We start from the raw sequence: 115,343 nt of genomic DNA, 5'->3' as shown, positions 1-115,343 counted from the left end.
GCATGAAGCCGATGCCGGAGTTGATCCAGAACAGGTTGTCGCGTTGGCCGCGGCTGAGATGTTTGGCCTGGATGGCGGCCGAGGACAGGCCGAAATCGCGCAGCACTTCGCCTACCCCGACGATCGCCACCACCATCGCCACCAGTCCGTAATCGCGCGGCGTCAACAGACGCGCAAGCAATACGATCCCGCCGAACTGCACCGCGATCTTCAGCACTTGGCTTCCCATCGTCACCAACGCGCCGCTGGCCGCAAGACGGCCCAGGGAAGGAACGATAGGCAATGCTTCCAGGGAAGGTTTTCCCGCATTCATAGCGCTCGCCCTCCTGTCGCCGCCAAGGCGGCCATATAGGTCGCATGGTGCTGCAGGCCAAGCCGCGGCCAGTCGCGCCGCGACAGATCCGGTGCGGACTGGCGGCGCCACCTTGCCTGCGCGCGCAGCGCCTCGGCAAGTACACCCGCGTCAAGCACGCCGTCGTACAGCCGAACCCATTCTTCGCCGACTTCGGCGGCGAGGACCGCATTGGCCTCGCTGCGCGGAACCAGCACCGGACGCCCTAGCGATAGCGCCAATAGCAGTGCGCCCGAGTTCTGCATGTCCCGGTACGGCAGCACCACGCATTGCGCTTCGCCGATCTCCCGCGCCAGCACCTCGTCGCCTACGTATTCGAGCCGCGCGCTGGTTCTCGGGTCAGCCGCACATGCGTCTTCCACCGTTTGACGCATGGCGGCGCTGACCGGCTTGCCGACGATACGCAAGCTGGCGCCGGCATCGGACAGCTGGTGGAAAGCCGCAAGTAAAGTCTCGACGCCTTTATAAGGCCGTATCAGTCCGAAACAGAGCAGACGTCCGTTCACGCTCGACGGCACATGCTGCGCCGCGAACCAGTCGCGGTAATGGCCGTGCAGGATGGTATCGGTAGCCGTATCCGCGTCTTTCTCGACCGCGTTGATCCTGATCCTGCGCGTAGTCAGCCGGTCCAGCCAGCGCAATAGCAGCCGTTCGATCAATCCGCCCTGCTCGTGCGGCTTTGCGTTGTGCAGCGTGCGCACTACCGGCACGCGCATCACCCACAACCGCAGCAGCAACAGGAACGCGCATGCCTGCTTGGCCAGCGTAGTGAGTGGCGTGCGGTGCCGCAGCAGGTACTCCGGCCAGTGGACATGGAACAGGTCGTAGCGCGAGAACAACGCATCGCGCACGGAAAAATACCGGACCTCCACATTCTCCGGCAGCGCGTTCAGCAGCTGGACCAGGTACGGGTTGGTGGTGTCGTCCGGCTTGCCGGTGGACTGCAGCACGACGAAACGGCGGGTGGACGGCGCCGACACCCAAGGCGTATGCGCGGCGTTCATTGAGCTTTCCTCCCGCTTTCGGCGAGCGCCTGTCGGTACTCGTTCCGATAGCGGTCGACGACCGCATCCCAGTCGTAACGTGTGACGTAGGCCAAGGCATGCCGTCGGCGCGCCTCGAAGGTCTCCTCATCCACGTTGGCCAGTTGCCGAACCGCCTGCGCCGCAGCTTCGGGCGCTTGCGCATCGACCAGCAGGCCCAGTTTCGATTCGGCCTGCAGCTTGGCATAGGGTGGAATGGTGCTGAGTATGGGAACCAGGCCGGCGCTCATCGCCTCGATCGCGGCGATGCCGAAGCCTTCGTGCCGCGACAGGGAAACGAAATATTGCGCGCGTGACAGCAACCCGCCCAATTGTTCCTGCGACGGCGCATCGACGATCTCGACATGCGCCTGCAGCCCGCGCGAATCGATGCCGCGCTCGAGATCCGCGCGTTTCAAGTCGAACTCGCGGCCCGCCAGGATCAGACGCCAGTCGCCGTCGTCCGCGACAAGATGGCGGAGCAGATCCAGCGTTTCCGGAATGCCCTTGTTCACCGACCAGCGGCCGAAACTGACCAGGGTCTTCCCGGGAACAGACGAACCCATGCCGGCGAACTTGCCGATGTCTACCCCGTTCTCGATCACGCGCAAGCGCCCCGCCGCCGTTACTGGGGCGAACATCTCGCCATCGTTGCGACTGGTGGCGACGATGCGTCGGTAGGCGCGCGCGGAGGCGCGGGTGATGCTGTTGAACCATAGCCGCTTGAGGCGCGAGGCATAAGCGGTGTGGAAGAAGCCGCCGTGGGTGGACGCGATCATCGGTTTGCCGTGCACCGCGCCGGTCAAGGCCAGGTAGTCGTAGAAAAAATCTATGCCGTGCACATGCACGACGTCGGCGCCGCGCAACGCGCCCAGCACTTGCGGGCACAGCGGGTAGCGCGTGGATCCGGTGTAGGACAAGCGTCGCACCGGCACGCCCTGGTGCTGTTCGTGCGTGGGCAGGCGCTGCGTACCGTCATGGAAGACACGGTCCAGCGTCACTACTTCCGCCTCGCCGCCTGCGGCCAGATGGCGACGCGCGATGTTCAGCACCACCTCCTCCATACCGCCGACCGAAGGGTGGAACTGTCGGACCACATGCACGACTTTCATGGCGTCCACCCGAAAGTCGCAGCGTCCATCGCATCATGCAGAACAATCATGCTCACGCCGTAGTCTGGGCGGTGGCGCGGCGCAGTCCCAGCGCCCACGGCGCGTAGCGCATGAACAGAACCCGCAACGGTACGCACAAGGCGATCGAGATGCCCGAAACGCCCAGCGCCCATGCCAGGCCTGGCTTGCTTCCTGCCGGAAACAGGCCGAGCATCGCGGCGACGCCGGACAGCACAAAGAAAACCAGGATATGGGTGCACAGGATCAGCAGCGTGTTGCGGCCCATCCAGCGCAGCACCGCCGATCGCGCCGCCAGAGAACTGGCGAGCAGCACCACCGAAGTTCCCAGCAAGGCGGCGAGGACGAACTTCCACGCCGAAGCTCCGAAGCGCAGCTGGTTGATATCCACGCGCCCGTTGCTCCATGCCAGTAGCAGCCACGGCACCAACAGCAACACGGCCAGCGCGCAGCCTCTCAACGCCGACTGCGGCAATGAAACCGCCCGGCCGGCAAGCGCTCCGCATGCATAGAAAAACAGCGCGACCGGCAGGACGTCCAGCGCAAACGGCAAGCGCAGTCCCGTTGCCGGAAAAGTCATGATCCAGAGCATCGCCAAGGGCAGCATCAGTAGTGCGACGATCCACGGCTGCAGTCGCTTGCCGAGGAAGAAATAAGCCAACGCGGTCATGAACAGCGCAGGCAGGAACCACAGCGCTGGATGCACGTATAACTGCGGTCCGATTCCGGTCAACAGTCCGCCGATCGGTTCCCACCAGGGCATCTGCCCCCAACGCAATGCTTTCTCGCCTATGTGCCGTGTGATCAGCCAGTACCCGTAAGCCGCGAAGAAAAAGAATGCGTAGGGCACCAGTAACGTACGGCTCAGCGTCGCCAAGGCTTGCGCCGCGGTCTGCGCATTGCGGCGATGCGACAGCCAGCCGGACAATAGGAAGAACAGCGGTACGTGGAAGCTGTAGACCAGTACCGTGAATCCCGCCGGTATGCCCTTGGCGTGGCCCAAGACCACCAGCGCGATCGCCACGCCCTTGGCCGCATCGATCCGCGTGTCGCGGACCGTCGCCTCGGCTATGCCTGCGCTCCACTGTTGCGAGGCTATCCCTGTAGCTGCCATTCGCTGCTCCGGTCTTGTTCATGAGGATGCCGTGGCGTGCGGGCCGTCGAACGTCCGCGCGGCGCGCGCACCTGGATGGCTTGGCACGGCCGGCATCGTCTGCGGAATGGGGAGCCGCCAGAAGTAGCCGCAGGCGAACCACCACAGGCCCGCGGTCTTGATCGAGAAGTACGCATTGGAAACCAGCAAACTCAGGGCGAAGGCCACCACGAACAGGTTCTTGAACAACTGCCCGTTGCTGGTGGGCATCTTGAGCAAGAACGAATAAGCGATCAGGAACACGAGCACCACCACGATCGACTGCCCGGCGATGAAGTAAGCGATACCGCTGTCGGAGTAGCGGTAAGGCGCGGCCAGATCCATTCCGAACCACTCTCGCGGGCTCATCTGGTTGATCGCATCGACCGACACGAATACCCGGCCCAGCGTGGTGTCTTCATAGGCGCTTACCCCGAGTGCCCCGACCGCGAGCCAGCCGACCAGCAGTACGCCGATGAAGAGGAACCCGGCCAGCGTCTGGTCCACCCGCCGCAGCAAGGGCGCCAGCAGCAACATCAATAGACAAGTCGCACTGGCCAGACGGCCGTCCGAAGCGATCAGCAGGAACAGAATGAGCACCAGTGAGAACGCCACACCCACAACGCGCAGCGAACGCCAGAAAGTGATGGCCACCGCGCAGAAGAAGATGATGAAGTTGCCCATCGTCACCGGCTCCACGAAGATCGAGGACACCCGCGGCAACTCGAAGCCTCCTAGCCAGTTGCGTTCGCCCGGTCGGGTGGCGCTGACGTAGAGCTTGCTCGCTTCGTTCCAGAAATCGTCTTCGCTGTTGCCGCGCGTATTCACGAAATAGGCCCGTGGGTCGACCAGATCGCCGTACAGGTTGGGGAACGCCATCTCGAATATCGCCACCAACACGACGATCACCGCCAGCCATAGCACGAGCTTGTGAAAGCGGCCGCGGTAGGCCGTGCCGAGGGTCAAGAATGCGAACGGAATGATCGCATCGCGCACCAGTTTCAGATCGAAGCTCCAGGTTTCCAGGAAACGCACCAGATTGAAGGCGAGCACCAGGCCCAGACCAGTGAGTACGAGCAGTTGGCCGTCGCGACCCAGCGAGCGCAGACCGAACAGGAAACAGCCCGCATAGATGACCAACTCGACCGCATAAGCGGACGAAGCGCCGACCGGATGGATCGAGGCATTGAACATCGCCAGCAGGAAGTTGTAGCCGATCGCAAGCACCAGCAGCGTCGCCACGGCCAGGTTGTCGCGACGCTCTCTGGCGATCGTCGCGGTCATCGCAAGCGGCTTGTTGCGCACAGTGGCGGCACGGCGGAACATGGCGTCGCCACTTCAGTAAGCCTGTTTCTGGCCGAGGACTTTCACCACCGTCAGGGCCATGATCTTCAGGTCCAGCCACGGCGACCATCGGCGTATATAGTCCATGTCGTACTGCACGCGCTTCTTCATATCGCGCAGCATCGGCGTTTCTCCGCGAAAACCGTTGACCTGCGCCCAGCCCGTGATCCCGGGCTTGACGTAGTGCCGCTGCATGTAGCGGTCGATCAGCATCCCGTAGTAGCTGTTGTGCTGGATCGCGTGCGGGCGCGGCCCGACTAAAGACATGCTGCCGTTGAGCACATTGAACAACTGTGGCAATTCGTCCAGGCTGCTGCGTCTCAAGAACGCGCCCAGCGGTGTTACCCGCGGATCGCTGCGCGTCGCCTGCTTGACCTCGGTGCCCGCCTCCTGGTCGGTGCGCATCGAGCGGAACTTGAGCATGGAGAACTCCCTGCCGGCGCGCCCATGGCGTTTCTGCCGAAACAGCACCGGACCGGGCGAGCTGAGCTTGACCGCGACCGCAATGCCCAGCATAAGCGGCGACAACAGCACTAGCGCGACCAATGCGAGCGCGCGGTCCATCATCGCCTTGGTCAGGAAGAACGAATTGTTCGGCGCATCGCTGTCCTGTCGCAGATTGATCACCGGCACGCTTCCAAGCTGTTCGCTGGACTGGTTGAGCGCAGCGAGATCGGAAATGTCAGGAATCAGCTTCACCTTGACCGGCGTCTTGTCCAGCATCGCCAGTACCGACTTGATCCGCCCCAGCTTGCCCATGGGCAGCGAAATCCATACTTCTTCGATGCTATCCCCGGTCAGGTACGCTGGCAGCTGTTCCACCGTACCCAGGCAGTGCAGGTCGGTGCTGTCGGCGATGCTGATGTCGTCGCGGGTACTGAAATAGCCGACGATCTGCATGCCGACCCATGCGTTCTGATTCAGATAACGATGGATCCTGACCACCGGCGGGCGTATGCCCACCACTACCACCCGACGCACATCGATACCCAGGCTGCGCATCCAGCTGAGTACGCCGCGCACCACAAAGCGCGAAAAGCCGAGCAGCGCGAATCCGATCGCGTACCACAGGCCCAGCCACAGCAGGGAGGTGTGCAGGCCCAGATCCAGCATCCAGGTATGCGCCGAGATCAGCGCCAACACGCCGGTCCAGGCCAGGCCTAGCATCCATACCTCACGCAACACCGCACGGCCGCGCCAGCTGCGGTACAGCGGGAATGCGTTGAAGCACAGGGCCGCGAACAGGATGGAAGTGCTGATCGGGATGCGATATCCGATGGCAGGCACCCAGGTATCGAAACACAGGCGATAAGCGATCAGCGCTGAAGCCAGGACTACCGCCAAATCCGCGGCCCGCAGGCATAGATCGGCGGCGGCGGAGTACTTCGACAATAAACGGGGAGACGATGCCGACGTATCGGCGCTCATATTTGCCAGGAGCATCTTGAGTATTCCCTAACATGCCCGGTGCGGTTCGACGCGGGGGGACGTCGGACGCGAGCCGTGCTGTTAATCACCTTGCCGATGCCTTTACCGGTGCCCTCCAGCACCGACCCCAGGCGAACGACAAGCCTCACTTACTGATTTGGAAGAAGAGCGTCCTTGCTGATTGGAAGATTTCAGGCACCTCGAATAAAGAAAGCGGACGTAAGGGACGAAACACTGTTTCTACCGCGGAAAAATCATTTTCGTTGCACTGCAACATAACATCCAATTGTGAAGGCCGCGTGCATTTGCGCTTAGTTCTTGAGGGTCGGCACGCTATCGAAAATCTTCTGAATCAGTTGTGAGCTCGAATGTTTCCGTACAGGTAAGTCAGCTAAGTAAACGCGACAGATTTCGCAAAAATTTTCCAATCGCGGGCGAACCCGTGATTCTGATCACACGAGAAATAACAAATCGCTCGGGGACGCACCGACGCGGAGCCATGCATTTGCCACGCGTCGTTCCTATAACAAAAAATCCGCAACCAAGGGTTTCCGACGAACGGTCGTGGACATCCAACTACCGCGAACTCGTTTCTCGCGACGAACGCATTGCATGCAACAGCAAGGCTGCAACCACGCCGGCGAAGAGGCCGAAGATCGCTGCCAGCGCCAGATTGAACGCCAGTCGCGGCGAATTCGGCGTGTTGGGGGCGTCGGCCGGATCCACTACCGAAATATTGTTGGCGCCTACGTTGCCGGCCACGCCGATCTCCTTGAAGCGCTGCAGCAAGCCATCGTAGAGCTGCCGGTTGGTGTCCACTTCGCGCTTGAACATGTTGTAGCGGATGCTGCGGTCCTGCAGGTCCAACTCGTCGCCCTTAAGCTGTTCTATGCGCGTTTCCAGCATCTGCTCCTGCGTATTGGCCGCTTCGTATTGCGCCTTGATGGAATCGCGGATATTGGAGATTTGGGTGTTGATCTGCCGGCCGACCTCGCTCATCTGGCTGTTCAGGCGCAGCATCTCCGGGTAATCCGGCTTGAAGGTCGAAAGCTTCTGCTGGTATTCGGCGGAAAGCTGGGCGCGCGTCTGCATCAGATTCTGGATCAGCGGGTTGGATACGACCTGCGGCAAAGCCAGGCCGCTGCCGTACCTGGCCTGGCGCCAGGCGGCTTCGCTCTTGATGCGCGCGTCCTGAGCCGAGGCAAGCAGAGCATTGAGTTCCTCGAGGTTCTGAGCCGGCAGCGATGGCTTGTCTTCCCCCACCGAGACGATCTTTTCCTGACCCGCGAAGTCCACGAATTTCTTCTCCGAGTCCTGCAGGCGCTGCTTGATCTGGGTGAGGCGTTCCGAAAGATACTTGGTGGCGAAAGACGAGGCCTGCAACCGGTGCTCCAGGCCGCTGGCGATGAACTCGCTGGCGTAGGCGTTGGCTACCCGCGCCGACAACTCCGGATCGGGCGAATCGAAATGCACTTTGACCAGGCGCGATTGGCGCACCGGTTCGATCTCCAGCGAAGCCAGCACACTATCGGTAAGCGCGCTCTCGATTGCTACGCGTCGCGACGCCGCTGCAGGCTGGCCTGACGCCGCCGGTCCGAGCTTCTCCAATGCCGCCTCTACCTGCTCCCGATAGACCGGATGGTCGGCCAAACCGGCCTTGGCGATCACCCGCCTCGCCAGGGAACGGCTCATCAACAACTCGTACTGGGTCTGGTAGAAATCGCGATCCATCGGCGATTCGCTGGGGATCAAGTCCTCCATTTGCACCACTTTCATCGCTTCGCGCTCGATCTGCAGTGTGGTGGTGGCGCGGTACTGCGGCGTCATCATCAGACTTGCCGCCAGCGCCGCTCCCACTACCAATGCGGCGATGAGCAGGATCAACCACCAACTGCGCAGCAAGGCATGCGCATATTCTCCCAAGCTGCTGCCAGCGGGACTGTCGTGGGGATCGGTATACCGGAAATCGTTGCGTGTGTCGGTTCTCATCGGTAGGCCCGCCATACGCCGACAAAAGGAGTGAGTTCGATCAAGGTACGCAACAGCAACTGAGCGCCAGAGCGATCGACGATGATGATGTCGCCGCCGTAGATATCCGGATCCTTGAGTTTCCCCTGCTGGATCTGCACCAGGTCGAACCTGGCGAATATGCGTTCGCCGTTGACGGTACGGAAGACGATGACGTTGCGCCGATCGGCGACGTTGCTGACGCCCTTGGCCAGTGCGACCGCCTGTTGCAGGGTCAGGTAGGGCGCGCCCATCGGGTAGATCCCGGTCTGCTCCACCGCGCCGCCGACCGTGACCTGCTGGTTGGGCGACTGCAGCAAGGACAGGGTAACCTGCGGATTCTGCAGATAGCGGTCCCGGTAACGCGAAGCCACCTGGCTTTCTATCTCGCCGATGCTGGAGCCAGCCGCCTCCACCGCACCTATCAGCGGCAGGGTGATGCGGCCGGCATTATCGACCCGGACTTCACGGTCCAGGTCGGGGAGCTGGAACACCTGCAACTTGACCAGGTCGCCCGGGCCGAGCCGGTATTCGGGCCGCCCAAGCGCCTGCCCTACCGGATCGGCCGGCGGCAGGTCGCGCATGGGCGCGCGGCTACTGCACGCGCACAGCCCCATCAGACAAAACAACACCACTCCAACCGTTCGATCGATTCTCACATGCCACCTCTGGATTCGGGGCCAACGTACGTACTGGCCGGCCTGACTATCGCCGGCAACTTGCCCAACCCTGGCGGTATTGATCAATCATGTCCCGCAGCCATTCTGGCGCGCCAATCGATCTTCTCCATTCACGACCCAACGATATAGGATTCTCATGGCCAAGTTCTCGCCCGCCATGAATTCGGGACCTGCAGCACATCCTGCTACGGCCAACGGTTCCACCGTAAATCATTGTTGGCACGCCGTTGCGAAGGCGCCGTGAAAGGGCGGCGCGCTGCATTAACCGCAATTCATTTTCTGCGTTAGTTTGTGAACTCCATCGCTTGAAAGCGCAGCTATGCAGCGATGGTTCACATCGAACATGAGCAAAGGGCATCACGTTCGATTCGAGAAGATTTCCCGAATTGCGTCTGCCGACACTTCAAGAATCAGGAAATTCTTTTATGGATGATTGACGCGGATGGTGGGCCGTGATGGATTCGAACCATCGACCAAAAGATTAAAAGTCTTCTGCTCTACCAACTGAGCTAACGGCCCACATGAAACCCCCGGCATTGCGCCGGGGGACACATTCTAGCGCACCGGGCGCCTGCTGAGAAATCAGGCGTAATGCGTGGGGTCCGGCACGCCGGCATCGGCGAAGCCGGCGGCGCGCAGGCGGCAGGCGTCGCAGTGGCCGCAGGCGCGGCCTTGGGCGTCGGCGCGATAGCAGGAAACCGTCTGGCCGAAGTCCACGCCCAGGCGAACGCCCTCGCGCACGATGTCGGCCTTGCTCATCTCCAGCAGCGGCGCGCGGATGCGCAGGCCCGCGCCTTCCACCCCGGCCTTGGTGGCCAGGTTGGCCAGGCTCTCGAACGCCGCGATGAATTCGGGCCTGCAATCGGGATAGCCCGAGTAATCCACCGCGTTGACGCCGCAGAAGATGTCGGTTGCGCCCAGTACTTCGGCCCAGCCCAGCGCTACCGACAACATGATGGTATTGCGCGCCGGCACGTAGGTGACCGGTATGCCCGCACCGCCCGCTTCGGGGACTTCGATATCGGCGTCGGTCAAGGCGGAACCGCCGATGGACCGCAGATCGACATTGACGGTCTTGTGCGCCGCTGCGCCCAGCGCTAGCGAAACGCGGTCGGCCGCCTGTAGTTCGGAGGTATGACGCTGGCCGTAGCTCACGCTGAGCGCGTAGGCGGAAAAGCCTTCCTCGCGCGCGAGGGCGAGGACGACGGCGGAATCCATGCCGCCGGAGACGAGGACGACTGCGTTTTTCATTTGCGTTCCGGGTACGTGACGGTGGGGGCCGCGTAAGTGCGGCCATTGATCCAAGACTCGGTATTTTATCGGAGCCGTGGGTCTGGGTCGCCGCCTAGCAACGACCGCAGGATTGTCAGCGGCCTGGTTCGTCGTTCCACAGCAGCTTGTGCAGCTGCATCTGGAAGCGCACCGGCAGGCGGTCGGCGACGATCCAGTCGGCCAGATCGCGTGGCGACAGCTCCGATTTGCTCGGGGAAAACAGCACATCGCAACGTTCGCTCAGCCTGTGCGTCGAAACGATGCCGCATGCCCATTCGTAGTCCTCGCGTCCGCAGAGCACGAACTTGACCTGGTCGCGGGCGGTGAGCAGTGGCAGGTTCTCCCAGCGGTTGCGCGCGGCTTCCGCCGAAGCCGGGGTCTTGATGTCCAGTACCCGGGAAACGCGCGGATCGACGTCGGCGATATCGATCGCGCCGGAAGTCTCCAGCGAAACGTCGTATCCCGCATCGCAAAGCGCGCGCAGTAGGATCAAGCAACGTTTCTGAGAAAGCGGCTCGCCGCCGGTGACGCAGACATGGCGTACGCCATGCTTGGCCACTTCAGCCACGATATCGGCGATATCCCACCAGTCGCCGCCATGGAAGGCATAGGCGGTATCGCAATACTGGCAGCGCAACGGGCAGCCGGTGAGGCGCACGAACACGGTGGGCCAGCCCACGCTGGCGGCTTCGCCTTGCAGGGACAGGAAAATCTCGGTGATCTTCAGGCGGTCCGTGGTGGACTGGACGATATCGCTGGGGACGGCGGCATTCATGGAGAAAGCTTAGCTGGTCTTCTCTCTTGGGGAGAAGGGAAAAGCAGTTCAGCGGATGCTGCGGCCCAGTTGCATGGATTTCAGCCGATCGTCGGCGGTACGGGCGACGTCGGTGCCGGGATAACGGGTGACTACATCGTTCAAGGTTCGCTCGGCTTCGTCGACCTTGCCCAGACCGTATTCGGAAAGGCCAAGCTTGAGCAGCGAACCGGACGCCTTGTCGTGGGTCGGGTAACGCTCCAACAGGGTGCGGAACTGCTGCGCGGCCAGCTGGTAGTTCTGGGTGACGTAATAGCTTTCGCCGAGCCAGTACAGCGCGTTGGGAGTGTAGGCGCCGTTCGGATACAGCTCGAGGAAACTGAGGAACAGCTGCGCCGCATCGGCGTAGTTGCCGCCCTTCAATGCATCGAAGGCGACGTTGTAGGCCGCACGCTCGTCGCCGGACTGGGCCATGGCTCCGACATCGCCATGCACCGAGGGTGCCCGCTCCGTCGCCGGCGCGGCTGCGCCGGTGGCGGGAGGCGCGACTGGGGGCGAAGTCGCTGCCGGTACTGCGGGAGCGGCTCCCCCTTCGATGCGGTTCAAGCGGCCGTCCAGATCCAGGTACTGGTCCTTGCTGGTCTGCTTGAGTTGCTCGTTCTCGTTCTGCAATTGCTCCACCAGCGAGCGCATTTCCTGCAGTTCGGTACGCAGCTGCGTCATCTGGTTCAACAGGTCGGTGTTGCCGCGATCATTGGCGGCTTTCGTCTCCAGAGCCGCCACGCGATCGGCCAGGCTCTGGCGTTGGGCATGAGCAGGTGCGGCGGCCACCAGGGCCGCCGCGATGATCGTACTGATCAGGAGTCGCTTCACTTGCGTGCTTCCGTCTTGCGCTTACTTGGCCGTGTAGATGATTTCGACGCGACGGTTACGGGCCCAGCAATCCTCGTTGGACTCGGTGCAGACCGGACGCTCTTCACCGTAGCTAACCACCGAGATCTGGCTGCCGGAACCGCCCTGCGCCTGGATGGCCGAGGACACGGCATTGCCGCGGCGTTCGCCCAGACCCAAGTTGTACTCGCGGCTGCCGCGCTCGTCGGCGTTGCCTTCCAGATTCATGCGCGAGGACGGGCGGTCGCGCAGGTACTTGGCGTGGCAGCCGATGATGGCCTGGAATTCCGGCTTCAGGGCATCCTGGTCCAGATCGAAGTAGACAACGCGCTGACGCAGGCAGGCGTCGGTATCCAGGTCGTTCGGACCGTAGGCGCCTGCGGTGGTGGTGGTGTCGGTTACCGGAGCGGTGGTACCGGCGCCGGTGTCGGCGGGCGGGGTTTCCTTGACGGTCTTTTTGCAGCCGGCCAGGACTGCAACGGAAAGGAGGGAAATCAGTACGACGCGGGTGGTGTTCTTCATCGGGGGTTCCTCGGGCTTGGCGCGGGGTGGAAGGCTTGGTTCGTAATATTAACAGTGGAACCGGTTTCGACGGAGGGAATCGAATCAGCGCGGCGAGCGGTAAGGGGACCAAGCCGGCTCGCGCACGTCGCCATCGGCCAGAACCAGCCGCTGGCGCACGCGGGCGTCGGCCGATACGGCGTAGAGCACACCTCGACGGCCTTCGCGGGCAGCGTAAAGCACCATGCTGGCGTTGGGCGCGAAGCTCGGCGATTCGTCCAGCGAGCCCGGCGACAGCGTGGTCCAGCGTGGGGAACCCAAACTGCTGTCCATCATCGCGATGCGGTAATTGTTGCCGCTACCCTGGGCCACGGCGATCTTCTTGTCGTCGTAGGACACGGTGGCGGTGGCGTTGTAGTTGCCTTGGAAGGTCACCCGCGAGGCGCTGCCGCCACTGGAAGCCACCCGATAGATCTGCGGGCGGCCGCCGCGATCGGAGGTGAAATAGATGGTGGAACCATCTGCGCTCCAGGTCGGCTCCGTATCGATGCCGAACTGGTTGGTGAGCTGGGTCAGCTGCTTGCTGCCGAGATCCATCACATAGATCTCGGGATTACCGCTGCGGGACAGAGTCAGCGCGAGACGACGGCCGTCCGGCGAGAACGTCGGCGCGCCGTTGATACCGCGGAAGCTGGTGACCAACTCGCGCGCACCGGTAGAGATGTTCTGGATATAGATCGAGGAATTGCCGCGCTCGAAACTCACATAGGCCAGCCTGCTGCCGTCCGGGCTCCACGAAGGCGAAAGCAGCGGCTCGGCTGAGCGGACCACGGTCTGCGGATTGAAGCCGTCCGAGTCGGCGACCATCAACGCATAACGCGCCTGCTTGCCAAGCCCGGTTTGGGTGATATAGGCGATGCGGGTCCAGAACGCACCGCGAATGCCCAGGATCTTCTCGTAGATGGCGTCGGCCATCTGGTGGGCGACGTCGCGCATGGCGTTGGAACGAGCGGTCAGCGCCAAGCCCAACATTCGCTCCTGCTTGGCCACGTCGAACAGTTCGTACTCCACCCGGTAGCTGCCGGCGCCGGCATCGACCACACGGCCGACCACCAAGTAGTCCTGCTTCAACGCGCGCCAGGTCGGGTATTGCACTTCGCCGCCGCGCGTCGGACGTTCGACGATACTGGCCTCCGGCAAAGTGCGGAAGGCGCCGGAGCGCTCCAGGTCCGCACGCACCACCGAGGCCACATCGGTCCCCGGCGCCGCGGCCGAGCCCTGGTAGGGCATCGGGACTACGGTGATCGGCAACGCGGAGGCGTTGCCGCCGACGATGTCGATTTCCAGGCCCTGCTGCTGCGCCGAGGCGGCGAACGGCAAGATCAGGAGCGCGAGTACGGCTAGCCAGTACGGCAGTATTTTCATGAGCACATCGGAATTTAGGGTGTGAGAGGGATAGCAGCCTGAACGTGAATGTTTTCGCAATCGTGAACGAAACTATCGATCCTGGGCTGTGAAATTGAAGTTCAGGGTCCGGTTGAACACGCTCTCGAAGCCTCGATAGGGCAAGGGCTGCGCTTTCAGGACCGCGCGCTCCAGCGAATCCTGACCGGCCTGGTCCATGGCACACCCGGGCTGGACCTCAGCGCTCATCACCTGTCCGCCGGGAAGCTGCTTGATGACGACACGGCAGCGGGTGCCGAGCGGCACCGATTCCGGTCGCGTCCATTGATCGCTTACCGCCTGCTGGATGGCCGCCCGGTACTTGGCGAGCAAGCCCTCGTCGACGCCGCCCTCCCCGGCCGGCGCGCTGGAACCCGCGTCGGACTGGGCGGCCGCCGTCGCGGCGCTGGTGCTGCGTGCGCGCGCATCGGCCAACTGGCGCAATTTCTGTTCGGCCAGTTGCGCGTCCTTCGACGCCTGCGCGCGTAGCCGCCGGATCTCATCCAGTTTCTTCTGCTTGTCTGCCTCTTCCTGCTGTTTTGCCAGGCGTTGTTGCTTTTGCGCTTCTTCCACCCGCTTCTGTTCGGTCAGGTCGATCTGTTCCTGGCGACGCTTCTCTTCCTGCTCGCGCAAGGCTTTTTCCTGCGAAAGCGCCAAGCGGCTGGCTTCGTCCTGGTCCTGGGTATCGGGAACGGGAATGCGTTCCTGCGCCACCTGCTGCTGCGGTGTAGGAGAATCCTGCGGACGCGGCTCGAGGATCGGTTGCGGCGGCGGCACCGTCTCTTCTTCCGCCACTTCTTCGACCGGCTGCGGCAGCGGTTCTGGAACATGCTGCAAGGCGCGCTCGGCGGCGCGGATATCTGCAGCCGAAGCGTCCAGCGAGGCATCCATTACCGGCAAGCCGGCGGCGGAGGACGATTCGTGATTCCAGGTGAACCAGGACGAAAACCAGAGCAGCAGCGCCAGCAGAACGTGCAGGCCGATGGCATAGGCGACGGCCTTTCCATAACCGTCCTCAGGCAGGACCGCACCACGCGGGGCAACGTCAGCGTGCATTACCGGATTCGGTCAACAGGCTGACGTTCTTCACTTTCGCTTTTTTCAGCACGTCCATGGCAGTCAGCACCACCTGGTACGGCGCGTTTCCTTCCGCAGCGACCATTACCCGCATCTCGCCCCCTTGCTGGGCGACGATGGGCGCCAGCTTGGCTTCGAAGGCAGCGGTATCCAGCACCTCGATCTCCGCATCCGGCAGCTTCAGTCCCATGCGACCGTCGGGATAAGCCACCACGACGATGGGATCTTCCTTGCTGTCCACCGCCTTCGCGTTGGCCTTGGGCAGGGTGACATCGACGCTGAGCGTGAGCAGCGGTGCGGTGACCATGAAGATGATCAGCAGCACCAGCATCACGTCGATGTAGGGAACGACGTTGATCTCGGATTTGAGCTTGCGGCGTTTGCGACGAAAAATGGCGGTGGCCATGGCGGACTCCCGGCTCTATGGATGGCGTGTCATTCTTCGGACGGGGTTTGGCGTTGCAGGATGGAACTGAATTCCTCGGCGAAGGATTCGTATCGCACGGATAGACGTTCCACCCGGGTGGTGTAGCGGTTGTAGGCCCAAACCGCGGGGATGGCCACAAACAGGCCGATGGCGGTGGCGAACAAGGCTTCGGAAATGCCCGGCGCCACCGCGGCGATGCCGGCCTGCTCGCCGCTGTTGAGCATGTCGTGCATGGTCACCATGATGCCGAACACGGTGCCGACCAGGCCGACGTACGGCGCGGTGGAGCCGATGTTGGCCAACAACTCAAGATTGCGTTCCAGCTTGTCGATCTCGCGCGTATAAGCGACGCGCATGGCGCCCTGCGCGCCTTCCAGTTGCGCGCGATTGTCGAGCTTGCGCTTGTCGCGCAGGCGGGCGAATTCGCGGAAACCCGCTTCGAACACCGCCTCCAACCCGGTCACCACGCGGTTGCGGTCGACCGCAGCGGAGTACAGCTTATTGAGATCGGCACCGGACCAGAACCGGCCTTCGAACTCGTCCGCATCGCGATTGGCGCGGCTGAAGATGCGCGCCTTGCGGAAGATGATGACCCAACTGATCAGCGAGCCGGCCAGCAGCAGCAGCACGATCAATTTCACCGGCAGGCTGGCTTTGATCATCAGGTCGAGGTAGTTGATGCTGCTGTGGGTGGCCTCGGCGGTCGCTTGCGCAGCGGCGTTGGCGACGTCTTCCGGCAGGGCTTCAACCACGGTTTCCTGCAGGGCCAGGAGCAGTGCAATCATCCGGTATTTCCTCAAATTTCCGATTCGGGGGTGGGTCTAGCTGGGCAAATCATGTTCGGCAAGTCAGGGGCGGCTCGTCAGGTGTTTGGCACTTCCAGTGCCTTGAATTCTTCGTACAACGCATCAGGTGCGGCTTTGGGTCTGAAACCGCTCGCGGTCAGCACCGCAACCCGCACTTCGGCGGTAAGCAGCACCTCATCGCCACGCAGGATGGATTGCGTGAACACCACGCTGGCGCGCTTGCAGGCGCGGATTTCCACGGTCACGGTCAGCAGATCGTCTAGCCGCGCCGGGCGCAGGAAGTCCAATTGCATCGCGCGGACCGCGAAGACCAGGTCGTGGTCGTTGCGCAATTGTTCCTGCCCGTGACCGCGGAAACGCAGCCATTCGGTGCGTGCGCGTTCCAGGAAAGCAACATATTGCGCGTGGTAGACCACGCCACCGGCGTCGGTATCTTCCCAATACACGCGTGTCGGCCAACTGAACCGCAGGTCGTCGGCCTGCGAATCAGCCCGCATCGTCGTTCTCCACGAACAGATCCGCAGCCGGCTTGAGGGGCTTCAAACCCAGGTGCCGGTAGGCTTTGGGCGTAGCCATACGGCCACGTGCGGTGCGCACCAAGAAGCCCTGCTGGATGAGGTAGGGCTCGATCACGTCTTCCAGCGTGCCCCGCTCTTCCGACAAGGCCGCCGCCACCGATTCCACCCCGACCGGGCCGCCGTCGAAGTTCTCGATGATCAATCGCAGCAGGCGGCGATCGAGTTCGTCGAAGCCTTCCGGATCGACGTTCAACATGACCATCGCCGCCTTGGCCACCTCGTGATCGATGTGGCCCTGCGCCCTGACCTGGGCGAAATCGCGCACGCGGCGCAGTAGGCGATTGGCGATGCGCGGGGTGCCTCGCGAGCGATTGGCGATCTCCGCCGCGCCTTCGGCCACGCAATCGATGTTGAGGATCTTCGCCGAGCGCCGCACGATCTGGGTCAGTTCCTGCACGTTGTAGAACTCCAGCCTCTGCACGATGCCGAAACGGTCGCGCAAGGGCGCGGTGAGCAGCCCTGCGCGGGTTGTGGCCCCGATCAAGGTGAATGGCGGCAGGTCGAGTTTGATCGAACGCGCGGCCGGACCGTCGCCGATCATGATGTCGATCTGGAAATCTTCCATCGCCGGATACAGCACTTCTTCGACCACCGGCGAGAGGCGGTGGATCTCGTCGATGAAAAGCACGTCGTGCGGTTGCAGGTTGGTCAGCAGCGCGGCCAGATCGCCGGCCTTCTCGATCACCGGGCCGGAAGTGACGCGCAGATTGACGCCCAGTTCGTTGGCGATGACGTGGCTGAGTGTGGTCTTGCCCAGCCCCGGCGGTCCGAAGATCAGCACGTGGTCCATGGCTTCGCCACGGCCCCGGGCGGCCTCGATGTAGATGGAAAGCTGATCGCGGACCGGCTTCTGGCCCAGGTATTCGTCCAGCTTCCGGGGCCGGATGCTGGCTTCCAGTACGTCGTCTTCGCGGGTGGCCGCGGCGGTGAGGATGCGGTCGTCGGTCATGGAGCCATTATGCGGGATGCGACGCCTCCCCCTTTGAAAAAGGGGGACCGAGGGGGATTTGCTCTTGGCGCGGTAACAAGATCAAGCGCAAATCCCCCATAACCCCCTTTTCCAAAGGGGGCAAAAGCAAGAGCGTCAGATCTCCACCTGCGCGCCCAGCTCGACCAGCCTGTTGCCGGGAATACGGAAGAATCCCGTGGCCGGCGCCGCATTCCGGTGCATGACCGCGAACAGCTTGTCGCGCCAGACCGGCATCCCGCGATGGGCGCTGGCCACGATGGTTTCGCGGCTGGCGAAATAAGTGGTCTCCATCGGATCGAAATAGATGCCGCCCTTGTCGCAGGAGCCCATCAGCGATTGCGGCACGTCCGGCGTCTCGGTGAAGCCGTAACTGATAATCACGCGATAAAAATCGTCGCCGATGGCGTACATCTTCAGGCGTTTTTCCTTGGGCGCGTGCGGAACGTTGAGCGTTTCCACGGTCAGGAACACATTGCGCTCGTGCAGGACTTTGTTGTGCTTGAGGTTATGCAGCAAGGCATGCGGCACCACGCCCTGATCCGCGGTCATGAAGATCGCGGTGCCAGGCACCCGGGTCGGCGGAGCCAGCATCAGACCGGGCAGGAAGCTGTCCAGCTTGATGCCTTCCTTCTGCACTTCGGCATGCAGCAGTTCGCGGCCGCGGCGCCAGGTGCGCATCAGCAGGAACGCCACGATGCCGATGAATAGCGGCACCCAGGCGCCGATGCCGGAGAACAGCTTGGCCCCGTTAGCGATCAGGAACGCCAGGTCGATCAGCAGGAACAGCGCGCACAGCGGCAATACCCACTTGCGCGAATCCGGCCAGCGCGTATACGCCACCATGGCCAGCAACAGGGTATCGATCAACATGGTGCCGGTGACCGACAACCCGTAGGCCGTCGCCAGCGCGGTGGAACTGCGGAACACCAGCACCAGCACGATCACCGCCAGCAGCAGCATCAGGTTGATCGACGGCACATAGATCTGGCCGATGGTGTCCTGTGAGGTGTATTTGATCGACAGCCGCGGCAGGTAACCGAGCTGGATGGCCTGGCGGGTGACCGAGAACGCGCCGGTGATCACGGCCTGCGAGGCGATCGCCGCCGCGACGGTGGCCAGCACCGTCATCGGGATCCTCCCCCACTCGGGTATCGACATGAAGAATGGGTTTTCCACCGCTTCTGGATGCTCCAGCAGCACCGCTCCCTGCCCGAAGTAGTTCAGCACCAATGCCGGCAGCACGAAGGCGAACCAGGCCCAACGGATAGGTTTTTTTCCGAAATGGCCCATGTCGGCATACAGCGCCTCGCCACCGGTCACGGTCAGCACCACCGCGCCCAGGATGAAAAGCGCGTGCCAGTCGTGGGTGATGAAGAATTCCCAGGCCCAGTACGGATTGAGCGCGCGCAGCACGCTGGGGAAGCCGCTGATGTTGTGTGCGCCGATCACCGCCAACACCACGAACCAGGTGATCATCACCGGGCCGAAGATCTTGCCCACCTTGGCCGTGCCGAAACGCTGGAAGGCGAATAAACCCACCAGGATCACCAGGCTTATCGGCACCACCCACCGCGTCAGTCCGGCGGAAATCACACTCAGGCCTTCCACCGCACCGAGCACGGTGATGGGCGGAGTGATCATGCCGTCGCCGAAGAACAGCGACGCGCCGAAGATGCCCAGGATGCCGACCGTATAACTCATGCGCGAGCCTTTTTTCAGGCTGCGCTGGGCCAGCGCGGTCAAAGCCATGATGCCGCCCTCGCCTTCGTTGTCGGCGCGCATGATCACGATCACGTACTTCAGCGTCACGATCAGGATCAGCGACCAGAAACCCAGCGACAGCAGGCCTAGCACCGTGTCCGCGTCCGGCTTCAGGCCGAAGTGCGGGTGGAACATTTCCTTGATGGTGTAGAGCGGGCTGGTGCCGATGTCGCCGAACACCACGCCCACGGCACCCGCCACCAGCGCAGCCAGGCCTGCCTTGCCATGACCGTGTTCGCCGGAATGACCGGCCGGCGCCTGTGGAGAAGAAGTAACTGACATGGCTGCCTAAGCGTAGCGCGGAGAATGTGAGGAGAAGCTCTAGGAAACCGGACCGGCGCTCAGCGCAGCGCCGATTGCAGAGCCTTGCGGATGATCATGGCGGCATCGTCGCCGGGCGCCACGGCCTCGCGCGCCATGCGCACCGCCTCGGCCGGCTTGTAACCCAACTGCTGCAAGGCGATGGTGGCTTCGGACTGCGGATCGTTGGGGAGGCTGGGCGAACCCAGCGGATTGCTGCCCAGGTCGACCACGCGGTCGCGCAGTTCCACCACCATGCGCTCGGCGGTCTTTTTGCCGATGCCGGGGATGCGGGTCAACGCGACCACGTCGCCGGTCTGCACCTGTCGCGCGAACTCGTCCACCGACACCCCAGACAGCACCGCCAGCGCGATCTTGGCGCCGATGCCGCTTACTTTCTGCACATCGCGAAACAGCCTGCGCTCACTCTCGCGCAGGAAGCCATACAGCGACACGCTGTCCTCGCGCTGCGCGTGGTGGGTGAACAAGATCACTTCGCGGCCCACATCAGGCAGGTCGTAGAAGGTGCTCATAGGCGCTTCCAGCTCATAGCCCACTCCGCCCACATCGATCACCAGCCACGGTGGTTGCTTGTAGGCGAGGATGCCGCGCAGACGCCCGATCATTACTTCCTTCCCCAGGCTTCGCGAACATTGACACCAAGTCTATTCGCCGTCGCGCGTACGTGCGCGTGGGTGATCGCCACGGCCAGCGCATCGGCCGCGTCGGCCTGCAGCTTGCCTTTGAGGTTGAGCATGATGCCGACCATGTGCTGGATCTGCACCTTGTCCGCGCTGCCCTTGCCCACTACCGCCAGCTTCACTTCCTTGGCTGCGTACTCGTGCACGGGCAGGTCGCGCAAAACCACCGCGCAGATCGCTGCACCGCGCGCGTGGCCCAGCTTCAACGCCGAATCGGGATTGCGCGCCATGAACACCTGCTCGATGGCGACCTCGTCGGGACGATAGGTTTCCATCACTTCGGCCAATCCCATCAGCAGGCGCTTGAGGCGCTGGGCGAAATCGCCATCGCCCAGCAGCAGCAGCGGCGCATGGTAGACGTGGGTGGTTTTGCCCGCCGCATCGACATCGATGATGCCGACGCCGGTGCGCTGGGAACCGGGGTCTATACCCAGTATGCGGGTCACGAAGCCATCCCGAAGGGCGGGCTTTCCGAATGCCCTGAGCGCAGGACGCGGAGCGGCCGAAGCCGAAGGGTGCCTAGGATGCGGATCACTGCCGGAGTCTACGCGTAAGCGTCCTGGCCCAGGTCGGCGTTGGAATAGACACTCTGCACGTCGTCCAGGTCTTCCAGCATATCCAGCAGCTTGACCACCTGCAGGGCGATGTCGCCCTCCACGGCGATGTCGTTGTCGGCGCGCATCGTAATCTCCGCATGGTCGGCGGCGATGCCCGCGGCTTCCATCGCTTCTTTCACCGCAAGGAATGCGTCCGGCGAAGTCAGCACGTCGATAGCGCTGTCTTCCGGATACACCACCACATCGTCGGCGCCGGCTTCGATGGCCGCTTCGGTGATCGCATCCTCGTCGGCGCCGGCGGCGAAACTCAGCACGCCCAGCTTGCGGAACATGAAGGCGACCGAGCCTTCGGCGCCCATGTTGCCGCCGCATTTGCCGAAGGCATGGCGCACCTCGGCCACGGTGCGCACGCGGTTGTCGGTCAGGCAGTCGACGATCACGGCGACGCCACCGGGCGCATAGCCTTCATAGCGGATTTCCTCGAATTCCACGCCTTCCAGTTCGCCAGTGGCTTTCTTGATGGCGCGCTCGATCACGTCCTTGGACATGTTCGCCGACAAGCCCTTGTCCACCGCCGTACGCAGGCGCGGATTGTTGGCTAGGTCGCCACCGCCGGCGCGCGCGGCCACGCCGATCTCGCGGATGATCTTGGTGAAGATCTTGCCGCGCTTGGCGTCGGTGGCGTTCTTGCGGCCTTCGATCGAGGGACCACGACCCATAGGTATTCCGGACTATTGCTTGGCTAAGCCGCGAATTATACCGGCGCGGCAACCCTCACGCAGGGTGCTGGAATCGCCCTTCCCGCAGGAAGTGCATGGCCTGCGAGGCCGCAGCGGTGGAGAAGACCAGTCCGCTATGGCTGGACGCCACCACACAGTGATCGGTCAGCCCCGGAAGACGGGTTTCCGCGACAGCAACGGTACCGTCGGATTCGTCCTCGAAACTTGTGAAATAGCGCCCCAGGCCATGCGGCACATTGCCCGCGACCATGCCCACTGGTTGCTTGCCTTCCCATCGCTCGAAGCCGCGCAGCAGCAGGCCGGCACTGCGGCCCAGCGCCGGCGAAGTCCACGCCCGCCCCGCCAGTCCGCGGGCCGCATGGCTGCCGCGCAAAGGCGAACCCAGACAGACCACCCGCGTCACCGGCAGATCAGGTTCGCGATTGAGGGCTTCCAGTGCGATCAAACCGCCCAGGCTGTGGCCCAGCAGCGCCACCGGCTCGCTGTCCCGCAATCGGGCGATCAGATGCGGAATAGCCACTTCCGGCCCACCGAACACGCTGGGATACCCGAATACCTCGACACCGAACCCAGCCGCGCGCAGCCGCGCCGCCAACGGACCGAGCCAGGCCTTGGCGTTCCAGATGCCATGCAGAAGCAGGACGTGCGGAACCACCGGCAGCGCGCATCCGCCGTCCATCCGCGCCTGTTCTGGAAGCTCCTGCCCGTGCCGCATCAGTCGAGCAGCCCATGATGCACGGCGTACCGCACCAGTTCGGCGGTGTTGCGCACATCGAGCTTGTCGAGCACGCGAGATCGGTGGTTCTCGGCGGTCTTGGCGCTGATTTCCAGCTTGCGCGCGATTTCCTTGGTGGTCAGGCCTTCAATGATGAGGTGGAAGACCTCGCGCTCGCGTGATGTCAGCGCGCGGTACGGGTCGACGACCGCGCGCTGCGGGTTGTATAGCTGCTCGGCCAGGGTCTTGGCCGCCTGCGGGCTGAAATGACCGCGGCCGGCGTGCAGATTGCGCACGGCGCTTACCAATTCGGCGCCGGAACTGTCCTTGACCAGGTAGCCGGCCGCGCCGGCGCGCACCACATGCAACACGTATTCCTCTTCCTGATGCATGGTCAGCACCAGCACGCGCGTGTCGGGCAGCGCCTCGCGCAGGCGGCGCACCACCTCGATGCCGTTCAGCCGCGGCATCGAGATGTCGACGATGACCACGTCCGGCCGGGTCGCCATGGCCTTTTCGATCGTATCGATGCCATCCGCGGCCTGCGCCACCACTTGCAGACCTTCCGCCGCCTCCAGCAGGCCGACGAGGCTTTCCCGCACTACGGTATGGTCGTCGGCGACAAGGATGCGCACAGGGGTCATCGCCCTAACCTGCATGCCGTCTCAGCCCGCGTCAAGCGTGACCGCCGCCAGCACGCGGGTTCCGCCGCCAGCAGCGGATTGGATCTCGAACCTGCCGCCATACAGGCGTAGGCGCTCGCGCATACCGCCCAATCCGCTGCCGCCGCTGCCCAGGGCGAGCGCAGGGTCGCAACCGCGACCATCGTCCTCCACCAGCAGACGCAGCTCGTTGCCGCGCTTGCGCAACTGCACCCTGGCTTGGTTCGCCTGCGCATGCTTGACGATGTTGTTCAGTGCTTCCTGGACGACACGGAACAACAACGTCTGCAGATCGTCGTTCAGTGCCGGCAGAACCTCGGGATCGAAGTCGAGCTCGACCTCGGGCCCGCCGCCGGCGCGCAGGCTGCGAGCGAGCGAGCGCAAAGCTGGCTCCAGGCCCAGGTCGTCCAGGATCGGCGGACGCAACAGGCGCGAAAGTTCGCGGGTGTCTTCCAGCGTTTCCGTACACAACGCGATGGCGGCTTCGAGCTTGCCGTGCAAGCCCGCCTGCGCCGGCGGCAGCGCCGTCGCCACCAGCGCGAGCTGGTGTTTGAGCGCGGTCAGGTTCTGGCCGATGCCGTCGTGCAATTCCCGCGCCAGCCGACGGCGTTCGTCCTCCTGCACGCGCCAGACCGAGCGCCCGAGCCGCCGGAATTCACCTTCGTTGGCCTCTATCCGCTGCAGCAGGCGCTGGTATTGCGCTCGCAGGTCGTCGTCGCCCATGGCGTCGTTCATGGCCCAATCCCGGCGACCTGCGGCGGCGCGTCCGCCGCCGCGATTTCCGGCACGGCGTCGAACCCCGGACGCAGGGCCGCCGGAACGTGCGCACGCAAGTCCTCCAGGCTCGCGCGCATCGCTGCGGTCGCGGTCGCAGCGGAAGCCCGCTCGCCGGTCCGCGAGAACGCGCCCGCGCCCAGCGCATGCAAGCGGAACGCGCGCTGATAGGCGTCACCGCGCAACAGGCCTAGCGATTCGCGGTAATGCGCTAACGCACGCGCGTCGTCGCCCGCAGCGATCGCGCGCGCCAAAGACTGCTCCAGCCAGACCAGACGCAGGCCGGCATGGCCTAGCGCCGCGGTTTCCGCATCGAGCGACGGATCGCCGGGATTCCGCAGAAGAGCGATCTGGAGTTGCAGTTGCCGCACGCCGGATGCGTCGGCCAGCCCCTGCGCGCGCGCGAACGCCTGTGCCGCTTTGCCCGAATCGCCGCCGCGTCGCGCGAGTTCTGCTTCCAAGGTCGCGGCGATCGCGCGCTGCTCCAGCGGCGACGCCCGCAAGGGTTCCGCCAGCGCATCGAGCTCCTTGCGCGCGCGGTCGTCGGCGTGGGCGGCCAGCAATGCCTGTATTCCGAGTAGACCCGTGTCGGTCAGGCCGCGCTGGTCCTCGCGCTGGCGGAACATCGCCTGCGCTTTCGCCGCCTGTTCCAGCGCCAGGTCGAGCCGGCCCTGCCACAGCTCCAGTTCGGCGAGGTTGCGATGGCAGACCGCCATCTCCTCCAGCATTTGCTGCTTCTGGGCCACCGCCAGCGATTCGTCCAAACGTTGCCTCGCCTTGTCCCAGCGCCCGCGCGCCATGTCGAGCAAGGCCAGATTCTGCGCGGTGCGGACGTGTCCGGTGTCGTCGCCGAGCTTGGCGTAGGCGTCCGCCGCTTGCTGCCAGAAGGCCTGCGCATTGTCGTAGGCGCCCAACTGATAGTGAGCGAAGCCGACGTGGTTGAGCGTCTCCGCCGCACCATGCGCATCGCCCGCCGCCTGCCACGCCTGCAGCGCGCGCCTGAAAGCCTTCAACGCGACGGGATAATCGCCGCGCTCCTCGTGCAACAGGCCCAATTCGTTTTCCGCCGCTGCGAGGCCGTCGCGGTTGCCGAGCGCGGCATAGATCGTGCGCGCTTGCTCGAGTTGCGTCGCTGCCTCGTCGAACTTGCCGCGCAGGCTCAGGATGGCGGCCAGGTTGCGCAGACTGGTGGCCACGCCACGCCGGTTACCGAGCGCGCCGCGCAGTTCGACGGCCTTGCGATATTGCTCTTCGGCGTCCGCGGTTTGGCCGAGACGCCCGTAACCGACCCCGAGCGCGTTGACCGCCTCGGCCTGCCCGTACGCATCGCGGCCGCGCTTGTAGAGCACCAGCGCGCGCACCAGGTAATCGTCGACGGCACGGCGCGCATCGCCCTGCAGGATCGAGAACTTGCCCAGTTCGAACCAGATGCGCGGATCGTTGCCGTCGCGTCGCGAAAGCGCTTCCAGAGCCGCGATCGCGACCGGAAAATCGCCGCCGGCGCCGTGCGCGCGCCCCAGGTTCAACGCAGCGAAGGTATCGTCGGGCCTGCGCGCAGCGGACACGCGCCACGCGGCGACCGCGGCGGGGGCATCGCCATCGAGCAACGCGCGTGCGGCGCTCAAACGGCTACGCAACGATTCCGGCGCGCGCGCGGCGTTGCGCGTGGCGGCGTCGAGCGCCAGCGATGACTTTTCGTCCTCGCCGATCGCCAACGCTGCGTCGGCCTGCGCCAGCCATGCCGCGAGATCGGTGGGCGCCGCCGCCGTGGCTTCCTGGAAATGCCCGAGCGCCGCCAGCAGGTCGCCGTCCTGCCTGGCCTGCAGGCCTGCGCCATAGGCGGCCAAGGCGGGCAATGAGGGCAGCTTGATAGCGGCCGCGGCCTTGTCTTCCCCGAGCGCGCGCGCCAGCGCCGGCAGCCAGGCCTCGACCGCGGCGGCCGCATCCGCAGCGTACGGACCATCGATGATCCGCGAAGCGCCATCTTCCGTACGCAACTTGCCGCGGACACGCAGACCGCCCCGGATCGCCTGCCACTCGACGTGCAGCGCGCGGTCGGCCATCGCGAGGCGGCGCGCGGCATCGGCATCGGGCGCGAGACTCCCGGTCGGATCAAGCTGACGCAGTGTCTGTCCAGTACGTTCGCCATCGACGACGGCGATGCCCGCGTCCGTCAGCGCGTTACGCAGATGATCGCCGATCGCCGCCGCCGTCGCGGCCGACACCGCGCCGCCCTCGGCGGTCGGCAACACCAGCAAGCGATGCAGCGCCGGCGCGGCTGGCGCATCGGCGACCGGCCCCTGCCGCATCCACCAGAACCCGCCGAGACCGATCGCGATTGCCGCCAAAGCGGCGAAGATGCCGAACACGACGCCGCGCCGGGGATGGAATTCGCGCGGCACTTGTTTGCGGTCGATCGCCTCGATCACCTGACGCGCAGTCTGGAACCGATGCGCGGGCTGCGGCCGCAGCAGCTTGTCGGTCAGGCGCGCGATCCACGGAGGCAGTGAGGGCAGCTTCCGGGTCAGCGGCACCGGCGCGCGCACCATGCGCTGTCCCAGGATTTCGGCAATGGTGCCGCCCGCGAACGGCAATTCTCCGCTCAGCATCTCATAGAGAATCAGGCCGAGCGCGTACAGGTCGCTGCGCGGGTCCACGGCTTCGCCGCGCGCCTGTTCCGGCGATAGATAGTCCGGCGTACCGACCACGGAGCCGGACTGGGTCGCGCCGCTGCCGACCAGCGATCGCGCCACGCCGAAGTCGTTGACGTAAGCGTTTCCCTCGCCATCGATCAGCACGTTGGAGGGTTTGAGGTCGCGGTGCACCACCTCGCGCGCATGCGCCGCGCCCAGCCCTTCGGCGATCTGGCGGGCGATGCGCAGCGCATCGTCCTGCGGCAGTGTGCCATCGCGGTCGAGCCGCTTGTCCAGCGACTCTCCTTCGATGTAGTCCATGCTGATAAGCCAGCGTCCGCCATGTCCCGGCATGTCGTCCTGGGCGATGTCGTGGATGCGCACCACGTGCGGACTGGACACCTGCCGCGCCAACAACAGTTCCTGGCGGAACCGCTCGAAGGCCTCTGGCCGCATCGCCAGCTCCGGACGCAGCAGCTTCAGTGCCACCTGGATGCCGAGCGACTGGTCGGTGGCGCGGTACACCACGCCCATGCCGCCGACGCCGATCAAGCCTTCGATGCGGAAGCGATCCGCCAGCACATCGCCTGGCTGCAAGTCGGCGTGGGCGTACAGACCGGTGCGGGTGGCGGCTTCGTCGGAGGTCACGAGTTGGGCGCCTGCGCGGCGACCGGCCCGCGCCATCTCAGCGCATCGCGTGCGCTCAGCGCATCGCTCGCGCGGCGCGCGGCGATATACAGGGTCGCGCGCTCGGCGAAGGCCTGGAGCAAATCCAGGTCGAGCGTGTCGATCGCTTCGCCGGCTTCGCAGCGGTCGGCGTAGATCGCGCCCAGCGGCGCGTCCCCGTCCAGCAGCGGCAGGCAAACCAGCGAGCGCAGGCCGCCAGCGACCACCGAGTCGCGGGTCGATGCCCAGGGCTCGCTGCCGATATCGTTGACGACGACGGCGCGGCGTTCCTGCAGCGCGCGCTGCAGCGCGCCGGCGCTGCCGGAAAACTCGCGCCGCTGGAGTTCCGATGGGTCCAGCGCATGGTGCGCGCGCACCAGGTAATCGTCGCCGTCGCGCAGCAGAACGAATCCGCGGCTGCAATGCGCCAGCTCGATCACCGCATGCAGACTGCTGTCGAGCAAATCGCCGAAACCGGTGATCGGCTGCAGGCCCGCCGTCAGCGCGGTGGCCCGCAGGCGTCGAGCTTGCAAGCGCTGCTTGCTGGCCTCCGCCTCCCGGTCGCTGAGCACGCTGAATTCGCAGTAGACATCGCCGAAACGCAGCCAGGCGCCATCGCGCAGCGAGGCTTCGGCCACCCTGCGGCCATCGACCTGGGTGCCGTTCTTGCTGTCGAGATCGCGCAGGCGCCACTCTCCCGCTTCCAAGCGCAGCTCGGCATGCCTGCGCGAGACCGACGAGTGGGCGACCTGCAGGCCGCAGCCTTCGCCGCGCCCCACGCAGACGACATCGCCCGCATGTAGCGTGCGCGATGCGGCCGCATGGTCCGGAAGATGTGCGATCAATCTGGCGTGCATGCTTCGATCTTAGCGCGCCATTGGCTCAGTGGCGGCGCCGCTGGCGCCGTCCGGCCGAGCCGGGTCGGGACGAGGTTTCGCTATGGACCGAAGTCGCGCAGATAGGCGATGCTGAATTTCAAGGTGGCCGCTCCCCCCAGCATTTCGCCGGCCGGGTTATCCAGGTCGCGGGCGGCACGCCATTGCTGGGCGATGCCGATGCCCGCCCGCGCCGAAACCCTGGCGCGGAAGGCGTCGAGCGCGAGCAACGCTGCGTTGTGGTCGCCGCTGGCGACGCTGTCTTCGGCGGCATCCAAATAGCCGACCAGCGACGCGCGTTCGGCGACGGCCACGGTCGCCACCTTGGCCCGCAGCCAGGCGAACTTCTGTGCGACCACCGCATCGGTGTCGCGTAGATCGGCCAGAACCAGGAACTGGGAGAAGCCTCCGGTGGTGCCGCGCGCGCGCACGCTGCCGGGCGCGATCTCGTCGCTGATGTCGCGGAATTGGCCGCCCAGCGGCGCCTTGAACAGGCGCAGGGAACTGCCGACGGTGTAGGGCAGATGGTGGGTGTGCACTTCGACGCGCACGGTCCGCTCGAAGCTCAATCCGCCGGCGAGCGTGGGCTCGATGGTGATCAGCAACGGGAATGCGGAATCCAGTTGCGTCAGCGTCGCCGCCGGGAGACGCGCGAGCAGCGACGGGTCAGTGGGATTGACCAGTTGCGCGCTGATGCCGAGCCCGGCTGCGGTCAGGTTGCTAGCGTCGTCGAAGCTCAGGGTGAGGTCTGCGATCGGCGTCGACGCGGAACCGACCACGATCGTCGCTGTTTCGCCCGATACGTTGACCGATACCGGCAACGATTGCGCCGATGCGGGGGAAGTGGCCGTAAGGCATGCCAGAACAAGCAGCAGACAGCTGGCGGAGAGAAAGCGACGCATCGGCAGGCCCCTAAGTGTGTCGGTGTGCTGCGATCCATGCGGCATGAATTCGGTGATCTAGCGCACTATTTCATCGGATCGTAGGTTACCCCCAAACACACGTCCAGTAGGGAGTTTCCCTCAGGCGACGACCGTAACTTCAGTTACCAGGCTTGCGACGTAGACGGGGCCGTGGCGTCGATGAATTTCATGCCGAAAAGGGTTCAGGCAATCGGCGATGGCACGATAGTCACAGTAAACGCTTCCAGTTCCGGCGTGATCCGCACGGTCTCCGTCCCGGCCACGCCCGGTCTACAGAATCGTCTACATAGAGACGATCCGGCTGGGGGTTTTCACCCAGTCGGGCTAGGGGCATTCCCGGCTGCCGCGCCATGCGCACGCTGCGGATACTCCTGCCACTGCGTCCGCTGTGGACGTTTCCCGGAGCCGCTCGATGTCCCTTTCCGCATCCCGCACCACTACCTTCCGCATTTCCGCCCTTGCCGCTGGCCTGCTCATCAGCGGCGTCGCTCTGGCCGATGCCCATCTCGACCCGCAACTGCTGTCCAGGATCTCGGCCGCCGGCGCCGCCGACGAATTACAGATCGTGGTCAGCTACGAACAGTCCGGCCCGGTCACCGCTGGCCAGCTTGCCGCGCTGAAGTCGCTAGGCATCGAAAAGGGCGTGGCCATGCATACCCTGCCGATAGCCGGCGTCCTCGCGACCCCGGCCGAGATTCGCGCGCTGGCGCAGCGCGACGACGTGGTCTCGATCTACTGGAACGCGCCACTTCGTTATTTCAATAAGGAAGCGCGCGAGATCTCCGGCGCCGCGCGTACCGTGCAGAATCCAGGCGACTACGGCCGCGCGATTCCGTTCAGCGGCGCCGGCGTGACCGTGATGGTCAACGACTCCGGCGTCGACGGCACTCACGAGGACGTCAAGTTCGGCGAGAACCTGGTGCAGAACGTGCTGGGTGCGCAGAACATTCTGGCCGAGCTCGCCACCGAGGTCGCGTCCGGCATCGTGCCGGTGACCTACGCCGAAGGCATTCCCAACACGGACCTAGGCTCGGGCCACGGCAGCCACTGCGCCGGCACCATCGGTGGCACCGGCGAGCGCTCCAACGGGTTGTACCGCGGCGTGGCGCCGGGTGCCGACCTGGTCGGTTACGGCTCGGGCGCGGTCATCCTGGTGCTGGACGCGGTCGGCGGCCTGGACTACGCCGCCACACATCAGTTCAGCTACGACCACCCGATTCGCGTCACCAGCAATTCCTGGGGCAGTTCGGGCAAGTTCGATCCGTCGAACCCGGTCAACATCGCTACCTACGAACTGTACAAGCGCGGCATCGTCAGCGTGTTCGCCGCCGGCAACGACGGCCCTGGCGAAGACACCCACAACCCCTACGCGCAGGCGCCGTGGGTGATCTCGGTCGGCGCTGGCGAGAAGGACGGCGTGCTCACCGGCTTCTCCTCGCGCGGCAAGCGCGGCGAAAGCGGCACCTTCACCATGCCCGATGGGCGCGAGTGGACCTACATCAACGAGCCGACCATCGTCGCCACCGGCGTCGACATCGTCTCCATCCGCGACACGACCGGCAGCCTGCCGGCGCTGGAGGCCCAGCACGACGCTGAGACCTTGGCGCCAGCGTATCTGCCGTTCTACACGCATATGAGCGGCACCTCGATGGCGACTCCGCACGTCGCCGGCGTGATCGCGCTGATGCTGGAAGCCAATCCCAACCTCACGCCTGCGCAGGTCAAGGACATCATCGAGCGCACCGCGGCCAACATGACCGGCCGCCTGCCCTGGGAAGCCGGCGCCGGCCATATCAACGCCTATGCCGCGGTGGCCGAAGCCGCCGGCGTGCGCCATGGCTTCGGCGGCACGGTCAACGCGTTGCGTGAGTTCAACGCAAATGCATTCCTGGCGCCGGGCGGCGCGCCGATCCCGTTCTCGATCGATTTCTCGCCTTACGGCGAAGTCGAGTCGATGCCGTTCGAAGTAGGCGCGAACGTGGCCTGGGTCACCGCCACCGCAGACACGCTGAGCACGGTCGCGGTGGTGCTGATCGATCCGGACGGCAACCGGTACGGTTCTGCCATCGGCATACCGGCGCCGGTCGCCGGCAATGACGGACACATCACCACCGGCGCCCCGGGCAAGGCCGGCACCTGGCATGTCACCGTGCGCGGCATCGGTTCGGTATCGGGCACTTCGGTCGATCCGACAGGCCTCAGCAACGGTTGGGCCGCGCCGGGCGCAGTCGATGGCGAGATCAGCTTCATCAACAGCGGCGGCTACAGCGGCATGAACGATGTCGCCAGCCACCCGGCGCGGCAGGCCATCGAATTCGCCGTCGCCAACCGCCTGATCGATGGCTACTCGGACAAGCAGTTCCGTCCCGACGCCGTGCTCAAGCGCAGCGAGATGGCGCAATACCTGCTGATGGGCCAGAGCGTGCGCCAGCACCTTCCGCTGAACGGCCGCTCCAGCCTGAGCGACCTGTCCATCGGCGATACGCGCTACTCCTATGCCGAATCCGCGGTCGCCAAGGGCGGCGCCCTGCGCGACCTGACCCAGTCGCAGGACGGCGTGATGGGAGCGCTCAACGGCTCGTTCCGTCCCAACGACAACGTGACCCGGGCCAGCCTCGCCTACTCGTTGGTGCAGAGTTTGGCCCTGCAGAACGAAGCGCGCGCCTTCAGCGGCCCGCTCACCGCGTTCTACGACGGTAAGCGCATCCCCGTCGAAGACGCCGCTTCGATCGCCGGCAGCCTTCGCGGCTACGTGCAATTGGCGTTGGACTACGGTTTGATCAACGCGCGCTTCACCGTCACCCAGGGTCCGTTCGACCTGCAACCGACGCTGCACGCGTACTTCGATCCCAGCGGGACGATCAGCCGCGCCGCCTTCGCGGTCGCCGCCGGCCGCTACCAGTCCGCTTATCAAGCCGCGGAAGACTGAGCGTACCCTCGCATTCTCTAATGTTCGCCTTTTCGGCCCGGCCTCACGCCGGGCCGTTTCTTTTTCAGGCGCCGCCAACACCGCGCCGCAGGATGAACTCATCGTCCAGGGTCTTGCCGACCGGGAACTTGTATTCGCCCACGCGATGGAATCCATAGCGGCCGTAGAAACGCTGCGCACCGAGATTTTCCGACCAAACTCCAATCCACAGCGTGCGAGGGCCATTGCGCTCCAGCCATTCCAACGCAGTCTCGAACAGCTTCGATCCCCAGCCCCCGTTATGGGCTTCGCGCAGCACATAGAGCCGCTTGAGTTCGCCGTCTTCAGGCCTGGCATCGGGATGCGGCAAGCCGCAGCTGCCGGCGCAAGCATGTCCGACCGGCACACCATCGCGCTCAAGCAACCACATCGCCACCGACTCCTTCTCCAGCATCTCCCGCTGCGCTGCCGGCGAATAAGAGTTCAGCAGGAAATACGCCAGATCTTCGGGTGGATACAGCGCGCCGAAGGTTTCGACGAAGGTGTCGGTGGCGATGCGCGACATCGCTTCGGCGTCGTCCGGGGTGGCCCGACGTATGACGAACTCGTCGCTCACGGTTGTTTCGGACGCACGGAAATGTGCACTTCCGCCAGTTGCACGTCCGGGATCGGCGACGGCGCGCCGGTCATCAGGCATTGCGCGGTCGTAGTCTTGGGGAAGGCGATGACGTCGCGGATCGATTCGGTGCCGGCCATCAACGCGGCGATGCGGTCGATGCCGAAGGCGATGCCGCCGTGCGGCGGCGCGCCGTACTTCAGCGCGTCCAGCAGGAAGCCGAACTTGGCCTCGGCTTCCTCCGCGCCGATACCCAGCAATTCGAACACCGCGCTCTGCATGTCCGGGCGATGGATACGGATGGACCCGCCGCCAATCTCGTTGCCGTTGAGCACCATGTCATAGCCACGCGACACCGCAGTCTTCGCGTTGGCGCGCAAATCGACGATGTCGTCCACGGCCGGCGCAGTGAATGGATGGTGCAGGGCCACGTAACGTTGCGCTTCCTCGTCCCATTCGAACATCGGAAAATCGGTGACCCACAGCGGCGTCCAGCGGTCTTCCACCAGACCCAGATCCTTGCCGACCTTCAGGCGCAGCGCGCCCATGAAATCGCTGACCGTGTTGTATTTGCCGGCACCGAAGAACACCAGGTCGCCCTTCTGCAGACCAGTGGCCTCGATCAGCTCCGCAAAGGCGGCCTCGGCGAAGAACTTGGCGATGGGCGAAGAGACGTCGCCGTTTTCTCCCAGCTTGATGTAGGCCAGACCCTTGGCGCCGTACTTGGCCGCGTGCGCGCCCAAATCGTCGATCTGCTTGCGCGAAAGCACTGCGCCGCCCGGAATACGCAGCGCCGCGATGCGGCCTTCCGGGTTGGAGGCCCAGTCGGTGAAGACTTTGAACTCGCAGTCCTTCACCAGAGAGGCGACGTCGAGCAATTCCAGCGGATTGCGCAGGTCGGGCTTGTCCGAACCGTAGCGGCGCATCGCTTCGGCGTAAGTCATGCGCGGGAATTCGGCGGCCAGTTCGACCTGCATCACTTCGCGAAATACCGTGCGGATCATCTCCTCGGTGGTGTCCTGCACATCACGCTCGTTGACGAAGGCGAACTCCATGTCCAGCTGAGTGAACTCGAGCTGGCGGTCGGCGCGCAGCGCTTCGTCGCGGAAACAGCGCGCGATTTGATAATAGCGGTCGAAGCCGGCCACCATCAGGATCTGCTTGAACAGCTGCGGCGATTGCGGCAGCGCGTAGAACTCGCCGGGATGCATGCGTGCCGGCACCAGGAAGTCGCGCGCGCCCTCGGGGGTGGCCTTGGTCAGGATGGGGGTCTCGATGTCCTGGAAATCGCGCGCGTCCAGCCACTGCCGCAGTGCTGCGACTAGCTTGGTGCGGGTGCGCATCATGCGCTGCATCTCGGGGCGGCGCAGATCCAGGTAACGGTACTTCAGGCGGGTTTCTTCGCCAGCGTTCTCATGGGCGTGGAACGGCAGCGGCTGCGCCTTGTTGAGGATGGTGATGCGGGTGGCGACCACTTCCACTTGCCCGCTTTTGAGCTTGTCGTTGACGCTTTGGCGCGCACGCACCACGCCTTCGACCTGCAGCACGTCCTCGTAGCCCAGGCTGGCGGCGACTTTGAACACTTCGACCTGCTCCGGCTCCACCAGCACCTGCACGATGCCGTGGTGGTCGCGTAGGTCGATGAAGCAGACCCCGCCGAGGTTGCGGGCGACATCGGTCCAACCGCACAGAGTGACGGACTGGCCGGTCAGGGCCTCATCGATGAGGCCGCAGAAATGGGTACGCATGGGGGCTCCGGAAGACGGTTCCGGCAACCAAGGCCGGAAAGCCCGCTATTTTGAGGCCGCAGCCCTGCTCGGGCAAATCCGCGCCATCATCGGGTCTGAATAAACCGGGTGTATATTCCCGCGCACCATCCCTGCCGCCCTTGGAGACTGCCATGTTGCGCACGTTGTCAGCCATGCTCGTAGTGCTCGGTCTACTCATCGCAGTCCCCTCCCCGGCCCAGGCGCAGATCCAAACCAGGGCCTACGCGCCGGAAAACCTGCGCACCCTGTCGCGCCAGGACCAGGAACGCGTGATCGGCCAGGAATATTCGGAACAATCCCGCGGCCGCCGTATCCCCGACGACCAGCTGCGTTTCTACCTGGACCAAGTCAACCGCTCCAACTGGACCTTCAGCCGGATCAAACAGGACATCGCCACCTCGCTGGGCGGTGGTGGCGGCTGGAATCCCGGACCCTCGCCAGGCGGCTCGGTTTTGTGCGAAAGCAAGGACAACCGCCGCAGCACGTGCAACACCGGTTTCCGCGGCCGCGCCGCGCTTAGCCAGAATCTTTCCAGCACCCGCTGCGTCGAAGGCCAGAACTGGGGCAGCGGCAATGGCGTGGTCTGGGTCGATCGCGGCTGCCGTGCGCGTTTCGTGCAAGGCTCCCTAGGCGGCGGCGCCGGCGGCACCGTGCGTTGCGAAAGCGTCGATGGCCGCTACCGCGAATGCTCCACCGGATTCCGCGGCAACGCGGTGTTGACCCGCAAGCTGTCCGATGCCCGCTGCACCGAGGGCGATACCTGGGGCCAGCGCAATGGCTCGATCTGGGTCGACCGCGGTTGCCGCGCCGAGTTCAGCGCCGGCGGCGGCAACTGGAACCCTGGCAATGGTTCCGGTTACAACGTCACTTGCAGCAGCGACGACAACCGCCGCCGCACCTGCGCCTGGAACAGCCGCTACGGGCGCCCGGTGCTGATCGAAAAGCTTTCCAAAAACAGCTGCCAAGAAGGCTCCACTTGGGGCTATACGGGCAACCAGCTGTGGGTGGACCGCGGCTGCCGCGGACGCTTCGGCAGTCGCTGATCGCCCACTGCAAGCCGAAGAAAAAACGCCGCCTTTCGGGCGGCGTTTTTTAATGACGACTTATAGCTATGCGTGCTCTGCAAACAAGATATGCGTGATCTGCAAAACAATCGCTTCAGCTTGAAGAGGGCGAAGAAGAAGGCGCAGCCGCAGGCGGGGCAGGCTTGGCTTCGGTCTTGCTCTCGGTCTTCGGCGCGCCCGCGGTTTCGGTAGCGGCCGGTTTGGGATCGGCAGAAGACTTGCCGTCCGATTTGCCGATGCCTTCGCTGCCCTCGGTGAGGTTGCGCTTCTTGTCGCCGTCCTTCTTGAAGTCGGTCTCGTACCAACCGCTGCCGGACAGACGGAACGAAGGCGCGGTCAATTGGCGCTTGACCTGGTGTGCGCCGCAAGACGGGCAGGTTTCCGGGTCAGGATCGGACATTTTCTGCAGGCGGTCGAAACTGTGGCCGCATTCGGCGCACTGGAAAGCATAGATAGGCATGGACGACGTCGGTTGAGTGCGGTGGCTTGTTTCTTGGGGGCAGGCGGCCGGCGAAGCAAGGGCGCCGGTTAGGGATGAGTCTAGTCGTAAAGCGCCGACCACTCGGCCTCGGCGGTGGCGAGCGCGTCGCGCAGCTGGCTTTGCTGGCGGCCGATCTCGGCGACCCGGGCACCACCTTGCGCATAAATCGCAGGATCGGCCAACTCGGTTTCCAGCGCAGCCAGCTTGCCTTCCAGCTCGGCCACACGCGCCTCGGCCTGGGCCAGCTTGTGCGGATTGACCTTTTTCGCCGCCGCCGCGGGTTTGGTCGCGGCTACCGAAGGCAGCGGAGTTTCCGGGATCTTCGGCGGCTTGTTGCCCTGCGCGGTGGCGCGGCTGCGCAGCCAAGCGGCGTATTCGTCCAGGTCGCCGGCGAAAGGCTCCACTACCCCGTCGGCGACGCGCCAATAGGTTTCGCAGACCAGGCCGATCAAATGTCGATCATGGGACACCATGACGATGGCGCCTTCGAACAGGCTCAGCGCTTCGGCCAGGGCCTCGCGCATCTCCAGGTCCAGATGGTTGGTGGGTTCGTCCAGCAACAGCACGTTCGGCTGGCGCCAAGCGATCAACGCCAATGCCAGGCGCGCGCGTTCGCCGCCGGAGAAACCATCGACGCTTTCGAAAGCGCGGTCGCCGGGGAAATTCCACTTGCCCAGGAAGTCGCGGAACGATTGGGTCGGCGCATCCGGCGACAGGTCGCGCAGATGATCGATGGGCGATTGTGCGGGCTTCAGCGATTCCACCGTGTGCTGGGCGAAGTAGCCGATGCGCACGTCGGGGTGGCAGCTGCGGTCACCGTGAATTGGTTCCAGATCGCCGACCAGGGTCTTCACCAGCGTCGACTTGCCGGCGCCGTTGACGCCCAGCAGGCCGATACGGTCGCCGGCTTCGAGACCGAAGGCGACGTCTTTCAAGATCACCGTGTCGCCATAACCGGCATCGACATGGTTGAGCCGGATCAACGAGAACGGCAGGCGCGCGGGCTGGGCGAATTCGATCACTAGTTCGCGTTCGGCGCGCACGGCTTCGGTGCCGGCCATCTTGGCCAGGCGCTTGACCCGCGACTGCGCCTGCTTGGCCTTGGCGGCGCTGGCGCTGAAACGGTCGATGAAGCTCTGCAGGTGGGCGCGCTCGGCCTGCGATTTCTCATGGGTGATCTGCTGCAGACGCAGTTGTTCGGAACGCTGGCGCTCGAAGGCGGTGTAGTCGCCGGTGTAGAGCTTGGCCTTGCCGCTGTGCAGGTGCAGCGTATGGGTGGTGACGTTGTCCAGGAACTCGCGGTCGTGCGAGATCAGCAGCAGGGTGCCGGGATATTTCAGCAGCCACTGTTCCAGCCACAGCACCGCGTCCAGATCCAGGTGGTTGGTGGGCTCATCCAGCAGCAGCAGGTCGCTGGGGGTCATCAGCGCGCGGGCCAGATTCAGACGCACGCGCCAGCCGCCGGAGAACGACGACACCGCGCGTTGGTGGGTATCCCCAGGGAACCCTAAACCATGCAGCAACTTGCCGGCGCGCGCCGAGGCGTCGTAGCCGTTGACCTCTTCCAGCCGGTGGTGGGCCATCGCCACCGCTTCCCAGTCCTCGTCGGCCAGGGCCTTGGCTTCGGCACGCAGTGCGGCGGCCACTTCCACATCGCCGGACAGCACGAATTCGATGGCCGGGTCCGGCAGCGAGGGGGTTTCCTGAGCCACGCTGGCGATGCGGACCCTACCCGACAGTTCGATATCGCCCTTGTCGGCTTCGATTTCGTTGCGGATCGCGGCGAACAAGCTGGACTTGCCGGTGCCATTGCGGCCGACCACGCCCACCCGGTAGCCGGCGTGCATGGTTAGGTCGACATCGGACAGGAGCAGGCGTTCGCCCCTGCGCAGGGCGAAATTACGTAAGGAAATCACGGGATGAGCCAGGGTTATTAACGGAATCGCGTCGCATAGTTTAACTATTACCGCCGGTCACACGTTTGTTAATAAATCATTGACATGGATGTCATATGCCTGTAATCCGGACTTTGATGCGTCGCAGCAGCTCCTGCGCGGCGAATCGAGCGACAAGAACCAGCGACAAGAACGAGCCGCCCTTAGAAGTCTCTTGAACCCAGAAAATCATTTGGAGTAGCCATGACCCATCGCAAGCCCTCTCTGCTCGCCGCCGCAATCTTTCTGGCGCTGGTCGCCTCCCCCGTCCTGGCCCAGGAGACTCCTGAAGAAGCCAAGACCCTGGACACTCTGATCGTCACCGGTACCCGCGTCGCGGACCGGACCGTGGCCGAATCGCAGGCGCCCATCGACATCATTACTTCCGAAGCGCTGCAAGCCACCGGCACCACTGAGTTGGCCACAGCCCTGTCGCGTGCCGTGCCTTCGCTCAACTTCCCACGTCCGGCCATCAGCGATGGTTCCGACGCGGTGCGTCCGGCGCAGCTGCGCGGGCTGTCGCCCGACCAGGTACTGGTGCTGGTCAATGGCAAGCGCTACCACAGCACCGCCCTGATCAACCTCAACGGCACCCAAGGTCGCGGCTCCTCGCCGGCGGATTTGAACTCGATTCCGGTTTCGGCCATTGAGCGGGTGGAAGTGCTGCGCGATGGCGCCTCGGCGCAATACGGTTCCGACGCGATCGCCGGCGTGATCAACATCGTCCTCAAAGGTAGCGGTGAGGGCGGCAGTATCGACGCCACCTTCGGCAAGTACAGCGCCGGCGATGGCGAGCAGTGGAATTTGGGCGGCGATGTCGGTTTCAAGCTCGGCGAAAACGGCGCCATCCATTTCGCTGCGCAAGGCGGCCATCAGGACCAGACCGACCGCGCGCGTCCTTACACGCTTTCGCCTGGCGTCACCGTCTGGCCGGTCACCGCACCGCCCATGGGCAAGGTCGTGCAGCGTCAGGGTGATCCCGAAGTGGATTCGGGTGCGTTCTCCTACAACGGCGAATACAGCCCCACCGATTACCTGACCTTCTATTCCCACGGCATCGTCAGCAAGCGCGAAGCGCTGTCCAACGGCTTCTTCCGTACCGCGGCCGACGCGCGCAATATCCCATCGGTATACCCGGATGGCTTCCTGCCGGGCATATTCAACGTCAGCAAAGACGTGACTTGGGTGGGCGGCCTTAAGACCTCCACCGCCGGCGGCACCAATATCGACATCAGCTACAACTATGGCCAGAACCATCTGACCTTCGATGTGCGCAACAGCCTCAACCGCAGTCTTGGCACTACGATCACGCCAGTGCAGACCGAGTTCTACGCCGGTGCGCTGGAAGTCACCCAGAACGTGCTGAACCTGGATTTCAACAAGCAGCTGGAATGGGGCCTGCCCTATCCGGTCACCGCGTCCTGGGGCGCGGAATGGCGCGGCGAGAAGTTCAACGAATCGCCGGGCGAAGTGGCTTCTTACATCAACGGTGGCGTAGTGGCGCCTGGCGCCGCGGCGCCAGTACCCGGCTCGCAGGTCTTCGCCGGCTTCAAGCCAAGCAATGCGGGCCAGTTCGATCGCCACAGCTATTCGTTCTACGCTGGCCTGGAAGCGGACATCACCGACAAGTTCTCCGCCGGCATCGCTGGTCGCTACGAAGATTACAGCGACTTCGGCACTACCACTTCCGGCAAGCTGTCGGCCCGATATGCCTTTACCGACAAAGTGGCTCTGCGCGGCACAGTCTCGACCGGATTCCGCGCGCCTTCGCTGCAGCAACAGTATTTCCAGTCCACGGCCACCAATTTCATTGGCGGAAACCCCTTCGAGATCTTCACCTTCCGTGTCAACGATCCGGCCGCGATCGCACTGGGTGCCGAGCCGCTGAAAGCCGAGGAGTCCACCAACTACAGCCTTGGCCTGGTGCTGCAACCCGTGGACGGCCTGTACGTCACCGTAGATGCCTACCGCATCGAGATTGACGACCGCATTGTGCTGTCGGAAAACCTCACATCGACCGCTGTGCGCAATTACCTGAATTCCCCGGCGGTAGGACTCACGGGCGTCGGCGGCGGCCGCTATTTCACCAATGCTATCGACACCACTACTGACGGCATCGATGTAGTAGGTACTTACAACTGGAAGCTCGCCAACAGCACTCTGGATCTGACCGCCGGTTACAACTACAACAAGACCAAGGTCACCCGCATCGCGGGAAATCCAGCGAGCCTGACCGCCATCGACCCGACAGCATTGCGCTTCGGTCGCGTGGAATTGAACCGCTTCACCGATGGTTCTCCGCGCGACAAGATCCTGCTCGGCGGCACCTGGAACGTGAGCAACTGGGCCTTTAATGCCTTCGCGACCCGCTATGGTGAGTTCAGTGTGCTGTTCGGCAACGACCCGGCCGTTACCACCCGCGATGAATACTACGATGCGCAGTGGGTACTCGATCTTTCGGCCACCTACAAACTGGCCAATTGGAACTTCACGCTGGGTGGCGACAACGTGCTGGACTCGTATCCGGACGAAGTACTATTCGCCAATTCCACCAACGGCCAGATCGTCTACAGCGCCAGCTCGCCAAACGGGTTCAACGGCGCCTACATGTACGCCAAGATCGGCTACAAGTGGTAGTTCGCTGACGCGCCTGACGGCATGCAACGCCCGATGCCCCGGTCTTCGCCGGGGCATTTTTTTGCCTTTCGTTGTCGCGATGAACAGCGCGGTCAGCTCCGGTTTGCCCCGAAACACCGCATCGGCGACACTGACCCACTCAGACCGATGTTGGAATTTGGATGCCCCATGACACCGACCTGATCGACATTATTGCGGTGGGTCTGGCCGTCGCCTTCGTGCTCGGCGCCATCGCCAATAAACTGCGCCTGTCGCCCTTGGTCGGCTACCTCATCGCAGGCATCTGCATCGGGCCTTTCAGCCCCGGCTTCGTCGCGGACCAGGCGCTCGCCACCCAGCTGTCCGAGATAGGCGTGATGCTGTTGATGTTCGGCGTGGGTCTGCATTTCTCGCTGGAAGATTTGTTGGAAGTGAAGGCCATCGCCATCCCCGGCGCACTGGCTCAAATCGTGTTCGTCACCCTGCTCGGCACCGCACTGGGCTACTACCTGCAATGGCCGCTGCTGAACAGCATGGTGTTCGGCCTGGCGCTATCGGTGGCCAGCACGGTGGTGGTGCTGCGCGCGCTGGAAGAGCGGCGCCTGTTGGATACTCAACGCGGCAAGATCGCCATCGGCTGGCTGATCGTCGAAGATCTGGCAATGGTGCTCGCGCTGGTGCTGTTGCCAGCAATGGCCGCCGCACTGGCAGGCGAACGCGAAGCCGGAGAGAGCGGCATAGGCACGTTGCTGGCGGCACTGGGTTTGACGCTGTTGAAAGTCGGCGCGTTCGTGGCGGTGATGTTGGTGGTGGGGCGCAGAGTGATCCCATGGACGCTGGAGCACATCGCGCGCACCGGATCGCGCGAGCTGTTCACGCTATCTGTGCTCGCCATCGCGCTGGGCGTGGCGTTCGGCGCGGCGTCGCTGTTCGGCGTGTCGTTCGCGCTGGGCGCGTTCTTTGCCGGCATGCTTTTGAACGAATCGGAATTGAGCCACAAAGCCGCCGCCGATTCGTTGCCGTTGCGCGACGCCTTCGCGGTGCTGTTCTTCGTCTCGGTGGGCATGTTGTTCGATCCCACGATCTTGATCGATCAACCCTGGCAGGTACTGGCTACCTTCCTGATCATCATAGTGGGTAATGCGGCGGTGGCCTTCGCCATCGTGCGCCTTTACAAGCATCCGATGCGCACCGCGCTGACCATCGCGATCAGCCTGGCGCAGATCGGCGAGTTCTCCTTCATCCTGGCCGGCTTGGGATTGCAGCTCAAGATCCTGCCTCAGGACGGACACGACCTGATCCTGGCCGGCGCGTTGCTGTCGATCATCGCCAATCCTTTCATGTTCTCCTGGTTCGACAGGTGGCAAGCCAAGACGGATGCGGTCGCGGCAGTGCCGCTGGAGCCGGAGCTGCCTCCGGGCCCTGCGCTGGATCCGACCGATCACGCCATCGTGATCGGCTATGGCCGCGTCGGCAGCATCTTGGCGCAGGTGCTGCGCGAACGCGGCGTGCCGCTGGTGGTCATCGATGACAACGGCCACAACATCGAACGCGCGCACGCCAACGGCATCCCCGGCATACGCGGCAGCGCCGCTTCCGACCGCGTGTTGGCCGAAGCGCAGCCCGACAAAGCCAAGATAGCGGTGCTGGCCATCCCGCAGCCGCTGGAAGCAGGCGAAGCCATCGCCAAGCTGCGCGCGATCAATCCCTCGCTGACCGTGCTGGCGCGCGCGCACAGCGACGCGGAAGTGAAACACCTGCTGGAACACGGCGCCGATGGCGCGATCATGGCCGAGCGCGAACTGGCCTATTCGCTGGCGGAAATGATCATGGCGACTCCGCCGTACCGCGCATTGCGCAAGACCAGTTGACCCGGGCATAGCCCAGCTCCGTGAAGAAAGCCCGGCATTGCCAGGCTTTCTTTTTCAACAGATCCACAGGCTCTTGCAACCGTTAGCGCGCACTCAAGGTGAATTTGGTGAAGGCCACACCCAGGTCCCAACCTTCGCCTTTACCGGCCAGCGCCAGCGACACCTTGCCGTTGGTCATTGCCTGCGCATGGGCGGATCTTTCGGTGCCGGCATGCGCTTCGGCCGCCGCGTAACTGCCCAGCACATCGTGGATCTCCCTGACTTCGGCGAATTCGCCAAAACCGTTGGTGATCTTGGATTTGCCTACCGTCAGGCCGCCGCCCTTGGCGGAGATCCTGACCGCCAGGCTCTGGCCGTTGCTGCACTTCACTACCCCGGTGCCACTGGTGGTCTTGTAGAAAATCGACCAGCTAGAAGAACTGAAGGTGAGTTTGCAAGTCAGGTTCTGCGCAGCCGCCGGCAACGCGGTCACTGCCAGGCCCAGGGCGAGCACGCCTCCGAAAATTGTCTTGTGCATCGTGTTTCCTCCATGAGAACGCATTGAACGGAGATGGCCGCAAAAACGCGGCCATGTGTCTGTAAGGCAACTACAGATCGCGATGCGATGCTAACGCCCGTGGATTAACCGCGCGTAAAAACCAGGCCGCCGCCGCTGGCTCCTACCCGTATCGTGTCGCCGCTGGCGAACTCGCCGGCCAGGATCTTCTGCGCCAACGGATTCTCCAGCTGCTGCTGGATAGCGCGTTTGAGCGGACGCGCGCCGTACACCGGGTCGAAGCCCACGTTGCCCAGCAACTGCAAAGCGCTGTCTTCCAACTCGATGCGCAGCCCACGTTCGCCCAGCCGCTTCTCCAGCCCTTTCAACTGGATCTTGGCGATATCGCGGATCTGTGCTTTGTCGAGCGGATGGAACACCACGATGTCGTCCAGCCGGTTGATGAACTCCGGACGGAAATGGCTCTGCACCACGCCCATGATCGCGGCTTTCATCTGCGTATAGGACTCGGCCGAGTCGTCGGCCGACCCGCTGTTATCGGACATGTCCTGGATCATCTGCGAGCCGAGGTTGGAGGTCATCACGATGACCGTATTGCGAAAATCCACCGTGCGGCCCTGCCCATCGGTCAGACGGCCGTCGTCCAGCACCTGCAGCAAGATGTTGAATACATCGCTGTGCGCTTTTTCTACCTCGTCCAGCAGGATCAGCGAATACGGACGACGGCGCACCGCTTCGGTCAGGTAACCGCCTTCCTCGTAGCCGACGTAACCCGGAGGCGCGCCGATCAGACGGGCCACCGAGTGCTTCTCCATGAACTCGCTCATATCGATGCGGATCATGGCGTCGCTGCTGTCGAAGAGGAATTCGGCCAGCGCCTTGCACAGCTCGGTCTTGCCCACGCCGGTCGGACCGAGGAACAGGAAAGAACCGGTCGGCCGGTTGGGATCGGACAGGCCAGCACGGGAACGGCGCATCGCATCGGAGACGACTTTGATCGCCTCTTCCTGGCCAACCACCCGCGCATGCAGCTGGGACTCCATCTTCAGCAGCTTCTCGCGTTCGCCTTCCAGCATCTTGCTGACCGGAATGCCGGTCCAGCGCGATACGACTTCGGCGATCTCCTCGGCGGTCACCCGGTCCTGGACCAACTTGAAATCCTTCTGGTCCACTTCCTGCGCGGCCTTGAGCTGTTTCTCCAGTTCCGGCAGCAGGCCGTACTGGATCTCGCTCATGCGGGCGTAGTCCTGGTGGCGCTGGGCGGCTTCGAGTTCGAGTTTCGCCTGCTCGATCTGCTCCTTCACCTTGGTCGCGCCCTGCAACGCGGCCTTTTCCGATTTCCACACTTCGTTCAAATCGGAGAACTCGCGCTCCAGCGATTCGATGTCCGCTTCCAGATCGGCCAGGCGCTTCTTCGATTCGTCGTCCTTTTCCTTCTTCAGCATCTCGCGCTGGATCTTCAGCTGGATCAGGCGGCGTTCCTTACGATCGAGTTCCTCGGGCTTGGAGTCGATCTCCATACGGATGCGCGAGGCCGCTTCGTCCATCAGATCGATCGCTTTGTCTGGCAGCTGGCGATCGGCGATATAGCGATGCGAGAGCGTGGCGGCGGCGACGATGGCCGGGTCGGTGATCTCCACGCCGTGGTGCACGGCATAGCGTTCCTTCAGCCCGCGCAGGATGGCGATGGTGTCCTCCACCGTCGGTTCGCCCACGAAGACTTTCTGGAAGCGTCGTTCCAGCGCCGCATCCTTCTCCACGTACTTGCGGTATTCGTCCAGGGTGGTCGCGCCGATGCAGTGCAGCTCGCCGCGCGCCAACGCCGGCTTGAGCATGTTGCCGGCATCCATGGAGCCTTCGGCCTTGCCCGCGCCAACCATGGTGTGCAGTTCGTCGATGAACAGGATCACCTGCCCTTCGGTCTTGGACAGGTCGTTGAGGACCGCTTTCAGCCGTTCCTCGAACTCGCCGCGGAACTTGGCGCCGGCGATCAGCGCGCCCATGTCCAGCGACAGCACGCGGCGATTCTTCAGGCCTTCGGGCACTTCGCCGTTGACGATACGCTGGGCCAGGCCCTCCACTATCGCGGTCTTGCCCACGCCGGGTTCGCCGATCAGCACCGGGTTGTTCTTGGTGCGGCGCTGTAGGACCTGGATGGTGCGGCGGATTTCCTCGTCGCGGCCGATCACCGGGTCAAGTTTCCCGGACTCGGCGCGCTGGGTCAGGTCGATGGTGTATTTCTCCAACGCCTGGCGCTGTTCCTCGGCGTTTTCGGACTGCACGCTCTCGCCGCCGCGGATCTTTTCGATCGCCGCCTCCAGCCTGGTTTTGTCCGCGCCTGCGGCACGCAAGGCCATGCCCAAGGCGCCCTTGTCTTCGAACGCGGCCAGCACGAACCACTCGCTGGCGATGAACTGGTCGCCATGCTGCTGAGCCAGTTTGTCGGTGACGTTGAGCAGGCGGTTGAGGTCGTTGCCGATGGACAGATTGCCGGCCTGTCCGGAAACCTTGGGCAGCTTGTCCAGCGCCTCGACTAGGCGCTCGCGCAGCACTGGCACGTTGACGCCGGCCTGGGCCAGCAACGGCCGGGTACTGCCGTCGGACTGGTCCAGTAACGCGGTAAGCACATGCACCGGTTCGATCATATTGTGGTCGCGGCCTACGGCCAGCGATTGCGCGTCGGCCAGCGCCTGCTGGAAGCGCGAAGTGAGCTTGTCCATCCGCATTGGGGATTACCTCTGGAAAGGGGTGGCCGGCGTGCCGGCAATGCTATCCAGATGCGGTTGAAAGCCAGGTGATTCAAGGTCGCGCGGCCCGTTCGTATATGCATCCGCTCGACCCCCCCCTTGAAAAAGGGGGAATGAGGGGGATTTGCTCTCGGCGCAATCCAAGACCAAGAGCCATGTAGGCGGGCATTGCCCGCCTAGTTTTCGTACCGCAAAAAAGTCGGCGGGCAGTGCCCGCCCTATGCCAGTTCTTTGGGCTTCTGCAGCGACAGCAAACCCAGCAATACCGCCAATGCCACATAAGCCCCGAAGAACTGCCACATGATGACCTTGGGCAGGTCCACCAGATCCCACGGCAGATAGATCCCGCCACGCGGATCCACCGAGTGGATGAAACCGAACAAGGTCAGCGCCGCGCCGAACAGCAAGGCCAGCACGGCATGACGCAGGCGCCCGTCGATCATCGCCACCAAGGCCGTAGTCCAGATCATGGCGGTGATGATGAACCCGTTGCCCAAGGTCACGATGGTGGCGAGGTCCGGCAAGCCGTGTCCGTCCGTGCCGTTGTAGAGCTCTGCGAACTTCTCCGGTGGAATCCACGCCGGATTGCCGAACTTTATGTTGAGCAGATAGGCGACGGAAGGCAGGAAGCCCAATGCGACGGCGATCGCGTGCTTGCGCGGCGTCTCGTGGAAAGCCTGCACGGTGATGTCCAGCCCCACATAAACGATGATCGGCGCCAGCACCGCCAACGGCAGCCACTGCACTAGGCCAGAGACGTAGCCCAGAACGCCACCCAGGCCGATAAATAACCCCGTCAACAAGGTGTAGCCGCTGCGCGCGCCCATGTGCTTGTACGCGGGCTGGCCGATATAGGGCGTGGTCTGCGCCACGCCGCCGCAGAAACCGGCGACCAGCGTGGAAATCGCTTCGGCGAGCAACACATCGCGGGTGCGGTAGTCGTCGCCGGCCGCACGCGCGCTTTCGCTGACGTTGATGCCGCCAACCACCATCAGCAGGCCGAACGGCAGCAGCAAAGGCAGATACGGAACGGTGGCCGGAAGCCCATCGATGAAGCCGAGCGTAGGCAGCGGCAAGGTGAAGTTGAGCGGCACCGCCTCCGGCAACGCGAATCCGGGCGTCCCCAGCCCGGCCAGACCCAGGCCGTAATACAGCGTAGTGCCCACAATGAAGGCCAGCAGCACGCCGGGAATCTTCACCGGCAGTTTTCCCTTGGCGACTAGCACGTACAGCAACAGACCGAAGGTGACGAAACCTACGACCGGCGAGCGCAGGGTTTCGATGAGCGGCAGGAAGCCGAGCAGTGTCAGCGCGGCGCCGCCAATGGAACCGAGTAGGCCGGCACGCGGAACCATGCGCGTCACCGCATCGCCGAAGAACGAGAGCACCAGCTTCAACACGCCCATCACGATCAACGACGCCATGCCCAATTGCCAGGTAGCGATGGCCGCCGCCTGCGGATCCATTCCCTGCTGCTTGAAGCCGACGAACGCCGGCCCCAGCACCAACAACGCCATGCCGATACTAGTCGGCGCGTCCAAGCCCAAAGGCATCGCGGTGACGTCATCGCGACCGGTCTTGGCCGCCAGCCTGCGCGCCATCCAGGTATAGATCAGGTTGCCCACCAGCACCCCCAGCGCTGTGCCGGGAAACATGCGCTGGTACACCACCTCAGCGGGAAACCCGAAGATCCCGATCAAGGCCATGGCGATGAACCCAAGGATCGACAGATTGTCGACCACCAGTCCGAAGAAGCCGTTGAGGTCGCCTGCTACGAACCAGCGGCGAGAGGGTGCGGGAGTTGAGGACATTCTTGGCTCGCTAATTGGCGGGGGTCGCTGATTTTGATCTTGCTTCTTTTTTTGCTTTTGCACCAAAACCCCGTGAGTCGCGGCAAGTGGCGCAGGCAAACCCCGAAGGGGCGGCGCACAAGGATGTGCGCCGTTTCCGGAGGCGCAGGATGCGCCTTACGGAAATTCCTGCGCCGCTTGCGGACCCGACGGCTGTATCGTCGGGCGCGACGTTAGGGCGGCTTTCTTTTGGTTACTTTTCTTTGCCGTTCAAAGAAAAGTGACTCGCGCAACGCGCGAAACGATTTTGCTTTCTACTGAAGAATCATGCGAAGTGCACCCCATCCGCCTTCGGCACCAAGAGTGTCTTTTAGGAACGCCGTTTCAGAACGAAACCTCCGCCGCTTGCTTCGACCATAACACCGACTGATGCTTGGTCGCCTGTTTCCACGCCAGCCTTATCGCCTCGATATCCGCCGTCCGCTGCGGTGTGTCCTCGTGCAAGATCACCAGTACTTTGGTCCCAAGCCGGTTCGGCTCCTTGGCTCCACGGAACAGCCACTGGCCGTATGCATCGAACACGGTCAGGCCATCGGGAAAACGCGGCGTCACTTCCTTGTCCAGGAACGCGCGCCACTGCGCTTCGCTGATCGGCTCGGCTTGCGGACGGTCGGCCGGGCCGCTTTCCTCGCCCACGCCGAAATAAAGCTCGCTGCGCACCCAGCCCTGCGCTAGCGAAGGCCGCGCCGCATCCCCCTGCAGGGTGGCGGAGACGGCCGTCGGAGCAGAACCTGCCGGCGCATGGGTGACGCAAGCGCCCAACGTCGCCAGCAGTCCGATCAAGGCGCCGCGTAACAGCATGCCGCGTACAAACATCAGGGTCGCTCCAGGAAAACAGGCCGATACTCTGGTTTCATCTTACCCGCACCCGAAATAACCGTACGGCATGAGTTGATGCTCAACGCGCATGCCAGGGTCCTGCCGTGCACGCACTTATGCAATTAAGGTATCTGCATTCCAAGATACTTGCGCCTGCGACGACTGCCCGTGATGCTTTTTCTCCATTACCCCACCGGCCACGACAGCTGTTACTGCTGAGCACGTCGTCGCCCCATCGCAGCCGCCGCCCACTTTCGAACCCCCAGGAGTCTCCATGTCCCACCCCTTCGTGACGCCGCTTGGCGTCGCCATCGCACTGGCACTCGCCGGCCCTGCCTTCGCGCAGGACGCCACCGAAACCGTGGCAGAAGCCACCAACCTGGACACCGTCATCGTTACCGGCACCCGTGCCACCGACCGTACCGTGCTGGAATCCACTTCGCCCATCGACGTGCTGACAGCAGAAGACATCCGCAAGGCAGGCGTGTTGAACGGCGAATTGGGCAGTGCGCTGCAGGCGCTGTTGCCTTCGTTCAATTTCCCGCGTCAGTCCAACTCCGGCGGCGCCGATCATATCCGCGCAGCGCAACTGCGCGGGTTGAGCCCCAACCAGATCCTGGTGCTGGTCAACGGCAAGCGCCGGCATACCAGCGCGTTGGTCAACACCGATAGCAAGATCGGCAAGGGCACCACGCCGGTGGACTTCAACGCCATCCCGGTCAGCGCGATCAAACGCATCGAAGTGCTGCGCGACGGGGCTGGTGCGCAATACGGTTCCGATGCGGTCGCGGGTGTCATCAACGTCATCCTCAACGACGCGCCGGAAGGCGGATCGTACGAAGCCAGCTTCGGGGCCCACCACACGGATGTCGAGCCGATCGGCCAAACCGTTACCGACGGCCAGACCAGTTTCGCCAGCGCGCAGGTCGGCAGCGGCATCGGCGACGACGGTTTTTTCCGCGTCGGCTTGGAGTTGAAGAATCGCGAGGGCACCAATCGCGCCGGTTTCGACCAGATTCCGTTCTTTGAGGAGCAGACGCCCGACAACCTGGCCCTGGCTGGCAAGCGCAACTATTACCTCGGCGATGGCGAATCCAAGGCGCTCAACGCTTGGCTTAACAGCGCAGTGCCGGTGGGCGAGAACGCGGAGTTCTATGCCTTCGGTACCTATCACCAGAGCGATACGCGCGGCGCCAATTACTTCCGCTATCCCGATGGCGTGGCCAACTGGAAGGAAGTCTACCCGGACGGCTACCGCCCGATTTCCATCGGCGAGAACCTCGATGTGTCCGGCGTGGCCGGCCTGCGTGGTCAGTGGGGCGATTGGGACTACGACGCCAGCCTCAATTACGGCCGCAATGCCTTTACCTATCGCCTTGAGAATTCCTTGAACGCCTCGCTAGGCCCGGGCAGCCCCACCCAATTCAAGACCGGCGACTACGAGTTCGAACAGACCCTGGCCAACTTCGACGTCAGCCGCGGCTTCGATGCCGGCGAAAATCACCACACTTTCGCCACGGGGCTGGAATTCCGCCGTGAGCAATACGACACCGGCGCCGGCGATCCCGCCTCCTACGCGGCGGGTCCGTTTACCGACCGGCCGACCGGCTCGCAGGCCGGCGGCGGGCTGACCCCGCAGGACGTAGCGCACCTGTCGCGCGACGTGTCCAGCCTCTACGCCAGCCTGTCCAGCGAGTTCGGCGAGAAATTCACCACCGATGTCGCGGCGCGCTACGAGCACTACGACGATTTCGGCGGCGAACTCACCGGCAAGCTGGCGGCGCGCTACCAGTTCGCGCCCGCATTCGCCCTGCGTGGCTCGATATCCAACAACTTCCGCGCACCGTCGTTGAGCCAGATCGGCTACGAAGCCACTTCCACCGGCTACGACGCTTCCGGCCAGCTGCTGCAGGGCCGCCTGCTATCGGTCAACAATCCCATCGCGCAGGCGTTGGGAGCCCAGCCGCTGGAACCGGAAAAGTCGGTGAACTTCAGCCTGGGCTTCACCAGCAAGATTGGCGAGAACTTCGATGTGTCGCTGGACGTGTTCCGCATCGACATCGACGACCGCGTGGCCCTCACCGAGCGCATCAGCGGCGACGCGCTAACCGAGTTCGTGGAAGACGAATTCGGAGTGCCCGGCGTGCAGAGTGTCAATTTCTTCATCAACGCGGCCGACACGCGCACCGAAGGCGCGGAACTAGTGGCCAACTGGCGCCAGAAGCTGGGCGGCGGCGATCTGTTGCTCAGCGGCACCTACAGCTACGCCAAAACCGAGATCAAGCGCATCACCGCGACCCCGGCCGAACTGCAGGCGCTGGATCCGGACTACGTGCTGTTCGGCATCGAGGAGAGCAACACCTTGACCGATGCCGCGCCGCGTACCCGCGCGTTGCTGTCGGCCAACTGGAACAGCGACAAGTGGAGCCTGCTCGGCCGCGTCAGCCGTCACGGCAGCGCCACGCGCGTATTCAACTTCGGCGGCGGTTTCGAGCCGAAGCAGACCTATGGCGCGGAATGGCAGCTGGATGCGGAAGTGGAATACCGCATCACACCGAAATGGAGTGTGGCGCTGGGCGGGCAGAATCTGACCGACGAATATCCGGACCGGTCCATCGACGATATCGCTTATTTCGGCAACCTGCCCTATGACGTGCTGTCGCCGATCGGCAGCAATGGCGCGTACTACTACTCGCGGATCCGCTATACGTTTTGATTCCTCAGTTCGTAAGCGCAACGCTCTTGTAGGAGCGGCGCAAGCCGCGAAGCACGTGGACTTCAAAGATTCAGAGCTTCGCGACTCGCGTCGCTCCTACAGGCGAATCACGTCACGCGTGAGTCGGCGGCTATAGAAACCGGCTGCGCTGCTCTTCGTCGGGAATCGTGCAAGCGGTCGTACCGAACCAGCGATACCGGTTGCGCGCAATGGTCCGGTAGAGCGGGTCGCGAAGGAAATGGGGAATCATTCCGATCAGTGCGGCAATTCGCCACGCGCCGCCCAGGCCGGTCAGCAGCCAGCGGATGGCATCGGTATCGGTCCACGCGACACCATTGTCCACCAGCAAGAAGGAGGCAGGATCGTCCGCGTTCAGCCCATGCGCAGACAGCAGCGCACGGCCGCTTTCCGATTGCATCGCCACAAAACGATAGCGGCCACGGTCGCGCTTCAAGAGAAAACGCACCCAGCTGTTGCACAACACGCAGATGCCATCGAACACGACGACCGGTGCGTCGCCGGACGGCAGAGAGTCAACCGACATCCAGCCAACCCCGGTAGCGCACCAGCATTCCCACGACAGGTAGCGCGGCTGTGACATCGAAACGATAACGTCCCTCCAATTCCGACTCGCGCGCCTGCACTTTGCCGAACCAGCGTGCAGGCAAAGGCAGGCCCAGCGCCGAGACGCGGGCCATCCGCCAGACGATGCCACCCTCCTCCACCGTCAGCCGGAATCCAAAACGCGCCAGACCCAGTTGTTCGCACAGCAGTCCGTCCTGTTCCCACAAGCGGGAGGGCATCGCATGACCGCCGATATGGCGCGTCCATTTCTCTTCTTCGCCGCTTGCGTCTATCTCCACCTCGACCTCGCCTTGTCCTGCAGGCGGCAGGCGCGTGGCCCAGGCGAACAAGCGCGCCAGTGGATTCCCGCCGCGCACCACTTCCACCTGGCCTTGATAGCCGCGATGGCCGCTTGCCGTATGCAGCGCCCTGACGGCAGGGGGCAAGGTTTCGAACTCCGCGCCCAGCACGCGCTGGAACAGTGGCGCGCTCACGGCTGCATCCACGCCACGGTCGCCATGCGGCCGGTGCGTGCGTCGCGGCGATGCGAATAAAAGCGCTGCGGGTCTGAAATTGTGCAGAGGTCGCCGCCATGCACGCGAGTGAGACCGAGTTTCACCAGGCGCAGCCTTGCCAATGCATATAGATCGACGCGCCAGTGGCCGGGGCGCGTGGACACGAAAGCCGAAGCTGCCTCCGCATCCGTGCTCACGAAAGTATCGAATACTTCCTGCCCGATTTCGTAAGCCTGTGGCCCAGCGGCCGGCCCGAGCCATGCGATCAATGCGTGCGCAGGCGAACGCATCGCTGCCACGGTGTTCTCCAGCACGCCATTGGCCAGTCCGCGCCAGCCCGCGTGCGCCGTGCCGATCTCGCTGCCCTCTTCGTTAGCGAACACGACCGGCAGGCAGTCGGCGGTGAGGATGGTCAGCACCACACCCGGCACAGAGGTCACGGATGCATCGGCGACGGGCTCGGCACCTTCCCTTGCGAAGGCAGGGGACGGGGCAGGAGCGTCAAACCGCAACACGTCGGTCCCATGCACCTGCCGCAACCAATGCGGTGCCGAAGGCAGCGCGAAGCGTTCGATCAGCTCGACACGATTGCGCTCAACCGTCACCGGATCATCCCCGTCGGCGGCGGTGCGATTACCCAGGTTGAAATGATCGAACGGCGGCAGCGAGCTGCCGGCGCCGTGGCGCACCGTGGTGAAGGCGCGCACCTTTGCCGCCACCGGCCACTGCGCCTCTATTGCCGCGTTCATCTCCGCTTCTGCGCCTCGCCATCGGCGCGCAGCGCGGCGAGCAGGTTGAGCATGTCCTGCGGCACCGGCGCTGACACGCGCAGCGGTTCGCCGGTGGCCGGGTGCTTGAACTCCAGGGTTTCGGCATGCAGCGCCTGGCGCTTGAAGCCGCGCAAGGCCGCGATGAGTTCTTCCGTGGCGTGCTTGGGCAGTTTCAGCGGACCGCCGTACAAGGGATCGCCCACGATCGGATATTTCAGATGGGCCATGTGCACGCGGATCTGGTGGGTGCGGCCGGTTTCCAGCCTGCATTCCAGAGCCGTGTGTGCGCGGAAGCGTTCGCGTAGACGGTAGTGGGTGACCGCATCGCGTCCTTCCTCACGCACCGACATGCGGATGCGATCGCGCGAATGGCGGTCGATCGGCGCGTTGACCGTGCCGCCTGACACCATCGATCCGACCACGATCGCCAGATACTGGCGATGCACTTCGCGCGAGGACAGCTGCTCCACCAACGCGGTGTGCGCCGGCAGATTACGCGCGACCACCATGACTCCGCTGGTGTCCTTGTCCAGGCGGTGGACGATACCCGCGCGCGGCACCAGCGACAGCGACGGGTCGCGGAAAAGCAGCGCGTTGACCAGGGTGCCGCTCGGGTTGCCGGCCCCCGGATGCACCACCAGCCCGGCCGGCTTGTTGAGCACGAACACGTCGGCGTCTTCGTACAGGATGTCGAGCGGGATGTCCTCGGGCAGGGCATGGGTCTGGGTGTCCAGCACCACTTCCAGCTGGGCGGTCTCGCCGCCGCGCACCGGGTCGCGGCCGCGCACCACTTCGTCGTTGAGGCGGGCAGCGCCCGACTTGATCCATTCGGACAGGCGGGTGCGTGAATATTCGGGGAACAGCTCGGCCAGGACCGCGTCGAAGCGCCGCCCGCCTGCACTGGCCGGGACCACAGCGGTTCGGGTGGAAACCTCGTCGGCGACGTCGTCCGTGGGTTCGATCTGGGTGGGTTCGGTCATGCTTTGCAGGCGGCACGTTGGCCGCACGTTCATGGCTTGGGCAGCGCCTAGGCTATCATCGCCGTTCCAAATTCCCTGCCGCGGCCTTCCGCCAGCCCATGACCCAGCGCCTCACGACCCGTTCCGTCCCCGCCCGCCCCGCTTTCCTGCGCATCGTCGCCCTAATGCTGGTGGTGGCCTTTACCGGTACCGGTTGCGGCAAGTTCTTCAAGAAGGACAAGGATTCCCTCGAAGGCAAGCCCGTCGAGGAAATCTACGAGAAGGCGCACGCATCCATGGTCGGCGGCAACTGGGATCGGGCCGAAGTCACCTTCCGCCAGCTGATCGCGCAATATCCGTACGGTCCTTACACCGAGCAGGCGCTGATGGAAACGGCCTACGCTCAGTTCAAGTCCGGCAAGATGGACGATACGGTTTCCACCGTGGACCGTTTCATCCGCACCTATCCCACCCAGCGCAACGTGCCCTACATGTACTACCTGCGCGGCCTCGCCAACTCGGGGCGCGACACGGTGTTCCTGCAGAAGGTGTGGAAACTCGACGCCAGCCGTCGCGATCTGGCCACGCCCTTGCAGGGCTACAACGACTTCAACAAGCTGGCCGAAAGCTATCCGAACAGCCGCTATGCCGCGGACGCGCGCCAGCGCATGATCGCGCTGCGCAACCTGTTCGCACGCCATGAATTGGATACTGCGCTGTATTACCTGCGCCGCGACGCCTGGGTTTCGGCCGCCGCCCGCGCCAAGTACCTGCTGGAAACCTATCCGCAAAGCGAATACCAGAACGACGCCGTCGCCGTACTTGGCGAGGCCTATACGCATCTGGGCAACGAAACCCTGGCTGCCGACGCCCGCCGCGTATTGCAGCAGAACGATCCGCAGCACCCTTGGCTGAGCGGCAACTGGCCGGACTACCCTTCCCCGATCCGCAAGCTCAACCCGTTCGCCGGGGAGAAATCGGCGGTCGACATGAAGAAGAAGAACTAAGAAAAAGGGGCCGCAAGGCCCCTTTTTTTTCTCCCTTCTCCCACCGGCGCCCGGAGGGTGTGCAAAGCTGAGAAGGGGACGCGAAGCGACGGAGGATGGAGGGAGAATTCCAACCCGCGAAAAGTCCATTACAAACTGACAATCCATTCCCTCATCCGCCCTCCGGGCACCTTCTCCCGATGGGAGAAGGAAAAGCCTTTACCCCGGATACTTGTTGCTAATCGGATAACGTCGCTCGCGTCCGAACGCGCGCCGCGACACTTTCGGTCCGGGTGCCGCCTGATGGCGTTTCCATTCGTTGATTCTCACCAGCCGCAGCATTCGGTCGACCACGCTGGCCTCAAATCCCGCCGCGACGATCTCATCGCGCGACTGTTCCTGGTCCACATAGCGCAGCAGGATCGCATCCAGCACGTCATAGGGCGGCAAGGAATCCTGGTCGGTTTGGTTCTCGCGCAGTTCGGCCGAAGGCGGGCGAGAGATGACCGCCTCGGGGATCACCGGCGTACCGCCTACCGTATTGCGCCAGCGCGCCAGCGCGAACACCTCGGTCTTGTACAGATCCTTGATCGGCGCGTAACCGCCGCACATGTCGCCGTAGATGGTGGCGTAGCCGACCGCGTACTCGCTCTTGTTGCCGGTTGTGAGCAGCAGCCCACCCAGCTTGTTGGACAGCGCCATCATGATCACGCCACGGCTGCGCGACTGCAGGTTTTCCTCGGCGGTGTCGGCCTCACGGCCCGCGAAGACCGGCCCCAAAGCCTCGATGAAGCCCTTGAAGGGCGCCTCTATCGGAATCGTCTCCAGCTTCACGCCCATCGTCGCGCACTGCTCGGCGGCCAGATCGTTGGAAAGATCGGCCGTGTAGCGCGAAGGCAGCCGCACTGCAGTGACGTTGTCCGCGCCCAGCGCGTCCACCGCGATCGCCAGCACCAGCGCCGAATCGATGCCGCCGGAGAGCCCCAGCCACACCTTCGAGAAACCGTTCTTCAGGCAATAATCGCGCGTGCCGCGCACCACCGCGCGCCAGGCCAGTCCGTCGCGGCCTTCGTCCCCTTCGCACGGCCATTCCAGCGGCGTGAACTTACGCGCGTCGGCGTCGTAGTCGGCGACCAGCCAGTGATCCTCGAACGCGCGCGCCGCCGAATGCACCAAGCCATCGCCATCGGCCAACACCGAGGCGCCGTCGAACACCAGCGCGTCCTGCCCGCCCACCACGTTGAGATAAGCCAGGGCCACGCCGGTCTCGCTGACCCGCTGCGCCAGCAGCGCGTCGCGCTGCGCGTGCTTGTCGCGTTCGAACGGCGAAGCGTTCGGCACCATCACCAGCTGCGCCCCGGCGTCGCGGGTTTCACCCAGCGGCTCGGCGAACCACAGGTCCTCGCAGATCACCAGCCCGACCGGCACCCCGGCCACATCGAATACGCAGGCACCGCCATCCGGATCGACATCGAAGTAGCGTCGTTCGTCGAAGACCGCGTAGTTGGGCAGCTCGCGTTTGCGGTAGGTGGTTTCCACTCCTCCGTCGCGCAATACGCTGGCCGCGTTGTAGACCACACTGCCCGCCGATTGTGGCCAGCCGACCACGGCGACGATCCCCTGCGTGGAAGCGGCGACCTGTTGCAATGCGGCCTCGCAATCGCGCAGGAATCCGGGACGCATCAACAGGTCTTCCGGCGGATAGCCGCTGATCGCCAGCTCGGGGAACAGCACCAGGTCCGCACCATGCGTATCGCGCGCCTCGGCGATCATCGCCGAAATGCGTTCGGCGTTCTGGTAGACGGCGCCGACGGGGAAATCGAATTGGGCCAGGGCGATGCGGAGGGTCATGGCGCCGTCTCGCTGTCCGCGTGTAGTCCGGCGCTTTCCAAGGCTTCAAGTATCACGGCGAGTACCACCTGCTGTTGGCGCAAGGGGTCATTGTTCCAGAAACGGAGGACGCGGTAGCCGTTTTCCTGGATCCAGCTTGTCCGAGCGAAATCGCTGGCACTCCCTGCGTGCTGACTGCCATCAAGTTCGATCACCAGCTGCCGTTCGATGCAGGCGAAATCAACGATGTAGGGACCAATGGGATGCTGGCGGCGGAATTTGCAGCCCATCAGGGTTCGATTGCGCAGATGGTGCCAGAGCGAAGCCTCAGCATCAGTCATGTGCCGGCGCAAATGCCGAGCGAAGCGGGTCTTCTGTCGTTCACGCATCCTTGCGTTCCGGTGTGGCCGGACTGCAGGTTAAGGCCAAGGGAGAGCCAGGGATGTAAGGAAATGCCGCGCCCTCACCCCTACCCCTCTCCCGCAAGCGGGAGAGGGGTTCTTCGTTTTGGCGACGACGACCCCCGACCCAGTCCGAACGTTCGCCGCAAGCCAGACAGCAGCCCTTCTCCCGCTTGCGGGAGAAGGTGCCCAGAGGGCGGATGAGGGCGCTTTTGCACCAGACAAACAAAAGGCCGCACAAGGCGGCCTTCTGCAAGAAACAATAGCGAGAAAACTTACTTCTTCACCAGCTTGGCGATCGCCGCACCCAGGTCACCCGGCGAACGCACCGTTACCACGCCTGCCGCTTCCATTGCCGCGAACTTGCCTTCGGCCGTGCCCTTGCCGCCAGACGCGATCGCGCCGGCGTGGCCCATGCGCTTGCCGGCCGGAGCCGAGGCGCCGGCGATGAAGCCGACCACCGGCTTCTTCACGTACTTGGCGATGTACTCGGCGCCTTCTTCCTCGGCCGAACCGCCGATCTCGCCGACCATGATGATGCCCTCGGTCTGCGGATCCTCGTTGAACAACTTCAGTGCATCGACGAAGTTGACGCCGTTGATCGGGTCGCCGCCGATGCCGATGCAGGTGCTTTGGCCCAGGCCCACGTCGGTGGTCTGCTTGACCGCTTCATAGGTCAACGTGCCCGAACGCGAGACGATGCCGATCTTGCCAGGCAAGTGGATGTGGCCCGGCATGATGCCGATCTTGCACTCGCCCGGCGTGATGATGCCGGGGCAGTTTGGGCCAATCAGCGTGGTGTTCGGGTAGCCCTTCAGCGTGTTCTTGACCCGCAGCATGTCCAGCACCGGGATGCCTTCGGTGATGCAGACGATCACCCGGATGCCAGCGTCGGCCGCTTCCAGGATCGCATCGGCCGCGAACGGCGGCGGCACGTAGATGACCGACGCGTCGGCGCCGGTGGAAGCCACCGCTTCGCGCACGGTGTTGAACACCGGCAGTTCGATATGGGTAGTGCCGCCCTTACCCGGGGTCACGCCGCCCACGACCTGGGTGCCGTATTCGACCATCTGGGTGGCGTGGAAGGTGCCCTGCTGGCCGGTGAAGCCCTGCACGATGACCTTGGTGTTCTTGTTGACCAAAACGCTCATGGATTATTCCTAGTCTCGTGGCTCAGGCAGCGACGGCCGCAACGGCCTTCTTGGCGCCATCGTTGATGTCGTCGGCGGTGATGATGGCCAGGCCGGATTCGCGCAGCAGCGCCTTGCCGGCTTCGACATTCGTGCCTTCCAAACGGACGATTACCGGCACTTTGACGCCTACGTCCTTGACCGCGGCGATGATGCCTTCGGCGATCATGTCGCAGCGAACGATGCCGCCGAAGATGTTGACGAAGATCGCCTTGACCTTGTCGCTGGACAGGATCAGCTTGAACGCCGTGGTCACGCGTTCCTTGGTGGCTCCGCCGCCCACGTCCAGGAAGTTGGCCGGTTCGCCGCCGCTGAGCTTGATCACGTCCATGGTGGCCATGGCCAGGCCCGCACCATTGACCATGCAGCCGATGTTGCCGTCCATGGTCACGTAGTTCAGGTCGTTTTCGCTGGCCAGCACTTCGGTTTCGTCTTCCTGCGACTTGTCGCGCATAGCGACCAAATCGGCATGACGGAAGGAGGCGTTGTCGTCGGAATTGACCTTACCGTCCAGCACGGCCAGATTGCCGTTGGTGAGGATGGCCAGCGGGTTGAGTTCGACCAGGGCCAGGTCCTTTTCGTTGAACAGCTTGTATAGGCCCAGCATGATCTTGCTCAGCTGGTTCACCTGCTTGGCGTCCAGGCCCAGGGCGAAGCCGACTTCGCGGGTCTGGTACGGCTGCAGGCCTTGCACGAAGTTCACATCCAGGGTCTGGATCTTCTCCGGCGTTTCGCGGGCGACCGTCTCGATGTCCACGCCGCCTTCGCTGGAAGTGATGAAGGTGATGGCCTGGCTGGCGCGGTCCACCAACACGGACAGGTACAGCTCCTTGGCGATATCGGTGCCTTCGGAGATCAGCACGGTGTCGATGGGCAGGGCCACGCCGCCGGACTGGTAGGTTTCCATCTTGGTGCCGAGCATGGCAGCGGCGTACTGCTTCACTTCGTCCAGGGTCTTGGCGAGTTTGACCCCGCCGGCTTTGCCGCGGCCGCCCGCGTGGATCTGGGCCTTGACCACCCAGAGGTCGCCAGGAATGGCTTTCGCGGCCTCGACCGCTTCATCCGGCGTGCGCGCGATGCGCCCGGCCGGCACTGCAATGCCGTATTCGGCAAACAACTGCTTCGCCTGGTATTCGTGGAAGTTCATGCATCACCTTGAGGGAGGAACAGAACGCATCGCGCGCAGGGGTCCGGGCTGGCCGGAGGGTGCGGATGGGCCGCCTATTGTCTCCCACCCCGTGCTGCGGTGCAAAACCGACCTTAGGCGTACCGCTCGGCCTCCTGCGGAGAACTGCCACTCCCTATACTGTCCCCTTCGCCGTCGGGAATCCCCCGCTTGACGCAGCGCCCTTCGATCATCGCCCGCTTCGAATCCGCCCCCGGGCGCGACCTGTACTACTTCGCCCTCTATCGCGTGCTGGAGGCCGGCATTTTGGCCGGGCTGCTGTTTAGCCCGTTGTCCGGCATGCTCGGCGAGCAGCGAGACCCCCTGCTGGGCACCGTGGTCACTATCGGCTACCTGGTGTTTGCCATGCTCATGCTGTTCCTGGGCCGCCGGGAACAGTGGTTGGTGCCGCTGGTGTTGACCGGCGTGGTAGTGGACATCGTCGTGGCCTCGCTGGCTACTTATGCGGTACCCGACGCGACCGCCGGTATCGCCATGCTTCTGCTGTTCAATGTGGCTGCGGCGTGCCTGCTGTTGCCGCGCAAGCTTGGGCTGGCCGTGGCCGTGGTCGCGACCCTGGCGATGGGCGTCGAATTCGTGGTCGAGACTCTGAGTTCTACGCCGACTGACCGACCGGTGGCCGAGATCATCATGTTTTCGGTCACCTACCTAGCCGTAGGGCTGCTAGCCAGCCAGGCCGGGCAGCGCGCGCGTGCCAGTCAGGCCCTGGCCGACCAGCGCGGCGTGGAAGTGGCCAACCTGTTCGAAGTCAACGAGCTGATCATCCGTCGCATGCGTACCGGCGTGCTGGTGGTGGACGCCGACAACCGCATCAAACTGGCCAACGAAGCCGCTTCGCTATTGCTGGGCGACGGTAGCGAAGGCGAGAACGACAGTCATGGGATCCACCTGCCAGCGGTCGCCCCGGAACTGGCCCGCCGCCTGCAGCAATGGCGCAACGGCTGGCAAAACGACGAGACCCCGCTGCAGCTCTCACCCGACCAGCCCGAAGTGCAGCCGCGCTTCGCGCGCCTGCTGGCCGGCAGCGAGCTGTCGCTGGTGTTCTTGGACGATGCCAGTGTGGTTTCGCGGCGTGCCGAGTCCCTGACCCTCAGCGCCCTGGGACGGTTCTCGGCCAGCCTGGCCCACGAAATCCGCAATCCGCTGGCGGCGATCAACTACGCGGTCCAGCTGCTGGAGGAATCCAAAAGCATCATCGACGGCGACCGCCGCCTGCTGCAGATCATCCATCAGCAATGCCAACGCACCAACGGCATCGTGGAAAGCGTGCTGGGCCTGGCCCGCCGCGAACGCGCCAGTCCCGAGCATGTAGACCTCAACGGCTACGTGCGCCGTTTCGTCGACGAATACCAACAGAACATGTCGATCGAGACCGATAGTCTGGAAACGGTGATCGGTGCGCGCGCCGTCCCGGCCCTGGTCGACCAACGGCACCTGCAGCAGATCCTGACCGTGCTGGTGCACAACGCGCTGAACTACGGCCGCCTGCCGGGCGAGCCTGCCCGGGTACGGCTGCGGGTGTTCCAGGCGGACAACCGGCCGATGATCGATGTGCTGGATCGCGGCCCGGGTATCCCGGAAGCCGTGGCTGCGCAGTTGTTCCGCCCGTTCTTCACCACCTCCGAGCATGGCACTGGGCTGGGCCTATACATCGCCCGCGAGCTGTGCCGCGCCAACCAGGCCTCGCTGGAATTCGTGGCGGTGCCCGGCGGCGGCAGCTGCTTCCGCGTCACCCTGCCTGGCCCGCATTCGCTGCTACCGGCATGAACCGGTAGGAGTGCCCCATGGGCGCGAGCTCATTTGTGGTACGAACGGATCAGATGGGAGCATTTCTGGCGATGTGTTCAAGCAAAAAAGCTCGCGCCCGTGGGGCGCTCCTACCCATGGGCGTTAACAGTTACACTTCTCACACAGGGAATCGTGAGGGATACGAATGAGCGAAAACCGCAGCGCCCTGATCGTCGATGACGAGCGCGACATCCGCGAACTGTTGACTCTGACTCTGGGCCGCATGGGCCTGCGCATCGACACCGCCGCCAACCTGGGCGAGGCGCGCGAGCACCTGTCCCGCAATACCTACGACCTCTGCTTCACCGATATGAACTTGCCCGACGGCAACGGCATCGAGCTGGTCGGCGATATCAGCCGCTTATATCCACGCACGCCGGTGGCCATGATCACCGCCTTCGGCAACGTCGAGCTGGCGGTAGAGGCGCTCAAGGCCGGCGCCTTCGATTTCGTCAGCAAGCCTGTGGATATCAGCGTGCTGCGCGGCCTGGTCAAGCACGCGCTGGAACTCAACAATACCGAACGCGCGCCCGCGCCGCCTCCACCGCCGGAACAGGCCAGCCGCCTGCTCGGCAATTCAGCGCCGATGGGCGTGCTCCGCGACACCATCGCCAAGGTGGCCCGCAGCCAGGCACCGGTCTACATCCTGGGCGAATCGGGTGTGGGCAAGGAGCTAGTTGCCCGCACCATTCACGAGCAGGGCGCGCGCGCCGCAGGCCCGTTCGTGCCGGTCAATTGCGGCGCCATCCCAGCCGAGCTGATGGAAAGCGAGTTCTTCGGCCACAAGAAAGGCAGCTTCACCGGCGCCCATGCCGACAAACCCGGCCTGTTCCAGGCGGCCAACGGCGGCACCCTGTTCCTCGATGAGGTCGCAGAGTTGCCCTTGCCCATGCAGGTGAAACTGTTGCGCGCGATCCAGGAAAAGTCGGTGCGTCCGGTCGGTGCCTCCACTGAAGTGCCGGTTGATGTGCGCATCCTCTCGGCCACCCACAAGGATCTGGGCGACTTGGCTAACGATGGCCGCTTCCGCCACGACCTTTATTACCGCATTAATGTGATCGAGCTGCGCGTGCCGCCCCTGCGCGAGCGGACCGGTGACCTGCCGCAACTGACCGCCGCCATCCTGGCCCGGCTGGCCGGCACCCATGGCCGCAGCGCCCCGCAGCCGACCGCAGGCGCCATCGACGCCTTGGCGGGTTATGGCTTTCCCGGCAATGTGCGTGAACTGGAGAACATCCTGGAACGCGCTATGGCCATGGCCGATGGCGACCAGATCGATGCCGCCGACCTGCATCTGCCGCAGGGCAACGGTCATGGCGGTCGCGGCGCGCCGGTCGAAGTGCCTGCCCTGGCCGACGAGGCGCCGCTGGCCGGCATCGATCCGGGCGCAGGCGCGCTGCCCTCTTATATAGAGCAGTTGGAGCGGGCCGCGATCCAGAAGGCGCTGGAAGACAATCGTTGGAACAAGACCAAGGCGGCTGCACAGTTGGGCATCACCTTCCGGGCGCTGCGCTACAAGTTGAAGAAGCTGGGGATGGAATAACCTTGTTTGAATAAGCCGGCGGATCGCATCGAAGAATGTGACCGCCGTCGAGAATGGCCTGTTACCGGCCAGCAAAACCGACCCTTTGGGTCACTAACTGACGCAGAGAGTCACTTCGTCAGGGTATTGGAAGCTTGTTCCGGGGGAGAACGGAACCGGCGGCTCTTTTTGGATGTGCCAGCGGTCAGAACCTCGGTTTGGCACGTTTCCTGCGACATTCCCCAAGCACGTGGCACGTTTCACCACGGCGCCCACGGTCCATACCAGTTTTATGGGACACGGGGCTTGTGTCCCATACCAATCAAGCCAAACCTACCAAGGGGATTTATCCATGAAGAAGAACATGCAGGGCTTCACCCTCATCGAACTGATGATCGTTGTCGCCATCATCGCCATCCTGGCCGCCATCGCGCTGCCGGCTTACCGCGACTACACCATCAAGGCCAAGGTCACCAACGCCATCGGTTCGGTTGCCGGCGAGAAGATCAAGGTCGGTGAGAATATGGGCGCGGGTGAATCCAACGTGTGCACCGGCATCACAAAGACCAACGCTTGCTCCGGCAACGGCGTCCTGCTGGGTACCTACCAGGCCTACCAAGTGACCCTGACCCCGAACACCACGAACGGCCGCATCGAGTGGGCTTGCCGCGCGACCGCCGGTGCCAACATCAGCGTCAACAATATCCCGAAGCCTTGCACCCTGTAAGCTTCGGCTAGCAGCAACACAGTTCTTAGAAGACCCCGGCTTAGGCCGGGGTTTTTTTTATGCTTTACTGCCACGGTCAGAATTGGGGATACCCGCTTTGAATATCGCACCGCAAGCAAAGCTTGTCTGGTTAGTGCTGGCGCTGGCTAGCGTCGTCACAGTGCTGATGTATTGGACAGGTCTGCACGGTCCGTTTCTGCTGGACGACGAACCCAACTTGCGGTCCATTCCGGAGTGGCTGGACGGCAAACTAGGCCTTCACTCGCTTTTGTTCGAACGGGGCGCGGGAACTTTCGGCCGCCCTGTGTCCATGGCCAGCTTCGCACTCAACGCCTGGATCGGCGGCTACTCGCCGTTTCCGCTAAAACTCGGCAACCTGATTACGCACCTGCTATGCGGCCTTGCAATCTTTGCCTTCCTTCGCCTGCTGCTGCGCCGTGACCCGCTACTGCAGCCACGCGCATCGCTATACGCCGCCATCGTCGCCTCGCTGTGGCTGCTGCATCCATTGCACGCAAGTACCGTGCTGTACGTGGTGCAGCGCATGGCCCAACTTTCCACGCTCTTCATCCTGTTGGGGTTGACGCTCTATGTGGCGCTGCGCCAAAAGCTTGAAAACGGCCCGTCGGTAGCGGCGAGTACCGGCCTGCTCCTCGGCATACCGGTGATGACGGTCCTGGCTTTCCTTTCGAAAGAAAACGGACTTTTGCTACCACTCTTGTGCGCAGTGACCGAACTGGCGTATTTCAGCGGTACGCGGCGCCCAAGACCGGTATACGCCTTTCATTTCTTATACGTTGGACTGCCAATGCTGGCGGCAGCGGCTCTCTTTCTCCTGAGACCTCAGCGCATCCTCGCTGGTTACTCGGCCCGCGACTTCACTTTTGCTGAGCGCATGCTCAGCCAACCGCGCGCGCTCTGCGATTACATCTGGAAACTGGTAGTGCCCAACCCACCTCGCATGGGGGTGTATACCGATGACTTCATTGTATCCACGGGCTTGCTGGCTCCAAGCACCACCCTGATATCCCTGCTGGTGCTGTTGGCCATAACCATTTCCGCCTGGCATTGGCGCAAAGCTTTGCCAGGGCTGTTCTTCGGTTGGTTCTTTTTCCTGGCAGCGCATGCGCTTGAGGCCGGCCCTATTCCACTTGAGTTGTATTTCGAGCACCGCAACTATCTCCCCTCAGTGGGAATCCTGGTGGCGTTGGTGACGCTTGCGCTGGCGATTGGTGGGGCACTGGCAGGTGTAGGCATGCGGCCCGGCCGCATCGGAGTGGTACTCACGGTGGGCATGTGCGCCGTCCTGGCGTTCGGCACACATGGCCGCGCCGAGGTGTGGCGCAGCGAACGACTGATCGCTGAATCCAGCCTGCTTGCACATCCCCACTCCCTTCGCGCGAACACCGCTGTCATGTCTTCCTCTATCCGCGACGGCGACCGGGAAAACGCCAACGAGGCCGTCGAGCGCCTGATCACCTCACCCACGGCGCGCCATCGTTCATTGGGGCGGTCCTTCCGGCTCCTGCTCGAATGCCAATTCGACCACAAGGGACGCCCGGAGGATCTCCAAGCCTTCGTGGACCAGTCGCCCTTGCCGCTGACACTGGCCGAAGCGCAGCCCTTCAACCTCATCTACTTCGTCACTGCGGAGCAAGGCTGCGGCGAAGTTACAGATCCGATGATAGGCGAGGCACTGGCCCGCCTTGCAGACCGAGCTCGCGCCTATCCGGACAACAACGTTATAAAGATTCGCCTTCGCTATCAGTCCGCCAGCTTCTTGGTGCGTGCGCAGCAATGGCCGGCCGCCCTGACGCAGGCAAAGCTGGCATGGCAACCGAACTCCGACCCACCAGTCTCACTGCCACTGGTACTCGCGCAGTTGCATATGAACGACATTCAAGGCGCGGAACAAACCTTGCACGATGTCGAATCACGCGCTGATGCCTCCAATGCCGAGGAGCAAGGGGCGATTGGCTGGATACGCAAACAGATCGATTCCGCCAGCGCAACGCTACCGCCCAAGAGCTAACGAGCGACGGCAGGCTGAACCTCCTCCGAAGAACGCTGGTACGCACGACCTTACGCAATGACCGCTGGAATTGGTATGAAGAAGATCAGAACGCCTTCAGACTTGGCCATCAACGGGGCTCCTCAAGCGCTTTCCGAGCCCCTGCACGTTGGACGACCCAATATCGGTAACCGGGAAGCATTCCTGCGTCTCACCGAACGAATCCTGGATAGCCATTGGCTCACCAATAACGGACCGATGGTTCAGGAATTCGAGCAGCGGGTTGCTGAGCGGCTGGGGGTCAAGCATTGCGTTGCCATGTGCAATGGGACGATCGCCTTGGAGATCGCAATCCGGGCCTTGGGGCTGGAGGGCGAAGTCATTGTTCCCTCATGGACGTTCATTGCCACCGCCCATTCGCTTTATTGGCAGGGAATTACGCCGGTCTTCGCCGACATAGATTCAAAAACCCATAACCTGGATCCGGACGCCGTTCGGAGAATGATCACGCCGCGCACCAGCGGCATCATCGGTGTTCACCTTTGGGGTCGTGCCGCACCGATCGAGGAACTACAATCGATCGCGGACGAGCACGGGTTGAAACTCATGTTCGACGCTGCGCATGCCTTCGGAAGTACGTTTAAGCGACAGACCATCGGGCGGTTCGGCGCATGTGAAGTCTTGAGCTTTCACGCAACAAAAGTCTTCAACACAATGGAAGGCGGCGCCGTCGTCACAGACGACGACGAACTCGCCGAGGCCATGAAGCTGATGCGTAATTTCGGGTTCAAGGGGTATGACAACGTGATCCATCCCGGAACCAATGGAAAAATGGTCGAGGTGTGCGCTGCTATGGGTCTTGCCAACCTGGATACGCTCGACGACATGATCGCCACCAACAAGCGCAATCACTCCGCCTATCGTGAAGCGCTGTCGGCCCTGCCGGGCATCAGCATCATCGATTACGGCTCCGGCGAGCTCAACAGCCATCACTATGTGGTGGCGGAGGTTCAAGGCGCCTCGACGCGACGCGACGCGATCATCGCTGCGCTGCAGGCAGAGAACGTCCTGGCGCGAAAGTATTTCTGGCCAGGATGCCACAAGATGAAGCCTTACAATGAGTTGTACCCGCACGCCCACTTCACACTGGCCAATACAGAAGCAGTCGCGCAACGGGTGGTCGTCCTTCCGAATGGCGATTCGGTTAACCCTGCCCATATCCAGCTGATTGCCTCGGTCATGGCGCAGTTCCCGATCGAGTGACATGAAAATGCCGTCCCAGCCATACCCCGACACGGCACAGGAATTCGAAAACCTGCTGATTTTCGGTGCGGGCGGTTCCGGTCGCGAAGTCGCTTGGCTTGCGTCGCAGGCGTGGGGGAAGCGCGTGCAAGTCCAATTCGTGGTGGACAAGCCCGAGTTTCTGTCAACAGATGTGAACGGAATCCGCGTCGCCTTGTTCGATGACATAGGTCGATCAGAGGCCACGCGCTACGTGGTGGCCATCGGCGATCCCGCGCACAGGCGCAGGATCGTAACTCTCTTTGAACGTACGCTGCTGCCTGCGGCAACCATCGTCCATCCTCGCGTGGAAATGTCGGATTCGGTGCTCTTGGGACAAGGGACGATCGTGTGTGCCGGCACCGTGCTGACAACGAACATCCACATCGGTAACCACGTCCAGGTCAACGTAGGCTGCACGATCAGCCATGACGCCGTCATCGGCGACTTCACCACCCTTTCGCCCGGCGTCCATGTGGCTGGCCATGTTCAGTTGGGCAGTGGTGTCTTCATCGGTATCGGGGCCAGCATCATCAATGGGCGCAGCGGAAAACCCCTGGTCATTGGCGATGGTGCGATTATCGCTGCCGGCGCATGCGTGACCGATGACGTACCTGCAGGCGTCATGGTCGCCGGTGTACCGGCGGTCAAGAAGCGCTGATCCAGACTCAAGACGCGCACAGATGACAGAGTCCAAGATTCGTGCAGCCAGCGCCGCGTTATGGAGCACGGTCGAGATTGCGGCGCGCTACGGCGCGCAGTTCGTCGTCATGGTCGTACTTGCAAGAATGCTGTCGCCTGAAGACTTCGGCTTGGCCGCAATACTCCTGATCTTCACCAGCTTGGGCATGTTGCTTGTGGATGGCGGCTTCGGCACCGCGCTTATCCAGCGTCAGCGAGTCAGTCGCGATGACGAAACCACGGTCTTCCTGTTCAACGTCGGTGCGGGGATTCTGGGCGCAGCCGCGTTGTTCATGCTTGCGCCCGTCATCGCGCGCTTCTTCGAACAGGAACGACTACTGGACCTGACCCGGCTGATGGCGATCGTCCTGCCCCTCGGTGCGCTGGCGGCCGTTCCCGATGCATTGCTCGCCATGAACCTGGATTTCAAAGCGCGTGCGCGAGCCGAAGCTGTCGCCTCGGTCGTGTCTGGTGCAATCGCGATCTTATTGGCGTGGCGAGGCTTTGGCGTCTGGAGTCTTGCTTGGCATTCCATCACCGGAGTCTTCGTCCGCGCGCTCTTGCTATGGGGATTCTCGGGTTGGAGGCCACGCGGACGGTACTCGTCCGAATCTTTCCGCAACCTTTTCGGCTTCGGCGGCTACATGCTGGCGTCCGGATTGCTCAATACCATCGCGGTACGTATGCAGTCCCTGCTGATCGGCAAGCTCTTCGATCCACGCGACCTGGGCTACTACACCTTGGCCCAGAACACCCAGCAGGCTCCAACCTCGCTGGTAGGCAGCCTCCTCAACCGCATAGGGTTGCCTATTTTCTCAACCATTGCGCAGGATCGGGCTAAACTCCAGTCGGCCATGCGCAACGCCATGCGCATGAGCATGTTCCTGTTCTTCCCTTGCATGATAGGTGTTGCGCTAACTGCCGCACCACTCATCGACCTGGTTTATGGAGCACGGTGGGCGCCCTCCGCTCCGATACTCAGTGTCCTCGCGCTCGCCGCGGCAATGTGGCCCATGCACGTCCTCAACATCTCGGTCATCGGCGCCCAAGGAAAATCGAACCTGTTGCTTCGCCTAGAACTATTCAAGCAGGTGGCGGCTATCTTGCTGCTCCTGGTGTCGGCGCGATGGGGAATCATGGCGATCGCGTGGTCCGTATTCGCCAGCAGCCTATTCGCGTTGGCCGTGAACACCCACTACTGCCGCAAGTTGCTTGGATATGGCGTTCTCGCGCAGATCTCCGACCAGATCCCGACTTTCCTACTCGCAGGGGCGGCGGCGATTCCTGGTTGGGCCGTACTTCATTGGACAGCGCCTGGCTCAGGGACCATGTTCCTAGCCATCCTCCTGGCCGCGATAACCTATCTTTCGCTGGCCGCATTGACGCGAAATTCCGCTCTCTCTGGCGTACTCTCCATGATCCGGGCACTACGTTCATCATGACCCCGACACTCCAGACCACGCGCTTCACATATCAGCCCGGGATGCCGTGAATCGATCGCGCGATGAGTATCTCAACCTCCACTCCACGTCAGTTTTCTATCTGCGACGAGCAGGCCATGGAGCAGCGTCCGGTGCTCAGCGTCCTCATCCTGGCCTACAACCATGCTGCGTACCTCGCGAATGCGATCGAGGGCGTACTGGCCCAACAAGTGAACTTTCCGATGGAGGTTCTCATCGGTGAGGATTGCTCTACCGATTCGACCCGCGAAATCGCGCTACGGTACCAGCAGTCTCATCCTGGTCTGATCAAGATCATCACCGCCGACAGAAACGTGGGCTTGCTGGCGAACTGGCAGCGATTGATAGCGGCAAGCAGAGGCGAATACCTCGCCCACCTCGACGGCGACGACTATTGGTTGCCGGGAAAACTCGCGATCCAGGTCGAATACCTTGCAGCACATCCCGAATGCGCCGCGGTCTACACCGGCGCAATAACAGTCGACGATGCGGGCCGAATGACCGGCTTCTTCAACGATATCGGGACGGCCACTTTCGACATTGCAGCCGCGCTACGCCGGGGCAACTTTCTCAATTTGAGCTCGATGGTTTTCAGGGCGAAGTTGAAGCCTCTGCTGCTGGAATTGGACGAGGTGTTCATCGACTATCGTGCCCACCTCCGGTTGGCGCGAGCCGGCTTGCTGGTACAACTCGGGGACCGGCTGGCCGCGTATAGGGTGAACGCTACCGGTTCAATGACCACGACTTCGAACGAACTCGTGCGCAGGCTCTATTGGGAAGCGATTATGGACGTCCCAGCCGGGCTCGTTGGGAAGGCTGACCTCGCTGCAGGCTTGGCTGATTTTCTGAGGCGCGTCGCCTCGCGCGCGATCAGGCAAAGACGCTGGGACCTGCTGCGTCTCTGGGCCCCAAAGATCTATGCCGCATCCCCCTACGGAATCGTCAGGACGACACTACTTGCCTTTGGTTCCGCCACTCGCGCGACCGCACTGGCGTTGCATGATCGACTCTTTCGGCGCAAAGGAAGTCGAGCGCTCCACCGCCGTTGAATGTCACGTGCAGCCAACATTCTCTCAGGTCGGCGCCCTATCTCCAATGTGTTGCCCCGCTGGCGCACGTGCCATCAAGCAATCCTCCACCACGGCATCTCCCTTTGAATTCTGAAGGAATTCTTCATAGAACAGGCGCGATCTCCGCGCCATCGCCGCCCTTCTGCCCGGATCAGCGGCAAGGCTGACCAGCTCGGCAGCGAGCGCGTCTGAATCCATGGGTCTGACACCGGAGAAAGGGGCCTGTCCGAAATCCGCCGTTGCCGCCCGCAGCCATTCCGTCCACCCAGTGACGACCGCTCGTCCAACAGACGCATAGCTATAGATCTTGTAGGGGCAGACGCGCTGCGCCTTGTCGCCACCACCGAAGACCCCCAAGCAGATATCGGCACCTGCAATCGCGCTGGCGAGCTCAGTAGAACTCATCCATGCGCGCGTCCAAGCGAGATTGTTCAGCCCCCCTGCCATTGCAGCTTCGATCTTCGGCGCTTCCTGCCCATCACCGATAATCGTGAATCGAATTTCCGGGTGTCCTTTGAGTAGTTTTACTGCTCCAAGGATCGCCTCCAATCCATGCAACGGAACGAGGGTGCCAATGAAAAGCACGTGGCAAACCCGGGCTCCAGGCTCGTATGGAACGAACTGATAGTCGATTTCGTTAGTCGCGAGCGGAGCCGAAACAAACTTCGCCAGCGGAAGCGAAAATAGCCTCGAATAGAATTCCGCATTGCTGCTCGTGTCAACTACAACGCAGTCGGCTACAGCATAAGCCCGCTTCTCGATGCTTAGCAGAAGGCGGGAAAAAAGGGAGTCTGCGCGCACCAGCCTGCGATCGTTGACCACGGTGTCGTACAGGGAAATGAACGCATCGGCCACGATGCGCCGGGGCCGCCACGGGCGTGGGAACAAGGAGTATGCCCACAGGATTGGAACTGCAGGATATGTCACATAGACCCTGGGAGCGGGAGGGAAAGAGAACAAATGGAACAAGACCCTCGCATGTACGTAACTGAATCTCGCCAGCGCCTTGAACAGTGACTTCGCGAACTTGACGCCGCCATCGCTCTCCGGAAGGAGTGGAAAGACACGCTCTGTCGCGTCGAATCGATCGGCCAACGCGGGAAGTCGGTACTTGGTATTCGGGTATCCTTCCGACGCGGTGTGAACGCCGATAATCTTCAGCGCGGGCTTCCTCCCGTCTGTTGGATGCGGAGGCTGCTTCATGGTGCCCTCTTCGCGAAGGCATCTCTGAAACCCCTAACGAAAGCCTGCAACTTCGCCTTCTTGTCGCGCTCGAAGATGACGGTCCCCACAATCTCCGCAAACAGGCGAAAAGACTGCCTGGCCGCCCACGCCGGATGGCGAAGCCCTTGCTCAGCTATCGTGGTCACTGCATTTCTAACGATGAAGTATTTTCTCATTGGCGAGTGATGTGATGACAATGCACGGCCCAGCCTGAGGAAGCCCCCTTTTCCGCCGATACTGTGCTGCATGAGCTGCGCATCGGTGATAAACACGCGCGCTCCATGATTCTTCGCCCTCAAGCAGAACTCATGATCGACCGAATCAATGAAATAATCCTCACGAAATCCACCGATTTCCTTGGTGAAATCGAGCGGAAAAAGCATCCCTGAAGTGATGAGCGTCGTCATCGGCGAAACGGCTGAAGCCGCCTGCGGCGACCTGACCCTGTGCTTGGGGCGAGCCCGATGGACATCTTCGTAATTCGCACCGATGAGAACTTTACCGCCTCCGGCAACCTCCGCCGCTTCGACCAGTGTCGGCAGAAGCGTCGGTGATGCCACGCTATCCTGGTCAAAACTCACCGCCCACGTGTATCCAGCCTCAATCGCGCGATCGACGCCGATATTCAGTGCCGTACCGATTCCAAAATTTGCAGAATTGCTGACGAGGGACAAGTTGCGATCGGAGAGCGCAGCCAGGAAACGTCCGATCGGAGTCGACGAGGCATTGTCGATCACGAAGACTTCGGGAAATTGCTCCAGCAAAAGCTCGAGACGCTCTGAAAACTTGGTGTCAGGATTGAAGGAAACAACGATCGCGCACACGTCCTTCGTCGACAGCGGCCGGGGCGAAGTCATCCGCACGGAAACACCTTCCACACTGGGCTCAGGTGTCCCGGCGGTAGTTCAACGCCGTGATCTGCTCTGAGATCAATCCGATAAGGAAGATAATCACGGCAGCGCTCAGCAGCAGCGCGCTCATGTTGGTGAAACGATGCTGAGTAATGAACGTGAACACGTAATAGGCTAGCCCCAGCCCAAAGAACGCACCGCTGATTGGTGCGAACAACTTCAACGGCGAATACAGCGTGGCGATCTTGAAGATGATCAAAAGGAATCGCACACCGTCGCGCAGAGGACGGAGATGGCTATTGCCGATGCGCTTTGCTACGGGAATGGGTTCGTAAGCCACCCCATAGGCGCTGCGGAAGAAGGCCATGGTGCTGGTGGTGGGGTAGGAGAATCCATTGGGCAGCAAATGCAGGAACTCGCGGAACTTGTCGGCGCGCACCGCGCGGAACCCCGAAGTCAGATCCTTGACCTGCGAACCGGTCATGCGCGTGGCCAGCCAGTTGTAGAAGGCGTTCGCGGCACCGCGGCTCACGCCCGCCTGGCCCGACCAGTTGCGCGCACCGACCACCATGTCGTAGCCCTGCTCCAGTCGCGCCAGCAACTTCGGAATGCAGGCGGGATCGTGCTGGCCATCGGCGTCCATGAACACGATTACCTCGCCCGAGGCCGCGCGCGCGCCGCGCTTGATCGCCGCACCGTTACCCATCGAGTAAGGCGCAACCAGCACCGTGGCGCCATGCTCCGCGGCAACGGCGGCGGTTTCATCGGTGGAACCATCGTCCACGACGATGATCTGGGCATCGGGCACTTGCCGGCGCAAGGCAGGCAAGGTGCGGCGCAGTCCCTCGGCCTCGTTCTTGGCAGGCAGGACAATGCTGAGACTGGACAATGCTTTTCCCCGGAGCACCCTGTGAGGGGACATGGTAGCCGCTAACCGGCCACGGATTCACCCGGCAGTCCGCCGGCCCTGGAACGAATGCATGTACATCCAATGTTGGCAACAGCCAGAAGACGACTGTCTGATCCTGTTCAATTTGGACCCAATGCGTCAGTTCTCTGCTTCGCGGGCATGAAGCGGGGTGAGGGTCGCGAAAGCGAACTGCCGTGGACCCTACACTTCAGCAAGCCCCGAAAACATGTTAAACGTGGCATGGTTCTTGCTCGCATTTACTCCATGGCGAGCGCGCCAAAATAGGCTCTAGACAGGAAGATTCATGAACGCTGTAGTCGCCAACAACGTCAATCTGGTCGGTATCACCGGCATCGCCCGACGTCTGGTGCAGGACGGCTCGATGGACGAAGCGACGGCCCGCAACGCCATGGCCGAGGCCGCCAGCGCCAAGCTGCCTTTGGCCCAGTGGATCTCCAACAAGCGACTGGTGACCTCCCCGCAGCTGGCCGCAGCCAATGCCATCGAATTCGGCATGCCGCTGCTGGATGTCACTGCCTTCGATCCTGGCCAGAGCGCAATCAAACTGGTCAGCGACGAACTACTGCAAAAACACCAAGTCCTGCCCCTTTTCAAGCGCGGCAATCGCCTGTTCGTGGGCGTATCCGACCCGACCAAGACTCACGCGCTGGACGAAATCAAGTTCCACACCAACCTGGTAGTCGAGCCGATCCTGGTCGATGACGAGTCCTTGCGGCGCGCGCTGGAGCAGTGGGGCAACACATCGGATTCGATGACCGGTTTCGGCGACGACGACGAAGGCCTGGACAATCTGGAAATCGGCACCGACGAGGACATGAATCAGTCCGACAGCGGTATCGACGCCAAGGGCGATGACACCCCGGTAGTGAAGTTCGTCAACAAGGTACTGATTGACGCAATCAAAAAGGGCGCGTCGGACATCCACTTCGAACCTTACGAAAACGACTATCGCGTGCGCCTGCGCATCGACGGCATTCTCAAGCAGGTAGCCAAGGCACCGGTGAAACTGAACCCGCGCATCGCCGCGCGCCTGAAGGTCATGGCCCAGTTGGACATCGCCGAGAAGCGCGTGCCCCAGGACGGCCGCATCAAATTGAACCTGAGCAAGACCAAGCAGATCGACTTCCGCATGAGCACCCTGCCCACGCTGTTCGGCGAGAAGATCGTGCTGCGTATCCTGGACGGCAGCGCGGCCAAGCTGGGCATCGAGAAGCTGGGCTATGAGGACGACCAGCGCGACCTGTTCGTGAACGCGGTGCAGAAGCCCTACGGCATGGTCCTGGTCACCGGCCCCACCGGCAGCGGCAAGACTGTGTCGCTGTACACGGCCCTGAACATCCTCAACGACGACGTGCGCAACATCAGCACGGTCGAAGACCCGGTGGAAATCCGCGTACCCGGCATCAACCAGGTGCAGATGAACGTGAAGCGCGGCATGACCTTCGCCGCCGCTCTGCGCAGTTTCCTGCGCCAAGACCCGGACGTGATCATGGTCGGCGAAATCCGCGACCTGGAAACCGCCGAGATCGGCATCAAGGCCGCGCAGACCGGCCACATGGTGCTCAGCACCCTGCACACCAACGATGCGCCGCAGACCATCGCCCGCTTGATGAACATGGGCATCGCGCCGTACAACATCACCAGTTCGGTGACCCTGGTCATCGCCCAGCGCCTGGCCCGGCGCCTGTGCAACAACTGCAAACGCAAGGTCGACCTGCCCGAACATGCCCTGCTGGCCGAAGGTTTTACCGAAGAAGAGATCCAAACCGGCTTCACTGTATACGAGGCCGTGGGCTGCGACGAATGCACGAGCGGCTACAAGGGCCGCAGCGGCATCTACCAGGTCATGCCCATGAGCGATGCCATCGCCGCGATCGTACTGGAGGGCGGCAACGCGATTCAGATCGCGGAAGCCGCCAAAAAGGCCGGCGTGCGCGACTTGCGCCAATCCGCCCTGATGAAGGTACGCCACGGCGTGACCAGTCTGGCCGAGATCAACCGCGTAACCAAAGACTGACCGCTGTAGGAGCGGGCCCCCACCGTAGAGAGCCAGGGCAAACCCGCCCCTACGGGTTTTGTAAACCCGGCAAGCCGTCACAGTGGCAAATACCCCTGAACGCGGGAAAACGCTACCATGCGGTCATCATTGCCCGGCGTGGGGATGCCGGATATAGGGGATAAGAAATGGCCGTAACCCGTAGCGCTGCAAAGAAATCGGTAGTGGTGGATCGCGCCACCAGCCAGATGTCGCTGTTCGTCTGGGAAGGCTCCGACAAGCGCGGCGTCAAGATGAAGGGCGAACAGCAGTCCAAAAGCGCCAACCTGCTGCGAGCCGAACTGCGCCGCCAGGGCATTAACCCTACCGTAGTCAAACCCAAGCCGAAGCCGTTGTTCGGCGCGGCTGGCAAGCCCATCACCGCCAAGGAGATCGCCTTCTTCAGTCGCCAGCTGGCGACGATGATGAAATCCGGCGTGCCGATCGTGCAGTCGCTGGAAATCATCGGCGACGGCCACAAGAACGCGCGAATGAAGAAGATGGTCGGCGACATGCGTGCCGACATCGAAGGCGGCTCCTCACTCTACGAAGCCGTCCTGAAGCATCCGGTGCAGTTCGACGAGTTGTATCGCAACCTGGTGCGCGCGGGCGAAGGCGCCGGTGTGCTGGAAGAAGTGCTGGCGACCATCGCCGACTACAAGGAAAACCTGGAAGCACTGAAGGGCAAGATCAAGAAAGCCCTGTTCTATCCGGCCATGACCATCGCTGTGGCGATCATCGTCAGTGGCATCCTGCTGGTGTTCGTGGTGCCGCAGTTCGAGGAAACCTTCAAGAGCTTCGGTGCGGATCTGCCGGCGTTCACCCAGTTGATCGTCAATGCCTCGCGCTTTCTTGTTTCGTGGTGGTTGCCGATTCTGATCTTCATAGCCGGGTCCATCGGCGCATTCATCTTCTTCAAGAAGCGCTCGCTGGCGCTGCAGCACTTCCTCGACCGCATGATCCTGAAAGTGCCGGTAGTAGGCGAAATCATGCACAACTCGGCTATCGCGCGTTTCGCACGCACGCTGGCGGTGACCTTCAAGGCGGGCGTGCCGCTAGTGGAAGCGCTGGAGACCGTGGCGGGCGCCACCGGCAACACGGTGTACGAGAAGGCAGTGTTCCGCGTACGCGAAGACGTGGCCGTGGGTTATCCGGTCAACATGGCGCTGAAGCAGACCAACCTGTTTCCGCACATGGTCATCCAGATGACCGCCATCGGCGAAGAGGCCGGCGCGCTGGACGCCATGCTGTTCAAAGTGGCCGAGTACTACGAGCAGGAAGTGAACAACGCGGTGGACGCACTGGCCAGCCTGATCGAACCGATGATCATGGTAGTGATCGGCATCCTGGTCGGCGGCATGGTGATCGGCATGTACCTGCCCATCTTCAAGCTGGCGATGACGATCAGCTGACTGCATGGCATTCCTGGATCAGAACCCCGCGCTGGGGTATCCCCTCGCGGCCGGCCTGGGCCTGCTGGTAGGCAGTTTTCTCAACGTGGTGATCCTGCGTCTGCCGCGGCGGCTGGAATGGCAATGGAAGCGCGACGCGACCGAGATCCTGGAGCAGCCGGAGATCTACGACCCGCCGCCGCCGGGCATCGTGATCGAGCCCTCCCACTGCCCGCATTGCAAGCACAAGCTGTCGTGGTACGAGAACATCCCGGTGTTCAGCTGGCTGGTGCTTCGCGGTAAATGCCGCCATTGCCATGCGCCGATCTCGGCCCAGTACCCAGCGGTCGAACTGCTGACCGGTCTGCTGGCGGTGGCCTCGGTCTGGCACTTCGGCTTCGGCTGGCAGGGCTTCGGCGCCATCGTCCTGACCTGCTTCCTGATTGCGCTGTCCGGCATCGATCTGCGCACCCAACTGCTGCCCGACCAGCTGACCTTGCCGCTGATGTGGCTGGGGCTGATCGCCAGCCTGGACAACCTGTACATGCCGGCCAAGCCGGCGGTGCTGGGTGCCATCGCCGGTTACGTTTCGCTATGGACGGTGTGGTGGCTGTTCAAGCAACTGACCGGCAAGGAAGGCATGGGTCACGGCGATTTCAAGTTGTTGGCCGCGCTGGGCGCCTGGGTGGGCCTGAGCGGCATCCTTCCCATCATCCTGCTGTCGTCGGTCGTCGGAGCCATCATCGGCTCGGTGTGGCTGGTCATGAAAGGCCGCGACCGCGCCACACCCATTCCGTTCGGCCCGTACCTGGCCATCGCAGGCTGGATCGTGTTCTTCTGGGGCAAACAGATGGTCGACGCCTACATGAAATTCTCCGGCCTCAAATAGCCGTAGGAGCGCCCCATGGGCGCGAGCTTTTTGACACACCCCATCCAACGTAGGGAAGAGCTCGCGCCCATGGGGCGCTCCTACCCATAATGGGCGTATGAGCGACTATCTCATCGGACTCACCGGCGGCATCGCCTCGGGCAAAAGCGCGCTGGAGCGGGAATTCGTCGCGCGCGGGATATTCGTCGCCGATGCCGACCTGATCGCGCGCCAGATCGTGGAGCCGGGCCAACCGGCGCTGGGCGCGGTAGTGCTTCATTTCGGCGCCTCGGTGCTGACAACGGACGGGCGGCTGGACCGCGCGGGTTTACGCGCGCTGGTGTTCGACAACGAGCCGGCACGGCGTGCGCTGGAAGCGATCCTGCACCCGATCATCCGTGCGCAGTTGCAGCAGCAATGCCGCGCCGCCGCCAGTGCGTACGCCATCGCCGCGATCCCGCTGCTGACCGAAGGCGGCGGCCGCAAAGCCTATCCGTGGCTGGATCGGATCCTGGTGGTGGATGCCCTGCCCGCCACGCAGAAAGCGCGCCTGAAGCAGCGCGACGGCATCGACGGCGTCCTGGCCGAAAAGATGATCGCCGCCCAGGCGACGCGCTCCCAGCGGATGGCCATCGCCGACGATATCGTGGTCAACGATGGCGACCTCTCGCACCTGCGCGCAGCCGTCGAAGAACTCGACGCCCGCTATCGCGCATTAGCCAAATAGCCGTAGGAGCGCCCCATGGGCGCGAGCTTTTGACGTCATCGCGCAAATCAGGGAAGAGCTCGCGCCCATGGGGCGCTCCTACAGCCAGGTTGCGTTCCAGAAGGGATAGTCGCCCAGTCGGGTGACCAGACCTGCACGCAATGGGTTGGCTACGAGATAACGGGCAACGACCAGAAGTTGTTCTTCGTCGCGTAATGCATGTTCGTGATAAGCCTTACCCCATATGGCTCCTCTCCGTTGGAGAATCCGGTTGGCGTTGCGGGCGCTAGCGCATTTCAATCGCGTCACTAGGGAGGGCAACGAATCATGCTCGCCAAGCTGCAAAAGCCAATGCGCATGATCCGGCATCAATACCCAGGCCAGCATTGTCGAGTCTTTCAAGCAGTCTTTATCGTGATGGCAGCGGGCTGCGGCGCAGGCTGCTTCGAAATGCCGGAATAGGGGATTTCTATCCTTCGTCGCTACGGTGACGAGATAAATCTGCTGTGGGGCCGAGCAACGTGAACGCCGCAACGCGGCATGTCCATTGCCATATGGAGTCTTCGCAGTCATTCACTATCGTGTCCCTGGCCTTGAATCATTCGCTATCAGCAATAACAGGCATGGGAAGTAAGAATTCACCCCGTCTGCAGCCTCACACGGAGCCAATTTCCACGTAGGAGCGCCCCATGGGCGCGAGCTCTTTCCTGCCGACAAGCGAACAAGCAAAAAGCTCGCGCCCATGGGGCGCTCCTACCTATCTTTTGGCCAGAGGGAGCGGATGGCGGCGATGCCCTGGGCGCCGTGCTGGCGCGCTTCCCGCAGATCGGCCGGCGAGAGGCCGCCGATGGCGTAAATCGGCAGCGAGACCGATTCACGGAGCTTAGCGAAGCCTTCCCAACCCAAAGGATTCGCCTCCGGATGGGTGGTGGTCGGCAGCACGCTGCCGAGCACGGCGAAGTCGCAGCCCAGGGCTTGGGCCAGTTGCAACGATTCGGCGGAATGGCAGGAGGCAGCGACAGGCAGGTTTTCCGAAAGGGGGCGCGAAGAAAGGCCGGCCAGCTGCGAAGAGCGCAGATGCACACCGATGCCCAACTCCAGCGCCAGATCGATATCGCCGTTGACCAGCGCTTCGACACCGGCCTTGCGACAGAGCGCCGCTCCGGCGGCAGCAAGTTCACGCCAGCGCGGTTGCAGATCGATCGATCGCGCGCGCAGCTGTACGCGCCTTAGGCCGGAGGCCAGCGCGGTGGAAAGAGAAGCGAGCCAGACGGCATCGTCATCGCCAGGCTCGGGGGTGACCAGATAGCGATCCGGTTGCAGCAGCGCGGCCACCACCGGCCGATCGGCGGGCGGCATGGGATACAGGGTGAGCTTCTCGGGCGCGACCCAGGCCAGCGCCTGGCCTTCGACGCCTCGCGGAATGCCTTGCCACGCGGTCACCTGGCGCACGTCCAGGCACAGGCGCTTGTCCGGATATTGCTGCGGCACGCTGATCAACGGTGCGCCCACCTGCACGGTGATGCCGAGTTCTTCCTGCAATTCGCGGATCAGCGCGTGCTCCAGCGATTCGCCCGATTCGCGCTTGCCACCCGGGAACTCCCACAGGCCGGCCAGGTCGCGTCCGTCGGTACGGCGCGCAAGCAGGATGCGGCCGCGCACGTCGGTGATGACCGCGGCGGCGACATGGATGAAACGCAAAGGGGAGTGCATGACCCGAAGCTTGCCGGGAATGGTGCGGGGAACGCAAATGACAAGGGCGCCTTTCGGCGCCCCTGCCGTACTACTCCGGCGCTGCTTCAGCTCAACTGGCCGTGGCAGTGCTTGAACTTCTTGCCGCTGCCGCACGGACAGGGATCGTTGCGACCGACCTTGGGGCCGTCGCGGGTAATCGGAGAGAAGCCCAACTGCGCGGCCTGGACATCGGCGGCTTCCTCATCGGCGCCGTAGCCGCCCGCTTCCTGGTGCTGGAACTGCAGCTGCTGCTCGCGAGCGGCGGCCACGCGGCGTTCTTCGGCTTCCAATGCGGCGACTTCCTCTTCGCTGCGGATGCGCACGCGCGCCAGAATGGTGACGACTTCGCGCTTGACCTTCTCCAGCATGTCGGAGAAAAGCTCGAACGCTTCCTTCTTGTACTCCTGCTTCGGCTGCTTCTGCGCGTAGCCGCGCAGATGGATGCCCTGGCGCAGGTAATCCATGCTGGCCAGATGCTCCTTCCAGTTCTTGTCGAGCACGGTCAGCATGATGTGCTTCTCGAGCGATCGCATGGTTTCCGGGCCCAATTGCGCTTCCTTCTCGTCGAAGTGCGCGGCCATGGCCTCTTGTACGCGCTGGGCGATGCGTTCGGCGTCCAGCTCCTCGGCTTCCTGCGGCCAGCGGGTGACCGGCAACGGCAGACCCGCCTCCACCGCCAGCTCCTGCTCCAGACCTTGCAGATCCCATTGCTCGTCCACCGAATTGGGCGGCACGAACTTGGCGACCATATCCTCGACCACGTCGCCGCGGATGCCTTCGATATTGTCCTTCACCGACTCGGCGTCCAGCAGTTCGTCGCGCTGGTTGTAGATCACCTTGCGCTGGTCGTTGTTGACGTCGTCGAAGTCCAGCAGGTTCTTGCGGATATCGAAGTTGTGCGCTTCCACTTTGCGCTGCGCCTTTTCGATCTGGCGGCTGACCAGACGATCCTCGATGACGTCGTCTTCCTTCATGCCGATCAGCTTCATCGCCTTCTGCACCCAGTCGGAGGCGAAGATGCGCATCAGATTGTCTTCGAGCGATAGATAGAAACGCGAGGAACCCGGATCGCCCTGACGGCCGGAACGGCCGCGCAACTGGTTGTCGATGCGGCGCGATTCGTGGCGTTCGGTGCCGACGATATGCAGGCCGCCAGCTGCCTTCACCTGGTCGTGGCGGGCCTGCCAGTCCGCCCTGACCTTCGCGCGGTCGGCGTCGGTCGCGTCTTCGGGAAGGTGCTCGAGCGCCGCTTCCAGCGAACCGCCCAACACGATGTCGGTACCACGACCGGCCATGTTGGTGGCGATGGTGATGGCACCCGGCATGCCGGCGTTGGCGACGATCTGCGCTTCGCGTTCGTGCTGCTTGGCGTTGAGCACTTCGTGCGGCACGCCGGCTTTGCGCAGGTGCTCGGACAGCAGTTCGGAAGTCTCGATCGAGGTGGTGCCCACCAGTGCCGGCTGGCCGCGCGCGTAGCAATCCTGGATATCGGCCAGCACCGCGTTGAACTTGCCGTTGCGGTTGAGGAACACCTGATCGGACGAATCCTTGCGCACGGTCGGGCGGTTGGTCGGAATGACGATCACTTCCAGGCCGTAGATGCTCTGGAATTCGTAGGCTTCGGTATCGGCCGTGCCGGTCATGCCGGACAGCTTCTTGTACATGCGGAACAGATTCTGGAAGGTGATGCTGGCCAGGGTCTGGTTCTCGCGCTGGACCGGTACGCCTTCCTTTGCCTCGACCGCCTGATGCAGGCCGTCGGACCAGCGGCGGCCGGTGAGCGTGCGGCCGGTGAATTCGTCGACGATCACCACTTCGCCGTCGCGCACGATGTAATCCACATCGCGTTGATAGATGGCGTTGGCGCGCATCGCCGCGTTGAGGTGATGCACGACGCTGAGGTTGTTGGCGCCGTACAGGCTGTCTTCTTCGTCCTTCAGGATGCCCGCTTCGCGCAGCAGCTCTTCGGCGTGCTGCATGCCCGCCTCGGACAGATGCACCTGCTTGCCTTTCTCGTCGACCCAGAAGTCGCCCTCGCCTTCCTCGGTTTCCTGCTTGATCAGCTTGGGTACGATGCGGTTGACGCGGATGTACAGCTCCGGCGATTCGTCGGCGGGGCCGGAAATGATCAGCGGGGTGCGTGCTTCGTCGATCAGGATCGAGTCCACTTCGTCGACGATGGCGTAGTGCAGGCCGCGCTGGTAGCGGTCGTCGCGCGACATCGCCATGTTGTCGCGCAGGTAGTCGAAACCGAATTCGTTGTTGGTGCCGTAGGTGATGTCGCTCGCATACGCTTCGCGCTTGTCCGAATGCGGCATGCCGGGATAGACCACTCCCACGGTCAGGCCCAGCCAGCCGTACACCTTGCCCATCCATGCCGCGTCGCGGCGCGCCAGGTAATCGTTCACGGTGATGACGTGGACGCCCTTGCCTTCCAGCGCGTTCAAGTACACGGGCAGCGTGGCGACCAAGGTCTTGCCTTCGCCGGTACGCATCTCGGCGATTTTGCCCAGATGCAGCACCATGCCGCCGATCAGCTGCACGTCGTAATGACGCATGCCCAGCACGCGGCGCGAGGCTTCGCGGCACACGGCGAAGGCTTCGGGCAGAACCTTGTCCAGCGATTCGCCGTCGGCGATGCGCTTTTGGAACTCCGGGGTCTTGGCCTTCAGGGCCTCGTCGGAGAGCTTTTCCAGCTCCGGTTCAAGCGCATTGATCTTGGTGACGCTACGTTGGAGTTGCTTGAGCAGGCGTTCGTTGCGACTACCAAAGACACGGGTAAGCAGGCTGTTGATCATGTAGGGAACCGGAGTTGAAAGGAGCGTCGGGCGCAATCGGCGGCTCGGAGCCCGCTTCCTGCCGCCCAAAACGAAACAGGGCGCAATGCGCCCTGTTGGCAACACACCATTGTAGCTTGGGGCGGACCCTGGGGAATCAAGCAGCGGGTTCAGCCGCGCTTGACCTGTCCTACCGGGGTCGGGCCTTCGCCCAGGAACTTGCGCGGATTGACGACTCGGCCGTTTTCCCAGACTTCGAAATGCACGTGTGCGCCAGTGGAACGGCCGGTGGAGCCGGCCTTGGCGATCTCCTGGCCCACGCGCACCAAGTCGCCCACCCGCACTACCAGCCGCGAGTTATGCGCATAACGGGTCACGTAGCCGTTGCCGTGGTCCACATCGACCACGTTACCGTAACCGCTCTTGACGCCGGCGAAGCTGACCACGCCGTCGGCCACGCTCAGCACCGGATCGCCCACGTCGGCTTCGAAGTCGATGCCCTTGTGATATTGGCTGCCGCCACCCAGTGGGTCCGCACGGCCACCGAAACCGGAGGTGATGTAGCTATTGGCGATCGGCATGCGCGAAGGCATGGCGTTCTTGTCCAGCTCGCGGTTGAACAACAGCGCTTCCAGCACCGACAGCTGCTTGCCGGAAGCGGCGAACTGACGTTCCAGCTGAGTCACGCCGATGTTCAGCGCCTTGGGCTCCATGTCGAAGGTCTGGTCGTTGCCGCCGACACCGACCGGCTTGTCGAAGTCGAATTCGCCGTCCTGCAACTGACCGACGCGGGTCAGGCGTTCGCCCAACGCATTGAGCCGGTTGGCCTGGGCCTGCAGCTCGCCCAGGCGCGCGGCCATGGCGTTGACTTCCTGCTGGGCGCCGCGGCGGACCCGCTCAAGCTCTACCTGCTGCTTGTCGGCCTTAGCCTGCAGCAGCGAGACCTGGGTCATGCCGGCGACACTGCGGCCGCCAAAACCCAGCAGAAGGCCTGCGGCGAGCAGAATGCCGACGCTGGCGAGTGGGCGGGAGTACATGAAGACACGGGCCTGATGGGACTTGCTGGCCAAAAGATGGGCCATGCCGACGCGTGAATTGTTTACGATGGATTGAAAGGTCATAGATACCGATGTCTGATTCGAAGTCCCAACCGCGTCGCGCTTCATCCCCACAGCCCGCCTTGCAGGCTGCGATGTCGGATGCCGCCACCGACCCGGTGCGCAGAGCCTTGTGGCTCGACGCGCTGGAACAGCAACTTCGCCCCTGTCTACCGCCTGCCCTGGCCCCACACTGCAAACTGGGGAACGTGACCGGCGGAAAACTCGTTTTTATTGTCGATTCCCCCGTGTGGCACGCCAAATTGCGACTTGCCGCACCCGAATTGATCAACTTGGCCCGATCCATCGGGTTTGCAGCCACCGAAGTGGTTGCGAAGACTACAACCGCCCCTTTCCAGCGGCCTGAGCCGGCCGGACTTGCGGTGAAACCCATGTCGGAAGCTTCGCGCAATGCGCTCAAAGCCGCCTTGGCATCCCTGGACGATCCGAACTCCGCCGGATCCAATGAGGGCAAGGACCCCACTCCTGAACACCGGGGCGGCCGGGCCAAACGTTGAATCCGGCGCGCACAGGCCGAAGCATGGTACCCAGCAAAGGCAATGCGTTCGTTATCGAATAGTTAAATTATTGTGAATTCGTGGCCAGCGAACGTTGCCGGTTCACAGTTCCGGCCAAATCGGCCCGTCCGCCGGTGGCGGGTGTTCAGACAGCTAGTACGGGGCTGCCGTAAATCACGGGCGCAGGGCTGGCCGAGGCCTCGAAAGTCACTTCTTCCCAAGCCGAACGTTCGACCATCAGGGCCCGCACCAACTTATTGTTGAGCGCATGGCCGGACTTGAAGCCTTCGTATGCGCCCAGGATGGGGTGCCCAGCCAGGTAAAGGTCGCCGATGGCGTCCAGGATCTTGTGGCGCACGAATTCGTCGGCGTAGCGCAGGCCGTCGTCGTTGAGCACGCGGAATTCGTCCAGCACGATGGCGTTGTCCATCGATCCGCCCAAGCCCAGGTTGCGCTCACGCATGTATTCCAGGTCGCGCATGAAACCGAAGGTGCGCGCGCGCGCGACTTCCTTGGTATAGGCGGCGGTAGAGAAATCGATCTCCGCGCGCGACTGCGAAGCGGGGATCATCGGATGATCGAACTCCACGGTGAAGCCGACCTTGAAGCCGTCGTACGGCACGAAGCGCGCGATCTTGTCGCCGTCGCGCACTTCCACCGGGTGCAGGATGCGCAGGAAACGCTTGGCCGCGTTCTGTTCGACCACACCGGCGGACTGCAACAGGAACACGAAGGGACCGGCGGAGCCGTCCATGATCGGCAGCTCGGCCGAAGACAGTTCCACATAAGCGTTGTCGACGCCCAAGCCGGCCATTGCCGACATCAGGTGCTCGACAGTCATCACCTTGGCGCCATCGCGACTCAGGCCGGTGCACAGGGTGGTCTCGCTAACCAGCTCGGCGTTGGCGGGAATCTCCACCACAGGGTCCAGATCGACGCGGCGAAACACGATGCCGTTGTCCACTGGAGCAGGACGCAGGGTCATGTAGACCTTTTCCCCACTGTGCAACCCCACGCCCGTGGCGCGGATCACATTCTTGAGGGTGCGCTGCTGGGTCATGAGGGCGAGGCTGAAGCGAGTGTCGAACAGTCGGCGAGAATAGCACGCAGGTGCCTGAATCCTAACGAAAGAATCGATCTGTCCCACACCTGAAACAATGCCCGGCGGCGGGGCTCAGGGACAAAAAGCTGCCGGGCCGGACAAGCCCGGCAGCGAAGGGACAGGACAGTCTTCCATCGCGGACGCCCTAAGGTGTCCGCGACCAACTCCTTGCTTCCCTCTCCCCATTAGGAGAGAGGGCTTGAATCAGTCCGCCTGGCGGCGCAGGAAAGCCGGGATATCCAGGTAATCGCCCGGCAGGTCGGCGGTCGCCGGAGCGGCGGCCGGCAGGGAAGCCGGTTCGGCGCTGCCGCGACGCAGGCCCAGCCCGCTGACCGCATTGGCCACCGGATCCATCATGGCGTTGGCGTCATAAGCCATGCCCGTGGTGGCGTCGCGGACCAGCTTGATCGGCGCGCGCATCGGTTCGCGCAGGCTGTTGCTTTCGCCACGGCCCAGCGGCTGGCGTACGGCGGCGGTGCGGTTCAGGCCGGTGGCGACCACGGTGACGCGGACTTCGTCCTGCATGTCCGGGTCCAGCACGGTGCCCAGGACCACGGTGGCGTCCTCGGCGGCGAAGCCTTCGATGGTGCGGCCCACTTCGTCGAACTCGGCCATGGTGAAATCCGGGCCAGCAGTGATATTGACCAGGATGCCGTTGGCGCCGGACAGATTGACGTCGTCCAGCAGCGGATTCTGGATCGCCGCCTCGGCCGCCGCCTGCGCGCGGTCGTCGCCGCGGGCAGAACCGGTACCCATCATGGCCAGGCCCATTTCGCTCATCACGGTACGCACGTCGGCGAAGTCGACGTTGATCAGGCCCGGACGCACGATCAGGTCGGCGATGCCCTGCACGGCGCCCAGCAGCACGTCGTTGGCGGCACGGAACGCCTGGATCATGGTCGCATTGCGGCCCAGCACGGTAATGAGCTTCTCGTTGGGAATGGTGATCAGCGAATCGCAGTGGTGGCTGAGCTCTTCGATGCCCTTCAGCGCGACCTGCATGCGGCGGCGGCCTTCGAACGGGAAAGGCTTGGTGACCACGGCCACAGTCAGGATGCCCATCTCCTTGGCGAGCTGCGCCACGACCGGTGCGGCGCCGGTGCCGGTGCCGCCGCCCATGCCGGCGGTGATGAACACCATGTCGGCGCCTTCCAGCGCGGCGATGATGCGCTCGCGATCTTCCAATGCCGCTTGCCGACCAACCTCCGGATTGGCGCCTGCGCCCAGACCCTTGGTGACGTTGCCGCCCAGCTGCAACTGAGTCTTGGCGCCGCAGTTGTTGATGGCCTGCGAGTCGGTGTTGGCGGTGACGAATTCAACGCCTTCCACGCTGCTGCTGACCATGTGCGCGACCGCGTTGCCGCCGCCGCCGCCGACGCCGATGACTTTAATCACCGCATTCGGAGCCATTCTTTCAACCAGTTCGAAATGTGCCATGTCCATGTCCTCGTAATAGTTATGTTGTGTATCGAATCAATCGGGTTGTCGCTCAATTCCCGTTCTTGCCTTCCCACCTCACGCAACCGCGCCGTCGCGGTTACGCCAAACTCCTGTGCGGCTTCAGAACTCGCCGCGGTACCAGTTCTTCAATTTGTTGAACAGGCTTCCGGTCTTGCCCAGTGGCAAGGACGGACGCCGCGGATGCTCGATCTGACTGCCCATCAGCAGCAGGCCCACGCCGGTGGCGTGCACCGGGTTGCCGACCACTTCGCCCAGGCCGGTGACATGCTGCGGAATGCCGATGCGCACCGGCATCTGCAGCATTTCCTCGGCCAGTTCGACCACGCCTTCCATCTTCGAAGCGCCGCCGGTCAGCACCATGCCGGCGCGCACCAGTTCTTCGAATCCGGAGCGGCGCAGTTCGGCCTGCACCATCTCGAAGATTTCCTCGTAACGGCCCTGCACCGCCTGCGCCAGCGAATGGCGCGGCAGGCGGCGCGGCGGACGGTCGCCGACGCTGGGCACCTGGATGCTTTCCTCGGCGGTGGCCAGCTGCGCCAGCGCGCAGGCGTAACGCACCTTGATTTGCTCGGCCTCGGGCGTGGGCGTGCGCAGCATGTGCGCGATGTCGTTGGTGACGTGGTCGCCGGCGATGGGCAGCGAAGCCGTGTGGCAGATCGCGCCCTGCACGAACACGGCCAGGTCGGTGGTGCCCGCGCCCATGTCGACCAGCACCACGCCAAGTTCGCGCTCGTCGCTGGTCAGCACGGCCACGCTGGAGGCCAGCGAAGAAAGAATCAGGTCGTCGATCTGCAAGCCGCAGCGCTGCACGCACTTGCTGATGTTGGCCGCGGCCGACTGCGCGCATACCACCAGGTGGGCGTGCACTTCCAGGCGCACGCCGGTCATGCCGACCGGATTGCGAATGCCTTCCTGCGAATCGTCCAGCACGTATTCGCGCGGGATGGCGTGCAGGATCTTCTGGTCGGCGGGGATGGCCACTGCCTTGGCCGCTTCCAGCACGCGATCCAGATCGCCCCAGGTCACTTCGCCGTCGCGGATCGGCACGATCCCGGGCGAATTCTTGCACTGCACGTGCGCGCCGGAGATGGAAGCGTAGACCGAACGGATTTCGCAGCCCGCCATCAGCTCGGCTTCTTCCACCGCGCGCTGGATCGACTGCACGGTGGATTCGATATCCACCACCACGCCGCGCTTGAGTCCGCGCGATTCGTGCGATCCGATGCCGATCACTTCGATGGGGTTGCCCGGCGAGTATTCACCGACCAGCGCGGTGACCTTGGAAGTGCCGATGTCGAGACCGACGATCAGAGATTTGTCGCCCTTGCGATTCATGTGCTTGCCTGCGTCTGTAACGTGCCGCCAGCGGCGGCAGGAATGGAGGACGATGCCTCCGGAACGGCTGGCTTCGTAGTCGACCAGCTCAATGCAAAACCATTGGTGTAACGCAGGTCCGCACGCTCCAACGGCAGCGCATTGCGCGCTAGCAGCTGCGGCAACATCCGCGCGAATCGGCCCAGGCGCGGACGCGCATCGGCCCGGCCCACCACCACCTGGGTGCCGTTGCTCAGGGCCAGCGACCAGCTGCCGCGGCGGTCCATGACCAGGCTGTCGACCTTGAAGCCGATCGGCGCGAACAGTTCGCGCGATTCGTTGTAGAGCTTCACCACTTCCTGCACCTGCGAATCGGGGCCGCCGAGCTGCGGCAGCGCATCAGCGCGCATCTCCTTCGGCACCGGGAACAACCGCCCCTGCTCCGACAGCAGCCGATCCTTGCCCCAGCGCGCGAACGGCTTGTGTTCGACGATCTCGATCTCCAACACGTCCGGCCAGCGCTTGCGCACCTCGGCATGTTCGACCCAGGGCAACTTTTCCACCGCGTCCTGTGCGCCCTGCAAACGCGCGGCGAAAAAGCCGGGCTTGGCGTAAGGCAGGACCACCGCACGCAACTGAGCAGGATCGACACGCTCGAACTCGCCATGCACGCGTAGTTTGGTCAGCGGCCAGCGCTCGGCGCCGATCCATCCGTTCATGACCGCGACCACCGGCAGCACGACCAGCGCCAGGGCCAGCAGCCAAGTGAAGATGCGCAGCGCGGCGTTCATCGGCCGGCCACCTCCGGCAGCGTGGTTTCCAGGATCCGCCAGCACAGTTCTTCGAAACCGATACCGGCCTGCTGCGCCGCCTTGGGCACCAGCGAATGACTGGTCATGCCCGGCGCGGTATTCACTTCCAGCAAGTAGAAGTTGCCGCTGGCGCGGTCGCGCATCACATCGACGCGGCCCCAACCACGGCAGTCCACCGCATTGAATGCCTCGACCGCGATCCGTCCGATCTCGGCTTCATCGGCGCCTTCCAGACCCGGGCACAGATACTGCGTGTCGTCGGCGACGTACTTGGCGTGGTAGTCGTACCAAAGCCCTTTCGGCACGATGCGGACGGAAGGCAATGCGACGCCGCCCAGAATCGGCACGGTGAGCTCGTCGCCGATGACCATCTGCTCCATCAACAGTTCGCCTGGATAGCGCGCAGCCAGATCCAACGCCGCCTGCAGATCGCCTTCATCGACCACGCGCGAGATGCCGACGCTGGAACCTTCGCACGAGGGTTTAACGATCAACGGCAGGCCGATGGCGCTGGCGGCAATATGCACATCGTCGCCTTTCGCCAACCGCCGGTAGGCGGGCGTGGGCAAACCGACCGACATCCACACTTGCTTGCAACGGATCTTGTCGAGCGCCAGCGCGGAGCCCAGTACGCCAGAACCGGTATACGGGACGCCCAGCGCTTCCAGCAGGCCCTGCAGCACGCCGTTCTCGCCTTCGCCACCGTGCAGGATGTTGAAGACACGATCGAACTTCTTCTGCGACAGCGCTTCGGTCAGCGCAGTCACGCCGTCGACGGCAGTCGCATCGACCCCGCGCGCCAGCAACGCCGCCAGCACATTGCGGCCGGAGTCCAGCGACACTTCGCGCTCGCTTGAGGTGCCGCCCAGCAACACGGCGACCCGACCGAATGCCTTCGGGTCGGTGACGGTCTGCGCGGGGATTGCGTACTTGCTCATTCGTGCTTTCCCACTAAATGCCCGCTTCCTCCAAAACCCTGGGTGGCGATGTCCTGGGCGACATGGCCGATGTCGCCTGCACCCATCAGCAGCAACAGATCGCCGTCCTGCAGCAGGTCGGGCAACACGCCGGCCAATTCGGACACTTGGCTGACCACCACCGGCTCGTTGCGGCCGCGCGCACGGATGGCGCGCGCCAGCGACTTGGCGTCCGCACCGGCGATCGGCGCTTCGCCCGCGGGATAAACCTCGCTCAGGACCAACGCATCCACTTCGGACAACACCGCGGCGAAGGCATCGAACTGGTCGCGGGTGCGGCTGTAGCGATGCGGCTGGAAGGCGACGACAAGACGCTTGTCCGGCCATCCGCCGCGCGCCGCGGCGAATACGGCGGCGAGTTCGCGCGGGTGGTGACCGTAGTCGTCGACCAGCCTGACCCGCGCGCCATTGGGCGTGGTGATTTCGCCCAGGTCGTTGAAGCGCCGGCCGATACCCGAGAATTTCTCCAGCGCATTGGCGATGTCCTGCGGCGCGACGCCGAGCTGCCAGCCGATGGCCGCCGCCGCGAGCGCGTTCTGCACGTTGTGGCGACCGGGCAAGGCCAGCTTGACCTTCACCTGCGTATCTTCCGGCAGGCGCAGGATGAAGCGCATGCATCCGCCTTCCTGGGTAACCTCCTCGGCGCGCACGTCGGCGTTCTCAGCGAAGCCGTAGCTCATCACGTGACGCGGCGTATCGGCCGCCAGTGCGGCTACTTCCGCATCATCGATGCACAGCACCGCCAGTCCATAGAATGGCAGGCGTTGCAGAAATTCGGCGAACGCGGCCTGGACTTTCGAGAAATCGTTGTCGTAGTTTTCCAGATGGTCCGAATCGATGTTGGTGATCACCGCCATCAGCGGATTCAGGCGCAAGAAACTGCCGTCGCTTTCGTCCGCCTCCGCAACCAACCACTGGCCATCACCGAGCTTGGCGTTGGCGCCCGCGGCGAGCAGCTGGCCGCCGATGACGAAGGTCGGATCCAGTCCGCCTTCGCTCAATACCGCTGCCGTCAAACTCGTCGTGGTGGTCTTGCCGTGGGTACCGGCCACGGCGATGCCGCGGCGAAAACGCATCAGCTCGGCCAACATCGCCGCGCGCGGCACGATGGGAATGCGCTGCGAACGCGCTTCCATCAGTTCCGGGTTGTCGTGCTTGATAGCGCTGGACACCACCACGCAGTCCGTACCGAGCACGTTGGATGCGTTGTGCCCGCGCATCACCCGCGCGCCCAGCGACACCAAACGGCGCGTGGCGGCGTTGTCGGCGTTGTCCGAACCCGACACTTCATAGCCGAGCGTGCACAGCACTTCCGCTATCCCGCTCATGCCGGAGCCGCCTATGCCCACGAAATGTACGCGGCGGAATTCCTGGGCCAGGTTGCCCGTGTGTTGCAAGCGGCGTTCGCGTGCGGCGGCCATCATCATGCGGCGCGTTCCAGTTCGGATTCTTCAAGAATGATGTCGGCGATGCGTTCGGCCGCATCGGGCTTGGCCAGCGAGCGAGCGGCGTTGGCCATCGCCAGGCGGCGGGCGGGATCGGAGGCAAGCTCGCTCAGAACCTGCTGCAGACGCGACGCTAGCTGGTCGTCTTGCTTCAGCAATACCGCGGCGCCGTGTTCGACCAGGTACATCGCGTTCTTGGTCTGGTGGTCGTCAACGGCAGCGGCGAAGGGAACCAGCACGCTGCCGATGCCGGCGGCGCACAGTTCGGCGAGCGTGGACGCGCCCGCGCGGCAGACCACCAGATCGGCCCAGGCGTAGGCTTCGGCCATGTCGACGATGAAGCTCTCCACACTGGCGATCACATCGGTCTCGGCATAGGCGCGCATCGCTTCCTCGCGCATCTTTTCGCCGCACTGGTGGCGCACCTCGATGCGGAATACGGACAACGCCGAGAGCGCCTGCGGCAGCGCGAGATTCAAAGCACGCGCGCCCTGGCTGCCACCCAGCACCAGCAATCGCAACGGCTCTGCCCTTCCGGCGAAACGTTGCACGGGCGTTGGCAACCCGGCGATCTCGTCACGCACCGGATTGCCCACCGCTTCTTCGCGAGCCGGGAAGCTGCCGGGAAAACCGGCAAGGATGCGTCGCGCGAACTTCGCCAGCACGCGGTTGGTGAAACCGGGTGCGCGATTCTGTTCGTGCACCAGCAACGGACGGCCCTGCAGGCGCGCGGCCATGCCGCCAGGGCCTGCGGCGAAACCACCGAAGCTGACCACCGCACGCGGCGAGCGCTGGCGCAGCACCGAACCCGCGCGGCGAATCGCCTTGAATACGCGCAACGGTGCGCCCAGCAAGGCGAGTCCACCCTTGCCGCGCACGCCGGAGATGGCGATGGTGTCCAACGGAATGCCGTGCTGGGGAACCAACCGCGTTTCCATTGCGCCTTCCGCGCCCAGCCAGGTCACCGGCACGCCGCGCGCGCGCAGCACCTTGGCCACGGCCAGTGCAGGGAAGATATGGCCGCCGGTGCCGCCTGCAAGGATCATTACCGGAGCCGCATCGCCAAGGCGAAGCGGCGTGACTGGCGCGTCGTTGCGTGCGCTCATGCGATCCTCTCGAAGGTCGGTTCGACGCGCGAGTTCAGGCGGCTGGTGCCGCGCATCGGCGCTTGCTTCGCGGTAGCGGGCGCAGCCGTTGCCGGCGCCTCCGCGACCGGCGCCGCTTCGCCGCGCAACAAAGCGACCTGGCGCTCCGCGCGATTCAGTTCGTAGGAAACCCGCAACAGCAATCCCATCGCCACGCAGGTCATCATCACGCTGGAGCCACCGGACGAGATCAACGGCAGGGTCAGGCCTTTGGTCGGCAGCAGGCCCAAATTGACGCCGATCGAGACGAAGCTCTGCATGCTGATCCACAGCGCGATGCCGAATGCGCAGTAACCGGCGAAGTGCCGGCGCATTTCCACGCAGCGCAAACCCAGATGGAAAGCGCGGCCGGCCAGCACTGCGTACAATGCGATCACGGCGCAGACGCCGACGAAACCAAGCTCCTCTCCGATGACGGAGAAGATGAAGTCGGTATGCGCCTCGGGCAGATAGTTCAGCTTCTGCACCGAACCACCCAGCCCCACGCCCCACCACTCGCCCCGACCGACCGCCATCAGCGCGTTGCTCAGTTGGTAGCCGGAGCCGAGCTGGTCTTCCCACGGATTCATGAAAGAAGTGATGCGCCGCATGCGGTACGGCTCGAGGATCGCGATGAAAGCGAAGATGGGCAGGCCGATCACGATCGGCGCGGACATGCGCGGCAGGTTCACGCCGCCCAGCACCAGCATGCCAGCGGTGATCGCGAGCAACAGCGTGGAAGAACCGAAGTCGGGTTGCAGCAGCAGCATGCCGACCAAAGCCACCGCCACGCCGAGCGGCTTGAGCATCGCCGGCCAAGTGGCGTTGACTTCATCGCGGAAGCGCACCAGGTAGCTCGATAACCATACGATGTAGAGCACCTTCACCGCTTCCACGACCTGGAACCGGGAAATACCCAGGTTGATCCAGCGTTTGGCGCCGTTCACGCTGCTGCCCAGACCCGGAACGAACACACAGGCGAGCAGTACGAAACATGCGAGCAGCAACCATTGGTTGTAGTGTTCGATCGCCTTGAGTTCGGTGCGCATCGCCACGTATGCCAGGCCAATACCCAGACCAAGGAAGACCACATGCCGGGTGAGGTAGTAGAACGGATTGCTGTCCATGGCGATCGAGCTGGACGCGACCATCACCACCCCTAGCGCGGCCAACGCCAGTACTACCGCGAGCAACCACGGGTCGTAGCGGCCGCCGATCGCTTCCAGTCGGGTGGCCTGGCGGGGAGGAGTGTTGATGGGAGCGCCGTTCATCAGCGCACCTTCAACGTGGCCAGACCGACGAGGACCAGCACTACCGAGATGATCCAGAAGCGCACGATCACGCGCGGCTCAGGCCAGCCCTTCAGTTCGAAGTGGTGGTGGATGGGCGCCATGCGGAACACGCGCTTGCCAGTCAGCTTGAACGACGCCACCTGGATCATCACCGACAAGGTTTCGATGACGAAGATGCCGCCCATGATCACCAGCACTAGTTCCTGGCGAACGATCACCGCAACCGTTCCCAGCACCGCGCCCAGCGCCAACGCGCCGATGTCGCCCATGAACACCATGGCCGGATAGGTGTTGAACCACAGGAAGCCGAGCCCCGCGCCGGCGATGGCTGCGCAGATGATCACCAGTTCGCCGGCGCCCGGCACCTGCGGGATCTGCAAGTAGGCGGAAAACACCGCGTTGCCCGAAGCGTAGGCGAACACGCCGAGCGCGCACGCAACCAGCACCGTGGGCATGATCGCCAGGCCGTCGAGGCCGTCGGTAAGGTTCACCGCATTGGAGAAGCCGACGATCCAGAAATAAGCGATGGCGATGAAGCCGATGCCTGCCAGCGGCAAGGCGACGCTCTTGATCATCGGAATGTAGAACGTGGTCGACGCGGGAACCGACGGGTCGGCGGTCATGAACAAAAAAATGCCCGCGGCCAGTCCGAAGATCGACTGCAACAAATACTTCCAACGGGACTTCAACCCGTTGGGATCGCGTTTGACGATCTTGATCCAGTCGTCGTACCAGCCGATCGCACCGAAGGCCAACATCACCAGCAGCACCACCCAGACGTAGCGGTTGCGCAGATCGCCCCACAGCAGCACCGACAGCAGCACGGTCATCAGGATGAGCGCACCGCCCATGGTCGGCGTACCGGCCTTGGTGAAATGGGTCTGCGGACCGTCCTGGCGGATCGGCTGACCACCCTTGAACTGCGCAAGGCGACGGATCACCGCCGGGCCCAGCCATAGCGACAGGAATAGCGACGTGAGCGCCGCCAGGATGCCGCGGAAAGTCAGATAACCGAACAGCCCGAATAGGCTTTCCAGTTGCTGCAACCAGCGTGTCAATTCAAGCAGCATGCGATGCGCCCTCCCCGGTGGACAGCAATGCGGTCACGATGCGGTCCATCGCGCTTCCCCTCGATCCTTTCACCAGGCAGCGCACTGTTTGCGGCTGCGCGAACTGCTGCAGATCGACGCGCAGCGCGTCGGTCAAGGCCGCATGCGATTCGAAGCTGCGCGCGCCTTCACCGAAAGCCAAGGCTGCGGCCGCGCTCAGCGGGCCCAGCGTGTACAGGCGTCGGATACCGGCGGACTTGGCCTTGCGACCGGTGTCGGCATGCAGCGCCTCGCCTTCGGCGCCAAGTTCGCGCATGTCGCCCAGCACTAGCCACGCCTCACCGCCCGCAGCGGCCAAGGTGTCGATGGCGGCGACCAACGAACCCGGATTGGCGTTGTAGCTGTCGTCGATCAGCACCGCGCCGTTCGGCAGTGTGCGAGCGACCTGCCGTCCAGGCACCGGCTTGCTGTCCGCCAGGCCTTCGGCGATCGTCGTCGGCGCGACCCCGCAGGCCAGCGCCAGCGTGGCGGCGGCCAGGGCGTTGAGCACGTTGTGGCGACCAGGCAAGGATAGATCGACGGTAGCGTCGCCCTGGGGTGTGACCAGCACGAATCGCGACCCTTCCGCGCTGGTGCTGCCGTCAAGTGCGGTGATGTCGCGCGCGGTGACGTCCGCGCTGGCGTCCAGCCCGAAGCGGAGAATGCGCTTGCCTGCAGCAAGCTCTGCGAAGTATTCGGCAAAGGCGTCGTCGGCATTGATCACCGCCACGCCGTCGGCGGGCAATGCGGAATAGATCGCGCCCTTGGTCTCGGCCACACCCAGCAGGCTGCCCATGCGTTCCAGATGCGCCGAAGCGACGTTGTTCACCAACGCCACGTCGGGCGTGACGATATCGGTCAGATAGGCAATATCGCCCGGCTTGCCCGCGCCCATTTCGTAAATGGCGAAATCGGCATCGTCCGGCGCATCGATCACCGCCAGCGGCAGGCCGATCTCGTTGTTGCGGTTACCGGGGTTGAAATAGCTGTTGCCGGCGCGCTGCAGGATCGCCTGGGTCAGGATCTTGACGCTGGTCTTGCCGTTGCTGCCGGTGATGGCGACCACCTTGCTACCGCGATCCAGCTGCAGACTGGCCGCGATGCGCCCCAGGGCCACCTGCGTATCGGCCACGACGATCTGCGGAAGGTCCACTTCCACCACGTGATCCACCAGCAGCGCGTTTGCGCTGCGCATGGCCGCGTCGTAAGCGAAATCGTGGCCGTCGAAGCGTTCGCCGCGAATCGCCACATACAGACTGCCCGGCATCAGGCTGCGGGTATCGTTGGTCATTGTGTCGACCAGGATGTCTTCGCCGCGCAGTTCGCCATTGGCCCAGTGCGCTAGCAATGAAAGCGGAAGGCGCTTCATGCTCGCTCCTCGAGGTACTGACGCGCGACCGTCGTATCGTCGAATGGGTGCCGGACGCCAGCGACCTCCTGGTAAGGCTCGTGTCCCTTGCCGGCAATCAGCACGATGTCGTTCGGGCCCGCTTCGCCGATTGCGCGGGCGATGGCCTTGGCGCGGTCGCGCTGCACGACGACGGAGTCGGGCCTGGCGAAACCAGCGACGATGTCGGCGACGATGGCATCGCCGTCCTCCGCGCGCGGATTGTCGTCGGTGACGATCACCACGTCGGCTAGGCGTTCGGCGCTCGCCGCCATCTGCGGCCGCTTGCCGGTATCGCGTTCGCCGCCGCAACCGAATACGCAGATCAACCGTGCCGGGGCGTGATCGCGCAGACTGGTCAGCGCCTGTTCCAGCGCATCGGGCGTGTGCGCGTAGTCGATGACGACCAGAGGACGTTCGCCGTCGCCGCCGAGGCGGTTCATGCGTCCGGGGATCGGCTGTAGCCTGGAAAGCGTGCGGGCGATATCGGTCGGCGCATCCCCGAGCGCATGCAGCGCGCCGGCCACCGCCAACAAGTTGTCCACGTTGAAGCGTCCCAGGAGCTTGGATTGCACGCCATAGGCCTGGCCTTCGATCAGCAGGTCGAAGGCGATACCGCTGCCGTCGAGATTCAGGTTTTCCGCGCGCAACGCCGCGTTTTCCTCGCCCCGCGAACTCAGGCCGATACCTCGCACTTCCTGCGCCAACTGGCCGGACAACTCGCGGCCGAAGGCGTCGTCCAGGTTGATCACCGCCGCCTTCAACTCCGGCCATGCGAACAGGCGCGCTTTCGCTGCGCCGTAACCGGCCATGTCGCCGTGATAGTCGAGATGGTCGCGGGTGAGATTGGTGAACACGGCGACGTCGAAATGCACGTTATCCACGCGGCCCTGGTCGAGCGCGTGCGAACTCACTTCCATCGCCACCGCCTTGGCGCCCGCATCGCGCAACTGTGCGAGCAAGGCATGCATCTGCAGCACCAGCGGAGTGGTGAAGCCGGTCGCCACTACCTCGCCGTACAGGCCCGCGCCCAAGGTGCCGATGCTGCCCGCGCGTATGCCGCGCAAATGCCAGGCCTGAGCCAACAGCTGCACCGTAGACGTTTTGCCGTTGGTGCCAGTCACGCCCACCATCGACATATCGCGCGAAGGACGCGCATGGAACCGGTCCGCCATGTCGCCCATCCGCGCACGCAGTCCGGGGACGGCGATCGCATCGACGGGAACCTGGAACTCGGCCGGTGCTGGCGGTTCGAACAGGATGGCGCTGGCGCCCGCGGCCTGCGCCTGTTCGACGAAGCCCAATCCGTGCGCGCCGAAGCCGGCGATGGCGACGAAGGCGTCGCCCGGCTCGATATTGCGGCTGTCCAGCACCAGTCCGCGGATCACGATGTCGCGCGGAATCTCAACGTCCGGCAGCAAGTCCGCCAGGGCCATGGCGCGCCTCATTGCACATCGCCCGGCAGCGACACGGGTAGCGCGGCATGTACGTCGGCCGGAATGGCAGCTACTGGCAAAATCGCCGGCGTGTGCTTGCCATCGGCCTTTTCCTGCGCGGCGATCCAGGTCTCGATATCGTCCGGCGCCACATCCATCAGGCGCAGTGCGCCTTCCATGACGTTGTGGAACACCGGTCCGGCGACCAGGCCGCCGTAGTACGAGCCATTGGTCGGATCATTCACGACTACCGCCATCGCGAAACGGGGGTTGTCCACCGGCACCACGCCGGCGAAGAACGACAGATACTTGCGCGAATAACCGCCGCCGGACGCCTTGCGCGAAGTACCGGTCTTGCCAGCGACGTGGTAGCCGAGGATCGCGGCCTGGGTTGCGGTACCGCCGGGCTCGGTCACTGTCTGCATCATCTTCATCACCTCGGCCGCGATGGCCGGGTCGAGAACTTGTTGGGGCTCGTTGCGTTCGCCCTTGACGAAAGTCGGCTGAATCGCGCGCCCGCCGTTGGCCAGCGTGGCGTAGGCGTGTGCGACCTGGAGTGGTGTGACCGCAAGGCCATAGCCGTAAGACATGGTCTGCTTGCTGGTGCCGCTCCACTGGCCGGGCGCGGGGAACAGCCCGGCGGCTTCGCCGGGAAACCCGCTTCGCGTGCTCTGGCCGTAGCCCATCTTGCGGAAGAAATCGTAGAACTGACGGTTGTCCAAGCGGCTTGCGATCTTGGCCGCGCCCACGTTGGAGCTCTTTCGGATTACACCCGTAGTGTCGAGCACACCGTAGTTGTGCGTGTCGGTAGTACGGTACCTGCCATTGGGCATCCAGCCCGGACTGGTGTTGAACAAAGTCGCCGGCGTGATCACGCCGTTCTCGAGTCCCGCGGCGACGGTGAGGGGCTTGGCGGTCGAGCCGGGCTCGAACAGGTCGGTCACTGCGCGGTTCCGGTGCGCATCCGGCTTGCCCAGCGACGCCGCATTGGGATTGAAAGTGGGCAGGTTGACCATGGCCAGCACTTCGCCGGTGGCCACATCCAGCACCACCGCCGAACCGCTGCTCGCTCCATTGGAGATCAGCGCGTTGCGCAGTTCGCGATAAGCCAGGAACTGGATGCGGCGGTCGATGCTCAGGGTCAGGTCCTTGCCCGGCTGCGCCTGCTTGACCAGATCCACGTTCTCGACGATGCGGCCGCGGTTATCGCGGATGACTTTTTTAGCGCCCGGGCTGCCACGCAGCCATTCGTCGAACGCCAGCTCGACGCCTTCCTGTCCACGGTCGTCGATGTTGGTGAAGCCCAGCACGTGGGCCATGGCTTCGCCCTGCGGGTAGAAGCGGCGGAACTCGCGCTTCGAATACACGCCGGGCACGCCGTGGGCCAGGATCTTCTTCGCCTCGTCGGGGTTGATCCGACGCTTGAGGTAATAGAACTCTTTTTCCGCGCGCTGGCTGATGCGGCTGGTGAGCGTATCCAGCGGTTCGCCCAGCGCTCTGGCCAACTCCGGCAGGCGGTCCGGCGTCTTGAGCAGTTCCTTGGGGTCGCACCAGATCGACTCGACCGGAGAAGACACCGCCACCGGCTCGCCGTTGCGGTCGGTGATCATGCCGCGCGAGGTCGGGATTTCGATGTCGCGGACGAAGCGCTCGTTGCCTTCGCGCTGGTAGAAGTCGCGGTTGACCAACTGCACGTAGGCCGCGCGGCCGATCAGGCTGACCGAGCACAATCCCAACGCGCAAACGACCAGCAGTACCCGACCGCGCAAATTGAAGCGCGCGCGGTTGCGGCCGCGCGGCGCGGGGTTCTTGTCCCTGCCCTTCATGGACGCACCACCACGACATCGCCCGCTTCCGGGAATTTCATGCCCAGACGCAGGCGCGCGATCTGATCGATACGATTGCTTTCGGCCACGGTGGCCTGCTCCAGTTGCAAGCGGCCGAATTCGATGTTGAGTTCGTCGCGCACCTTTTCCAGCTGCGCCAGTTCGACGAACAACAGACGGTGGCGATGGCGCGCATACACCACGCCGATCGCGGAGGCGATGCCGCCCAGGATCAGCACCACTATCAGAAAGCGGCTCATGCGGCGGCTCCGAGTTTCTCGGCCACACGCAGCACCGCGCTGCGAGCGCGCGGATTGGCGGAGGTCTCGGCGGCGTCGGCGCGCTGGGCGTCGCCGATGGCCTTGAGCGTGGGCACGAATACGTCCAGCTCCGGCAAGCGGCGATTGGCCGGCGGCGCCTTGGCATGCCGCGCGATGAAACGCTTGACGATGCGGTCTTCCAGCGAATGGAAACTGATTACGGCCAGGCGACCGCCGGCCTTCAGACGCTCCAGCGCGCCGTCCAGCCCGGTTTCCAGATCGGCCAACTCGCGATTGATGTGGATGCGGATGGCCTGAAAAGTACGCGTGGCTGGATTGATGTCGTGCTTGCCACGGCCGACCACGGCGCCTAGCAGATCTGCCAGGTCGGCGGTGCGGGTGAAGGGCTTTTCGGCACGGCGCGCGACGATGGCCTTGGCGATGCGTCGGCTCAGCCGTTCCTCGCCGTAGGTCCAGAGCACGTCGGCGATCTCCGCTTCGTCCGCGCGTGCGATCCACTGCGCGGCGCTCTCGTCGCTGTCCGGGTCCATGCGCATGTCCAGCGGACCGTCCTTGCCGAAGCTGAAACCGCGTTCGGCCACGTCCAGCTGCGGCGAGGAAACGCCGAGATCGAGCAGGATTCCGTCGAGCCCGGCCGCGGTCGCGTCCCAATCGGCGAGCGTGGCGAAACTGCCGCGGCGAATCTCGACGCGCGCATCGCCGGCGAACGACTGTTCGGCGTGGGCGATCGCTTCGGGATCCTTGTCCATCAGCAGCAGCCGGCCTCCCGGGCCGAGTCTTTGCAGCACGCCGCGCGCATGTCCGCCGCGCCCGAAGGTGCCATCCAGGTAGGTTCCGTTCTCTCGCACCTGCAGCCCTTCCATGACCTGCACAAACATCACTGGCAGATGCCGCGCGGGAAGGTGGCCGGCCTGCGCTTCGCCGCGCATCCGGGCACCGTCCGTCACAGCTTCAGGTCGAGCATGTGCTCGCTCAGATCGTCGTCGGACAAGGTCTGACGGATCTGCGCGTGATGCGCCTGCTCGCTCCACAATTCGAATTTGTCGCCCATGCCCAGCAGCACGGCTTTTTTCTCGATACCCACTGCGCTGCGATGGCTGGCCGGAATGCTGATGCGCCCATTGCCGTCCAACTCCACCGGCGTCGCGGCGCCCACCAGCTTCAACTGCAGGTTGCGATGCGCACGCTGGGTGCTAGGCAACGCATTGACCGAGTCGCGGACGCGCTGCCATTCCTTCTCGGGATACAGGTACAGGCAGCCCAGTTCGAAGGGGTTGTAGGCGATCACCAGCCGATTGGCGCATTCGCGCCCGACAAGTTCGCGATAGGCGGTGGGCACCGCCAATCGGCCCTTATCGTCAACTGTGATGGCGGTCTCACCTTGGAACACGACCCCTGCACCCACGAAATCCGCTGGAAGGCGGCAATTGAACCACGAAAAACCACTAATAACCCGGTTTTCCCTCTGACGCCCACCTTAGCACCGGCCGAAAGGTTGTCAACAGGGAAGACAGGAATGAATCGTCTTTTACTTCAATAGCTTGCGAGATACTTCACAAACTTGTTCAAGGGTTATCCACAAGCTGCTGTTTAGTCTCAAATTTTGAGATTAGGCCTGGATTCAGTGGCGTGGAGAGGATGTGAATAAGATGAATCTCTCTGGCTCTTGAGACTTCTTCACTGGCAGTTGATTGCGCGGACACCGAAAATCACCGGCATGTGCCTGGTCGCCGTCGCCTGGAAGATCCACCCCCGCTGGCGGCTGCTGATGGCCGGCAATCGCGATGAATTTCATGCCCGTCCCACGGCCGGGCTGGCGGTGTGGTCGGAGTCGTCCGGCATCCGGGCCGGTCGCGACCTTCAATCCGGCGGCACCTGGGTGGGAATCGAGGGGCGCGGACGCGCTGCGGTAGTGACCAATGTGCGCGACCCGTTGGCGCAGACGCTTTCGGGTCCCTCGCGCGGAGCGCTGCCGGTGGGTTTTCTGCAAGGCACGGACGATGCCGCCCGCCATGGCCGCGACTTGATGGCGAACACAGGCAATTACTCGCCTTTCAATCTGCTGATCGCCGATGCGGATTCGTGCGAATACATCGGCAACCATCCCGTAGCCGAACATCGCACCATCGCGCCGGGCATCCACGGCATGTCCAATGGCGGCTTCGATATTCCCTGGCCGAAGACGCGGCGCCTTTGCGAGGCCATGCGCAAGTGGTCGGAGACCGACGCGATCGATCCGGCGCCGTTGTGGCACGCGCTTGCGGACGAGCATGCCGCCGACGATGCGGAACTCCCCGACACCGGAGTCGGCCTGGAACTGGAACGCAGGCTCTCCCCCGCCTTCATCCGCGGCCCCCTCTATGGCACCCGCGCCAGCACCATCATCGCCCTCGACTACCAGGGACGCGGCTACATCAGCGAACGCAGATTCGGCCCCGATGGCGTTTTTGAAGGCGAAACCACGCTTTTCAACGACGCGTAGGAGCGACGTGAGTCGCGGCGGAAAAGATTTCTTGCGAAAAAATATTCGCGACTCACGTCGCTCCTACGACATCGCAACAAAGAGCGAAGCAACAGCCCCCTTTAGTAAAGGGGGCGCCGCGACAGCGGCGGGGAATTGGAAGCACAAGCCCGGGGCCCATAGTTGCAACACAACTATGGGGCTTCTATTGACGCAAAGCGCCAATAGAAGCGGCGGAGCCGGCCGATAAGCCGGGTTCTGTCGTGGACAGTCATTCCTCTAGGCGCAACGTCGCCGTTACGCTCAAGCAACCTACCCGGACCCGACGCGGGCCGCGTCATGAGGTCCCTATTTGGTCTTGCTCCCGGTGGGGTTTGCCGTACCGGTCTGTTGCCAGACTCGCGGTGCGCTCTTACCGCACCATTTCACCCTTACCACGCGTTCCGAAGAACCGTTCGGCGGTATCTTTCTGTTGCACTATCCGTCGGCTCGCGCCGCCCAGGCATTACCTGGCACCGTGCCCTGTGGAGCCCGGACTTTCCTCGGCACTCTTGCGAGTGACGCGACTGTCTGGCCGACTCCGCCGCGTGCATTGTCGCACGCATGCGCTGACTAGCCCGCAAACCAGACCGACACCGCACCGCCCAGACCCATCACCAACACCACCAGCCACGGCGGCAACTTCGCCCACATCAGCGCAGCCACACCCGCGATCACCCATGCCACGTCGCGCCAGTCGCGCACTGCAGTCGTCCAGAGCGGGTCATAGAGCGCGGCCAGCAACAGCCCCACCACCGCTGCATTCACGCCTGCCAGCGCCGCCTGCACACCATGCTGACCGCGTAGCCGCGACCAGAACGGCAATACGCCAAGCACCAGCAAGAAGGAAGGCAGGAAGATCGCAAGCAGGCACAGCACGCCGCCGATCCAGCCGCCCGACCCCGTGGACATCGCAGCGCCCAGAAACGCAGAAAAAGTGAACAAAGGCCCAGGCATCGCTTGGGCCGCGCCGTAACCGGAGAGGAATTCGTCGGCGCCGATCCAGCCGGGCGACACCACTTCGGCCTGCAGAAGCGGCAGCACCACATGACCGCCGCCGAAGACCAGAGCGCCGCTGCGATAAAACGCGTCGAACACCCGCAAATCCGAAAAGGAGGAATACTGCGCGGCCAGCGGCAACAGTAGCAACAGCGCGAGGAACAGCGTCAGCATGGCCAACCCCGTGCGCAGGGACAGCGAAATCGTCAGACCTTCGCCGTTCATTGGGCTACCTAGGCGCCGCAGCGCCAGACCCGCCACCGCGCCCAGCGCGATGACACCCACCTGTACCCATGCCTGCGGCCACCACAGCACCAACAACGCGGCAACCGCCGCCAGCAATACGCGCGTCCAATCGATGCAGAACATGCGCGCCATGCTCCACACCGCCTGCGCGACCACGGCGACCGCCACCAACTTCAATCCATGCAGCGCACCGATGGGCAGCGCGGCGCCCCAATGTGTGAGTCCGAGCGCGAAAAGAATCATGAGAACTGCCGACGGCAGCGTGAATCCGCACCAAGCCGCCGCCGCGCCACCGATACCTGCGCGAGACATGCCAATGGCCATGCCCACCTGGCTGCTGGCCGGTCCGGGCAGGAACTGGCACAACGCGATCAGCTCTGCGTATTCGCTTTCGCTCAGCCAACCGCGGCGCGCGACGAACTCGTCGCGGAAATAACCCAGGTGCGCAATAGGACCGCCGAACGACGTGAGACCCAGGCGCAGAAACACGCGGAATACGCCCCAGACTCCCGCTTCGGCCCGCTCGTCGGGAGACGCCGATCCCCGCACCTCGATCAGTCCGCTCCGCCCTGCCCGTACAGCGCTTTGCGCGGCGCGCCGCTGATCTCCGCCGCCAGTTTGGCCGCTGTCGAAGGTGGCAGGTGCTCGCTCAACTTCGCGTACAGGCGCTTGCCTTCGATCAACTGCGCTTCCTCGTCGTCGCCCGCGCCCTGCACCATCACCACGAACTCGCCCTTGCGCTGGTTGTCGTCGGCTTCCACCTGCGCGTGCAGTTCGGCGAGGGTGCCATCGAGCACCGTCTCGAACAGCTTGGTCAGCTCGCGCGCGATCACCGCGATGCGGTCGTCGCCGAACACGCTACGCATGTCGGCCAGGGATTCGGCGATGCGATGCGAGGATTCGTAGAAGACCAACGTGCGGGTTTCGCTGGCCAAGCGGCCCATGCGTTCGCGGCGTGCGGAGGACTTGGCCGGCAGGAAGCCCTCGAAGGTGAAGCGATCGCTGGGCAACCCAGCCACGCTGAGCGCGGCGATCGCCGCGCATGCGCCGGGAATGGGGCTGACCCGCAAACCCGCTGCGCGCGTGGCGCGGACCACGCGGTAACCGGGATCGCTGACCAGCGGCGTGCCCGCATCGCTGACCAGCGCCAGCGAGTCGCCGCCGAAGAGGCGTTCGACGATGCGCTCGGACATCGCTTCTTCGTTGTGCTCGTGCAGGGCCAGCAAAGGTCGATCGATGCCGAAATGGGACAGCAGTTGACGGGTATGGCGCGTGTCCTCGGCGCAGATCGCGGCGACCGTCTTCAAGGTCTCCAGTGCCCGCGGCGAAAGGTCGGCCAGATTGCCGATCGGCGTGGCGACGATGAATAGTGTTCCAGCGGGCGATCCAGTGGGTGTTCTGGCGGACATGGACGGGCATTCCTGAAAGCGGTGGGCTGAACGCAGTCCCGCGCCGCCGAAGGTACAATCCTAGCCGGTTCCCACGTACGGCCGCTGAGCAAGCCCATGGATAAGCGATTCGGAAGGATGCGTCCCCTCAATACCGCCGCCCTGTTGATGCTGGCGGCGCTGTTTGCCGGCTGCGCCACTACCAACGTGAGCGGCCCGGCCGCGTCGCGCGAGGAGATCAGCGCCCTGAGGGAAGCCGCCGACCTGGCCCGCAACGATGCCGCGCTCACCGGCCAGGCCAAGATCGACAATGCCCGTCAGATCGAGCGCCTGTTATCCGGTATCGACAATGCGACCCTCGCCCGCGACGCGGCGGCGCTGCCGGTGGGCGATCCGCTGTATCCCTTCGCGGGCCGCGCGCTGCTGAATCGCGGCCTGACGCTGCCGCGCCCATTCGATCGTGGCGCGCAGTGGCGTTTCGACCTGAACAATCGTCCGGCCGCCGAACGCGACGGCTACCGCCCACCGGTCAAGTTGGCGGTGCTGTTACCGCTTTCGGGACAGTTAGCCACAGCTTCGGCGCCGGTTCGCGATGGTCTTCTGGCCGGTTATTACGGCGAATCCCGCCGTCGACCGGAAATAAATTTCTACGACACCGCCGGCACGCCTTCGGGCGCGGTGGATGCCTACAGCAAGGCTGCAGCGGGTGGCGCGGATTTCGTCATCGGACCGCTGGGTCGCGATGAAGTCAGTGCCGTGTTTGCTCAGTCCAACCTTCCGGTGCCGGTACTGGCCTTGAACCGTGGCACAGGGGCGCCTCCCTCGGGCAACGCAGGCTTTTCGTTGGCGCCGGAGGACGATGGCATCATCGCGGCCGAATACCTGCTCAGCCGCGAGCGCAAGACTGCGCTGATCATCAACGGCAGCGACGACAACGGCAGGCGCGCGGCCAATGCGTTCCGCGAGCGTTTCACCCAGCGCGGCGGCACGGTCGCCGAGGCGATCAGCGTGGCCGACGCTCCGGGTAGTATTTCCGCGAATCTAGCCAGCGCCTCGCAGCGCGGCGTCGATGCGGTGTTCCTCGCATTGAAAGGCGGCGCTGCACGCGCGATCGCTCCGCAGTTGGCCATGGCCGGTTTGGGCGGCAAGAGCCGCGTCGCCACTTCGCAGCTGATTTCCGGCACCGGCAAGCCGGAACAGGACAGCGCGCTGGACGGCATCGTCTATCCGACCGAAGTGTGGACCGCGCGCGGCATCGGCGGCCTGCCTGCGGCCAGCAGCGTCGGCCTGCCGACCGCACGTGGACCCGCCGCGCGCCTTTTCGCCTTTGGTTACGACGCGTGGTTGCTCACCGCATATCTGGAAAAGCTTGCGACCGGCAACAATGCCGAAGTAAAAGGCGCCACCGGCGTGCTCAGGCTCGACGGTTTCGGTAACGTGATCCGCACGCCGGCCTGGTCCACGTTCAACGGCGGACGCGCGGCGCCGATCGCCGGCGGTGACTGAACACCCAGCGCTCGACCGCAAGACGCGCGGCAACCTGGCCGAATCGGCCGCGCGCGATGCCTTGCTGCGCGCCGGTCTGCGTGAAGTAGCCTCGAATGCGAACTATCGCGGCGGCGAGCTCGACTTGGTCATGCTGGATCGCGGACGCGATGGCGACACGCTGGTATTCGTCGAGGTGAGATACCGCAGTTCTGCGGCATTCGGCGGCGGCGCGGCTTCGGTGGATGTCGGCAAGCGTCGCAAACTGGTGCATGCCGCACAAAGCTTCCTCGGCCAGCATCGGCAATACAGCGATCTGCCGTGCCGGTTCGATGTGGTCGAAGCCGATGGCGATCCACAGGCGCCACGCATCAACTGGCTGCGCGATGCGTTCCGCGCGGACGACATCTAGCGAACTCCAAGACGGTCTGCGCGAACAAACGCAGCTCCAAGTCCTGTTCGTGGGAGCGCCGTCCCGGCGCGAGCTTTTCACTCAGGTCGAACAGAAAAGCTGGCGCCGGGACGGCGCTCCCACTGATATTTTGGATGGCCTATTGGTTGGCCGGATATCAGGTGAAATGCGCGTAACCCTGGCGAGGTGGCTGCCATTCCTTGTCCTCCCCATCGAAGGCGCGAACGCCCTGCCCTGCGACGATCCGACCGATACGTGTCGCGGATACATCGGTGAAATCCAAAGCCTGGACGATCAGTTCGCGGTTACGCGGCGAGGCGGTAAAGCACAGCTCGTAGTCGTCGCCGCCGCAGGCCTGCCAACCCCAGCGCCTGTTCGATTCCACCGATGCCAAGCCTATCGATGCCGGCAGTTCCACGAGCTTTATCTCCGCGCCTACGCCGCTGTTTTCGCAGATATGCGCCAAATCGGCGAGCAAGCCGTCGGAAATATCGATGCACGCATGCGCCAACCCGGACAGTCGCCGTCCCGCAGCGACGCGCGGCGTGGGCCGGTCCAGGCGCTGGCGCAATGACTTGGGAGCTTCACGCCCATCCAGCAACGCTTCCAGTGCCGCTGCCGCATCGCCCAGCGTTCCCGTTACCCATACATCGTCGCCCACCCGCGCCTGATCGCGACGCAGTGCGCCTCCCGGCTCGACCAGGCCCATCGCGGTGACCGAGATCGAAAGCGGTCCGCGCGTGGTGTCGCCGCCCACCAGTCCGATTGCGTGTTGATCGGCAAGGTCGAGGAATCCGTCCAGAAAAGCGTCGACCCAACTTTGGTCGGCTTGCGGAAGCGACAACGACAAGGTGCACCAGGCGGGCACTGCGCCCATCGCGGCGAGATCGGAAAGATTAACCGCGAGCGATTTCCATCCGATGTCCGCCGGTGCGGTGGAATCGGGAAAATGCACACCGGCATTGAGCGTATCGGTCGTCACCACCAGTTGCTGGTCGGGTGGCACCTGTAGCAAGGCGGCATCGTCGCCGATGCCCAATACCACGCCGCCGCGCTGGCTCGCGCGTGCGCGGATGCGGGAGATCAGGTCGAACTCAGTGATATCCATGGCCTTCAGCATAAAGCCTGCGAAGCTATTGATTCGTGACTATTAGGCCCGTGGGAGCGGCCTCCCGCCGCGAGCTCTTGGCCTTTTCTTTTTCTCGCCAAGCGCTTTAGTGAGAGTGCGTAGAGGGCTCGCGGTGGGACGCCGCTCCCACACCGCTCCTACGCCGCTCTCACAGCTGTTGTCGAGTTGCGCCTATCTAGCCGCGTTGAATTCCGCGGGACGCCAGTCCGCCGCGGCTTTGTCCAGTACGCCGTTGACGTAGGTGTGTCCGTGCTCGGAGCCGAAACGCTTGGCGATCTCGATGGCCTCGTTCAGCACCACGCGATACGGCACGTCGAGGCGATGGATCAGTTCGTAGGCCGACAGACGCAGCACGGCGCGCTCGATCGGATCGACTTCCTCCACCGGCCGGTCGAGATAACCGACCAGCGCTTCATCCAGGCTGGCGCGATGTTTGACCACGCCGCGGACCAAGTCGTCGAAATACTCCAGATCGGCGATCTCGTGCGCCTGTTCGTGTGCGAACTGCGCGATCACCTGTTCCACCAGACCGCCCGACATCTGCCAGGCGTACACGGCCTGCAATGCCCGACGCCGCGCGCGTGCGCGGGTCACCGGGTCGACGCCGTCGCGGCGGCCCTCCTTGCGCGGGTGACGGTTCATGCCAATTGCTCCAGCAGTTGCGCCATTTCAATGGCGGCCAGCGCGGCTTCTTCGCCTTTGTTGCCATGGCTGCCGCCCGCACGCACTTCCGCGTCCTCGATGCGTTCGACCGCCAATACGCCGTTCATCACCGGAATGCCGAAGTCCAACGACACCCGCATCAGCCCTTCGGCGCAACGGTCGGCGACGTGTTCGTAATGACGCGTGTCGCCCCGGATCACGCAACCCAGCGCAATGATGGCCGCATGCTGGCTAGCTGCGGCGATACGCGCGGCCGCCACGGGAATTTCCCAGGCGCCCGGCACGCGGATCACGTCCACCGCGGTATCGGCCACGCCGTTACCGGCCAGGCTCTGGCGCGCACCGGTCACCAGCGCGTCGGTGATGCGCGGATTCCAGCGGCTGGCGATGATCGCGAAACGTGCGGCTTCGGGAGCGCGCAGCTCGCCTTCGTAATGGGGCATGGGGAGACACCTGATGGGGCGGCAAGTTTAGCAGCCAGGGAAAAGCGACGCTCTTCGGACCTCCCCCTTTGCAGCGCTTTTCAACAGCCGAATGGCTGGTCAAAAGGGGATTGAGGGGGATTTGCTCTTGCTTTGAAGCAAGATCAAAAGCAAATCCCCCGCAGCCCCCTTTTGCAAAGGGGGCAAAGCCCAAAGCCAAGCACGAGCGACTAGTACGCAACGTATTCCACGACATCCAGCCCAAAGCCCGCCAATCCGACCTGCCGGCGCGGCGTCCCCAGCACCCGCAGCTTGCCCAGGCCCAGGTCGGCCAGAATTTGGGCGCCTGCCCCGTTGCGCCGCCACTCGACCAGGGCAGCGCCCGGCGCCGCTTCTTGTTCGTGCGAGGCTTCTTCTGCGCGGATCCGCTCCAGCATCGATTCGGCGGTACTGGATTCGTTCAACAGGACCAGCGCGCCGCGGCCTTCCCGGGCGATGGCGGCCAGCACTTCGCCGACCGCGGGACCGAAGTCCGCGCGGCGCCAGTGCAACGCATCGGCCAGCGGGTTCTGCATATGCACGCGGACCAGAGTGGGGACAGTGGCGTCGGCCTCACCGCGCAGCAGTGCGAAGTGCAGGCCGTGGCTGAGGCGGTCGCGATAGGTGTGCAGCTTAAAGGGACCGTGTTCGGTTTCGATGTCGCGCACGTCCACGCGTTCGATGGTGTGCTCGGTGCTCAGGCGGTAGCGGATGAGCTCTTCGATGGAACCGATCTTCAGGCCGTGCTCGTGCGCGAATTCCTCTAGCTGCGGGCGCCGCGCCATGCTGCCGTCGGCGTTGAGGATCTCGACCAGCACGCCGGCCGGCTCCAATCCCGCAAGCAGGGCCAGATCGCTGGCCGCTTCGGTGTGGCCGGAACGGTTGAGCACCCCACCCGGCTGCGAAGTCAGCGGGAATATGTGCCCGGGCTGCGAAAGATCCTGCGGCTTCACGTCCGGGCGCACCGCAGTACGGATGGTATGCGCGCGATCGTAGGCGGAGATGCCAGTGGTGACGCCTTCGGCCGCTTCGATACTGACGGTGAAGTTGGTGTGGTGCTGCGACGTGTTGTCCTGGACCATCGGCGGCAGGCCGAGCTGGCGGCAGCGCTCGCGGGTCAGCGATAGGCAGACCAGACCGCGTGCATGGGTGACCATGAAGTTGATGTCCGAAGGCTTGACCATTTCCGCAGCCATGATCAGGTCGCCTTCGTTCTCGCGATCCTCATCGTCGACGATGACCACCATGCGGCCGTTGCGGATTTCTTCTAGCAATTCGGGGATGGGAGCGAAGCTCATGCGATGGCTCCGGTGGAGTTCGCCCCGAGCAGGCGCTCGACGTAGCGGGCAACCAAGTCGATCTCCAGGTTCACCGCATGGCCAACCGCCGTCTGCGCGAACGCGGTATGCGACACCGTGTGCGGAATCAGAGCTACTTCGAACCCGTCTTCATCCACTTCATTGACGGTGAGGCTGACCCCATCCACGCAGATCGAGCCTTTCTTGGCGATATAGCGCAGCAAGGCCGGTGGCGCAGCGAAGCGCCAGCGCTGCGCGCGCGCGTCCTGCTGGATGTCGAGAACTTTGCCGACGCCGTCGACATGGCCGCTGACCAGATGGCCGCCGAGACGGTCGGTGGGACGCATGGCGCGTTCCAGGTTCAGCAGGGCGCCTACGGGCAAGTTTCCGAGCGTAGTCAGTGAGAGTGTTTCGTTGGAGGCGTCGGCTTCAAAGGAGTTCGCGTCGAACGCCACCACGGTCAGGCATACGCCGTTGACGGAGATGCTTTCGCCCAGCTGCACATCGGCGAAGGGAAGTCCGCCAACCTCGATGGTCAGGCGCGCGTCGCCGTCGCGATTTTCGGACACGGCCAGGCGGCCTGTGCCTTCGATGATTCCGGTGAACATCAGCGTCCGCTCCTGGTCTGTAGGGCGGCATGCGAGCATTTGGTTGCTGTGGACATGATTACAGTGGGCATGAGCCGTTTCCCGCGAAGTGAATGCGAAAAACGCCCACAGGGCACGAAGCGACGCGACCGCCAGGCCGCGTGCGACTGTCTTCTTTCATCCGGACTATGACCGTCGGCTCCGGCATCGGACCGGATCTGCTGACCCTCCCGCATCCGCTCGAAAGCGATGGCCGGAGGCGCTCGCGGGCTCATCTTCGGCGCGTGCGCCTAAGACCTACCGCCGGTGGGGAATCGCACCCCGCCCTGAAGACGTTACGTTGTATTGCCGGCGAGCCGACGGGCGGATTCTAGCATTCGGGCCAAGTGCAGACGGCCGGACGCTACGTTCCACCCGCCTTTGTAGGAGCGAGCAGGGCCCGCTCTTACAGGGGTTTCTGGCGCAAATGCAGGATCAGCGGCCAGCGCATGGTGCGTTCGCGCAGGGGTTCGCCCCAGGCCGAAGCCAGCGCCTCGGCATGTTCTTGGACCGGATCACGCCCAGTGGCGGCACGGCAGCGCGCGGTGGCGGAAAGGCTGCCCAAATAACCGAGCAGCTGCGGCAGGTTCCATTCGGCTGTCAGCCATAGCGCTGGCGCGAACAATGCCGGAAACGGCCAGTCATAGCCCGCGTAACCGGTGTCCACCTGGGCGCGTTCCGACGGCCAGTGGGATTCGATCTGCGCACGGAACGCATCGGCTGCCGGCGTGAGGTCGTCGGAAAACATCATGTCCTGGTAAGTCCAAGCAGCCAGTACGCCACCTGGCCGCAACACACGATCGCATTCGGGGAAGAAGCGCGTGCGGTCGAACCAGTGCAGGGCCTGGGCGACGGCGATGAGTCCGACACTGCGGTCGGCCAGCGACGTCGCTTCGCCCGGCTCCACCGCTACCTGCACCTTGGCGGCTTTCGCCTCGTTCGCCCAATGCTGCTCGATCTGTGCGGCGCTGGGGTCGGTACCGAAGACATGGGCGAAGCGCGCAGCCAGTCCGCGGGTGGCCTGGCCGCTGCCGCAACCGGGTTCCCACACTTCGGCACTGCCAGGCACGACTGCGGTGATGGCGTCGAACAAAGCATCAGGATAAGTGGGGCGCCAGCTAGCGTAAGCACCGGCGACTTGGGAGAAGTGGTCTTTGAAGGTTGTCATTGAGACGAGACCTCTGGTACTCGCTGCGACATCGCATCTTACCGACGTCATCCCAGCGAAAGCTGGGATCCATCTTGATTTTCGCGCCCACCTGCGACGCGCAAAGGGCTAAAGTCAAAATGGATCCCAGCTTTCGCTGGGATGACGTTACGCGTGGAATGACGTCGTGAGGACGTCAGGATTGCGTACTTTCGGCCTTGATAGGCACAAGCAGCAAACGCTGATCCTCGCCGATCGCTCGCGCATCCACGACCCTGAGTCGCGCGCGTTGAACCATGGCATCGATGCCCAGACCGGAGAATAACGGGCGCGCGCGTTCGCCCAGCAACACGGGCGCGACGTACAGCAGCACTTCGTCAACCAGCCCCGCAGCGACGAAAGCGCCAGCCAGAGTCGCGCCCGTTTCCACCTGGACTTCGTTGATCCCGCGTGCCGCCAGCAACTTGAGCACGGCCTCCAGATCGAAGTAGCCGTCCTGCACCGGTGCGGTGGCCCGTTCGACATGGAGATCGCGCGGAGGCTTGATGTCCGGCGCGTGGATATACAGGGTGGGCGCCGAATCGTCGCGCACCTTGCCGCGGGCGACCGTGGCCAGGCCTGGATCCAGCACCACCCGCAGCGGCGCCACGAAAGGCGTGTCGTCGCCCAGGCGCACGGTCAACGAAGGGTCATCGATCAGCACGGTATTGGCGCCTGTGATCAGTGCGCCCGCGCGTGCGCGCCACTTCTGCACATCCAGGCGCGAAGCCTCGCCGGTGATCCATTTGGATTCGCCGCTGGCCATCGCGGTGCGCCCATCCAGACTGGTGCCCAACTTGATACGCACCCAGGGCCGACCGCGCTCGATACGCGACAGGAAACCGCGATTGAGGTGCCGCGCCTGGGCTTCCATCAATCCCGATTCCACTGCGATGCCGGCGGCGCGCAGCTTGTCGAAACCTACGCCGTCCACCTGCGGGAATGGATCGCGCATGGCGGCGATCACGCGCGCCACCCCGGCTGCGATCAATGCGTCCGCGCACGGACCGGTGCGGCCGGTATGAGCACAAGGTTCCAGGGTGACGTAGACCGTCGCACCCTTGGCGCGGGCGCCCGCGGCCTGCAACGCGACCACTTCGGCATGCGCTTCGCCGGCGCGCTGATGAAAACCTTCGCCCACGATCTCGTCGCCATGGGCGATGACGCAGCCCACCATCGGATTGGGTTTGGTGGTGTAGGCGCCGCGTTCGGCCAGACGCAGGGCGCGGGCCATCAGGAGGTGATCGGTGGCGGTGAATGCCGTGGTCATGCAGCTTCGCCTTTGAAGCCCCTCTCCCGCCGGGAGAGGGGTTGGGGTGAGGGTACGGCGGAGTCCGGAAAGTGCCGGCATCTGGACTCGGCCGCACCCTCATCCGCCCTTCGGGCACCTTCTCCCGCATGCGGGAGAAGGGTTGCAGTTGTGCTCAGTCAGCGCTTCTTGTTCTTATCGATCGGCACCACATCCGCACCCAGCAGCGGCAGCTGGCCGCTAGCGGTGGGCAGATCACGTTCCAGTTTTTCGATTTCCTCGCGGAAGTCGGCCACGTCTTCGAAGCTGCGGTAGACCGAAGCGAAACGCACGTAGCCCACGTGGTCCAGCTTGCGCATTTCCGCCATCACGAAGTCGCCGATCTTGCGCGAAGGAAGCTCGCGCTCGCCGCTCATGCGAACCTGGTGCACGACGGCGCGCACGGAGGCCTCGACCTGTTCTTCCGATACCGGACGCTTATGCAGCGCACGGTCCATGCTGAGTCGCAACTTGCGCGTATCGAAAGCTTCCCGCCGGCCATCGCCCTTGATGATCACCGGCAACTTGAGTTCGACCGTCTCCAGCGTGCTGAAACGCTCCCCGCAGGCCTCGCATTCGCGACGACGGCGGATCGTCGCACCGTCTTCGGAAACGCGCGAGTCGATGACGCGGGTGTCTGTGTGCTGGCAGAAGGGGCAATGCATGCTAGGAAGGCATTACCCGTAAACCGGGAACTGCGCGCACTGCTTGGTCACGTTCTCACGCACGCCCGCAATGACCTTTTCGTCGGCTGGATTGTCCAGCACATCGCAGATCCAGTTCGCCAGCGCTACACAATCCGGCTCCAGGTAGCCGCGGGTGGTGACGGCCGGCGTGCCGATGCGCAGGCCGGAGGTCACGAACGGTTTCTGTGGGTCGTTGGGGACAGCGTTCTTGTTGACCGTGATATGGGCCTTGCCCAGCGCTTCTTCGGCGGCCTTACCGGTCACGCTTTTGCCGATCATGTCGACCAGCATTAGATGGTTCTCGGTGCCGCCGGAGACGATCTTGTAGCCGCGCGCGATGATGGTCTTGGCCATCGCCTGCGCGTTCTTGACGACCTGTTGCTGGTAGGCGGTGAATTCCGGCTCCAGCGCTTCCTTAAAGGCCACCGCCTTGGCCGCGATCACATGCATCAGCGGCCCACCTTGGATGCCGGGAAAGACGATGCTCTGCAACTTCTTCTCGATTTCTTCGCCAGCGCCTTTCGCAACGATGATGCCGCCGCGCGGACCGCGCAGGGTTTTGTGGGTGGTGGAAGTGACCACGTGCGCATGCGGTAGCGGATTGGGATACACGCCCGCAGCGACCAGACCGGCGACGTGCGCCATATCCACGAACAGATACGCGCCGACCTTGTCCGCGATGGCGCGGAACCGCGCCCAGTCGATCTTCTGCGAGTAAGCGCTGAAACCGGCAACGACCATCTTCGGTTTGTGCTCAAGCGCCAAGCGCTCGACTTCGTCGTAATCGATCAGGCCCTGGTCGTCGACCCCGTACTGCATGGCGTCGAACAGCTTGCCGCTGATGTTGACCTTGGCGCCGTGGGTCAGGTGGCCGCCGTGGGCCAGCGACATGCCAAGGATCTTGTCGCCCGGACTCAGCAGCGCCAAGTACACCGCCTGGTTGGCCTGCGAACCCGAATGCGGCTGCACGTTGGCGTAGTCGGCCCCGAACAGCTCCTTCACCCGGTCGATGGCCAGCTTCTCGGCGATATCCACGTATTCGCAGCCGCCGTAGTAGCGTTTGCCGGGGTAGCCCTCGGCGTATTTGTTGGTCAGCTGGCTGCCCTGCGCTTCCATTACCCGCGGGCTGCAGTAGTTCTCCGACGCGATCAGCTCGACGTGGTCTTCCTGGCGGCGGTTCTCGGACGCGATAGCCGCGGCCAGTTCAGGGTCGTAACCTTCGATACGGGCGTTGCGCGGGAACATCGGTGCTCCGGAGGGGAATGGGTCGCCGATTGTAGCCCCCTGCCCCCACGGCCACAAAAAAGCGCGCCTTTCGGCGCGCTTCCGGGCGTTCCGGCCACCCCAACC

98 protein-coding genes, 1 tRNA gene, 1 other RNA gene, 1 pseudogene and 1 riboswitch (1 of these 102 only partly in view) are annotated in these 115,343 nt (G+C 63.6%); of the genes and pseudogenes, 22 read left to right on the top strand and 79 right to left on the bottom strand.

What is annotated here, in order from left to right:
• From AC1DTQ_RS12200 to AC1DTQ_RS12060, 29 genes are all read right to left on the bottom strand, one after another.
• Window positions 1–313, bottom strand: the beginning of a protein-coding gene (locus tag AC1DTQ_RS12200) for a lipopolysaccharide biosynthesis protein (protein WP_477849909.1). 1,184 nt of this gene lie to the left of the window's left edge; the window shows 313 of its 1,497 coding nt (coding positions 1–313); the start codon lies at window positions 311–313; the stop codon falls past the left edge of the window.
• Entirely contained in the window at window positions 310–1,356 is a 1,047-nt protein-coding gene (locus tag AC1DTQ_RS12195; RefSeq protein ID WP_477849908.1) for a glycosyltransferase, read from the bottom strand. Before AC1DTQ_RS12195 ends, AC1DTQ_RS12200 begins: the two co-directional genes overlap by 4 nt.
• Complete coding sequence (locus tag AC1DTQ_RS12190) at window positions 1,353–2,486, bottom strand: glycosyltransferase family 4 protein (RefSeq protein ID WP_477849907.1); 1,134 nt, start codon at window positions 2,484–2,486, stop codon at window positions 1,353–1,355. Before AC1DTQ_RS12190 ends, AC1DTQ_RS12195 begins: the two co-directional genes overlap by 4 nt.
• A 52-nt stretch (window positions 2,487–2,538) precedes the next feature.
• Entirely contained in the window at window positions 2,539–3,618 is a 1,080-nt protein-coding gene (locus AC1DTQ_RS12185; protein WP_477849906.1) for an acyltransferase family protein, read from the bottom strand.
• An 18-nt stretch (window positions 3,619–3,636) separates the two neighbouring features.
• The gene (locus tag AC1DTQ_RS12180) at window positions 3,637–4,962 is read right to left on the bottom strand and encodes a polysaccharide biosynthesis protein GumE (RefSeq protein ID WP_477849905.1); all 1,326 of its coding nucleotides are present in this window, start codon (window positions 4,960–4,962) and stop codon (window positions 3,637–3,639) included.
• Window positions 4,963–4,974: 12 nt separating this feature from the next.
• Entirely contained in the window at window positions 4,975–6,423 is a 1,449-nt protein-coding gene (locus tag AC1DTQ_RS12175) for an undecaprenyl-phosphate glucose phosphotransferase (protein WP_477849904.1), read from the bottom strand.
• Between the two features lie 561 nt (window positions 6,424–6,984).
• A complete protein-coding gene (locus tag AC1DTQ_RS12170; RefSeq protein WP_477849903.1) occupies window positions 6,985–8,412 on the bottom strand; it encodes a GumC family protein in 1,428 nt (475 codons plus the stop codon).
• Window positions 8,394–9,032, bottom strand: a complete 639-nt coding sequence (locus tag AC1DTQ_RS12165; protein WP_477850088.1) for a polysaccharide biosynthesis/export family protein — start codon at window positions 9,030–9,032, stop codon at window positions 8,394–8,396. Before AC1DTQ_RS12165 ends, AC1DTQ_RS12170 begins: the two co-directional genes overlap by 19 nt.
• 506 nt (window positions 9,033–9,538) lie before the next feature.
• Window positions 9,539–9,614 (bottom strand) — tRNA-Lys (locus AC1DTQ_RS12160).
• Between the two features lie 63 nt (window positions 9,615–9,677).
• Window positions 9,678–10,346 (bottom strand): 7-cyano-7-deazaguanine synthase QueC, encoded by a 669-nt coding sequence (gene queC, locus AC1DTQ_RS12155; protein ID WP_477849902.1) that lies wholly within the window; start codon window positions 10,344–10,346, stop codon window positions 9,678–9,680.
• 115 nt (window positions 10,347–10,461) lie between these two features.
• Window positions 10,462–11,142, bottom strand: a complete 681-nt coding sequence (gene queE / locus AC1DTQ_RS12150; protein WP_477849901.1) for a 7-carboxy-7-deazaguanine synthase QueE — start codon at window positions 11,140–11,142, stop codon at window positions 10,462–10,464.
• A 48-nt stretch (window positions 11,143–11,190) separates the two neighbouring features.
• Window positions 11,191–11,994, bottom strand: coding sequence for a tol-pal system protein YbgF (ybgF, locus tag AC1DTQ_RS12145; RefSeq protein ID WP_477849900.1), 804 nt, complete (start codon window positions 11,992–11,994; stop codon window positions 11,191–11,193).
• A 21-nt stretch (window positions 11,995–12,015) separates the two neighbouring features.
• Window positions 12,016–12,534: a peptidoglycan-associated lipoprotein Pal gene (gene pal / locus AC1DTQ_RS12140; RefSeq protein ID WP_477849898.1), complete on the bottom strand. Its 519-nt coding sequence runs from the start codon at window positions 12,532–12,534 to the stop codon at window positions 12,016–12,018.
• Between the two features lie 84 nt (window positions 12,535–12,618).
• Window positions 12,619–13,938: a Tol-Pal system beta propeller repeat protein TolB gene (tolB, locus tag AC1DTQ_RS12135; RefSeq protein ID WP_477849897.1), complete on the bottom strand. Its 1,320-nt coding sequence runs from the start codon at window positions 13,936–13,938 to the stop codon at window positions 12,619–12,621.
• 72 nt (window positions 13,939–14,010) lie between these two features.
• Entirely contained in the window at window positions 14,011–15,012 is a 1,002-nt protein-coding gene (gene tolA / locus AC1DTQ_RS12130) for a cell envelope integrity protein TolA (RefSeq protein WP_477849896.1), read from the bottom strand.
• Window positions 15,002–15,439, bottom strand: coding sequence for an ExbD/TolR family protein (locus AC1DTQ_RS12125; RefSeq protein ID WP_310095919.1), 438 nt, complete (start codon window positions 15,437–15,439; stop codon window positions 15,002–15,004). Before AC1DTQ_RS12125 ends, tolA begins: the two co-directional genes overlap by 11 nt.
• A gap of 29 nt (window positions 15,440–15,468) precedes the next feature.
• Window positions 15,469–16,245, bottom strand: coding sequence for a protein TolQ (tolQ, locus tag AC1DTQ_RS12120; RefSeq protein ID WP_477849895.1), 777 nt, complete (start codon window positions 16,243–16,245; stop codon window positions 15,469–15,471).
• Between the two features lie 77 nt (window positions 16,246–16,322).
• Window positions 16,323–16,763 (bottom strand): tol-pal system-associated acyl-CoA thioesterase, encoded by a 441-nt coding sequence (gene ybgC / locus AC1DTQ_RS12115; RefSeq protein ID WP_477849894.1) that lies wholly within the window; start codon window positions 16,761–16,763, stop codon window positions 16,323–16,325.
• Entirely contained in the window at window positions 16,753–17,793 is a 1,041-nt protein-coding gene (ruvB, locus tag AC1DTQ_RS12110) for a Holliday junction branch migration DNA helicase RuvB (RefSeq protein ID WP_477849893.1), read from the bottom strand. The genes ybgC and ruvB overlap by 11 nt, the downstream gene beginning before the upstream one ends.
• A 135-nt stretch (window positions 17,794–17,928) precedes the next feature.
• Window positions 17,929–19,857: a potassium transporter Kup gene (locus tag AC1DTQ_RS12105; protein WP_477849892.1), complete on the bottom strand. Its 1,929-nt coding sequence runs from the start codon at window positions 19,855–19,857 to the stop codon at window positions 17,929–17,931.
• A 59-nt stretch (window positions 19,858–19,916) separates the two neighbouring features.
• Entirely contained in the window at window positions 19,917–20,501 is a 585-nt protein-coding gene (gene ruvA / locus AC1DTQ_RS12100; protein WP_477849891.1) for a Holliday junction branch migration protein RuvA, read from the bottom strand.
• A complete protein-coding gene (gene ruvC, locus AC1DTQ_RS12095) occupies window positions 20,501–21,022 on the bottom strand; it encodes a crossover junction endodeoxyribonuclease RuvC (protein ID WP_477849890.1) in 522 nt (173 codons plus the stop codon). The genes ruvA and ruvC overlap by 1 nt, the downstream gene beginning before the upstream one ends.
• Before the next feature lie 98 nt (window positions 21,023–21,120).
• Window positions 21,121–21,852 (bottom strand): YebC/PmpR family DNA-binding transcriptional regulator, encoded by a 732-nt coding sequence (locus AC1DTQ_RS12090; RefSeq protein ID WP_477849889.1) that lies wholly within the window; start codon window positions 21,850–21,852, stop codon window positions 21,121–21,123.
• A 55-nt stretch (window positions 21,853–21,907) separates the two neighbouring features.
• The gene (locus AC1DTQ_RS12085) at window positions 21,908–22,552 is read right to left on the bottom strand and encodes an esterase/lipase family protein (RefSeq protein ID WP_477849887.1); all 645 of its coding nucleotides are present in this window, start codon (window positions 22,550–22,552) and stop codon (window positions 21,908–21,910) included.
• Window positions 22,553–22,587: 35 nt separating this feature from the next.
• On the bottom strand, window positions 22,588–23,232 hold the full coding sequence (locus AC1DTQ_RS12080) for a response regulator (protein ID WP_477849885.1): 645 nt from the start codon (window positions 23,230–23,232) through the stop codon (window positions 22,588–22,590).
• Between the two features lie 21 nt (window positions 23,233–23,253).
• A complete protein-coding gene (locus AC1DTQ_RS12075) occupies window positions 23,254–23,985 on the bottom strand; it encodes a sensor histidine kinase (protein WP_477849884.1) in 732 nt (243 codons plus the stop codon).
• Window positions 23,982–27,305 carry a protein kinase domain-containing protein gene (locus tag AC1DTQ_RS12070; protein ID WP_477849883.1) on the bottom strand — a complete coding sequence of 1,108 codons (3,324 nt, stop codon included), beginning with the start codon at window positions 27,303–27,305 and terminating at the stop codon, window positions 23,982–23,984. The genes AC1DTQ_RS12075 and AC1DTQ_RS12070 overlap by 4 nt, the downstream gene beginning before the upstream one ends.
• The gene (locus AC1DTQ_RS12065) at window positions 27,302–28,180 is read right to left on the bottom strand and encodes an FHA domain-containing protein (protein WP_477849882.1); all 879 of its coding nucleotides are present in this window, start codon (window positions 28,178–28,180) and stop codon (window positions 27,302–27,304) included. The genes AC1DTQ_RS12070 and AC1DTQ_RS12065 overlap by 4 nt, the downstream gene beginning before the upstream one ends.
• A gap of 80 nt (window positions 28,181–28,260) precedes the next feature.
• Entirely contained in the window at window positions 28,261–29,100 is an 840-nt protein-coding gene (locus AC1DTQ_RS12060; protein WP_477849881.1) for a DUF6689 family protein, read from the bottom strand.
• A 433-nt stretch (window positions 29,101–29,533) separates the two neighbouring features.
• On the opposite strand from AC1DTQ_RS12060, the gene AC1DTQ_RS12055 reads away from it, so the two are divergent.
• Entirely contained in the window at window positions 29,534–32,050 is a 2,517-nt protein-coding gene (locus AC1DTQ_RS12055; RefSeq protein WP_477849880.1) for a S8 family peptidase, read from the top strand.
• Window positions 32,051–32,114: 64 nt separating this feature from the next.
• Here AC1DTQ_RS12055 and AC1DTQ_RS12050 read toward each other — a convergent pair whose 3' ends face one another.
• Together AC1DTQ_RS12050 and aspS are read right to left on the bottom strand one after the other, a co-directional pair.
• Window positions 32,115–32,645 carry an N-acetyltransferase family protein gene (locus tag AC1DTQ_RS12050; RefSeq protein ID WP_477849879.1) on the bottom strand — a complete coding sequence of 177 codons (531 nt, stop codon included), beginning with the start codon at window positions 32,643–32,645 and terminating at the stop codon, window positions 32,115–32,117.
• Window positions 32,642–34,393 carry an aspartate--tRNA ligase gene (gene aspS / locus AC1DTQ_RS12045; RefSeq protein WP_477849877.1) on the bottom strand — a complete coding sequence of 584 codons (1,752 nt, stop codon included), beginning with the start codon at window positions 34,391–34,393 and terminating at the stop codon, window positions 32,642–32,644. Before aspS ends, AC1DTQ_RS12050 begins: the two co-directional genes overlap by 4 nt.
• A 152-nt stretch (window positions 34,394–34,545) precedes the next feature.
• Between aspS and AC1DTQ_RS12040 the strand changes: the two genes are divergently transcribed.
• Window positions 34,546–35,457: a DUF3011 domain-containing protein gene (locus AC1DTQ_RS12040; protein ID WP_477849876.1), complete on the top strand. Its 912-nt coding sequence runs from the start codon at window positions 34,546–34,548 to the stop codon at window positions 35,455–35,457.
• A gap of 115 nt (window positions 35,458–35,572) precedes the next feature.
• Here AC1DTQ_RS12040 and AC1DTQ_RS12035 read toward each other — a convergent pair whose 3' ends face one another.
• Both AC1DTQ_RS12035 and AC1DTQ_RS12030 read right to left on the bottom strand, forming a co-directional pair.
• Window positions 35,573–35,938 carry an FmdB family zinc ribbon protein gene (locus AC1DTQ_RS12035; protein ID WP_477849874.1) on the bottom strand — a complete coding sequence of 122 codons (366 nt, stop codon included), beginning with the start codon at window positions 35,936–35,938 and terminating at the stop codon, window positions 35,573–35,575.
• Between the two features lie 80 nt (window positions 35,939–36,018).
• Window positions 36,019–37,875: an ABC-F family ATP-binding cassette domain-containing protein gene (locus tag AC1DTQ_RS12030; RefSeq protein ID WP_477849873.1), complete on the bottom strand. Its 1,857-nt coding sequence runs from the start codon at window positions 37,873–37,875 to the stop codon at window positions 36,019–36,021.
• Between the two features lie 222 nt (window positions 37,876–38,097).
• On the opposite strand from AC1DTQ_RS12030, the gene AC1DTQ_RS12025 reads away from it, so the two are divergent.
• Together AC1DTQ_RS12025 and ybaL are read left to right on the top strand one after the other, a co-directional pair.
• The gene (locus tag AC1DTQ_RS12025) at window positions 38,098–40,530 is read left to right on the top strand and encodes a TonB-dependent receptor plug domain-containing protein (protein WP_477849872.1); all 2,433 of its coding nucleotides are present in this window, start codon (window positions 38,098–38,100) and stop codon (window positions 40,528–40,530) included.
• A 161-nt stretch (window positions 40,531–40,691) separates the two neighbouring features.
• Window positions 40,692–42,380, top strand: a complete 1,689-nt coding sequence (ybaL, locus tag AC1DTQ_RS12020; RefSeq protein ID WP_477849871.1) for a YbaL family putative K(+) efflux transporter — start codon at window positions 40,692–40,694, stop codon at window positions 42,378–42,380.
• A gap of 82 nt (window positions 42,381–42,462) precedes the next feature.
• On the opposite strand, the gene AC1DTQ_RS12015 is transcribed toward ybaL, so the two are convergent.
• The 4 genes from AC1DTQ_RS12015 to AC1DTQ_RS12000 form a co-directional block, all read right to left on the bottom strand.
• Entirely contained in the window at window positions 42,463–42,897 is a 435-nt protein-coding gene (locus AC1DTQ_RS12015) for a hypothetical protein (RefSeq protein WP_477849870.1), read from the bottom strand.
• Window positions 42,898–43,001: 104 nt separating this feature from the next.
• On the bottom strand, window positions 43,002–45,602 hold the full coding sequence (gene clpB, locus AC1DTQ_RS12010; RefSeq protein ID WP_477849869.1) for an ATP-dependent chaperone ClpB: 2,601 nt from the start codon (window positions 45,600–45,602) through the stop codon (window positions 43,002–43,004).
• Between the two features lie 239 nt (window positions 45,603–45,841).
• Window positions 45,842–47,449, bottom strand: coding sequence for a SulP family inorganic anion transporter (locus AC1DTQ_RS12005; protein WP_477850086.1), 1,608 nt, complete (start codon window positions 47,447–47,449; stop codon window positions 45,842–45,844).
• Between the two features lie 348 nt (window positions 47,450–47,797).
• Window positions 47,798–48,274 (bottom strand): DUF3574 domain-containing protein, encoded by a 477-nt coding sequence (locus tag AC1DTQ_RS12000; protein ID WP_477850084.1) that lies wholly within the window; start codon window positions 48,272–48,274, stop codon window positions 47,798–47,800.
• Window positions 48,275–48,566: 292 nt separating this feature from the next.
• On the opposite strand from AC1DTQ_RS12000, the gene AC1DTQ_RS11995 reads away from it, so the two are divergent.
• Window positions 48,567–51,008: a TonB-dependent receptor plug domain-containing protein gene (locus tag AC1DTQ_RS11995; RefSeq protein ID WP_477849868.1), complete on the top strand. Its 2,442-nt coding sequence runs from the start codon at window positions 48,567–48,569 to the stop codon at window positions 51,006–51,008.
• 130 nt (window positions 51,009–51,138) lie between these two features.
• On the opposite strand, the gene AC1DTQ_RS11990 is transcribed toward AC1DTQ_RS11995, so the two are convergent.
• The 4 genes from AC1DTQ_RS11990 to rluD are packed head-to-tail and all read right to left on the bottom strand — an operon-like array spanning window position 51,139 to window position 53,837.
• The gene (locus AC1DTQ_RS11990) at window positions 51,139–51,552 is read right to left on the bottom strand and encodes a thiol-disulfide oxidoreductase DCC family protein (protein WP_477849867.1); all 414 of its coding nucleotides are present in this window, start codon (window positions 51,550–51,552) and stop codon (window positions 51,139–51,141) included.
• Window positions 51,542–52,066 (bottom strand): DUF4166 domain-containing protein, encoded by a 525-nt coding sequence (locus AC1DTQ_RS11985; protein WP_477849866.1) that lies wholly within the window; start codon window positions 52,064–52,066, stop codon window positions 51,542–51,544. The genes AC1DTQ_RS11990 and AC1DTQ_RS11985 overlap by 11 nt, the downstream gene beginning before the upstream one ends.
• Window positions 52,063–52,836 carry a peptidoglycan editing factor PgeF gene (gene pgeF, locus AC1DTQ_RS11980; protein ID WP_477849865.1) on the bottom strand — a complete coding sequence of 258 codons (774 nt, stop codon included), beginning with the start codon at window positions 52,834–52,836 and terminating at the stop codon, window positions 52,063–52,065. Before pgeF ends, AC1DTQ_RS11985 begins: the two co-directional genes overlap by 4 nt.
• Window positions 52,833–53,837, bottom strand: a complete 1,005-nt coding sequence (gene rluD, locus AC1DTQ_RS11975; RefSeq protein ID WP_477849864.1) for a 23S rRNA pseudouridine(1911/1915/1917) synthase RluD — start codon at window positions 53,835–53,837, stop codon at window positions 52,833–52,835. Before rluD ends, pgeF begins: the two co-directional genes overlap by 4 nt.
• A gap of 98 nt (window positions 53,838–53,935) precedes the next feature.
• Here rluD and AC1DTQ_RS11970 point away from each other — a divergent pair, with 98 nt between their 5' ends.
• Window positions 53,936–54,823, top strand: coding sequence for an outer membrane protein assembly factor BamD (locus tag AC1DTQ_RS11970; protein WP_477849862.1), 888 nt, complete (start codon window positions 53,936–53,938; stop codon window positions 54,821–54,823).
• Window positions 54,824–55,021: 198 nt separating this feature from the next.
• On the opposite strand, the gene AC1DTQ_RS11965 is transcribed toward AC1DTQ_RS11970, so the two are convergent.
• The 4 genes from AC1DTQ_RS11965 to sucC all read right to left on the bottom strand — a co-directional run bounded on the left by AC1DTQ_RS11965 (window position 55,022) and on the right by sucC (window position 59,370).
• Window positions 55,022–56,653 (bottom strand): NAD+ synthase, encoded by a 1,632-nt coding sequence (locus AC1DTQ_RS11965; protein WP_477849861.1) that lies wholly within the window; start codon window positions 56,651–56,653, stop codon window positions 55,022–55,024.
• Window positions 56,650–57,021: an endonuclease domain-containing protein gene (locus AC1DTQ_RS11960; protein WP_477849860.1), complete on the bottom strand. Its 372-nt coding sequence runs from the start codon at window positions 57,019–57,021 to the stop codon at window positions 56,650–56,652. Before AC1DTQ_RS11960 ends, AC1DTQ_RS11965 begins: the two co-directional genes overlap by 4 nt.
• 287 nt (window positions 57,022–57,308) lie before the next feature.
• Window positions 57,309–58,184 (bottom strand): succinate--CoA ligase subunit alpha, encoded by an 876-nt coding sequence (gene sucD / locus AC1DTQ_RS11955; RefSeq protein ID WP_093286949.1) that lies wholly within the window; start codon window positions 58,182–58,184, stop codon window positions 57,309–57,311.
• A 22-nt stretch (window positions 58,185–58,206) separates the two neighbouring features.
• Window positions 58,207–59,370, bottom strand: a complete 1,164-nt coding sequence (gene sucC / locus AC1DTQ_RS11950; protein WP_477849859.1) for an ADP-forming succinate--CoA ligase subunit beta — start codon at window positions 59,368–59,370, stop codon at window positions 58,207–58,209.
• Window positions 59,371–59,559: 189 nt separating this feature from the next.
• Here sucC and AC1DTQ_RS11945 point away from each other — a divergent pair, with 189 nt between their 5' ends.
• The 8 genes from AC1DTQ_RS11945 to AC1DTQ_RS11910 all read left to right on the top strand — a co-directional run bounded on the left by AC1DTQ_RS11945 (window position 59,560) and on the right by AC1DTQ_RS11910 (window position 69,928).
• Window positions 59,560–61,176, top strand: coding sequence for a sensor histidine kinase (locus tag AC1DTQ_RS11945; RefSeq protein ID WP_477849858.1), 1,617 nt, complete (start codon window positions 59,560–59,562; stop codon window positions 61,174–61,176).
• 166 nt (window positions 61,177–61,342) lie between these two features.
• Entirely contained in the window at window positions 61,343–62,740 is a 1,398-nt protein-coding gene (locus tag AC1DTQ_RS11940; protein WP_477849856.1) for a sigma-54-dependent transcriptional regulator, read from the top strand.
• 331 nt (window positions 62,741–63,071) lie between these two features.
• On the top strand, window positions 63,072–63,446 hold the full coding sequence (locus AC1DTQ_RS11935; RefSeq protein ID WP_477849855.1) for a pilin: 375 nt from the start codon (window positions 63,072–63,074) through the stop codon (window positions 63,444–63,446).
• 97 nt (window positions 63,447–63,543) lie between these two features.
• Window positions 63,544–65,478 (top strand): hypothetical protein, encoded by a 1,935-nt coding sequence (locus AC1DTQ_RS11930; protein ID WP_477849854.1) that lies wholly within the window; start codon window positions 63,544–63,546, stop codon window positions 65,476–65,478.
• 75 nt (window positions 65,479–65,553) lie between these two features.
• A complete protein-coding gene (locus AC1DTQ_RS11925) occupies window positions 65,554–66,720 on the top strand; it encodes a DegT/DnrJ/EryC1/StrS family aminotransferase (protein ID WP_477849853.1) in 1,167 nt (388 codons plus the stop codon).
• A 1-nt stretch (window position 66,721) separates the two neighbouring features.
• On the top strand, window positions 66,722–67,399 hold the full coding sequence (locus AC1DTQ_RS11920; RefSeq protein WP_477849852.1) for an acetyltransferase: 678 nt from the start codon (window positions 66,722–66,724) through the stop codon (window positions 67,397–67,399).
• Window positions 67,344–68,861 (top strand): lipopolysaccharide biosynthesis protein, encoded by a 1,518-nt coding sequence (locus AC1DTQ_RS11915; protein ID WP_477849851.1) that lies wholly within the window; start codon window positions 67,344–67,346, stop codon window positions 68,859–68,861. The genes AC1DTQ_RS11920 and AC1DTQ_RS11915 overlap by 56 nt, the downstream gene beginning before the upstream one ends.
• A 62-nt stretch (window positions 68,862–68,923) precedes the next feature.
• Complete coding sequence (locus tag AC1DTQ_RS11910) at window positions 68,924–69,928, top strand: glycosyltransferase (protein WP_477849850.1); 1,005 nt, start codon at window positions 68,924–68,926, stop codon at window positions 69,926–69,928.
• A 24-nt stretch (window positions 69,929–69,952) separates the two neighbouring features.
• Here the strand turns inward: AC1DTQ_RS11910 and AC1DTQ_RS11905 are convergent, their stop codons facing one another.
• From AC1DTQ_RS11905 to AC1DTQ_RS11895, 3 genes are read right to left on the bottom strand one after another with little or no spacing between them, the layout of a single operon-like run.
• Window positions 69,953–71,152: a glycosyltransferase gene (locus tag AC1DTQ_RS11905; protein WP_477849849.1), complete on the bottom strand. Its 1,200-nt coding sequence runs from the start codon at window positions 71,150–71,152 to the stop codon at window positions 69,953–69,955.
• The gene (locus AC1DTQ_RS11900; protein WP_477849848.1) at window positions 71,149–72,051 is read right to left on the bottom strand and encodes a glycosyltransferase family 2 protein; all 903 of its coding nucleotides are present in this window, start codon (window positions 72,049–72,051) and stop codon (window positions 71,149–71,151) included. The genes AC1DTQ_RS11905 and AC1DTQ_RS11900 overlap by 4 nt, the downstream gene beginning before the upstream one ends.
• Before the next feature lie 7 nt (window positions 72,052–72,058).
• Entirely contained in the window at window positions 72,059–72,913 is an 855-nt protein-coding gene (locus AC1DTQ_RS11895; RefSeq protein ID WP_477849847.1) for a glycosyltransferase family 2 protein, read from the bottom strand.
• 325 nt (window positions 72,914–73,238) lie between these two features.
• On the opposite strand from AC1DTQ_RS11895, the gene pilB reads away from it, so the two are divergent.
• The 4 genes from pilB to coaE all read left to right on the top strand — a co-directional run bounded on the left by pilB (window position 73,239) and on the right by coaE (window position 77,976).
• Window positions 73,239–74,972 carry a type IV-A pilus assembly ATPase PilB gene (gene pilB / locus AC1DTQ_RS11890; protein WP_477849845.1) on the top strand — a complete coding sequence of 578 codons (1,734 nt, stop codon included), beginning with the start codon at window positions 73,239–73,241 and terminating at the stop codon, window positions 74,970–74,972.
• Between the two features lie 167 nt (window positions 74,973–75,139).
• The gene (locus AC1DTQ_RS11885; RefSeq protein WP_477849844.1) at window positions 75,140–76,402 is read left to right on the top strand and encodes a type II secretion system F family protein; all 1,263 of its coding nucleotides are present in this window, start codon (window positions 75,140–75,142) and stop codon (window positions 76,400–76,402) included.
• A gap of 4 nt (window positions 76,403–76,406) precedes the next feature.
• Window positions 76,407–77,270, top strand: coding sequence for a prepilin peptidase (locus tag AC1DTQ_RS11880; RefSeq protein WP_477849842.1), 864 nt, complete (start codon window positions 76,407–76,409; stop codon window positions 77,268–77,270).
• Window positions 77,271–77,367: 97 nt separating this feature from the next.
• Window positions 77,368–77,976 (top strand): dephospho-CoA kinase, encoded by a 609-nt coding sequence (coaE, locus tag AC1DTQ_RS11875; RefSeq protein WP_477849840.1) that lies wholly within the window; start codon window positions 77,368–77,370, stop codon window positions 77,974–77,976.
• Between the two features lie 78 nt (window positions 77,977–78,054).
• Here the strand turns inward: coaE and AC1DTQ_RS11870 are convergent, their stop codons facing one another.
• From AC1DTQ_RS11870 to AC1DTQ_RS11855, 4 genes are all read right to left on the bottom strand, one after another.
• Window positions 78,055–78,528: an REP-associated tyrosine transposase gene (locus AC1DTQ_RS11870; RefSeq protein ID WP_477849838.1), complete on the bottom strand. Its 474-nt coding sequence runs from the start codon at window positions 78,526–78,528 to the stop codon at window positions 78,055–78,057.
• Window positions 78,529–78,708: 180 nt separating this feature from the next.
• On the bottom strand, window positions 78,709–79,668 hold the full coding sequence (locus AC1DTQ_RS11865; RefSeq protein WP_477849837.1) for a Nudix family hydrolase: 960 nt from the start codon (window positions 79,666–79,668) through the stop codon (window positions 78,709–78,711).
• A gap of 86 nt (window positions 79,669–79,754) precedes the next feature.
• On the bottom strand, window positions 79,755–82,487 hold the full coding sequence (gene secA / locus AC1DTQ_RS11860; protein WP_477849836.1) for a preprotein translocase subunit SecA: 2,733 nt from the start codon (window positions 82,485–82,487) through the stop codon (window positions 79,755–79,757).
• 149 nt (window positions 82,488–82,636) lie between these two features.
• Window positions 82,637–83,587 (bottom strand): M23 family metallopeptidase, encoded by a 951-nt coding sequence (locus AC1DTQ_RS11855; RefSeq protein ID WP_477849835.1) that lies wholly within the window; start codon window positions 83,585–83,587, stop codon window positions 82,637–82,639.
• 8 nt (window positions 83,588–83,595) lie between these two features.
• Here AC1DTQ_RS11855 and AC1DTQ_RS11850 point away from each other — a divergent pair, with 8 nt between their 5' ends.
• The gene (locus AC1DTQ_RS11850) at window positions 83,596–84,081 is read left to right on the top strand and encodes a DciA family protein (protein ID WP_477849834.1); all 486 of its coding nucleotides are present in this window, start codon (window positions 83,596–83,598) and stop codon (window positions 84,079–84,081) included.
• 145 nt (window positions 84,082–84,226) lie between these two features.
• On the opposite strand, the gene lpxC is transcribed toward AC1DTQ_RS11850, so the two are convergent.
• The 15 genes from lpxC to mraZ form a co-directional block, all read right to left on the bottom strand.
• Entirely contained in the window at window positions 84,227–85,141 is a 915-nt protein-coding gene (gene lpxC / locus AC1DTQ_RS11845; protein WP_477849833.1) for a UDP-3-O-acyl-N-acetylglucosamine deacetylase, read from the bottom strand.
• A gap of 246 nt (window positions 85,142–85,387) precedes the next feature.
• Window positions 85,388–86,620 (bottom strand): cell division protein FtsZ, encoded by a 1,233-nt coding sequence (gene ftsZ, locus AC1DTQ_RS11840; protein ID WP_310096010.1) that lies wholly within the window; start codon window positions 86,618–86,620, stop codon window positions 85,388–85,390.
• A gap of 123 nt (window positions 86,621–86,743) precedes the next feature.
• The gene (gene ftsA, locus AC1DTQ_RS11835) at window positions 86,744–87,979 is read right to left on the bottom strand and encodes a cell division protein FtsA (RefSeq protein ID WP_310096012.1); all 1,236 of its coding nucleotides are present in this window, start codon (window positions 87,977–87,979) and stop codon (window positions 86,744–86,746) included.
• Entirely contained in the window at window positions 87,976–88,749 is a 774-nt protein-coding gene (locus tag AC1DTQ_RS11830; protein ID WP_477849832.1) for a cell division protein FtsQ/DivIB, read from the bottom strand. Before AC1DTQ_RS11830 ends, ftsA begins: the two co-directional genes overlap by 4 nt.
• Complete coding sequence (locus AC1DTQ_RS11825; protein ID WP_477849831.1) at window positions 88,746–89,708, bottom strand: D-alanine--D-alanine ligase; 963 nt, start codon at window positions 89,706–89,708, stop codon at window positions 88,746–88,748. Before AC1DTQ_RS11825 ends, AC1DTQ_RS11830 begins: the two co-directional genes overlap by 4 nt.
• The gene (gene murC / locus AC1DTQ_RS11820) at window positions 89,705–91,171 is read right to left on the bottom strand and encodes a UDP-N-acetylmuramate--L-alanine ligase (protein WP_477850082.1); all 1,467 of its coding nucleotides are present in this window, start codon (window positions 91,169–91,171) and stop codon (window positions 89,705–89,707) included. The genes AC1DTQ_RS11825 and murC overlap by 4 nt, the downstream gene beginning before the upstream one ends.
• Window positions 91,171–92,238 (bottom strand): undecaprenyldiphospho-muramoylpentapeptide beta-N-acetylglucosaminyltransferase, encoded by a 1,068-nt coding sequence (murG, locus tag AC1DTQ_RS11815; protein WP_477850080.1) that lies wholly within the window; start codon window positions 92,236–92,238, stop codon window positions 91,171–91,173. The genes murC and murG overlap by 1 nt, the downstream gene beginning before the upstream one ends.
• Before the next feature lie 56 nt (window positions 92,239–92,294).
• Complete coding sequence (gene ftsW, locus AC1DTQ_RS11810; RefSeq protein ID WP_477850078.1) at window positions 92,295–93,572, bottom strand: putative lipid II flippase FtsW; 1,278 nt, start codon at window positions 93,570–93,572, stop codon at window positions 92,295–92,297.
• 14 nt (window positions 93,573–93,586) lie between these two features.
• The gene (mraY, locus tag AC1DTQ_RS11805) at window positions 93,587–94,678 is read right to left on the bottom strand and encodes a phospho-N-acetylmuramoyl-pentapeptide-transferase (RefSeq protein WP_310096020.1); all 1,092 of its coding nucleotides are present in this window, start codon (window positions 94,676–94,678) and stop codon (window positions 93,587–93,589) included.
• A complete protein-coding gene (locus tag AC1DTQ_RS11800) occupies window positions 94,668–96,065 on the bottom strand; it encodes a UDP-N-acetylmuramoyl-tripeptide--D-alanyl-D-alanine ligase (protein WP_477849830.1) in 1,398 nt (465 codons plus the stop codon). Before AC1DTQ_RS11800 ends, mraY begins: the two co-directional genes overlap by 11 nt.
• Entirely contained in the window at window positions 96,062–97,531 is a 1,470-nt protein-coding gene (locus AC1DTQ_RS11795) for a UDP-N-acetylmuramoyl-L-alanyl-D-glutamate--2,6-diaminopimelate ligase (RefSeq protein WP_477849829.1), read from the bottom strand. Before AC1DTQ_RS11795 ends, AC1DTQ_RS11800 begins: the two co-directional genes overlap by 4 nt.
• Window positions 97,528–99,345 carry a peptidoglycan D,D-transpeptidase FtsI family protein gene (locus tag AC1DTQ_RS11790; protein WP_477849828.1) on the bottom strand — a complete coding sequence of 606 codons (1,818 nt, stop codon included), beginning with the start codon at window positions 99,343–99,345 and terminating at the stop codon, window positions 97,528–97,530. The genes AC1DTQ_RS11795 and AC1DTQ_RS11790 overlap by 4 nt, the downstream gene beginning before the upstream one ends.
• Complete coding sequence (gene ftsL, locus AC1DTQ_RS11785; protein ID WP_477849827.1) at window positions 99,342–99,605, bottom strand: cell division protein FtsL; 264 nt, start codon at window positions 99,603–99,605, stop codon at window positions 99,342–99,344. The genes AC1DTQ_RS11790 and ftsL overlap by 4 nt, the downstream gene beginning before the upstream one ends.
• Window positions 99,602–100,555, bottom strand: coding sequence for a 16S rRNA (cytosine(1402)-N(4))-methyltransferase RsmH (gene rsmH / locus AC1DTQ_RS11780; RefSeq protein WP_477850076.1), 954 nt, complete (start codon window positions 100,553–100,555; stop codon window positions 99,602–99,604). Before rsmH ends, ftsL begins: the two co-directional genes overlap by 4 nt.
• A gap of 14 nt (window positions 100,556–100,569) precedes the next feature.
• Entirely contained in the window at window positions 100,570–101,016 is a 447-nt protein-coding gene (mraZ, locus tag AC1DTQ_RS11775) for a division/cell wall cluster transcriptional repressor MraZ (protein ID WP_477849825.1), read from the bottom strand.
• A gap of 327 nt (window positions 101,017–101,343) precedes the next feature.
• On the opposite strand from mraZ, the gene AC1DTQ_RS11770 reads away from it, so the two are divergent.
• A complete protein-coding gene (locus AC1DTQ_RS11770; protein WP_477849824.1) occupies window positions 101,344–102,108 on the top strand; it encodes an NRDE family protein in 765 nt (254 codons plus the stop codon).
• Between the two features lie 210 nt (window positions 102,109–102,318).
• Here AC1DTQ_RS11770 and rnpB read toward each other — a convergent pair.
• The 3 genes from rnpB to rsmI form a co-directional block, all read right to left on the bottom strand.
• Window positions 102,319–102,669, bottom strand: an RNA gene (rnpB, locus tag AC1DTQ_RS11765) — RNase P RNA component class A.
• Between the two features lie 30 nt (window positions 102,670–102,699).
• Window positions 102,700–103,920: a chromate efflux transporter gene (gene chrA, locus AC1DTQ_RS11760; protein ID WP_477849823.1), complete on the bottom strand. Its 1,221-nt coding sequence runs from the start codon at window positions 103,918–103,920 to the stop codon at window positions 102,700–102,702.
• A 5-nt stretch (window positions 103,921–103,925) separates the two neighbouring features.
• On the bottom strand, window positions 103,926–104,780 hold the full coding sequence (rsmI, locus tag AC1DTQ_RS11755) for a 16S rRNA (cytidine(1402)-2'-O)-methyltransferase (protein ID WP_477849822.1): 855 nt from the start codon (window positions 104,778–104,780) through the stop codon (window positions 103,926–103,928).
• 234 nt (window positions 104,781–105,014) lie between these two features.
• On the opposite strand from rsmI, the pseudogene AC1DTQ_RS11750 reads away from it, so the two are divergent.
• Window positions 105,015–106,265 (top strand): annotated as a pseudogene (locus AC1DTQ_RS11750) (penicillin-binding protein activator); the annotation flags it as partial.
• Window positions 106,258–106,656, top strand: a complete 399-nt coding sequence (locus tag AC1DTQ_RS11745; protein ID WP_477849821.1) for a YraN family protein — start codon at window positions 106,258–106,260, stop codon at window positions 106,654–106,656. The pseudogene AC1DTQ_RS11750 and the gene AC1DTQ_RS11745, both read left to right, overlap by 8 nt.
• 157 nt (window positions 106,657–106,813) lie before the next feature.
• Here the strand turns inward: AC1DTQ_RS11745 and thiL are convergent, their stop codons facing one another.
• The 9 genes from thiL to glyA form a co-directional block, all read right to left on the bottom strand.
• On the bottom strand, window positions 106,814–107,758 hold the full coding sequence (gene thiL, locus AC1DTQ_RS11740) for a thiamine-phosphate kinase (RefSeq protein WP_477850074.1): 945 nt from the start codon (window positions 107,756–107,758) through the stop codon (window positions 106,814–106,816).
• Window positions 107,759–107,956: 198 nt separating this feature from the next.
• Entirely contained in the window at window positions 107,957–108,427 is a 471-nt protein-coding gene (gene nusB, locus AC1DTQ_RS11735) for a transcription antitermination factor NusB (protein WP_477849819.1), read from the bottom strand.
• Window positions 108,424–108,891: a 6,7-dimethyl-8-ribityllumazine synthase gene (gene ribH, locus AC1DTQ_RS11730; protein WP_477849818.1), complete on the bottom strand. Its 468-nt coding sequence runs from the start codon at window positions 108,889–108,891 to the stop codon at window positions 108,424–108,426. Before ribH ends, nusB begins: the two co-directional genes overlap by 4 nt.
• A 209-nt stretch (window positions 108,892–109,100) precedes the next feature.
• Window positions 109,101–110,207, bottom strand: a complete 1,107-nt coding sequence (ribB, locus tag AC1DTQ_RS11725) for a 3,4-dihydroxy-2-butanone-4-phosphate synthase (RefSeq protein WP_477849817.1) — start codon at window positions 110,205–110,207, stop codon at window positions 109,101–109,103.
• On the bottom strand, window positions 110,204–110,815 hold the full coding sequence (locus AC1DTQ_RS11720) for a riboflavin synthase (RefSeq protein ID WP_477849816.1): 612 nt from the start codon (window positions 110,813–110,815) through the stop codon (window positions 110,204–110,206). Before AC1DTQ_RS11720 ends, ribB begins: the two co-directional genes overlap by 4 nt.
• A 144-nt stretch (window positions 110,816–110,959) precedes the next feature.
• A riboswitch (FMN riboswitch) is annotated at window positions 110,960–111,132 on the bottom strand.
• Window positions 111,133–111,239: 107 nt separating this feature from the next.
• Window positions 111,240–112,001 carry a class I SAM-dependent methyltransferase gene (locus AC1DTQ_RS11715; RefSeq protein ID WP_477849815.1) on the bottom strand — a complete coding sequence of 254 codons (762 nt, stop codon included), beginning with the start codon at window positions 111,999–112,001 and terminating at the stop codon, window positions 111,240–111,242.
• A gap of 175 nt (window positions 112,002–112,176) precedes the next feature.
• Complete coding sequence (ribD, locus tag AC1DTQ_RS11710) at window positions 112,177–113,289, bottom strand: bifunctional diaminohydroxyphosphoribosylaminopyrimidine deaminase/5-amino-6-(5-phosphoribosylamino)uracil reductase RibD (protein ID WP_477849813.1); 1,113 nt, start codon at window positions 113,287–113,289, stop codon at window positions 112,177–112,179.
• 158 nt (window positions 113,290–113,447) lie between these two features.
• Window positions 113,448–113,972: a transcriptional regulator NrdR gene (gene nrdR, locus AC1DTQ_RS11705; RefSeq protein WP_310096056.1), complete on the bottom strand. Its 525-nt coding sequence runs from the start codon at window positions 113,970–113,972 to the stop codon at window positions 113,448–113,450.
• A gap of 12 nt (window positions 113,973–113,984) precedes the next feature.
• The gene (gene glyA / locus AC1DTQ_RS11700) at window positions 113,985–115,238 is read right to left on the bottom strand and encodes a serine hydroxymethyltransferase (RefSeq protein WP_477849811.1); all 1,254 of its coding nucleotides are present in this window, start codon (window positions 115,236–115,238) and stop codon (window positions 113,985–113,987) included.
• Between the last annotated feature and the right edge of the window lie 105 nt (window positions 115,239–115,343).

This window comes from Pseudoxanthomonas sp. P4_B2 (genome assembly GCF_056402315.1).
This window is presented reverse-complemented; position numbering and strand designations above follow the sequence as displayed.

Coding starts and splice junctions, on each gene's coding strand:
- AC1DTQ_RS12195 (WP_477849908.1), bottom strand. CDS start 1,356: ATGAACGCCGCGCATACGCCTTGGGTGTCGGCGCCGTCCACCCGCCGT.
- AC1DTQ_RS12190 (WP_477849907.1), bottom strand. CDS start 2,486: ATGAAAGTCGTGCATGTGGTCCGACAGTTCCACCCTTCGGTCGGCGGT.
- AC1DTQ_RS12185 (WP_477849906.1), bottom strand. CDS start 3,618: ATGGCAGCTACAGGGATAGCCTCGCAACAGTGGAGCGCAGGCATAGCC.
- AC1DTQ_RS12180 (WP_477849905.1), bottom strand. CDS start 4,962: ATGTTCCGCCGTGCCGCCACTGTGCGCAACAAGCCGCTTGCGATGACC.
- AC1DTQ_RS12175 (WP_477849904.1), bottom strand. CDS start 6,423: ATGCTCCTGGCAAATATGAGCGCCGATACGTCGGCATCGTCTCCCCGT.
- AC1DTQ_RS12170 (WP_477849903.1), bottom strand. CDS start 8,412: ATGGCGGGCCTACCGATGAGAACCGACACACGCAACGATTTCCGGTAT.
- AC1DTQ_RS12165 (WP_477850088.1), bottom strand. CDS start 9,032: ATGGGGCTGTGCGCGTGCAGTAGCCGCGCGCCCATGCGCGACCTGCCG.
- queC (WP_477849902.1), bottom strand. CDS start 10,346: ATGAAAAACGCAGTCGTCCTCGTCTCCGGCGGCATGGATTCCGCCGTC.
- queE (WP_477849901.1), bottom strand. CDS start 11,142: ATGAATGCCGCCGTCCCCAGCGATATCGTCCAGTCCACCACGGACCGC.
- pal (WP_477849898.1), bottom strand. CDS start 12,534: ATGAAGAACACCACCCGCGTCGTACTGATTTCCCTCCTTTCCGTTGCA.
- tolB (WP_477849897.1), bottom strand. CDS start 13,938: ATGAAAATACTGCCGTACTGGCTAGCCGTACTCGCGCTCCTGATCTTG.
- tolA (WP_477849896.1), bottom strand. CDS start 15,012: ATGCACGCTGACGTTGCCCCGCGTGGTGCGGTCCTGCCTGAGGACGGT.
- AC1DTQ_RS12125 (WP_310095919.1), bottom strand. CDS start 15,439: ATGGCCACCGCCATTTTTCGTCGCAAACGCCGCAAGCTCAAATCCGAG.
- tolQ (WP_477849895.1), bottom strand. CDS start 16,245: ATGATTGCACTGCTCCTGGCCCTGCAGGAAACCGTGGTTGAAGCCCTG.
- ybgC (WP_477849894.1), bottom strand. CDS start 16,763: ATGCGGGCTGATTCGCAGGCCGACGACCTGCGGTTCAGTTGGCCGACA.
- ruvB (WP_477849893.1), bottom strand. CDS start 17,793: ATGACCGACGACCGCATCCTCACCGCCGCGGCCACCCGCGAAGACGAC.
- AC1DTQ_RS12105 (WP_477849892.1), bottom strand. CDS start 19,857: ATGTCAGTTACTTCTTCTCCACAGGCGCCGGCCGGTCATTCCGGCGAA.
- ruvA (WP_477849891.1), bottom strand. CDS start 20,501: ATGATCGGGCGTCTGCGCGGCATCCTCGCCTACAAGCAACCACCGTGG.
- AC1DTQ_RS12090 (WP_477849889.1), bottom strand. CDS start 21,852: ATGGGTCGTGGTCCCTCGATCGAAGGCCGCAAGAACGCCACCGACGCC.
- AC1DTQ_RS12085 (WP_477849887.1), bottom strand. CDS start 22,552: ATGGACGGCGGATGCGCGCTGCCGGTGGTTCCGCACGTCCTGCTTCTG.
- AC1DTQ_RS12080 (WP_477849885.1), bottom strand. CDS start 23,232: ATGACCCCTGTGCGCATCCTTGTCGCCGACGACCATACCGTAGTGCGG.
- AC1DTQ_RS12075 (WP_477849884.1), bottom strand. CDS start 23,985: ATGAACGACGCCATGGGCGACGACGACCTGCGAGCGCAATACCAGCGC.
- AC1DTQ_RS12065 (WP_477849882.1), bottom strand. CDS start 28,180: ATGCACGCCAGATTGATCGCACATCTTCCGGACCATGCGGCCGCATCG.
- AC1DTQ_RS12060 (WP_477849881.1), bottom strand. CDS start 29,100: ATGCGTCGCTTTCTCTCCGCCAGCTGTCTGCTGCTTGTTCTGGCATGC.
- AC1DTQ_RS12055 (WP_477849880.1), top strand. CDS start 29,534: ATGTCCCTTTCCGCATCCCGCACCACTACCTTCCGCATTTCCGCCCTT.
- aspS (WP_477849877.1), bottom strand. CDS start 34,393: ATGCGTACCCATTTCTGCGGCCTCATCGATGAGGCCCTGACCGGCCAG.
- AC1DTQ_RS12040 (WP_477849876.1), top strand. CDS start 34,546: ATGTTGCGCACGTTGTCAGCCATGCTCGTAGTGCTCGGTCTACTCATC.
- AC1DTQ_RS12035 (WP_477849874.1), bottom strand. CDS start 35,938: ATGCCTATCTATGCTTTCCAGTGCGCCGAATGCGGCCACAGTTTCGAC.
- AC1DTQ_RS12025 (WP_477849872.1), top strand. CDS start 38,098: ATGACCCATCGCAAGCCCTCTCTGCTCGCCGCCGCAATCTTTCTGGCG.
- ybaL (WP_477849871.1), top strand. CDS start 40,692: ATGCCCCATGACACCGACCTGATCGACATTATTGCGGTGGGTCTGGCC.
- AC1DTQ_RS12015 (WP_477849870.1), bottom strand. CDS start 42,897: ATGCACAAGACAATTTTCGGAGGCGTGCTCGCCCTGGGCCTGGCAGTG.
- clpB (WP_477849869.1), bottom strand. CDS start 45,602: ATGCGGATGGACAAGCTCACTTCGCGCTTCCAGCAGGCGCTGGCCGAC.
- AC1DTQ_RS12000 (WP_477850084.1), bottom strand. CDS start 48,274: ATGCTGTTACGCGGCGCCTTGATCGGACTGCTGGCGACGTTGGGCGCT.
- AC1DTQ_RS11995 (WP_477849868.1), top strand. CDS start 48,567: ATGTCCCACCCCTTCGTGACGCCGCTTGGCGTCGCCATCGCACTGGCA.
- AC1DTQ_RS11990 (WP_477849867.1), bottom strand. CDS start 51,552: ATGTCGGTTGACTCTCTGCCGTCCGGCGACGCACCGGTCGTCGTGTTC.
- pgeF (WP_477849865.1), bottom strand. CDS start 52,836: ATGAACGCGGCAATAGAGGCGCAGTGGCCGGTGGCGGCAAAGGTGCGC.
- rluD (WP_477849864.1), bottom strand. CDS start 53,837: ATGACCGAACCCACCCAGATCGAACCCACGGACGACGTCGCCGACGAG.
- AC1DTQ_RS11970 (WP_477849862.1), top strand. CDS start 53,936: ATGACCCAGCGCCTCACGACCCGTTCCGTCCCCGCCCGCCCCGCTTTC.
- AC1DTQ_RS11965 (WP_477849861.1), bottom strand. CDS start 56,653: ATGACCCTCCGCATCGCCCTGGCCCAATTCGATTTCCCCGTCGGCGCC.
- AC1DTQ_RS11960 (WP_477849860.1), bottom strand. CDS start 57,021: ATGCGTGAACGACAGAAGACCCGCTTCGCTCGGCATTTGCGCCGGCAC.
- sucD (WP_093286949.1), bottom strand. CDS start 58,184: ATGAGCGTTTTGGTCAACAAGAACACCAAGGTCATCGTGCAGGGCTTC.
- sucC (WP_477849859.1), bottom strand. CDS start 59,370: ATGAACTTCCACGAATACCAGGCGAAGCAGTTGTTTGCCGAATACGGC.
- AC1DTQ_RS11940 (WP_477849856.1), top strand. CDS start 61,343: ATGAGCGAAAACCGCAGCGCCCTGATCGTCGATGACGAGCGCGACATC.
- AC1DTQ_RS11935 (WP_477849855.1), top strand. CDS start 63,072: ATGAAGAAGAACATGCAGGGCTTCACCCTCATCGAACTGATGATCGTT.
- AC1DTQ_RS11925 (WP_477849853.1), top strand. CDS start 65,554: ATGAAGAAGATCAGAACGCCTTCAGACTTGGCCATCAACGGGGCTCCT.
- AC1DTQ_RS11920 (WP_477849852.1), top strand. CDS start 66,722: ATGAAAATGCCGTCCCAGCCATACCCCGACACGGCACAGGAATTCGAA.
- AC1DTQ_RS11915 (WP_477849851.1), top strand. CDS start 67,344: ATGACGTACCTGCAGGCGTCATGGTCGCCGGTGTACCGGCGGTCAAGA.
- AC1DTQ_RS11910 (WP_477849850.1), top strand. CDS start 68,924: ATGAGTATCTCAACCTCCACTCCACGTCAGTTTTCTATCTGCGACGAG.
- AC1DTQ_RS11905 (WP_477849849.1), bottom strand. CDS start 71,152: ATGAAGCAGCCTCCGCATCCAACAGACGGGAGGAAGCCCGCGCTGAAG.
- pilB (WP_477849845.1), top strand. CDS start 73,239: ATGAACGCTGTAGTCGCCAACAACGTCAATCTGGTCGGTATCACCGGC.
- AC1DTQ_RS11885 (WP_477849844.1), top strand. CDS start 75,140: ATGGCCGTAACCCGTAGCGCTGCAAAGAAATCGGTAGTGGTGGATCGC.
- AC1DTQ_RS11880 (WP_477849842.1), top strand. CDS start 76,407: ATGGCATTCCTGGATCAGAACCCCGCGCTGGGGTATCCCCTCGCGGCC.
- coaE (WP_477849840.1), top strand. CDS start 77,368: ATGAGCGACTATCTCATCGGACTCACCGGCGGCATCGCCTCGGGCAAA.
- AC1DTQ_RS11870 (WP_477849838.1), bottom strand. CDS start 78,528: ATGACTGCGAAGACTCCATATGGCAATGGACATGCCGCGTTGCGGCGT.
- AC1DTQ_RS11865 (WP_477849837.1), bottom strand. CDS start 79,668: ATGCACTCCCCTTTGCGTTTCATCCATGTCGCCGCCGCGGTCATCACC.
- secA (WP_477849836.1), bottom strand. CDS start 82,487: ATGATCAACAGCCTGCTTACCCGTGTCTTTGGTAGTCGCAACGAACGC.
- AC1DTQ_RS11855 (WP_477849835.1), bottom strand. CDS start 83,587: ATGACCTTTCAATCCATCGTAAACAATTCACGCGTCGGCATGGCCCAT.
- AC1DTQ_RS11850 (WP_477849834.1), top strand. CDS start 83,596: ATGTCTGATTCGAAGTCCCAACCGCGTCGCGCTTCATCCCCACAGCCC.
- lpxC (WP_477849833.1), bottom strand. CDS start 85,141: ATGACCCAGCAGCGCACCCTCAAGAATGTGATCCGCGCCACGGGCGTG.
- ftsZ (WP_310096010.1), bottom strand. CDS start 86,620: ATGGCACATTTCGAACTGGTTGAAAGAATGGCTCCGAATGCGGTGATT.
- ftsA (WP_310096012.1), bottom strand. CDS start 87,979: ATGAATCGCAAGGGCGACAAATCTCTGATCGTCGGTCTCGACATCGGC.
- AC1DTQ_RS11830 (WP_477849832.1), bottom strand. CDS start 88,749: ATGAACGCCGCGCTGCGCATCTTCACTTGGCTGCTGGCCCTGGCGCTG.
- AC1DTQ_RS11825 (WP_477849831.1), bottom strand. CDS start 89,708: ATGAGCAAGTACGCAATCCCCGCGCAGACCGTCACCGACCCGAAGGCA.
- murC (WP_477850082.1), bottom strand. CDS start 91,171: ATGATGGCCGCCGCACGCGAACGCCGCTTGCAACACACGGGCAACCTG.
- murG (WP_477850080.1), bottom strand. CDS start 92,238: ATGATCCTTGCAGGCGGCACCGGCGGCCATATCTTCCCTGCACTGGCC.
- mraY (WP_310096020.1), bottom strand. CDS start 94,678: ATGCTGCTTGAATTGACACGCTGGTTGCAGCAACTGGAAAGCCTATTC.
- AC1DTQ_RS11800 (WP_477849830.1), bottom strand. CDS start 96,065: ATGAAGCGCCTTCCGCTTTCATTGCTAGCGCACTGGGCCAATGGCGAA.
- AC1DTQ_RS11795 (WP_477849829.1), bottom strand. CDS start 97,531: ATGAGGCGCGCCATGGCCCTGGCGGACTTGCTGCCGGACGTTGAGATT.
- AC1DTQ_RS11790 (WP_477849828.1), bottom strand. CDS start 99,345: ATGAAGGGCAGGGACAAGAACCCCGCGCCGCGCGGCCGCAACCGCGCG.
- ftsL (WP_477849827.1), bottom strand. CDS start 99,605: ATGAGCCGCTTTCTGATAGTGGTGCTGATCCTGGGCGGCATCGCCTCC.
- rsmH (WP_477850076.1), bottom strand. CDS start 100,555: ATGCGCGGCGAAGCGCAGGCCGGCCACCTTCCCGCGCGGCATCTGCCA.
- AC1DTQ_RS11770 (WP_477849824.1), top strand. CDS start 101,344: ATGTGCCTGGTCGCCGTCGCCTGGAAGATCCACCCCCGCTGGCGGCTG.
- rsmI (WP_477849822.1), bottom strand. CDS start 104,780: ATGTCCGCCAGAACACCCACTGGATCGCCCGCTGGAACACTATTCATC.
- nusB (WP_477849819.1), bottom strand. CDS start 108,427: ATGAACCGTCACCCGCGCAAGGAGGGCCGCCGCGACGGCGTCGACCCG.
- ribH (WP_477849818.1), bottom strand. CDS start 108,891: ATGCCCCATTACGAAGGCGAGCTGCGCGCTCCCGAAGCCGCACGTTTC.
- ribB (WP_477849817.1), bottom strand. CDS start 110,207: ATGAGCTTCGCTCCCATCCCCGAATTGCTAGAAGAAATCCGCAACGGC.
- AC1DTQ_RS11720 (WP_477849816.1), bottom strand. CDS start 110,815: ATGTTCACCGGAATCATCGAAGGCACAGGCCGCCTGGCCGTGTCCGAA.
- AC1DTQ_RS11715 (WP_477849815.1), bottom strand. CDS start 112,001: ATGACAACCTTCAAAGACCACTTCTCCCAAGTCGCCGGTGCTTACGCT.
- ribD (WP_477849813.1), bottom strand. CDS start 113,289: ATGACCACGGCATTCACCGCCACCGATCACCTCCTGATGGCCCGCGCC.
- nrdR (WP_310096056.1), bottom strand. CDS start 113,972: ATGCATTGCCCCTTCTGCCAGCACACAGACACCCGCGTCATCGACTCG.
- glyA (WP_477849811.1), bottom strand. CDS start 115,238: ATGTTCCCGCGCAACGCCCGTATCGAAGGTTACGACCCTGAACTGGCC.